The organism is Microcoleus sp. FACHB-SPT15 (genome assembly GCF_014849525.1).
Taxonomy (GTDB): domain Bacteria; phylum Cyanobacteriota; class Cyanobacteriia; order Cyanobacteriales; family Coleofasciculaceae; genus Symplocastrum; species Symplocastrum torsivum.
The window spans coordinates 57672-173014 of sequence record NZ_JACJNU010000007.1 but is presented as its reverse complement, the minus strand read 5'-3'; the positions used below and the strand labels follow the sequence as shown (position 1 = coordinate 173014).

The window sequence follows — 115343 nt, the reverse complement described above, 5'->3', positions numbered from 1 at the left end:
AGTTCACTGTTTCGATAACTCTACGTGAGGTCTTTTTATGAATACCAACTTGACTCACAATGATGCCGATTAAAATTACACTACCGCCAAGATATTGAGCGGCGCTTGGGACTTCTCCCAAAACGAGATAAGCAGCTATGATACCTGCAACTGGCGTAAAGGAGCTGACGATCGATGCGGTAGAAACAGTAGAGGCTCTCAAGCCAGCTGTCCACAACGATTGACCGACGACGACAATTACCACACCATACGCTAGCATCCACTGCCACAGAAACGGTGAAAGGACATCCATAAAATGGTGACTGCCGTAAAGTACCAGAGCAGACACGAAGAAGACTGCCGTTCCCAAGCCAGTCCGAACAATACTGTAGATTCCTAACGGTACTTTGGAGAGCCGTTTTTTGCCAATAATCGTAGAGACGGCAAGCGCCAGCGCTGCGATCGCAACTAACAATTCACCAACCCCAATGCTGAATCCTCCTACCTGCATCATGTTTGTTTCAGGCGGTTGCAGGAAAATAGTCAGGACAACGCCGATAAAGGAAGCGATCGCACCCACAATTTCCCAACCATTCACCCGTTCTCCTAAGAACCAAATAGACAAGGCAAGCGTCAGTGGGGGTTCTAACCTGCCAATCAAAACTACATTGTTGACCTGTGTTAATGCCAGTGCCTGAAAAATTAAACCAGGGGCAAGTGCGCCAGATAAAATTGCCACGATAACTAAACTGAGCCAATCCTGCCTCGACAGTTGCCTTAAGGTTCTCCGCTTCCACTCTCGCCCGTAAAGTAACATCAAAACCATCAAGGCGCAGAGATTGCCCACAAATAAAACATTACATAGAGAAATTGGATTTTGCCCATTCACAAAATTTTGAGCACCAATCTCTGTAAGCCTTCGCGTTACTGCACTGGAAGCACCAAAGATTGGGATGGCAAGCCAGAGATAGATTTGCCCTGGAATTCTGTTAGTCAAATGATGCAGTTTTCCTTGGCGAGTCACAATGTTTCCTGTGTACAGACGTTATTAATCTTTCTGAGCTTACCAAGCTGTAACAAGGACAGATGAGATTAGGTTGAGAGAATCTTGAATGTAGGCTGAGACCAAATGATAAAACCCCATTTGCTTCCAGTTAAAATTCTTTCGTGTGCGGCTCTCTAACTTCGTTCTGAACTCCTGTCAATTCTCAGTTTTCTCAGCAAAAACTAAGGCATCCGTTAGGGCTACATCATTCTGCAACAAAGCACTTCAACTAGAGTGGATATATCGCCTAAATAGAATTCCTACATTAAATTGAACGAATGGGCGAAACCCCTTGTTGGTAAACGCATCTCGCTTCTGAAGGCATCATGTGCAACTGATCGGCAAATTTTGGGAAGCAATCAATCAAATTCAGCGAAGACATCTTGATCCCTCTTCGCTACAGCTTCGTCTAACGCTGGAAATTGCGGCTCTCTCAGTTTTTGGCTTGGGGAGTGTTGCTGTTTGGACAAGCTGGAAAATGCAGCAGATTTTGATTACGACGCATACGCAAAGTGTTGAATACATTGCGGTTCGCTTTCCCCGCGATGTGGAGCTTTATAGCGAAATGCTACCCATAAAAACCGGACTGCAAAAGACAATTGATAATATATCGGTGCCGGGTTTGCTCATCTGGGTCAAAGGTTCAGACGGTCAACTACTGGCTCAATCAGTAGGGTTGAATGCTTCCTTTGTTGTCCCCAAGGCTCAACTAATGTCCCTTGCTGAGATGCCACTTAAGCCCCAAGTACACCAAGTGGGTGAGCGATACCTAGTGTTGCGCCAAGGTTCGGTAATCATCAAGGGAATACTCCTCGGTAAGGTGTACATGGCTCAAGATGTGACGAACGATCAGCGTCAGTTAATTGCCGCCACTCGGAGCCTTGCTATTGTTTGTATCTTGGTAACGATTGTAACGATGGGTGCGATCGCATTTCGGATTCGGCGTTCACTTCAACCCTTGCAGGAGATGAGCCAGATGGCTGGGGCAATCTCGGCAGAAGGTTTAAGCAAGGCTAAGCTGCAATTAAGCCATGCCCCTAGTGAAGTGAAAGAACTAGCTCAAACCTTCAACATGATGCTGTCTCGACTTTCCGATGCCTGGGAACAGCAACGCCAGTTTGTTAGTAATGTCTCTCATGAATTGCGAACGCCGTTAACTGTAGTGCTGGGCTATTTGCAAAGCTTGCTGCGACGAGGGACAAACTTTAACGACTATCAACGAGAAGCCTTGGAGACTGCTGCCTCCGAAGCTGAACGCACAGTCCGTCTGCTGGAAGATTTGCTAGATTTGGCGCGTGCCGATAGTGGTTATATGCACTTCCATCTAGAATCAGTGCTACTCAACGATCTGGTTGCAGAAGTAGCAGGCATGGCACAAAAGTTTAGCAATCGATTGCTTACAGTTACGACAACCACTGATGTTGAGGCGATTGCCGATCGCGATCGCCTCAAACAAGTGTTGATTAACCTGATTGATAATGCCGTAAAATACTCAGATCCCGAACAGCCAATTGTTTTGAAATTAGAGCGTGTTGATAGACAGGCAATCATTCAAGTCTGCGATCGCGGTGTTGGGATTGGGCTACAGAACCAGAGCCGCATTTTTGACCGCTTCTACCGAGTGGATGAAGCCCGTTCCAGTTCTACGGGGGGTCAGGGTTTGGGTTTAGCCATTGTGAAGACTCTGGTAGAAGGCATGAGCGGTAGTATTACAGTGAGATCCAAACCTGGTGAAGGCAGTACCTTTACAATTATTTTGCCTACACAAGTTTGAAAGGAACTTATTGAACGGCTTTTATAAAGCTTCTAATAGACATTTTAGATAAGAAAACTTTCAGCGTCCTCTCAGAATTTCCCCTAAAACTCTCAGATAAAAATCATTTTCTACCACGTTTATTCATTCAAACTTGTTGAGAACCTAGAAACTCACCTCATAACTGAGTTCAAGAAAGATTATCTTAAGCGAGTTAGAAAGCATGAAGCTTAATCAATTGCTACTACTGGGAACTACTTCATTTGCAGTCTGTGCTTTATCCGTCTCAGCCTATGTAGCAGGAGTGTCAGCCAATTCACCTTCAAGAGCCGTTAGTCCAACGTCTACCCAAAGTAACTCTGGTACGACTGTGGTGCAGAGTCAGCCTGTAGCCCTAGCCTCCGGAACTTTTGTGGCTGGGGAAAAGCCTACTACTGGCAAGGCTCGGATTGTTACAGAAAATGGGCATCGCTATTTAGAGATTGATGCGGCTTTTAGCACAAGTGATCAGGGGCCAGATTTACACGTTCTCCTGGATACTCCTGAACAACCACCGCAGACTTATCAAAATCTAGGTAGTGCGATCAACCTAGGTCGCTTACGTGATTACAATGGTGCCCAACGTTACCCAATTCCTGACACTGTCGATTTGAGTTCCTTCAAATCTGTCGTTATTTGGTGCCGTATGGCTAATGCCACTTTTGGCTATGCCCCTCTGCGTCCTTCTAGTAACGCTAGCGCTCAGTAACTAAAATTAAAGTTTTTGTAGAGCTGCGAATAGTTGCTGAATGCTGTTAAATGATGAGTGCGATCGCGCTATTAATTTTCCTCTAGACTTGGACGCGATCGCATTTTAGGCAAGGTCACAACGGAAAGTACAGCATTCAGCATGTTCTCCCGTTCCACCTAAAGGGATAAGGAACTCGCCTCACTTTCAAATGACGGAGATTATCGTCAAGGTGTTAAGGTCAATTGCGCTTACTCAGCTTACGACGATAAGAATATTGACCATAAACATTGACCAGGTAAGGCATGATGTAAGTCATCAATACAGAAATCCAACGCTCATAATTCATCTCTCCTCGCAAAAAGGCAAAACCATGATTGATTAAAAAGAGCAGAGAACCTACGAAAAAAGCAGTCTTTAAACCTGTCGAGATGAATTCTTTATCAAATAGACTGACAACATACCCCTTTAGAATTTTCATCTGTTGATTAGTTTATAAGTTGCATTACCTGTTCAGCTTTCTCTAAAGGATAGGCAGATGATGGCATCCCATTTAGTTCGAGATGTACATAATAGTCCTTTGGGTACAAATATTTTTTGATGTCAATTGAAGAGCCGTCTTTCTCCCAGTAACTCGGTTGAGAGATGGGTCATTTCGCCCAAAAGGAGAGCTGTGAAATACCTCAAGCAACTATACTTACCCACTGCCATCCGCATTGGACTGTAGAGCTTTATCGTAATTTCACTTTAATTTAGCAGGATTAAAGCTAACTATTTTCTCAGGAAGGTTATAGCCTAATCTTCAGGAATTTCTCAGATTTGCTGCCTAATCTAAACATTAAAGCAGAAGTCGAAAGATTTCCAAGAATCCGTCTCTTCCAAAACACCTTAATTGAGAGAATAATCTACCATGAACTTATTTCTAAAAAGCTCTGCATTAGCTACTCTTTTCACTCTTGCCTTAGTGACCAATGCCAAAGCGGTCGAACCGATTGAGTCTAATGAATTGAAGACTCGTCAAGTCCAGTCCCAGCCGCTCCTGATTGCAGAAGATACTGGAGAAATTGATGCAAGACAATTTGAGGAGCTGCGCTCACTCAATCGAATGGTTATACAACAAATGGAGATGATGGATGCTGCCTTACCCTTACTTCAGTCTGATAATCCTGAAATTAGAAGAATGGCAATGGAGATGCTTAGAAATACCAATGCAATGACTGAGCGAATGATGAGTATGCGTAATGAGATGTTCTCCTTGAGAATCCGAGACGGACGCAATTAGAATGCGAGGTCTGTTTTGAGAGTGGGGGCTGGTGATTGGTGATTGGTGATTCGGGCAAAGAGACTTTCATATTGAGAGTTGTGTACGGCAGTTCATGGAGTCTCTTGCACCAGATTGGCAACAAACTTTAATACCAACCCCATTAATTAATTACTTCCATTCGTAGAAGCGAAGGAGGCTGTTGTGTTGCATTGTGCGATCGCTTCGACAACTGCAACGAGACTACCCGGATTCACCCTTCCTTTTTGTCCAATTCAACGACTCCACCCTGCTACACTTCGCAATCAAGGCTCCGCAACGCTATCGGGTGGAGATTGCATCTATCGTCCAGTGCAGTTCCGAATACCTCTTCATGTGTTCGGCTTTGCTTTGAAGAGTTTGCGAGATCCAAAGTGGCAAACTCTGTTGTTTCTTTCCTAACCCCTGCCAAAGAAGCGCTTGAATGGGTTTGTAGCAATTTGCCCTAACCCTCGATATGGGTTTCGCTGGGCAGCTTGAACTGGGTCTGAATCTGTGAGAATTTGGGCAGCGTGTTCGCGAAGTTTGGCGCTGCCATCCTGATTCATAGAAACGAGTGTTGCGCCATGCTCGCCTTTGTCCGTTTGTGTATCTCCTAGAGCTACCTGGTAAGCCTGATTTAAAGAAGGCAGGCTGGCTGCGATGGTAGGCAGTTCCACAACCCTAGCTTCCAAGTTCTGACCAATGGCATTGAGCTGCTTTTGTAGTCCTAGTGGCAAAGATTCATCTAGCTTTTCAAGGGCGGTCACAAAAGCTGCAAGGATTTTTTCTTGTTGAGGGTTAAAAGACATAATTGTAAAAAGTATTGAGAGTGAGGATAAAAAAACGATTGTGAAAAATTGAAAGGCTATTCTTTAATAGTAGGAAACTTTGTGGGGTTTGCTCTTGAAGGGTGGCATAAATCCAACTTTTGGAATAAGGCGGTTTGCAGCAGGGTGTAGCCATCAGTAGTTGGTTAGAAGGAAAACTTCTCCTGGTTCCCTTGTTTCCCTTGCCCTCTCCATTACCAACTGATTTTGACATGAGCATCTCTTCTGCTATTCAGTTCTGAGATAAGACTAACAAGAGACACTAAAAATGTGATCGCGAAGCGCTGCTGCAAAGCGCAGATCGCCTACAAGCTTACCCATCGCGTTTGGATAAATCAGAACCGCGAACGCAAAAAAAATAAGAGAGTCACGTTAAGCGGCTCTCTCAATCATCAGGGTGCATCTATTAACCTAATTATTACCTTTAGGCACGAGGGGTGTTACCCCCTATCTGTGAAGACTTAATGAAGTGTGAACAGGCACTTACCCTCTGCCTTATGACACGGAGTTGACGCTGTGCTACCGTTAAGTTACATTAAATAACGGTTGCCCGATATAAAATCTAGATGCCCAAGATTGTTGATCATGAGCAATATCGCAAAGAGTTGCTCCACAAGTGCTTTGACCTGTTTGCACAGAAAGGATACGCTTCCATCACAACTAGACAGATTGCTAAAGAGTTGGGCGTATCAACTGGAACACTCTACTACTACTTCCCACGCAAGGAGGATATGTTTGAGCAACTGGTTGAAGAAATGAGTCAAGAGTATCTCCAAATCTTCGCAACCGAATTGAAAGACGGGCAAACGCTATCGGAGCGATTTGAGGCACTCGCCAACTTTGCGGTCAAGTATGAAGACCGTTTGATTAAAGACATCTGTATGATGGTTGATTTTTGTCAGCAGCAAGGTGCTGAGGCAGTTCGCAATAACCCAGCTTTTGAACGAATCAGAGAACAGGACAAGCAGGCTTTTGCCGACTTATTTGGAATTTCAGACCTTGCCCTTGCCGACTTTGTGATGAGTCAACTGATGGGCTTGATGCTGATGCGCTTAGAAGGAAATGACATCCCAATCTTCGAGCAAGTCACACTACTTGGAAAGATGTTGATTACTTATCTAGAAAGATGAAGAACCCTACGATCCTGCAAGGGCTAAAGCCTCTTAATCGGTGGACGATCGCACTTATTGTTTTGGGGATTGCCGTCACAGGTGGCTCCCTCTACTACAGCATTTCTGAGTTTGGACAGAAGCCTGCCGAACCTGTGGCACCTGCACCCACGATTGAGCCAATCACAGCGTTGGGGCGACTAGAACCCGCATCAGAAGTGGTGCGAGTGGCTGCCCCAGCGACGCTAAATAACGATCGCGTTGCTCAACTGCTGGTTAAGCGAGGCGATCTCGTTCAGGCAGGTCAGGAGATTGCCATTCTCGGTAGTCGCGAAAGGCTGCAAACGGCTTTAGTTGAGGCGCAGGAGCGAGTTAGCACAACTCAAGCAAGACTAGCTCAAGTCATAGCTGGAGCAAAATCTGGAGAAATTGCCGCTCAAGAAGCCGAAATTACTCGTCTTGAAAAAGAGTTGCAGGGCGAAATAGCGACTCAAACGGCTGTTATTGCTCGTCGGCAATCCGAGGTTAACGTTGCACAAGCCGACTATAACCGCTACCTACTGTTGTATCGGGAAGGAGCGATCGCAGCTTCCAACCTCGACCAAAGGCGGCTTACATTGGAAACTGCCCAAGCACAACTCAACGAAGTCAAATCTAATCGGAATCGCACGGCTGACACATTGCGTGCCCAAATTAATCGAGCCAGAGCTACTCTAAACCAGATTGCCGAAGTTCGCCCTGAAGATGTCCGGGTGGCGCAAATGGAGGTAAACCAGGCAGTTGCAGCCGTTAAACGCGCTGAGGCTGAGTTGAAAGAGGCAACCATTCGCGCACCGCTCTCCGGGCAAGTTTTGGAAGTTTACACCCAATCCGGCGAGGCGATCGCAGACGAAGGCATTGTTGACCTGGGAAAGACTGACCCAATGGAAGTGGTTGCAGAAATTTACCAGAGTGACATTGGCAAAATTCGCAGTGGTCAATCAGCGATCGTTACTGGTGAGGGGATTTCTGGAGAACTGCGGGGAACGGTTCGCCAAGTTGGGTTGCAAGTCAGCCAGCAAAAAGTCTTCAGCAATCAGCCTGGACAGAACCTCGATCGCCGCGTCGTTGAAGTCAGAATTCGCCTCAATTCAAAGGATAGTCAACAAGTGGCAAGTCTAACCAACTTGCAGGTACAGGTAGCCATTCAACCGCAAGTAACTTTGAAGTAAAAGATAACGGTTGCCCGATATCATTTTTTTGTGACACCTCTGGTGAAACCTATGCTACGTAAACTACTTCGCAAAACACCACTGGCATGGCTTCAGGTGAAGCGAGAAAAAACTCGCCTCTTTGTTGCCTTAGCTGGAATTGGCTTCGCCGATATCCTTATGTTTTTCCAGCTTGGACTGATGGAATCTGCCTATGCTTCTGCTACGGGAATGCACTATCGGTTGCGGGGCGACCTGTTCTTGCTAAATTCTCTATCTGATAACGTGCAGACCATCAAACCCTTCTCGCGCTCTAGGCTATTTCAAGCAGCAGGTACAGATGGCGTAGCTTCTATAAACTCTCTCTATCTAGGAATCGGAAGATGGCGTAATCCTGCTAATCGAACCTTCTGGCAAGTACAAATTTATGGTTTCAACCCCAGTAACCCAGCAATGGATGTGCCAGATGCCGCACCTGAATTGAATAAACTCAAGATGTTGAATTATGTGCTTTATGACCAGGCAGCGCGACCCGATCTGGGTAATGTTGCTAGTCAACTTCAGCAATCTAAACCGCTTCCAGCTCAACTGAATGACTTACAAATTCAAGTCACGGGTGTCTTCACAATGGGAGCCTCTTTCTCGGCTGATGGCAATTTGATTGTTAGTGACTCTACTTTCTTGCGTCTGTTTCCAGAACGCCAAGCAGATGATATCGATGTCGGTCTAATTACGTTAAAACCGGGTGCAGACATCAAGCAAGTACAAGCCAAGATAAAAGCCAAATTGCCAAATGATGTGCTGGTTCTAACCAAGGAAGAATTTATCCAACGGGAGAGAAACTATTGGAGTCAAGTTAGTCCTATCGGCGTTATCTTTGGCTTCGGAACTATCGTCGGCTTTTTGGTGGGAACGGTAATTGTTTATCAGATTCTTTACTCTGATGTTTCCGATCACCTACCTGAATACGCCACCCTCAAAGCAATGGGCTATGGGGATAATTACCTAGTTGGAATTTTGCTTCAGGAGGCTTTGATTCTAGCAATCCTGGGCTTTATTCCGGGATTTGCGATTTCACTTGGGCTTTACGGACTCATTGCACAAGCGACGCTACTCCCCGTCAAAATGTCGCTGGATCGTCTGGTACTCGTGCTGTCTTTGACGCTTGTGATGTGCATTGCATCGGGAGCGATCGCAATGAGGAAATTACAGTCTGCTGACCCAGCTGATATTTTCTAACTTCACACGCTCAATACCCTTAACCCCTCATGCAACTTTTGCTTTTGTAGTTCAAACGATTACCCTAACGCCAACTAAGCGGCTATGCATACTTTAAATTCCTCAAATTCTACTCAGTTTTCAAGCACTGAACCTGTTATTTCTATCCATCAACTCAATCACTATTTTGGTGAAGGAGAACTACGAAAACAAGCGCTATTTGACATCAATCTCGACATCCATTCTGGAGAAATTGTAATTATGACTGGTCCATCGGGTTCTGGTAAAACGACATTACTAACACTAATGGGAGGCTTGCGTTCTGCACAAGAAGGTAGCCTGAAAATCCTGGGACAAGAAATGAATGGAGCGAGTAAAAACGAGATGAGGGTAGTGCGACAGCAAATTGGCTATATTTTCCAGGCACACAACCTGTTGACTTTCCTTACAGCTAAGCAGAACGTGCGAATGTCTCTAGAATTACATGATCGCTATCTAGACCAAAATATGGATGAGATAGCAACCGATATTCTTAAGACAGTCGGTTTAGGAAATCGTGTGGATTACTACACCGATAATCTATCTGGAGGACAAAAGCAACGGGTTGCGATCGCGCGTGCTTTGGTGAGTCATCCGAAAATTGTTTTAGCAGACGAACCTACCGCTGCACTGGATAAAAAATCCGGTCGAGATGTGGTAGAAATGATGCAGAAATTGGCAAAGGAACAGGGCGCCACTATTTTGCTAGTGACGCATGATAATCGGATTTTGGATATTGCCGATCGCATTGTTTATATGGAAGATGGTCGCTTGGCAGCCAACCCTGATGCTGTTGCACTCGTGGAATAGCGATCAATAAGCGAAAGCGATCAATCTTCACTATCTAACCCACATACGAGGACTTTTGACTTTCAATCTCACAAAAACATTAGTTCTGGAAAATAGTACACTCTGTTTTGCTTAGCCCCTTGACTCTCCAGTCAACTAGATACTTTACCTTACAGATAGGGTAACTACGATCCGGAGCTAGTCAATATGGATACTCTGACTCTCAAGCTACGAGGTATGTCTTGTGCTTCCTGTGCGTCCAACGTAGAGAAAGCAATTCAAGGTGTTCCTGGTGTGGAGGAGTGCAATGTTAACTTTGGGGCAGAGCAAGCAACTGTTCAATACAATCCCAAAAAAACGCACTTAGAAGCTATTCAAAAAGCGGTTACTGATGCGGGATACGGTGCATCGCCACTTCAGGAAATCGGCACGAATGAAGACGATGCTGAACAAGCTACCCGCCGCGCCGAACAGCAAGTCTTGACAAGCAAGCTAATTGTGGGAGGCATCATCAGTGTAGTGTTGTTCGTGGGTTCACTACCGATGATGACAGGGCTGCATATTCCCTTTATTCCTATGTGGCTGCATAACCCTTGGTTGCAGTTAATTTTGACGACACCTGTACAGTTCTGGTGTGGACAGTCGTTTTATCAGGGTGCGATTAAGTCAGTGAAACGCCGTGCGGCTGATATGAATACGTTGATTGCACTAGGCACCAGTGCGGCGTATTTTTACTCAATTTTTGTTACAGTTTTTCCAGGATTTTTTAGAGCGCAAGGCTTGGAACCAGCAGTTTACTATGAAACGGCTGCGATTGTTATTACCTTGATTCTGCTAGGGCGACTGTTTGAAAGTCGGGCAAAGGGACAGACTTCTGAAGCAATTCGTAAACTTATTGGGTTGCAAGCGAAAACGGCGCGTCTGATTCGCAAGGGTAAAGAAGTTGATGTACCGCTACAAGAAGTCCAAGTTGGTGATGTCGTGCTGGTACGTCCAGGGGAGAAAATTCCGGTTGATGGCGAAGTATTAGACGGTTCCTCCACAATCGATGAATCGATGGTGACGGGTGAGAGTATACCCGTGAAAAAGCAGGCAGGGGATGAGGTAATTGGTGCGACGATTAACAAGTCCGGCAGTTTTAAGTTCCAAGCCTCACGGGTAGGCAAAGATACAGTATTGGCACAGATTGTCCAGTTGGTACAACTGGCGCAGGGTGCGAAAGCGCCGATTCAGCGTTTAGCCGATCGCGTAACAGGATGGTTTGTGCCAGTGGTAATCGCGATCGCGATCGCAACTTTCGTGATTTGGTTTAACTTTACAGGTAATCTAACCCTGGCAATGATTACCACAGTAGAGGTGCTAATTATCGCCTGTCCTTGTGCCTTGGGTTTAGCAACACCCACTTCTGTAATGGTAGGTACGGGAATCGGTGCCCAAAACGGCATTCTTATTAAGGGGGCAGACAGTCTAGAAATTGCTCACAATCTTCAAGTAATTGTTTTGGATAAAACCGGGACATTGACTGAGGGCAAGCCTGTCGTAACCGACTATGTGACGATTAGAGGAACCGCCTACAGTAATGAAATCAATCTCCTGCGACTCGCGGCAGCGATTGAACGCAACTCTGAACATCCTCTTGCTGAAGCTGTTGTGCAGTACGCTAAAGCGCAAGGTGTCGATTTTCCATTACCAGAAGCAAAAGACTTTGAAGCCGTTGCTGGTGCTGGGGTACAGGGTATTGTAAATGACCAATTCGTGCAAATTGGAACCTCTCGCTGGATGCAGCAACTGGGGATTCGTACTGAAGCATTAAACCGTTATCAAGGTACATGGGAGGCGGCGAGTAAAACAACAGCCTTGATTGCGGTGAATGGAGAACTTGAGGGAATAGTAGGAATTGCTGATGCCCTCAAACCTTCCTCAACCGAGGCAGTGAGAGCATTGCAACGGTTAGGTTTAGAGGTGGTGATGCTAACAGGTGACAATCAGCAAACCGCAGATGCGATCGCAAGCGAAGTTGGCATCAAGCGTGTTTTTGCTGAGGTTCGTCCCGATCAAAAGGCAGCAATTATCCAATCTCTTCAGGCACAGAAGCGAGGCAGGAAGGAGAAGAAGGAGAAATCCAATCAAAAATCAATGGTTGCGATGGTGGGGGATGGAATCAATGATGCCCCAGCACTTGCTCAAGCTGATGTTGGGATAGCGATTGGGACAGGGACAGATGTTGCGATCGCAGCCAGTGACATCACTCTAATTGCTGGCGATCTGCGTGGTATTGTCACAGCGATACAACTCAGTCGCGCCACAATTAACAACATTCGCCAAAATCTCTTCTTTGCCTTTATTTACAACGTTGCCGGAATTCCTCTGGCTGCTGGAATTTTATTTCCTTTCACAGGTTGGTTACTGAACCCAATTATTGCAGGTGGAGCAATGGCATTTAGTTCAGTTTCGGTTGTTACTAATGCCTTACGACTGCGAAACTTCAAACCTTCCTTCAGTAGATAATTCTAGGAGTACAAACAATGTTCAAAAAAAGTCAATTTTTGGGACACTTGATTGGGCTAAGCTTATTAATTTCCATCACTTCCAGTATCCCAATAAAGGCAGCTACCGCAGCAGAAGCGCCTAGACAAACAAGTCAATTTCGGCAAATTGAGCAGCCTTGGGGGCTAAAACTTGGTGTTACTTTGGGAGGGGCTGCACTCATCGGATTAGAGCTATGGTGGTTTTTACTGAGTAAAGCCTCCCCAACTAGAGCAAATGAGGATGCTGATTGATAATCTTCGCAGTTCACAGTTGGTTTTTATAGGGGTTTTCCAGAAAACCACACAAACTAGTGCTGCACTGTCTTCTAAAGGTAGTGCAGCGCAACATAATTAAGCGATCGCCTATTTAACTTTGACTAAGGATATGACAAAAATCGAAAATCTAAATGAATTAATTATCAATAGACTTAGATTCGTTATCATAAACTACATATACAACTAATGAATGTAATTTTCATTTCAACAGAGCGATCGCCTAGATTGTACTCAAGTATTAATTCAGTAGCGAAGGAAAGACCGCTTGAATAGCTTGCAACTATTTAGCACCGATTAACGTCTTTGAAAATAACTGGATAATATCTACCACCACGAGCTAATTGAAGGAAATGACTACCCTATATTCATATCCCTCGATTCATCCAATTAGGTGAGCTAATGAGGCGAAGTCTCTTGCTGATATATCTTTTACCTTAGTAATTGTTCAACAGGCTCTATAAGTCAAAGAAAGAGAGGAACAAGCTATGAAAATTACCCTGAGAACTTCAGTGCTTCTTAGTGTTCTCACTGTTTCTGGTTTAATGTCCTTGGCTGCTCCTGCACAAGCACAGAGAGTTTGTGTTGTGACTCGTTACAACCAAGTTAGTTGTACAAACAGAGATGATTATCGGTACAATCGACGACCTCTTCGCGTAAGGCAACCTATTCGCGTAAGGGTAGGAGTACGTCAGGAAGTCAGAGACGTTTATGAAGATGTGCTAGGTCGTGATGCAGACAGGCGAGGACTCAGAGACTGGTCAAGGACGGTAATACGCCAAGGTAATTCACTTGATGATGTCCGTGAAGGCATTGCTAATAGTGACGAGGCGAAAAATCGGATTAACGACATCTATCGGGATGTACTAGGTCGAGATGCTGAGCCTGAAGGTCTTGAAACCTGGACTGGTGCTTTAGAAGATGGTGAAAGTTTAGACGATGTTCGTCGTGAGATTCAGGAAAGTGATGAAGCGAGGAGTAGAAATCCTTAAGGAGCAACAATATTTAAAGCTTACTCACTTGACTCCCTAAAAGGGTGATAAGTGTTCCTCTCTCTTTCTGACTTAGCTTGGTAAAAAGCGATCGCTACATTGTTATCTGGTTGTCACGCGCTCGTCATATAGGTTGATTAGGCTTAAACCAAGAGGATTTGAGGAAAGCCTCTTCATCATATCGAATGAACGAAGAACCCGCAGAAGCTGTCTGTTGCGGGTTTTTTCTTGTGGGTCTTTGTCTGGTTGCTATACCTGTGCAAGAAAAAGCGATCGCTTCACCTTCATCCACAAGACCTGGAACAACTGCCAATTACGGTCTGGGAAAGGATGCGATCGCTGATGTCGAACACAAATGGATTAGTACTCTCGACTGAAGATGGGTCTTGCTGATTAAAGCCGACCCATCTTTTTCTGCTACAACTTGCTCAATCCTGAATGGCTGTAGCCTTTGATGGAGGTAACACCACGTCAGATTATCAAGGTTTTATTGTTGGATTCCGTTCACTTCAGAATCGGGAATTTGCTGCAAACCGACTAAGCCAGGGAAACACCGACTCGATGGACCAACTAGCTCATAAGCAGCGACTGTCTCATCATCATCTTGCTCAGTATCAGTAGCAGTCTGCTGGTCATCATCATCCTGCTCAGTATCAGTAGCAGTCTGCTGGTCATCATCATCCTGCTCAGTATCAGTAGCAGTCTGCTGGTCATCATCATCCTGCTCAGTATCAGTAGCAGTCTGTTGGTCATCATCATCCTGCTCAGTATCATTGGCAGTCTGCTGGTCATCATCATCCTGCTCAGTATCATTAGCAGTCTGCTGGTCATCATCATCCTGCTCAGTATCATTAGCAGTCTGCTGGTCATCATCATCCTGCTCAGTATCATTAGCAGTCTGCTGGTCATCATCATCCTGCTCAGTATCATTAGCAGTCTGCTGGTCATCATCATCCTGCTCAGTATCATTGGCAGTCTGTTGGTCATCATCATCCTGCTCAGTATCATTGGCAGTCTGTTGGTCATCATCATCCTGCTCAGTATCATTGGCAGTCTGCTGGTCATCATCATCCTGCTCAGTATCATTGGCAGTCTGTTGATCATCGTTGCCACTACTACCTTCGCGTACAACGACGTAATAACGCCTTCCTCCCTGTTGAACTAACCGTACACGAGTACGACGACGATCTTCATCATCATTGCCAGTAGCGACATCACTGCCAAAATCAGCGTCAATATCTGTAACAAAGCGGATGCTGCTAGATGTGAGGATTTGGTATTGGGTACGAGCTGTGCTAGACGTGAAAGCTGTTGCTAAGCTGAAAACATTAACGTTGACTGAATTAGCAAATGTGGCGTTTGAGGAGCTGCCGCTAGCTGAAGTGCTGCTACTGCCACTACTGCCGCTACTGCCGCTACCACCAGCATTGCCACTGTTTGTAACAACGATTATCGGGCTACCAACTGTAATATCGGTGCCGCCAATTACGACGGTGCTATTTGTGACAAGTGTAGTGCCACAGATATTACACAAAGAGAATTCACTAGAACCTCCCGAACCGTTAGAACCACCGCTAGAACCACTATTAAAGTCGCCGTCTTGGATGTTAATGAATTCTACATCTCTGTTGATGCTAGTCACCCCAGCAGCAGCGTAGAAGTCTACATCGCCACTACTGCGACCGTCTAATTTGTTCGTACCTTGCTCAAATGTGAACTGTGTATCCCGTCGGGCAGTACCACTGAAGCCGAAGGCATTAGCGTAGTCTGAAATAATGCCTTCGCCTTCACCTTCGATCTTGTACTTGGTGATGATGTTGTTTTCATTTAATCCATCATCGGTCTGAATGTTAAAAGGTCCGCCAATGGCAATATCGACAGCGGCTAAATCCGCTTCAATCTTGAACTCGCGCTCTCCTTGAGTGCCAACGCTCTGAATTTGGAGTTTTTTGTTGACTTCGCCAACAAATCTGATGCTGCCAGTGTCATCATCACCCATCCCGTTATCGTCGTCATCACCCATCCCGTTATCGTCGTCATCACCCATCCCGTTATCGTCGTCATCACCCATCCCGTTGTCGTCGTCATCACCCATCCCGTTGCCGTTGCCATCTACGGCGAAGTCAGTACCATCTTCTGGTGTAACGTTTTCCCCTTCAAACGTAAATTTAATCCGTCGCTGCAAATTAACTGATGATGTTGTACTTGTGGAAGTGCTACCCGATTCGCGGAACCGAAGAGTTGAAGCCAGATCAATAACGCCATCATTGATGTCAGCCTCGAAGTCACCGAGTTGTAATTCTCCAAGCGTGGCTTGAAAGCTAGAACCATTAGCAACAGTAGCTTCTACGGCTGGCAGGAAAACTAACGGAGCATCACCCGCTGTCTGAGGGCTAATCAATGTCCCGTCAACGACACCCAAGTTGGTCTCAAAGCTCGTTAAGGTAAAGTTCAGGGCTGTATCCCGGTTCAGGAACGGGGTAGGAGTACCACCATTTGCAGAAAAGGCTAAACCAGCTAAAGTGCCTTGTAATGTGCCTGTATCACCAGTATTAGGCTGATTATCTGCTCCAGCGTCGAAGCTAGCAGCAGTTGGTGTAAAGATGGCTGTGCTTGTATTCCCAATTGAAGTTTCCAATCGGAGTCTGTTGATTCCCACATCAAATAGTTCTACTCCTGTGCCACTGCCTCCTGGTACAGGTACAAAAAAAGCAGCTTGTCCACCAGCGCTACCGCCTGTCACTTGAACCTGGGCACGAACAGCAGGAGCGATCGCAACGGCTAAACCTCCAGCTAAACCCAGGCAGACAGCATAACGAGTTGATTTGGCAATCATGTTAAGACTCCGTAAGTGAATGAACGAAGGAGAGAGGAAACTAAGAGATTTTGATCAACTGGAAGCTCAACAGGTCACAGTACTTTTTTCACTAATTTATCCCGAACGCGGTTCCACCGAGACGTATTACGAAAAGTGGTATAGAGTGTCCTGACTCTTGAAAATTGTTAGGCATAAAAATTAGGGTCGCGCCTGAACAACACGAGACCTACCTAAAGCCATACGCGGCTTTGGAGTCAAGGACGCTGTCATGCGGTTGGAAGTTCCTGACTAAGCGGAATTTTTCTAGATTGTCCACTCGCTGAGCTTACAGTTGACGTTGAGGAAGCGTTAGCAATTTTCACCCTGAAATTTTTAAAGAGAACAGACCGATAAGCTTTCCGGTCTATTCGCTGGAATTGAGAACAGCAATACTGCTGGAAGCTCTAGAAGTTAAAGGTTGTCCGAATTGCTCCAATCGTGATCGTGTCGTTGTTATCGTTGTGATTCGGATTGAAAATCACAATCACTCCAGGCGTGATGCTGATGTTATCTGTCACCTGGAAACGAAAGAAGCCTTCTACATGAGTAGTTGTATCCGGTTGACCCCCTTCACTGAATGTGAAGTCACCTCGATTTACGAAGCTAGGAATATTTCTCCCACCATTGTCATCAGAGATGTCACTACTGGTAATTTTGGGAGGCTGACCGACATAGATGCCAGCTAAGTTCCCTTCACCCAATAAGTCAGGGAAATTGAGGAAAGCCATCCAGTTGAATGTCTCCACATTTCCATCGCCACCCGTGAAGTCAGATGTTGTGTAACCACCCCAACCTCCAGCAGTGAAGCCTGGTGTAAGTCGCCACTCTAAGGTTGCACCAAAGGCATTTGTTAACATCGGCGCTCTGAGGAACCCGTTAGCATTCGGGATTTGGATTGCCAAGATGTCATCACCAACACCTGTGCCCAATTGACCAGAGGGTGAGTAGGAGTTGATGTATTGAAGGGAGATATCAATTGTATTGGTAGGAGAAATGACTAACTGGGCACCTGCTGTCGTTGTCCCTTCATCTCCACCAAATAAGCCACCATTAATGGAATCGTTGGTTCTGTTGGCTGAGTAGATACCTTGCAAGCTAAACCGGGTTCCGAGTTGCCAGTCAAAACCGACACCGCCGCCATTTCCACCAATACTGATAATCGGATTACGTTGGGCAAAGCGGGAAAGGGGTCCTGCCCCAGCACTTTCTACACGATTTACTCCCCGGAAAACGTTAACTGGGTTAACACCTACTGGACCAACGATGAGGGCAAAGTTATTACCAAACAATTGACGGTAGTTGAGGTCACTCAACTCAAAGTCGTTGTTGTTATCTCCTTCATAACCCAAGCCGACATAGTTCTCTAAAAAGACACCTGTGCCTGAGCCTTCACCTGCTTGGAGACCAGTTAGTAGAAGACTGCGAGGACTAAACTGAGTGAACAGACTCAACTGCACATTGTCGATGACATTAACATTTGTGGAGTCGTCCTCGAATCGGTCTAAGAAGAAATCAAATTCATTTTCACTGCGCCCTTGAACCCCAAAAATTGCCTGTCCAAAGAGTTTTGTAGTGGTGGAGAATTGATTATCTTCCAAAGCGGCTGTGCGACCTTCTAACTCGTCCACTCGTGTGCCTAAGTTCGCCAGTTCTGTCTCAAACTCACGCACCAAGCGTTGCAGTGTTTCTAAGTCTTCACGGACGACAAAGCCTTCACTAGAGGCGGTAAGCAAACGTTCAACCTGCTGTAGGCAAGAATTTAAGCCTGCGGCAAATTCATAACGGGTGAGGGCACGATTACCTCGGAACGTGCCATCCGGATAACCGGCAATACAGCCATAGCGCTCTACAAGATTTCGTAGTGCCTCATATGCCCACTCACCTGGGGACACATCAGACAGTTGAGTAACATTGGTTACTTGACCCATTGGGTCATCAGCTTGCATTGGATCTAGAGAGTCCAATTGCCCTGCTGCCGGAGTGATTGGTTCACTGATGCCGTTGGCGAATTCGGAAAACCTAACCCCCCAGCCTCCTTCCCTGCTAGGGAAGGAGGAGTCCGAAAGCCCCTCCCCGCTTCGGGGAGGGGTTTGGGGAGGGGTCACACCCTTCGCTAATTGACCAACAGTATCTTTACTCGTATCTCCCTGTGTAGGCAGGGCTTGCGCTAAGTCTTTGACATTCGTTTCAACTGGTCGCGGCAATGTTTCTGTTGCCTGTACTGGAGTGTTGTCAGTCGCAACCTGTTGGGGAGATACGGAAGAGGGGAAGTTGAGAATTTCTCCTTGTCCTTCTTGTTCCGATTGCGATCGCACTTCCTCCGATACAAGGTTAGGCGCGAGTTCTAACTCAGTTACTGGATTGGTCAGTTCTGCTACCGTTGGCTGGTTCGTAGCTGGGGCTACCTCTGCTGTCGATAAACCTGTAGATGCCGGGAATTCCTGAGTTGAAGCCTCAGCCGATGTTACTGCTGTTGAATTAATCTCTGGTGCAGCTTGAGCGGATGAGATAGTGGCAGCAAAGCAACTAAGGGTTGCAAATATCAATGCTGAAGATGCTGCCTTTTGATAATCTGGACAGGATTTCACGGTGCTATTACTCCTCGAAACACCTTATTCGCGTTTGATTTTAGCTGAGATTTAAGACGGAGCGTTAATTTGTTTTTATTCTTTAGTTGGATTTAAAGTAATTTAACTTGATACCGTACTCACTTAGCCAAGATTTGTATGTAGAACCATCAAATTCCTTGCCGATTTAATAATGGTTGTGCTATGCAATTCAATTAATAACTTTGTTGAGATACTAAAGGTTCTTGTCAGTTCTTCTAGGTTTCTTTTGCTGACAAACGCCACACCCAAATGATGATTTAGCTAGGCTGACCTTGGGATAAAATTAGCGCGATCGCTAAACGTACCGCCTGTCCCACTATCGAAAACCGTGCTGCCTCATTTGCCGTTCCTTCCCAATGTAGTAGCAGCTTTTGGAATATTTCGTCTTGTTCCGCTCGCCTCATAATTGCCTGAACAATAACTTTCTTCTGGATTTCTTCAGTAGAAAGATTCTGTTGTCTCAAAAAGTCCAGCAGTCGCTGTACACTCTCCACAAACTGCTCTGGGGCTTGGGAGATGATAATTCGTTCTATCTGATTGATGACTTCTTGATACATCCGCCGTCGGCGCTCAGCGAAACCTGGAGGAGGCGGTAGGACTGAACTCCGGGATAAGGGTTTGATATTCGACTCCGGATTCTCCTTAATGTTTAGTAAGTTCAGGAGGGTTTGCCGTTGAATGAGGAAACGCTCCAAGATTTTTGGGTAGAGTTGCAGGATGCGTTGACTCACGAGTTTGGTATTCACCAACTGATTAGCCGACAACCGCAGCACGTAGTTTCCGTCATTAAATTCATAAGATTTAATTGTCAACAGGATGTCTGGGCACTCCAGTTTTACCTGAGTTAGCGTAAACACTAATGCCTCCCAGTTTGGGGCTTTGGGAAAGCGAACTTCTATGCCAATATCTTTCGTGTTCCTAAGCGCCAGTTCTCCGGGTTGTAAATCACCACTAGCCGGATAGCGATAGCTAGGGCTTTTCGTCGCATAGTTAAACTGGGTAAATAAGTAATGACAGTTAACTGTTGATAGATCAACCTCTTCAAGGTGCCAGCCGTGAATACAGCAACCTGTTAGTTCTGCCCCCTCAAGCTTGGTACGAATCAAATAACTCTCCAAGAAATAGGCTTCACTCAAATTCGCCTCACTCAAGGTTGTATCCTTCAGGTAAGCGCCACTTAAGTCTGCCCGTCGCAAATCTGCTCCTCGTAGATTCGCTTCACTCAGATCAGTATGCAGTAGATAAACATCGTGGAGAATTGTTCGTAGCAAATCCGCTTTATGCAAGCTGGCTTTGAGTAAATAAGCACCCGTGAGATTTGCCCGACTGAAGTCTGTGCGATCGCAGTTTGCTTCACTCAAGTCTGCACCTGTTAAAATTGCTCGATGGAAGTCTGCCCCACTGAGATTTGAGCCGCGCAGGTAAACAGCATTAAGGTTCGCTTCCGTCAAATTGGCATCAACTAAACTTACGTCTCGCAGATTCGCTTTGTCTAACTGAGCCTCCCGCAGATTAGCACTTGTGAGGTTAGCTCCAATCAGCATCGTGCGGCGGAGATTGGCTTCCATTAACTCGGCACTCACTAGCACCGCGTTGTTAAGCTTCGCTTGTTCGAGATTACTCTGATCTAGCTTTGCCCCTTGAAGATTTGCTCCACTCAAATCAGCATCCGTCAAATCTGCCCAATTTAAGTCTGCTTCTTCAAGCATTGCCCAACGCCAATCCACTTTACTCAGCTTGGCTCGACTTAAAGTCGCTTGGTTAAAGTTAGTGTTGTTGAGTGTAGCATTGCGTAAATCAGCTTGATGTAGACAAGCCCCCGTTAGCTTGGCATTGCTTAAACAAGCCCAACTGAGATTCGTATTAGTCAGGTTGGCTCCTGTTAAATTGATGTGGCGAAGATTCGCCCCTGTTAGAGTTGCACCACTGAGGTCAACATGGGAGAAATCACGTTCTCCTTGTCGATAGCGATCAAGAAAGTTTTGTACTTGCATTAAAACCCTTCAGGCAGGGTAATCTCAAGACTGATTGAATACGCCTTGTTTGAGTAGATAGGCATAGTTAAACACAACTTGTTGTATTTAGGAGTATGTCGGCAAAATTTTAGGAAAGGAATTTCCTTTGGTTAAGAATTTTGCTATGAAAGAAACCAAAAGAAAAAGATGTATCCTTGCGGTATCAAGATTCTGACTGAGGATGATGGCTCAAGTTGCTTCCTTAAATACCGAAGCCTTTTTTGAACACCTCTGGCAAGACTACATCCAGATGGCACCAGCAGCGGCACAACTACAGCAGGTATTCCTTGAGCGTGGTGAGCAGGTAGTCAATGACCATGTTGCCTTGCGTACCTTCAATCTAGAACCCATCCAATTGACTGCCTTGGAACCTCATCTTCTGGCAATGGGCTACCGCCGATTTGCACCTTATCAGTTTCCAGAGAAGAAGCTGCAAGCTTGGGGCTATATCCCACCGCACGATACCTTACCCCGTATCTTCCTCAGTGAACTCGATTGCAGTGCCTTTAGCGTTAGTGTGCAGGAAATCCTCCGCCAACTATGTGTACAGGTAGAGCCAGAACGTGTGCAGGAGATTGATATATTTTGGGCAGGACGATTGTGGTCACCAATCAGTTGGGCTGATTATCAAACCTTGCTAAAAGAGAGTGAGTATGCGGCTTGGGTGGCAGCACTAGGACTGCGCCCGAACCACTTCACCCTCAGCGTTAATCATCTTGTACACACTCCTAGCTTGGAGGGTGTGCTGGAGGTTGTGGAATCGCACGGTATGGCACTCAACACGTCAGGTGGACGGATTAAGGGTTCACCAACCGTCTTGCTAGAACAAGCCTCAACTCTAGCTGAACAGATGCCTGTTGAGTTTTCAGGGGGTGAAGTGCATGAAATTCCCACCTGCTATTACGAATTTGCACGGCGTTATCCTGATGCTGATGGGACTGTTTATCAAGGCTTTGTCGCTGCCAGCGCTGACCGGATTTTTGAATCAACTCATGTGTATCGCTCAAGTTGAACAAGAAGAACACAGGAGTGGCTGTGTTCAGAAGAAATTCAGGTACTCAACTGCTACTTGATGATATCTAGCAAGCTCAACTGTAGCAAGCACTACAAGTCAATCCGCCGGATAGCAGAGTATGGAATGGTCGCCAGGTGGCAGATTAGTTATGGGTAAGCAATTTGATTGAACTTACAGGACGGCACTCGATTGAGGGAATTGGGAAAAAGAAAACATTGTAGTAGTAATAGTAGGTGGGCATTGCCCACGAGAGAATAACTCTTCCTTCCCAAATCCAAAACTTAAGTTATACATGCCTCGTTTAGCAGCTCAGATAGAAGCGATTCTTTACCTGAAGGGACAACCCCTTTCAATTACAGAGATTTCTGAATATGCAGGATGCGATCGCGATAATGCCGAAGATGCCCTGATTGAACTAATGGCAGACTATGCTCATCGGGATAGTGCCCTAGAAGTTGTCGAAACTCCATCTGGATATAGCTTACAGTTACGCTCATCCTTTCAAAACTTACTACAAAGTTTAGTACCTGCTGAATTAGGTACAGGTGCGTTGAGAACACTAGCTGCGATCGCACTAAAAGACCCGATCGCACAACCTGACTTGATTAACCTGCGTGGTAGTGGTGCTTATCAACATATTCAGGAGCTTATCAATTTGGGGTTTGTTCAGAGACGCCGACAAACTGATGGTCGTTCCTACTGGTTACAAGTTACCGACAAATTTCATCAACATTTTGAACTTGATCAACTACTGCCACCACTGGAGAAGCAGTCCCAATCCTGACAGCGCTTTGAGCCTTTCTTTAAACGTGGATTTCCCCTAAAATCTCTTCCTAAAGAGCGAGAAATCATCATACAAGGTAGGAGTCGCCAGACATCACAATCGTTTAGAGTGGTACTAAGCAAGTCAAACCGAAGATTACTAATGGTATTTAATCCTGACTTTCTCAATTCCCAACCTGAAGATGAGCAAGTAAATCAACTTCTGAACTATCTCCAGCACCAATCCCCAGATGTTTTGTCGCGAGTTGCCAAGTCGGCAAGTCCAGAAATTCAACAAATCATTTCTCAAAACGTTCAGGGACTGGTGGGGATGCTCCCTTCAGAAAACTTTAACGTGCAAATCACAACTGATCGGGAAAACTTAGCAGGATTGCTAGCTTCAGCAATGATGACTGGCTACTTTCTGCGCCAGATGGAACAACGCATGGAACTAGAAGAAACCTTAGTTGACTCAATTTCATTACGTCGCAGTGAACCTTCTAAGCCAAAACCGCGTCACGGTGAAAAGCCTAATGATTCCTCTAGGCAAACGGAGCTGTAAACGCCGTGCTTTTTGATACGCATACACACCCCCGCCACACTTAAATCAGGTACGGGGGATTATTGCTGCCGTCTTCTGTTAGTCGGTTCCGCCCTTGCTGTGACCGCCATACTCTTTTGTGAGCATTGTTTTTCCTGGTTAGGCTTGCTGTACTTGAGAGTGGAACCGACAAGCTTAGCCGCCAGCCGCAAAGGTCAGCATAAGAATTACTGACAGCAAAAGACCAGGACTCAGTAGCAGTACTAACATTAACAAATCGTGCTGGGTCATAACCCTAAATCTCCTAACTTCTCGTTTTTACGCTAACGCGCTACATCGACGACTTCCTCAAAATGAACAATTTATTTCAAATTGCTATCTGGTCTATTCCTGTATATGCCTTATTAGTCCTAGTTGGGGGCATAATGGGATACCTCAAAGCAAAAAGTAAAGTCTCGCTATTTTCTGGGATAGGCAGTGGAATAGTCTTGCTAGTTGCTTGGTTGCTTTGTCGTCAGATACCCATAGCAGGGTTAGGGCTAGCAGCATTGATTGGATTAGTGCTGTTTGTGGTCTTTGTAACACGCTTTCTCCGTACTCGGACTTTTATGCCTGCGGGGTTGATGATGGGATTTTCCCTCGCAGCTACGGTTATATTTTGTCTAGGGTTGCTTACCAGCACTTAGTTTGAGTAAAAAAGCGATCGCCCTTTTAGCCTCTAAGGAATGCGATCGCACTACATCACTAATACCAATTGGGTTTGGCTTTGGCACAAATGAAACCAAGTGCATCCCAAGAATAGCGCAGACAATTGTGTCATTCTTATACCCAATTGGTATAATCCAAGAAAATAATTCTTGTCTATTTAAGAGTTACCGTTACCCAAGTCTTTATTCTTAAAACCTTAACTACCTAAAGAAAGACAGTGGGAGACTTTGAGAATTAAACTTTCCTCATCTGCAAAGCCACTCCACTGCCAAAGATTCATCGAAAACAGAGCCATGAATGATTATTAGAACTGGATTACTAATCCACCACTCTAATCCAGCCTTTATTTAAGCCTTGATAAACCTGTTCAACTAGGTTTTTTTCCTCTAGCGAAAGTAATTTTTTAGACAAGACTGCTGACATAAACAAGTGCTGGTCAACGCGAGTAATTTTGCGTAGGTAAATAATCCGATTGGCAACTTGTTGAACTGGAAATTTAGGGAAGCAAACTTGTGTCGGTTTCATAACTTCTTGGCACGCTCTGTAATTCTACTATCAGAGATTTCACGGGAATTCTCAGTGATCGACAGGTTCACGGCTAGTGATAAGAGCCGGAAAAGAAATGTGACGAAGCCTTTGACACAAGGTGATATAGGTCACCAAAAGTAATTATCTCAGAAAATTTTGCAACGATACATATATTATGTGTCAATTCGTAAAGATTTGTAAATAGCATTAAAGTTTTTCTAGGCAGGGCTTACGCAGAACCCCTACGTGTAGGGTGGGCAGTGTCACCTACTACTACTACGAATAGTCTTTAGATGAGCAATTTGTGTAAGTCCTGCTGGCAAATGGTGTTAAGCCGCAGGCGTAGAGCGCGATAAGATACAGTTCATGCTTACTCAATCCACGCTAGAGACAAGTAGGTTAATCTTGCGCCCACTCACTCGTGCGGATGCACCATCAATCCAGACAGTTGCGAGTATTCGTGAGATTGCTGACACTATGATTTCCATTCCTCATCCATACCCGGATGGTGAGGCTGAGCGATACATCTCCAAACAACTTGCAGAGTTTGAAGATGGTCATTCTGTCACATTTGTAATCGAGCATAAGTTTGACAGAGTATTTAGCGGACTCATTGAGATTCGGGATATTGAACAGGAACATTCTCAGGCTGAACTGAGTTTCTGGTTAGCCGTTGAAGCACGGGGACAAGGTTACATGAGTGAAGCATTGAAACCTGTGCTTCGTTTTGCCTTTGAAGATTTAGGACTCAATAGACTCTGCGCTTACCACATGGTGAGAAATCCAGCTTCCGGGAAGGTATTGCAGAAAAACGGGTTTGTCCAAGAAGGTTTGCTACGTCAACGAGTGAGGAAGTGGGGGGTGTTTGAGGATGTGGCATTACTAGCAATTTTGCGTAGAGATTGGCAGGGAAAAGCAGCATAGCACTGCATTGCAATGAAGGAAACTGAACGAGGTTTTAACGATGAGGGGCGAATAGTCGAGTTATCAGATATACAGAATATGCTGAATTGCAGGCATTCGCTGCGGGTTAAAACGTTTATCGAGTTTCTGATGAAACGATTTGGCAATTCGCACTACTGGGATGCGATCGCAATCTGAAGGCTTTGTTTAACATCACGTTTAACCATTAATTTGCCACAAGTTTTTCAGCAACTTACTTGGCTCTAATTAATATTGTGAAAATTCTGGCTTTTACGTTTTCTACATCTTGGACACCAAGTACCACCACGAAGAATACTCTCAGGCGTAGCTGCCCATTCATGACCCTCTTCGCACTCCCATAATAGCTTTTGTTTAGTTCCTTTATATTCGGAAGATAAACACTTTCCATTACGAGCCGTGGCTATCTGGTGCATCTCCTCAATTGAGTGAGTTCGTCTCTTTAATGCCCTTTCTTTCTTGGCACACTCAGGACACCAGGTGCCAAAAAAAACGTTATTTGGTCTTGCTTTCCATTGATGACCTTCCTTACATTTCCATAAGAGAGGCGTAACACTGTTGATGTATTCTTCTGACAGACACTTGCCGCTACGTTCAGCAGCCAAAGTCTGCATATCTTGGATAGTTTTATCTTTTCCAAGGCATTTTGGACACCAGCTACCACTATTCTTCACATTATTTGGTGCTGCCTTAAAACGATGACCTTTTGCACATTCCCACTCTAGGTGTTCAAATATACCTAAATATCGTTTTGATATTAGTTTTCCTCCATGCTTTACCGCGATAGCTTGTAATTCTCCCAAGCGATTCGGGCAATAAACTGCCTGTAAATCTACTTTTTTCTCATCAAATCTAGGAGGCAGAGGAATGCCCCTTTTTAACAGTTCATCACGTATAAAAAGCTTAAGGGCATCAATACCAAGCACATCTAAGATTGATGGAACCTCTATAAGTGTTACATCATGAACCTTGCAGAGGTCGCGTTTTCGTTGATCACGATTTTGTATTTTTACGAATTTAGTGTCACAAGAGTGAAAATACTTAATGAGCTGGGAATGTTGAAGTCCTTGATGCTCGAAAGCAAGTTTTAATGAGGGAGAATAACCATCAAGTTCCATCTGATGTCCATCAGGGGATCGTAACCATTCCGGTCTAGCTTTATTGAAAGGATATCCAAAAAGCTGTTCAAAAAATGCACGACAGATACGCTCTCCTAAACCAGCACTACAATCGGGACACCATCCTCCTCTAACAATAACTGACGGAATTGTTTGCCAGCGGTGACCTTCTTGACATTCCCATAGCAATTTTGTGTTTGTACCCTGATAGATAGTAGACAAGCACTTGCCCACTCGTTCTGCGGCAAGTCTTTGCATATCCTCAATTGTCTTTTTATTATTCCCCGCACAATCGGGACACCACTTTCCTCCATTAATAATATTGTCTGCATTAGCTTGCCATTGATGACCTTCGGCACACTGCCACAGTAGGCTTCCTTTAACGTTAATAAATACCTGAGACAAGCATTGACCGCCCTTGCTACTAGCAAATGCCTGCATTTTTTCAATACTGTGTGTTTTCCGTTTCTCTCCACGAATCTTTTGAGCACATTTGGGACACCATCCATCATTCTTGATGTTATGTGGAGTTGCTTCCCATATATGCCCCTCTGTACATTGCCAGGTTAATTTCTTTACAACACTTTCAAAATGAGATGATAGGCATAATCCGCCACGTAACTGGGCTAAATTCTGCATATCCTCAAGGGTGTATCGTCGCCGATTTCTGTCGCTTTTTGCGCGTCCACAATCCGGACACCATCTACCAAGGGTCTTGATATTTTGAGGGATAGCTTCCCATTTGTGACCTTCTGCACACTCCCAAAGGTGTTTTTTCCCCATACCTAAAAACGTAGGAGAAAGACAACATCCGCCATATCGAGCAGCTAACTCTTGTAGGTCTGCGATAGTTCTTCCCCGTCCAGCGCAAAACGGACACCAGTTCCCGGCTTTGAGATAATCTCGGCAAGATTCAAACTGATGTCCATGTTTGCACTCAAAAAGTAATTTACTTGTAGAGTTTATATATTCGTTGGCAAAACAGTGACCACCACGTTCTTTGGCAATTTCACGCAACTCTTCCAGAAGTTTTGCTCTGTCTATCATTTAAGTAGTGGAGAATTCCCTTCACCGTTATTGTCCATGTTCAATCACTTGATTGGCGAGTTGCCCCCTTAACTTCCGTAAAATTGGGATTTTCTTGAACTGCTCAGGACATATGGCATCCCAGTCTGCCCTCCATTGCGCGTTACAGCTACACAGCCAATCCTGACAAAATCGAACCTACAGGGGTGGAATAGTTTTCACTATCTCCCCGGAGCGTTTTCAAAGCGTTGAATCTCAATTAGGTAGCCATTGGGGTCGCGCAAGAAGCAGTGGTAAATGTTGTACTTTTCATTCAGCTCCGGCGGCTTTTCAAATTCGACACCCCGCAGAGTAAGATAGTTAAACCACTCGTCCACCTGCTGCGTTACGAGGGTAAAAATCACATTCGATTGCTTGTCAGTCGGCGGAGTTTTTGTCTCGCTACTTTGGCATAAGCCCACGTACCCATCACCACTGACCCGATAAATCCGACAACTACCTTGATCGAGCCATAACTTCAATCCCAATACATCTTCGTAGAACTGTGCCGAGATTTCAAGGTCATGGGTGTAAAAAAAGGTAATTGAAGACTCAATCGGCGGGTGGGGCATGGCTTCACTTATTCCAACAATTGGGTGAGATAATTTTAGCCGTCTTATCATCTAAATAAAATTCATAGACAGGTTCTCCACCTAATTCACAACGTAAAGGTTCAAGGATTTTCGTGAAGGGATTCCAAACCGCTGTTACTGTCCGTTTGGCTTTCTTTCTAACCAATTCACAGTTGATATGGACTGTTGGTAAATGGATGACCATAGCACTGTGTAAAAAAGCGTCTACTACTAGGGTATAACGTTCCTTGATATCCGCCAGCTTCCTCTCTAATTCCCTTTGAGTTGCTTCAATACGAGCTAACTCCTTCTCTTTTTCTTCACCTATTAAACCTTTATACTCCATCCTTGAAGCAATCTCAGTCGCTATCGTACCGTAATAAGCGTGAAGTCGTTCAGAATCTCTCGTTAGAGTTCGTGTTAACTTAGCACTCCAATTCTCTAGTTCAGCTTTAATTAATTTCGCGGCTGTCTGTTCGATTAAACTCGATAACTCCTCAAAGGGCTTTGTTATTAAGTCTGGAGAATCGTTAACATCAATTCGATCAGCTTCCCAAAACAAAGCATCTCCAATGTCTATGGGTGTCACTCCAGTTAGCTCATTGATGATAAAGGAAACCATACCGATTCTTCGTTCATCGGCTTCCGCTGTGTAAGCAACATTGCACCAGATATAACGAGTCGTTTCGGGTTTAGCATCCAGAAATCGAATTAAGCCATTTTGAGGAACAATATTTTGTTGTAGGAGTTTCTCAAATCCTGTAGTTTTTAGATAGCTATCATACTTCACCCCGACTGCTGCCACACATCCTCTATCACTTAACAGTTCAGAAAACTTGTTGAGTAAAGCCGAGTGATAGGTGACAAAATGGCTCTCAGGAACATCCGCTCTGGTGGTTAAAGTAACTTCTTCAGGCAAGTCGAGAGCTTTCGCGATATTAGTCGCTAACAGGACATTCAAAACCTGTTCACCATCCGGTTCAGCGATTCCTTCGTGTAAAGAGATGAGTTGTGCCAGGGTAGACAGAATTGGATCAGAAACCATATTGAGATAAGGAACACATAAGAGAAGGCAGAAGGAGGATTTAATCTACCATCTACTTCCTGAGTTTTAGAGGAAATGTGTAAATATTAACTCTTCCTAGCTCCTGGCCTTTGCTCTCTCCCTTGATGAGTTCCCTTTTGCCCTTTGCCATCTGCCCTTTGCCTTCCTAAATTAGGCTTCAAAGTCTTCTCCAAAAATCTGTTCATCAAGTTCGCTAGTTTCCCGATACTTATCTTTAGCTTTTATCAACTCGGTAGCTAGATTTTCAAACGCTGTATCTAATTCGGGTTTGGCTTGATGCTTTAACCAAATGTCTATCACCACTTCGCTGAAATCAAACTCTTCGTCAACGTTTCCTAAGATAGTTTCGATTTCTCCTACCACGAGTTCAAACATATTGATTTTATCGTGCAAAATTTTTAGGATATATTCTTCAATACTGTCCTTGAGGCAAAAGTTAAAAATAAACACATCCTGTGTCTGCCCGATGCGGTGGATTCTCCCAATGCGTTGTTCAATTTTCATTGGGTTCCAGGGTAAGTCGTAGTTAACAATTGCATTTGCAAATTGGATGTTTCGTCCTTCTCCACCAGTCTCAGAAGCTAGTAAGACAGGAACGCGATCGCGAAACGCTTCAATTGCCGCATCTTTCTCTTTTAACGACATATCCCCCAGAAACTGAGCAAACGTGATACCCGCTTCTTCGAGTGTTTTGGCTAAGTAGGCACTTGTTGCTCGATGGGTAGTAAAAACGATGGTTTTTTGCGTTGACTTTTTGAGTAAGTCTACTAACGAAGCAGCTTTCTCAACTTGTTTAATCTGTGCAGCACGTCGGGTTAACGTTTTTAGTTCATCACTGGGGAATTTTTTGGCAAGGTTCTTGAGAGAATCGGCTAAAGCTTGAGGCGAAGAACCTGCCCGCATTAAGAGATTGGTACGGGAAAATTTGTCTAACTTCTGCGGTTTGGCTGTATCTGATTCACCGATTTCAAGAGAACGCACATACTCAGTCAAGTCTTGATAGAGTTTCTCTTCACTCTTGGAAGGACTAACAGTGATGGTGGTAGCGAAGCGTTTGGGTAACTGGACATCAACTAAAGAACGGGTATTGCGTACCATCACCTCCCGCATTAACTGCCGCAGCTTTTCTGGGTTTTTAGGAACACGCCCATTTTTGGAGGAGACGTACTCTTTTTTAAACGCGGCTTCCGTCTTCAACAATCCTGGTTTGAGGAGGGTTAAGAGATTGAATAGTTCCACCAGGGAGTTCTGGACGGGGGTGGCGGTGAGCATTAAGATGAATCGTTTATTTAGGGCGTTGACGAGTTTCCAGTTGAGGGTGCTGCGGTTCTTCAGGTGGTGCGCTTCATCAACGATGACTAAATCCCAGGAACGAGTTGTGACTAAGTTGAAGTGCTTTGCTGATTTAGCCGTATTGAGGGAGGCAATCAGTCGATTATTTGTACTCCAAAATTCACCGGGGTTGAGTTGGAGTTGTTTGTCGTCGCTAGTAACGGTGTCGATACCAAATTTCGTTTGCAATTCCTGTTGCCACTGAGAGACGAGGGACGCTGGGGTGAGAATCAACAGGGATTGAATCATGCCTCGTGCCAGGTACTCGCTTAAGATGAGTCCAGCTTCGATGGTTTTTCCCAGTCCTACTTCATCGGCGAGGAGGGCACGTCCTCCCAGTTGTCTGAGGACTTTTCGGGCGGTTTCGATTTGATACCAGTGCTTGTCTATTGCAGTTAGGGTGGGGAGGCAGACAAGTTGGTCGTAATCTGCCATCACGGATAAGCTGAACAGCTTTTTTCGGGCTTCGTAGTAGTTAATCTCGTCGGTTTGCCCATCAGCAAGTGCTTGTAGGGCACTGGAGTGGTTGAATTTAAAGGTGTACAAGCTGTCCATGCTCTCTCGTTCCCCTGATTCCCAAGCGGCTGCCCTTAGAACGAACCCTAGGTATTTAAATACTCTCATGGTAATCAGAAAACAAGACATCTTCCTTTTGACTTCCTTAATGCATATCACCCAAAATCCTGGCTTTGGGTAGAAGAGAGAGTCTAGTCAGATAGGCTAAAAACTTAAGATTTTACTCTAGCGAAAGCACGACACTCTCAACTCGGTTCATAATAAGCACAAAATCATTGTTTACTGAGCCGCTGTCACTGGAGCAAAACCTGTGCAAAGCCAACTCGAAGCCTTCTGGATGCCATTTACTGCTAACCGACAGTTCAAAGCTAAACCACGGATGTTGGTTGCAGCAAAAGATATGCACTACACGACGGCTGATGGTCGTCAAATCCTTGATGGAATCGCTGGGTTGTGGTGTGTAAATGCGGGTCATTGTCGCCCAAAAATTGTTGAAGCGATTCAGAAACAGGTAGCAACCCTTGACTTTGCCCCTACGTTCCAAATGGGGCATCCAGGACCATTTGAACTAGCGGAACGTTTAGTTAAGCTGATGCCAGGTGGAAATTTTGACCATGTGTTTTTTACAAATTCGGGTTCAGAGTCGGTAGATACAGCGCTGAAAATTGCGATCGCTTATCATCGAGTGCGAGGCGAAGGGACTCGTCAGCGGTTGATTGGGCGGGAACGTGGCTACCACGGTGTTGGTTTTGGCGGGATTTCAGTCGGTGGGATTGTCAGCAATCGCAAGTTCTTCGGTAGCTTAATTCCGGGTGTCGATCATCTCCCCCACACTCATAATCTTGAACACAATGCTTTTAGTCATGGTCAACCAGAGTGGGGCGCACATCTAGCCGATGAACTGGAACGGCTTGTCACGCTGCATGATGCTTCGACAATTGCGGCAGTGATTGTTGAACCTGTGGCAGGTTCTACAGGGGTTCTGATTCCGCCGGTGGGTTATCTGGAACGTCTACATGCCATTTGTGACAAGTACGGCATTCTCCTGATTTTTGATGAAGTTATTACTGGTTTTGGGCGTCTGGGTACAAGTTTTGCAACGGAGTACTTTGGTGTCGTTCCTGACATGGTGACGGTAGCGAAAGGGATTACTAGCGGCACGATTCCGATGGGGGCAGTGTTCACCCGCCAAGGAATTTACGACACGTTTATGGAAACGTCGGTAGAAGGTGCGATCGAATTATTTCACGGCTACACGTATTCAGGTCATCCGGCTGCGTGTGCGGCGGCACTGGCAACCCTTGATATTTATGAAGAGGAAGGGTTATTTGCTAATGCCCACCATCTCGCTAGCTACTGGGAAGAGTGTCTGCATTCCCTGCGAGATTTACCTCATGTCATTGATATTCGTAACTTAGGGCTTATTGGGGCGATTGAGTTGGAACCCATTCCCGGGAAACCGACAGCACGGGCTGTGGAATGTCTCCAACGCTGTTATGACAACGGGTTACTCATCCGCACGACAGGGGACATTATTGCTTTGTCTCCGCCTTTAATTATTCAGAAAGACCACATTAAGGAAATGTTTGAGATTCTCGCAGGGGTACTGCGAGAATTGCCCTGAGCTTTATCGTCGTTTTTTCAGCTTTGTTACAATAATCAACAATAATCATTCCTCGTCTAAGATTGGAGCATGGACTGTTTTCTAATGCTTAGACATGGCAAGGTCGTATAGAGTACATCCAAAGTACCTCCAAGAAGTCAACTTGGCTTGGAAGCGTAAGAGTGAAGGACGCAAGAAAGACCTTGCCGAAAGATTAGGGCTGTCTCTGTGTCTGGTTATTGATAAGCTTTTTCTCAAAGGCGAACCTGTTAATCGTGTAAATTTTATAGAAATTTGTCAGTTCTTAGGGCTAAACTGGCGAGAAATTGCTGGTGTAGAGGAGCAGGAGAAGCCGATCTCATCCCCAAGGGTAGGGGAAAATCCTAGTAAGGCAAACGCTAGTAGCGCATCCCGCCCTCCTATTGTTGTCTCTAATACAACTGGAGATGTTAATGACGTTGATCAGGCGATAAATGAGCTAGTTAGCACTCTGTGTGAGATGTTGCATCGCCTTACCCGAAAAGCGGGGGATTTGGTAAGGGCTGATCGCACCAGCATTTTTTTGCTCGACCACCACAGAAGAGTACTGGGTACGGTTGTTGCTGACGATGGCGAGGGGGGCGGGCTAGTGATTGATATCCCTCTTGGTAAAGGGATTGCTGGTCTAGCTGCCACGTCCTCACAAGTTATCAATGTTCCTTTTGATGTCTATGACGATCCACGTTCTGAAGCGGCGAAGAATACAGATCAGAAAACGGGATACCGTACTTACTCGCTTCTGGCTTGGCCTGTATTGAATAAGCAAAAAGATTTAGTTGCTGTTGTGCAATTAATCAACAAGTTGAAGGCGAATCATGATCCTGAAGACGACTTGTCTAGAAGAATTGATAGGACTGGCTTTACGCAAGAGGATGAAGCAAGGTTTGCTAAATTTGCACCTTCGATCCTCAAACTCTTAGAAAAATCCCAGTTTTGTTACCAACTGTCATTGAAAGTGAGAAACAATGCAGGAGTCAATCAAGCTGACGCTTTCCAGAATGCTGCACTGATTGCACAACTCAAGCGACAGGAACGACTGCTGCGAAATAGTCTTAATAGATTTAAGTTGGAAGACAAAAGCTCTAGAAAGCAAAAAGCACGACGTTAGACTAGAAGCGCGATCGCACTTTCATCTAAGCTCGTTGAGGCGTTGCAGAATGAGTGTTTTATCTTGAAAAATGGCTTGAACTTTATCGAAGTAGAGTTCATAAGCTGCGCTTTGCGATCGCAAGCATTGTAGATAAGGCATGAAGTTCATCTCTAAAGACTCAATTCTTTTGCGAAGAAGCGCTAAAGATTTAACGTTTCTGTGGCGCCTGAATTTTTACCCGGATATAACAGAAGGAACCTGTAAATTTAAGTAGCGCATGGTAGCGATTCAGGTAGTACAAAAATTTGTAGCAGTCTAGGGAATTAAATATGGCGAAGGTAGCACTGCTGATTGGGGTCAGTGAGTACGAGCCTGGTTTAGATCCACTCCCTGGCGCTATCAGAGATATTAAGGCAATACAGCAAGTTTTGCAGCATATAGAGATGGGTGGTTTTGATGAGGTAAAAACTCTGACAAATCCTAACTCGTTGCAGATACAGAAAACGCTTGAAGTTTTGCTTACAAGCCTTAGTGAAAATGATTTAATCCTACTGTTTTTCTCCGGTCATAGTGTCAAGGATGATAGTGGTACACTCCATTTTGCCACTCGCGATACTGGCAGAACCTCCACAGGAGAACTGGTCAAGTCAAGCGCTGTTTCTGCTAGTTTTATTCATGACCTCATGAGTAACAGTAGCTGTAAGCATCAAGTCATAATCCTTGACTGTTGCTTCAGCAGCGCCTTTGCTTCGGGAATTACAGCAAAAGCTGATACTAGTGTAGATATTAAAGCTCAACTGAGTTACCAAGGACGAGCACTCCTTACATCCTTTACTTCCACGCAATATTCCTCTAGCCAGAGAGGTTCTGAGCTTTCGGTTTACACCCGTTACTTGGTTGAAGGAATTGAAACGGGAGCCGCCGATTTAGATGGTGATGGCTGGATTGCGGTGAATGAGTTACATGAATATGCCAGCCGCAAGGTTCAAGAAGCTGCTCCAGCGATGAAGCCAGAATTTTATTTCCTTAAGGAAGAAAATAAAATTCTCCTAGCTAAAGCACAAACTAATGACCCAAAACTGAAATATCGCAAAGAAGCTGAACGGCGGGTAAGTCGCGGCGAGATATCGCCATCAGGGCGTTATATTTTGAACTCATTGGCTTGGGGCTTGGGGCTAACCTCTGAAGAGCGTGCAAATATTGAAGCTGAAGTCCTAAAACCTTATCAAGAGTACCAAGAAAAATTACAGCGATATCGGCGGGTGTATATGCAATCCCTCCAAAGATGCTACCCTCTCAACGCTCAAGCTCGTGAGGAGTTAACCTGTCTTCGACAGTTTCTGGGACTCAGAGATGAAGATGTCATCCCAGTCGAAGAAGAAAGTGCTCCAAAGTTAGCGAATAACTCTCAATCTGACGATAAGGCGAATGAGCTAACGCAATTAAGACTTGGGAGCCAAGCAAACTGGTTGCCTTCAACGCCTAGTGCAATTTCGCCGGGGTACATACCAAACCAATCTATACAACTAACAAACCCCCCTCTTCCCATAAATTCATTATCAGGGTTAGCCGAATCACAAACCAGTCCCGCTTCTGTTTCTCGGTTCCCTAACAAGTTCCTTCTCTTGCTGGGAATTGGAGGAGGCTTAGCAGCTTTAGCACTAACGATTAGCATCTTTACTCGCTCACCAAACTCGCCTCTATCAGAGCCAGAAAATACCGAATTGTCGTCACTGAATCCTTCACCGACGCAATCTCCCACAGCGACAAATTCTAACAAAAACTCTAGTTCTACCACTGCTCCATCTCCTAACCCTACCACTTCACCCAAGCGTGAAGGTTGCTCGGCTGTTGTTAGTGGAAACTTACGCTCTGAGCCTGCTCCTTTTCGGGATAACATTGTCAAGTCTGTTTTTAGGGAGCAGCTACCTGTTACTGGAAAGCAGACAAAAGGAGGCTGGATGGAGGTTAAACTCCCTAACAATACCTTAGCTTGGGTACACCGGGAGGTTGTATTAGACGAGAAAGAGATAGACTCTTGCCTGTTTGGAAATGGAGAAACTATTAAGCTTGTGCCTGATATTGAGCCTCCTGAACCAAGTCCATCTCCCTAAGCTAATATTTGTATTGTCTTTAAAATTCTGCATTCAACGGTGTCCGGGGGAATGGGATCACATCACGGATGTTCCCCATACCTGTCATAAACTGCACCACACGCTCAAATCCCAAGCCAAACCCTGCATGAGGAACAGTACCATAGCGGCGCAAATCTAGGTACCACCATAAATCATCTGGATTCATCCCCTGGTTTTTAATTCGCTGTTCCAGAACATCAAGTCGCTCTTCCCGTTGGGAACCGCCGATAATTTCACCAATCTTGGGAGCGAGAACGTCCATTGCCGCTACGGTTTTCTCGTCATCGTTCAAACGCATATAGAATGCTTTGATCCCTATGGGGTAATCGCTAACGATAACGGGTTTTTTGAATAGTTCTTCAGCGAGGTACCGCTCGTGTTCTGACTGCAAATCTAAGCCCCAGTTGACGGGGTACTCAAACTTGCGATCGCTTTTTTCCAAAAGGGCGATCGCATCTGTGTAGGTAATCCGCTCAAACTCGTTGTTGATGATATTGTCAGCCGTGGCGAGAACTGAATTGTCAATCCGCTGGTTGAAAAACTCCATGTCCTCTGGACACTTCTCCAACACTGACTTGAAGATGTACTTAAGAAACGCTTCTGCCAAGTCCATGTTCCCTTTCAAATCGCAGAATGCCATCTCTGGTTCCACCATCCAGAACTCTGCCAAATGTCGCGAGGTATTGGAATTTTCGGCGCGGAACGTGGGGCCAAAAGTATAGACATCCCGAAACGCTAGTGCCATCACCTCAGCTTGCAGTTGACCACTAACGGTAAGGTAAGCACGGCGTCCAAAAAAGTCTTGGCTAAAATCAACGTCTTGGGAGTCTGTCTTAGGAATATCCTTCAAGTCTAGGTTGGTGACGGTGAACAACTCACCTGCGCCTTCACAGTCATTTGCCGTGATCATCGGGGTATGAACCCACAAAAAATCTCGTTCTTGAAAAAATTGATGGATGGCGTTTGCACAAGCATTGCGGACTCGGAAGACAGCACCAAGAGTATTGGTACGAGATCGCAAATGCCCAATCTCCCGCAAAAATTCAAAAGAATGGCGCTTCTTCTGCAATGGGTATGTTTCGGGATCAGCCTCCCCGTATACCTTTATTGACGACACCTTCAGCTCGATTCGCTGTCCTTTCCCTTGAGATGCCACTAGCACACCCGTCACTTCAACAGAAGCACCCGTATTCAGTCGCTTGAGAACCTCTTCATAGTCTGGCAAGTCAGCATTCAGTACGGCTTGCAGATTAGCGAGGAACGAGCCATCGTTAACTTCTATAAAGGCAAATCCCTTCAATTCCCGCTTCGTGCGTACCCAGCCTTTGATTGTCACCGACTCATCAGGCTGACCATTTCGTAATATTTCCGCAATCCGTTGAGTCATCATGTTTCAAATAGCCACGCTTTCAGTCACGCTTACAATACAAAGACCAGGAGAACTAATAGATATTAACTTCAGTTTAATGGTTATGCCACTGGGTTCGGGCTGGAACTGTATGGCATCCTTCATTCTTCCTTTAGCTTTGCCGCTCCCAATTTACTACCTTTGGCTGCGACTGCTTTCTCCATAACTATTTGAATGTAAGCACTCTTTCCTTTCGTATATCCCTCACGGTCTGTACGAAAACGCACTGCCAAATCACGTTTTAGCACCTCGTAGCGTTTTGCCTCTTCTGGATGTGATCGCAGGTAGTCATGAAACAACAGACGCTCCCAAAACTCACCATATGCCTCAACGACGTGAACGTGATGCGTTCTTCGCAAACCATAGGGAGGCATTCCTTTAACGAAAAACATCCGCCCTGGTCGGGGATCATCTCGCCAGTAAACATATTCAAGAGCTTTTAATAACGGGATAAGTGATTGTGCGGCTTCTAGGGAATGTACCCCGACCATCAAATCAATAATAGGCTTTGCTGCCAGACCTGGAACCGCTGTGCTACCAAAGTGTTCGATGGCAACAACCCTGTCACTACCTAATGCATTAAGAATTCGTGTAGACTCCTGTTCAAATAGAATTGACCAGTATGGGTCGTATTCAACAATTTCTACTTCGTCCATCAGTCCACCTCTGCTAGGCAACAACTAAACACCTAACCTCTGTTCTGAAAGGTTAGCTAGCACAGGATTTCAGTATCCAGCCAATAACAATACCCAGTCCCCCAAAACGGACGGCTTGCCAAAAAGGTTCTTTGAGACTACCCCAGGAAAATAATTGGCTTTCTAAGTTTAGTTCTATTGTTTCCAGTTGTTCTTTTATTTGCTTTAATTCAGCTTGCAGCGCTTGTCGATTGCTAGACTGACGCAATTCTCTCCTGACTTGCTCTCGACGTTGCTGAAGTTCAGCTTGCCGTTGGCGATCGCGCTGCACCTGAGCATAACGCTCTTTGAGTGCTTGAAGAGAGCGCTCTACCTCTGACAAAGCTTCCTGAAACTCGTCTGCACCCGTATCCGGCTGGTTGGGTTCTGAACCAGGGGACGATGAGGATGACGGTTTTTGCGGCATCTTCTAATGCCTTAGAGTAAGAGTAAATGCGAGTGTGCTTGCCATCATGCCTGAACCAACCCAATCCACTAAGACTAATCCCCTAACTGAATTTAGTACCCTTGAGCTAGCTCAAGCGCTGGCGGAGCGTCTAGCCATCACACCGACTGAGTGGCACCGATTAAAGTCTAATCGAAAAGCACGCGCTAGCGAACAAGCTGCCGCTGCCCTAGTATTTCTCTTGAAGGAACAGCCAGAAGAAGCACTTGCGAGATTTCGCCAAGCCTCAGGATGGTTAGACCGATCAATTTCCGCCCCTCCTTGTCCAACTCACGGGGATCAGCGCCCCTCAAGGAACCAAGGGTAGACGGGAACGACTGTTGACCTGCTTACAAAGTCTCAGTTCTGTTCCCTGGCGATTCCACTGAACCTGATCAAAAATCTGGTGGAGGAGACATAAGCCTCTGCCATTTTCTGATTCATCACTCGGCAAACTACAATCATCGATCTGATGACTACAAGGAGGAGAAAAGCCGGAACCTTCGTCCGAGATTATCCACCAGTATTCGTCATTTATGACTGAAAAGTGAACCACTACCGTCTTACTTGGGTCTAAATTGTTACCATGCTTTGCCGCATTTACCAATGCTTCTTGTAACCCCAGCCGAAGTTCCGGTTGCCATCTACGGGGAATCTGTTCAAGAAGCAAATCGAGGATGGGGCAAAGATAGAGGGTAGAAGCGAAGCTAATCGTTCCCCAGTCGCGTCCAACCGGACGCAAAGATATAGCAATCACTCAAAAAACCTCTAGCTTTCATGTGGTGGACTTGATACGTTACACAGCTAGCTGCCATGTTTCTTGTCTCATCTTTCCTAAAACCAGATCTCCCTGGCTCAGGCTGTTTATATCAATCTTAGTAAGTGTCCAGGCTTTCGACGCTGACTCTACAGGGGTTGAGTTTCGCAAGGCTAGCGCGAAACTTTAACACTCAGTTTAGAGTTTGGTCTTTGACCTTTTCCGTGGAATTGCTTGGAGCTATTGCTCGCTTACCAACGGATCGGGGTGAAGTGCGCTAACTTCTTGCCTCTAGAGAGGATCAGTTTTCTCTCATCGGTTTAGAGAGGAACCTTTACATACCATTGTAACGAAACACTCTCTTAAACACCAGATCGTGGCTTCAAATAACCGCCCCATCGGGATTTCTCTGTTTTTAAAGGATGTTCAACTCTTACTTTTTTTCTGGATAAAGTATAGAAATGTCAGTACGGTTTCAGCTTCTAAGAGGTGTACTCATCGACATTTCCCTTGCTTCAGCCTTGTCGTGTTAGGAAGGCTGCACATTCAACGTGGGGCGTTTGAGGAAAGAAATCAGCAGGTTGTATGTGAGCTAACTGGTAGCTACCAGTCTGACTCATGAGCTTGAGATCCCGTGCCAGAGTAGCTGGCTTACAGCTAATGTAAACGATACGCTCTGGTAAGATTTCAAGAAGGGTTTCGATGACCTGGCGATCGCATCCCTTGCGAGGTGGGTCAAGTAAAACAATATCGGGTGTGATCCCCAGTTGTGGCAGCAAGGTTTCCACTGTTCCCGTTTTAAACATTACATTGCTGATCCCGTTAAGCTGGGCATTCTTTTGGGCTTGTTCTACGGAGGCAGGTTGTACTTCTAAACCAATTGCCTGCTTCACTCGTTGCGCTAGGGGCAGAGTAAAGGTACCAATGCCACAGTAAGCATCGACTAGTACTTCATCCCCCTTGAGCGCTAGTTGTTGTGCGATCGCATTTAATAGCACCTCTGCTGCCTCTGTATTGACCTGGAAGAAGGTTTCAGGCGATAGTTGGAACTCAAGACCAGCAAACTCTTCTTTCAAATAAGGCTGACCCGCAATACAGCGAGTTTCATCACCAAAAACCGCATTGGTGCGGTTTGGGTTACGATTCACCGAAACCCCCACCAGTTTGGGGTAGCGAGTCAGCCACTGCTGCGCTTGAACATCAAGATCTCCTAGCTTCCAATCAGTTGCGATCAACGTCAGCAGCATCTCTCCGGTACGGCGCCCAATCCGCAGCGACAGGTGACGGATGCGTCCTTGATGACGGCGTTCGTCATAGACTGACCACCCCATTCGCTCAATATCCTGCTTAACTTCGGCTAGCAGCGGATTCAAGCGAGAATCTTGCACAGGGCATTGATTTAGATTAATTAGCTGGTGACTTCCTTTTTGGTAGTAGCCTGCCTGAAGTTGACCCGTTGCGGATCGTTTCAAGGGATAGGTCACTTTGTTGCGGTAAGCAAGGAACGAGTCACTGGTCAAGATTGGTGCGACAGGAGGCTGAGTAAAGCCACCAATGCGTTCTAAGGCTTGAACGACTAGATTATGTTTCGCTGATTGCTGATACTCGTAGTCAATGTGCTGCCACTGGCAACCACCGCACTTGTCTGCGACGATGCAGTTGGGTCGGATGCGATGGGGAGATGGTTCCAAGATTTGGTGAAGTTTGCCGTTGGCATAGTTGGCTTTGACGTGTACCAACCGAACTAAAATGCGATCGCCCGTGACTGTATCTGGAACAAAAACGACTCGACCTCCCAAACGTCCAACACCCTCGCCAGTATCATTCAAATCTGTAATCCTTACCTCAACCAACTGACCTTGTTGCCATTGGTCTCGGCGGGGATCATCATTTTTTTTATCTGCACTACCAGGCAGCTGAGTTGTAGACACAGTATTTTCCTCTCTTTATTTGTGTAGCCTAGAGTCGCTAAACTACAAATGTTACCTAAGTTAAACCAATAAGATGAGCGTAGTTAGCCAAGTTATTCTCCAAGCAGACGATCAACTCCGATATCCTAGCTCCGGAGAACTCAACAGTATCAATGAGTTTTTGAAAACGGGTGAACAACGGGTGCGGATTGCTACCACTCTCGCTGAAAATGAAAAAAAGATTGTTCAAGAAGCTAGCAAGCAGCTTTGGCAGAAACGTCCTGACTTTATTGCTCCAGGTGGCAATGCTTACGGGGAGCGTCAACGGGCGCTATGCTTACGCGACTACGGCTGGTACTTGCGACTGATTACCTACGGAGTCCTGTCCGGTGACAAGGAACCCATTGAAAAAATCGGTCTAATTGGGGTGCGAGAAATGTACAACTCTCTCGGTGTACCAGTTTCAGGGATGGCTGAATCAATCCGTTGCTTAAAAAATGCTTCTCTAGGATTGCTTAGCCAAGAGGATGTCTCGGCAGCAGCTCCCTACTTTGATTACATCATTCAAGCTATGTCTTGATTTTTGGGCTAAGTATATTTTCTGCATGATATAACCTCCAGCAAAAGTGCTGGAGGCAATTTTTCCTATTTGAGGTAACTCTTAATGGCGTATTAAGTCCTTAAGATTTAATTCTAGCTGGGTAAACGGTTTAGTATCGGGAGATGTCGTTCTTAATCGAATAAAAAACCGACAGTCTCTACTCAGAACCTGTCGGCTGGTTGTGTGTTCCCTATTGATGACTCGGCTAGAGTTCAGTCATGATTTAGTATGCAAAAGTTAGCAGCCTGAGGATGACGATCTTGATCAGCTAAGTGCTGTGAATCTGATCACTGTTCAGAAAACGCTCAAAAGCATTACTTCTGCTTCTGAGTTCCGCTAGGGAAAGGAGAAATCACTGGCTTTAGCTCTGAAAAGTGTTAAGCACGTCATGTTCCCTTAGATCAATCGTGTTTGTGAAAAAACTGCCTTGGGTTTCACTCTTGCTCCTTCTTTTTACCTACGGTGTCTTTGGCTGGCTGCTATCTACCGACGCAGAAAGACTCGCTAATGTTGATGCTCGAAAACTTACTAGCACAGCATTAACATTGGGGAATGCGGCTTGGTTGCTCTGGCTAATGGGAGCTATTTATAGTTTTCTCATTGCTTTCGCTTTGGCGGCTCCTTTAACGTTAATTAGAAACTTTTATACGGGTTGGCTGCAATCGGATACTAGAGCGTTTTTTTCAGTGATTTTTGGAGCTTTTCTCGCCGTAATCATCCTTAGCTGGCTTGAGGTTGTTGTTCGCATATTGGTTTTGCTTGCTGCTGGTGCCTTGGTCAGATTAGATCTTCAGACAGCAGATTACGGGGAATGGCAAGCTTTTGGGATTATCTCTGCCGTTTCCTTGGGTGGCTTTAGTTTAGGTGTGATTATGCATCAGCTGATTTAAGCCGAGAGACGCTAGAAGTATGGAAGACTTAAAGCGATGAAGCCTTAAGTGTTTAGCTTGGAACTCAATCGGTTTTCGGCAATTGAATCCTCGCTCCCTGTGGTGTGGCAATAACTTTGCCACCGAGTGCCTCAATGCGACTGATAGCAAGTTGACGGGTGCGATCGTCTAGCGCATTACTTAAAACCATTGACCAAGCATTGACTTGAGCTGACTTGCTCAGGGGATTACCGGCAAGAGACCCAGCGCTTCGGCGAGAAATTGCTACTATATTCTTACTTTCTTCATCAGAATAGGTACTTGCCCATTCGGCTGCCTTCTCATAGGATTGTCTTGCTGCTTGAGCATCGCCTAAAAACAACAACTCATCTGTGGCTTTATAACGCCAAACATAGTAAGACTTAGGTGGTGATTGAGGAGCAAGCGACTTTAGCCCTTTTTCCATCAGCGCTACAGAACGTTCTGGCATTCCTGCGTATAAAGAACCACTCCCAGAAAGGAAAAAATACGCCTGCAAGAATTTGGGGTCACGGTCAATGATTACATCAAAATAATCTGGGCTAAGCCGATAGCCAGTCGCGGCGCGAGCTTCATCATCACCAAAATACTGTATGAAACCTAAAAATGTCCAATCTGCAAGCAAATTATCAAAACCAAAAGCCGGAACTTTCTGGAGCAAATTGAGGCGCACTTTTTCTGCCTTGACTTCTGTTTGAAGAGCTTCTGGTGAAGTGTTTTTGGCTCCACCTCTTATTTGAGTCAGTTGAGGCATCTGTAGCGCCCCAAGTGCAAAAACACATACCAAAGCGACAATAGACGCTCCTACCGATTGATTTAGGTTTTGACGAAATGGCGAAAGCATAAGTACATTTGTCGGTTACTGAGCGAGTTGGACTCTCTGCGATCGCTCATCTGAGCTACCGTTCTTGAAAGTTTGAGTGGGGGCGATCGTTCCTCTCAGGGGATTGGGTAATTTAAAGATAACGCTTTTCTCACCACCCAGGCAGTCATTCTAGTAAGTAGTAGTTCACGAACGCGATTGCGCCCACAATGAATGTACAAAAACTTTTCTGATTTGTTGTGAGTGAGTTGAGGGAATCATGTCAGAAACCACTTATGAATAATCTGAGAGATATCAATTTAATTATCTTCCCTGATTGGACTCAACCAGAAGAGTCCCTTGCAAGAGAGTTAGAACGAGTGATTAGGGTGATCGCCGCTCATCCGGCTAGCCATTACATCAGTTTGCTGATCGACACGAGTAACATTGCTGATGAGGATGCAGAACTGTTACTAGCAGGGGTTACTATGAATCTTCTGATTAAAGAAAATTTAGATATTATCGAGGATGCAGAAATTTCCCTGATTGGAAAACTGACTGAAAGTGAGTGGGACATTCTGTTGCCTCGCCTCCAAGCGAGAATTCTTTTGCAACACGAAAATAAACAAGCGATCACACAGGCAAAAGCAGAAACTTTTCCTTGCTATGAGATAGAAGGCTTTAGCGGTAGACAAACAGGTCAAGTTCTTTCTGAATTGAGCAACAAACTATTCCAAGATGGAAGATGGCAAGAGGCGATTGTTCAATATCAAAAAGTTCTTAAAATTCAAACAGGAGATGCCGAGCTTTATTGGCGCTTAAGCGAGTGTTTTGTACATCTAAATCTTCCTGAACAAGCTTTCAGGATTCTCCAAGAAGGAATTCAGCTTTACCCAGCAGAAGGTGTACTTCATTTTTCCTTGATAGTAAACTTGCAGAGAAGTGGTCGTATTCAAGAAGCAATCTCAAGGGCGAAGGTCGCCTTAAGCTTATTTCCTAGGGATTTTAGCTTTAAAATCCTTAAAAATTTACTAGTACCTACAATTTACGACAATCAACGTGAAATTAGTTTATATCGTCAGCGATTTACAAAAGGACTGCAAGATTTAGACCGCGAGATATCTCTAGAAACACCAGAAGACAAAAAGAATGCCCTAGCAGGTATCGGTAGTTTCACAACCTTTTATTTGTCTTACCAGGCTCAAAATGATATAGAGTTACAACGCCACTTTGGCACATTAGTTCATAGAATCATGGCAGCTAATTTTCCAAAATGGGTTGCTCCTTTATTAAGGCTCCCGCTTAAGGGCAATAAGAAAATTCGTATTGGATACGTTTCAGCTTATCTGCATTCTTATAGTGGAACACTTTGGTTAACTGGTTGGCTTCGTCACTATGATAAGCAAAGCTTTGAAATCTATTGCTACTATACAGGAAATACTCCAGATCCAATTACACAACAATTCCAGGATTATAGTGATGCTTTTTACCATATTCCTCATAATTTAGAAGCAGCCTGTGAACAGATAATTGCTGATCAACTACACATCCTCATCTTTCCAGAAATTGGGATGGATCCTCCAACAATGCAAATGGCAGCTCTGAGACTTGCACCTGTGCAATGTACGGCTTGGGGACATCCAGTTACGTCTGGCTTGCCAACGATCGATTACTTTTTATCTAGTGAGTTAATGGAACCTGAGAATGCACAAGAACATTACTCAGAGACGCTAATTCGCCTACCTAACATAGGTGTTTCTTATCCTAAACCCTATATTCCTCCAATCATCAAGACCCGTTCAGATTTTCAGATGCGAGATGATGCGGTCATTTATTTATGTTGCCAAGCTCCTTTCAAGTACCTGCCACAGTATGATTTTCTCTTGGCTGAAATTGCTCACCGTGTTCCTCAATCTCAGTTCGTGTTTCTTCGTGGTAATTTACTTCAAGAGCGTCTGAAGCGTGCTTTTGCTGCCGTCGGTCTTAAGAGCGAGGATTATTGCTTATTCCTAAGCATTCCAGAGCGGCTTGACTATCTAATGATTAACTTACTTTCAGATATTTACCTTGATACTCTTAGCTGGTCTGGTGGTAATACTACCCTAGAGGCGATCGCCTGCAATCTTCCTGTCGTTACCTGTCCGGGAGAACTTATGCGGGGTCGTCACTCTTACAGCTTCCTCAAAATGCTAGGCGTTACAGATACAATTGCTCAAACGGAAGTTGAATATGTTGAGATTGCTGTAAGGTTAGGACTAGAACCAACTTGGCGACAAGAAATTGCAGAACGAATGCATGAGCGCCACGACCGTCTCTATGACGACAAAACCTGTGTTGCTGGCTTGGAAGCTTTTTATAAACAGGTCGTTCAGGAAAATCTTTCGCTGCTGCAAGAAACTTTAGACTAATTAGCTCCCGATGAAATCCTCTTTTTCTCCTACTGATTGCTATTGGAAATATCTTGAAAGTGCTTGTCTTGATCTCGATTCAGAAGCGCTATCACGTGTAGCCACGAGTCTTGAAGGCACTGCTTGGGATGAGCCTACCTCTGCTATCGAGTTGAACAACTTTGCCGTAGTAGCACTGATTGAAGCCGAGCAGTGCCAGGACTCATCCCTGCGGGGAGTCTATTTTGAGATGGCTATAGAAGCTTTAAACACGGGAGTGGAGTTGCATAGTCATCCACTCTGTGCGGCTCATCTTGCTCTTGTTTCTGCCATGACTGGAGACATGGAACAAGGGATGCGAAAAGCATTTTCTACCTTTATTAATACTCTCCAGTCTGCTTATGTCCATGAGCCACCAATTTCTCCAGGCATAATTTATCTGCAACCTGCAAATAGCTTTACAGGTAGAGGTAGTCTGCATGAGAAACTAACTCAAATTCTGCAAACTACTGATGGCTATACTCAGTCACTTCTATTATTAACAGAAGTTTTGTGTTACTCAGTATTAGTTTTTTACAATGTAGCAGGACTTCGCTTTCTACATTTAGCTACTCAATTTTATCCTCGATCTGCTTCGATTAATTTAAAACTCGGAATCGCTAGCTTGACAAATAATCAGCTAGAGGGACTTTTATATTTACATCGTGCGAGAAAGCTAGCACCAGAGCGTGCAAACATTTTGCAAGCTTTACATCTGGCTTATCGAGATTTAGGACAGATGGAATCAGCAGATTTATGGTTAGGTATTGGCCATGATTTGAGCCGTCATAATTCTCGTTCACCAGAATGGCAATGGGCTGAGTTAGGAGTGGAAAGTTTAGTAACTTATGTGCCTTTTGAAACTCAGCTAGTCTTAGCCGTAGAGCCAAGTTTGCGTAGTATTGTAACTAGTGTGCTAATTACTGAAGGGGATTGGTTTGAAAAAGAAATGGAGTTCTGGCGTAGCTGGCTAAAACCTGGAATGACCGTTATTGATGTAGGTGCGAATGTAGGAGTCTACACATTTAGTGCAGCTCTACAGGTGGGGGCAGAAGGTTGCGTGTTAGCGGTTGAACCGTTTTCTGGGTGTGTTCGTTGTTTGCAAGAAACGTGTAGAATTAATCAGCTAAGCTGGGTAAAAGTCTGTGCAGGAGCCGCTAGCGATCGCAATGGCAAAGTCAATCTTGCTCTATATACGGCTAGTGAACTTAATGAAGTTGTTTCTAGCGATGCAGAAGAAACAATGAAACCTGGTACTTTTGAGGAAGTTGCCTGCTTTACTTTAGATAGTCTAATTGAGCAAGAAAATGTCAGCCAGGTTGATTTCTTGAAAATTGATGCTGAAGGACATGAAATTAAAGTTCTAGAAGGATGCGATCGCATTCTCAAAGAATTCTCTCCAACCATTCTGTACGAAAATATTGCGGGCAGTAAAGGCAGTAACGTGGCTGTTGCTGATTTTCTAATAGCTAGAGGGTATCAACTGTTTCAATATAAACCCTACTTACAGCAGCTAATTCCAATAAATTCCACAAATGATTTACAAGGAAAGCTAAATGTAATTGCTTTATTTCCTGATAAAGATCCATGCTAAATTATAGTCACGTTGTCAATATATCCTATTAGTTATTGAGCATCTAAAGGTTTTACAATGTCATTCTTTCTGCCAAGTTTGAAAAAAAGTGGGTGTCTGGATCAAACTCACTTAGTAATATGCAATGTTGGTTCTCGTAAATCCCAAATTAAAGATGATTATGGTAGTCAAGATTGGGGAATCTTTGCACCTCACCTGACTATATACGGGTTTGATGCTGATGCTGATGCTTGTGAGGCAGCTAATGCTGACATTGAAGCTCGACAAGTGAATTGGACTGAAAAACATATTCCTCTTGCACTTGGACGTTCTGTAGGAGAATCTACACTTTATGTAACCAAACATCCTATGTGTAGCTCATTATATGCACCGAATGAATCCTATCTAAAAAGGTTTCAAAAACTTCCAGATTTAGTCAATTTAGATTTTACAGCAGAAATTGAAACTAGTACTTTAGATACTTTTTGTAAGGCGGAAGGAATCAATGAAATTGATTTCCTGCAAATTGATGTTCAGGGTGCAAATCTTCTAGTTTTAGAAGGAGCTACTTGGATTTTAGAACGCAGTATTTTGGCTGTTCAAGTTGAGGTTGAATTTTCCCATTTATATATAAATCAACCTCTGTTTGCTGATGTAGACACCTATTTGAGAAAGCAAGATTTTACACTATTTGATTTAATGACTGCTGCTCGATGTGTTCGCTCACCTCTTTATTCTAAAACTCGTCCAGGGCAATTACTCTGGGCTGACGCCCTTTACTTCCGCGATCTAATTCAAGAGGAATCTAGTGAAATCTTAAAGACACCTAATCAAATTCTAAAATTAGCTTGCATAGCTGACATCATGGATTTTACAGATTATGCTTTGGAATTATTAGAATATCTAACCTTGCAATATGGCAATGATGAGAAATATAATTTTGCGAATAATATCATTGAGAGTTTGACTCAAATTCCAGAATTAGTACAACAAGGATTAAGTTCTTTACCCGTTGTTGCTAGAATTCGAGATTATGTTAGCGGGTATGACATTGACTCTTTGTCAGTCAAAACAACTTCTTAGCTAAGGCAGCTTACTGCTAAAAAGAAGTTGAGGGATTAAGAGTTGTTAGTTTCAAAATACTTGATCCACATCTGCTCATAAGCTTTTTCCATTTCCTGAGTAAATTGCTTCGCATTCCATAGTGGTGCTGTTTGCCTTGATTGCTTAAGTTTCCAAGAGATTTGTTGTCGCAGTGCAGCGTCTTTGCCCAAACGAATTCCCCACTCGACATACTCTTCATCAGTCCAGGCAATGCCCTCTGTAATACCGGCGTTCACCATCATCGTGTAGCTATTACGAGCAGCAAACTGTTCCCCAACTCTTGTTACCAAAGGGATACCCATCCAGAGGACTTCTAGAGTAGTGGTAGCTCCGTTGTAGGGATAAGTATCTAACACCACATCAGCAATGCCTAAATTTGCACGGTGAACAGCCTCTGATGGAACCGTTGGCAAAAATCGCAGACGCTCACTATCTACACCCTCTTCTTCCGCAATCTTGGTAAAGAAGAGCTTGATTGATTCTTCATCTGCTGAACCTTTAATCAAAAAGTAACTATTCGGTACTTCCTTGATAATCCGCATTTGTAGATGAACAGCATCAGCATGTCGCTTGTAACCTTTCTGACCACTGAAATAAACCACGGCATCACTGGGTATATCTAACTGCTCTCGGCGCAGGGTTGGTACTCCTACCTCAAACCCATCCACGGCTATATAAGTCTGAGGCAATCGCCAAATTTTTTCGGTGTAATACTCCTGCGCCTCATCAGGTAGTACATAGGGATCGGCAATGAAATAATCAATAGCTGGCATTCCTGATGCATCCCAACCTAGCCAGCTCACCTGTAAAGGTGCAGGCTTGAGGGGTAGCAATCCACAGTTAATATCGAGCGTGATACTGTCAAGCTCGACCAAAATATCAATTTCGTCTTGATAAATTTGTTCTGCAATTTCAAAAATATTAGCTTCAAAGGTATGAGCTTGGTCTACATGCTCGATAAACCACGATTGCAATGAGTCTTTTCTATTTGGGCTGTAGCCTATAAAATAACCATGAATTTCAAATCGCTCTCGATTATGATACTGAAACAGCCAACGAGCGAGCCAGCCCACTGAATGCCGTTTCATGCAGTGAGAAAGGTACCCAATCTTTAGAGGCTTAGTGGGAGTATCTCCTCCTCGCTGCAAAGGCTTCCGCTGTTGATAGCGCTCCAGTTGCTCTCTAGCATAAATTTGCATATTGGCTTGACACAGCAAGCCTATCTGATTGTGAATATATCGATTCTGTTTGGGACAATCTTGAAAATAGGGCAGAAAAAAGGTTGATATGAATAGGCGCTCAGCCGTAACTGGGTCAAGCGACATTGGCTGTTCCTCAATTAAGGACGACAGCAACGATTGTTGCTCCTTGTTGACGGCTAGTGCTTCTTGCCAATAGCCTCCTGCACTCATCAAGCCGCGTAGGACTATATGAGTTGCAAAGACTTTTTCTGGCTGAGTATGAACGAGAGAATAGCACTGCTTTGCCATTGCGATCCCCTGATCGTACTCGTGAATATCCTGATAAAAGACGGCTAGTTGCCTGAAAACTTCTGGGTTCTCAGCCCTCAATTGCAAACAGAATTTAGCCAGTTTGATGGCGACACTAGGTCGCTTCATGATGTAGTGAATCTTAACGGCTGCCAGCATCATGACATCAATAAACTCTTGAAATCTGTCAGCCGCATGAGGCAAACAAGCTTCGGCAAATTCTAGTGTTGGCGGAGCGAACGGCAGGAAATTTAAAAGGCTCTGCAACACTTGCACTAACAAGTCTGCGTTAAGTTCTACCCTTGGTTCTGACTGGAGAAGCTCAATGACTTCTAGGGAATTTAAATCTTCTCCAGTTAAGGTTCCCAACTGGATACATAGGTCAATCAGCTGTAATAAGTTGTTGATGTCACTCGGATTCAGTTCTCGGATGTGCTGGCGGATTACCCAAGCAACTTGATAGTCTGCTTGTTCCTGTCGCCGCTTTGCTTCCGCTTCCAGAATTTGTACCAGTTCCACTGTCCACTGGTCGAGGTCTTCCAACTCGGCTTGTGACATCCCTAGCAGCCAAGTTGTCTGAGCTTCTTCTTCTTGCCCTTGCAAAAGGTATAGCAGCCCTAAGTGCCAGTAGTAGGACTTGATCTCCGGCGAACCAGAGATCGCGTCTTCATACAAGCTAGTTGCTTTACTGTACTGACCTTTCACCAGATATTGCTGGGCTTGCTCTTGCCAGTTAACTGAGACAGCCAAAGAAGATTCAGCATTCATAGACAAAAAAATGTTGTACAAACATCCTGCTTGCAAACGCAAAAGTGGGCAGAGCTTTCTACCCACCTTATGCAATTATCTAAAACTAACTAGTGAAAGCGATCACCACTGGGAAGTTTTAACTATCCGCCCTGCTGCTCGCTCTTTTTGACACCGACCTCACTGTAGGTAGCTTGAGGACAAGCTGGTCCATTCAGAGAATCGTAATCAACTGCTATTACATCACCAGGATCACCACCAACAGCCACCGCCTGCTTAGATTCACACAAAACAGCGAGTGTGGTCGCTTCACTGGTCGCCTGAATTGTTGCTACATTCACACCGCCAATATAAGCTTTGATAGGGGCAGTGGCTCCCGCAGCAGGATATCCTCTGTTTGTAATACCTACTGGTACAGTGGATGATATATTATCACTTGCATATTTGTAGTTAGCCGTCTGAGTTTTAATACCAAGACCTAGCTCACCAATCTCAGTGCTAAATTCGTCGTTTTCTAGATAGTAAGCTTGCTGCCCTCGGTTCATTGAACCAACGTAAGTCTTGGCTTCAGACTGCTTCGCCTTATTAGCCTGGTTCAGGAAGGAAGGTAGGGCAATAGCTGCCAAAATACCAATGATGATGATAACAACGAGTAGTTCAATTAGCGTAAAACCTTCATCCTGCTTTTTCTTGTTCAGGTGTTGCAGGAACTTTGCTTGTAAATCGAGCTTCATAAAGAGGTCTCTCCTTGAGGTGCGGGATGCTTTAACTTCTAACTCCTGGGTGTAACTTACCCAGTTGCACTCTCTTTCCTATCACCTGCCTGAAAAATTTCTTCCGGATGTCCGAAGTCACTCATAGTTAACGCTCTAGAAGCACATATCCATTTTCCTCCAGTCCAGTCAGTGCCTGTCTCACGATTTCAAAAGCCTCTGACTCAGCCGTTGGCTCTAGGGTTACAGGATGCACGGGACGCAATTTCTGCCAGCGCTCCACCAGTGCCTGTATTGATTGAGCGGATTCCAAAAGTGGCAGAAGGCAAGCCGCAACGGCACTGTCTACCAAGGACTGCACTCCAGTGACTGGCAGATACTTACTGATTTCAAATGGATTGAATTGGGTGATACACCTGACAACTTCTTCTTTCACGGCTTGCGTTTGCAACTGAGGATGCAGGTGTACCTTTGCTACTTGCCAATCAGAATCTGTCCACTCAGCAACAGGTACAAAGGGTTGGGCTTGATTGGAATGCCCACACCAGAAGTCCAGCAACCGATGGATGGGATGTAAAAGCTCAAATAAATGCAGTTGCTGTTCTACTGGAATGTCTGGCAGACTCATTGCTAGGAACACTGGTAAATTATCTGGATCTTTGAACAAATCCATCAATTTCCATTGCCGCCAATTCACCATGCTGATGAATTCTAAATCTGCCACTCTCAAAGCAGCAAATAAATCAGGAATTGTGTACCCTTTATCACCTTGAAAGAGATAATTCATTAAGATTATTTCTTGTTTACCTTCACCCTCATATTTTGGATGCCAAGTTTTGGCTTTGAGGTCAACATTGTTCTTCAAAGCTTTCATTGTTTCTATCGTGATGTCAATCTCCATATCCTCCGGGTTGCCATCCATCAACCCCATCATTCCAAATACTTCTTGAGCGCGAAAATGGTGGAAGCGTTGAATTGAACTGTGCAAATTACTGCGAATAATTCCCTCAGGCTTAAGAACTGACTTCATTTCCTCTAGGGCAACAGCAGGTTCGGGAAAGAGATAAAGCAATTCATCACAATTAATGTAGTCAAACTCTAAACCTAGATTTGGTAGTTCATAAATAGAGAGTAAGTTAAATTCACCATTTTCAAGCCCATGATGCTGGAAGCGTTTCCGAGCTAAATCCAGTGACTGTTCTGATATGTCAATACCGATAACTTTTGCGCCAGGGTTGGCTTCTGCCAAAACTAATGATTTGTATCCCGTGCCACATCCAGCATCTAAAATTAGTTTATCTTTAGTATCAATAACTTTCTGATTTCTCAAATAGTAAGATGTTACTAAATTGTGAAAGTAAAGTGTACTTATATCCTCTTTAGGAGATTTGCCGATCTCGACTCTTGGATAGGGGCCAAAGTCGAATTGCTGACGGATTTTTTCGAGTAATTCAGCCGCATTTTCATCCATTAGTGCTATCTCCACTACGCAGAATCTTGTTCGATTTAATGAGAGTCGAGCCAGAAGGCTATCTTGCTAGCGTCAAGTATTCCCATTGTGCAATTAAAAGTAAACTAACAAGTAAAAGTTACTCTAGCGCCATCTGTCAGGTAGTCTCAGACCGAAAGTTAGACAGTACTGCTAAACGTGGGTAGTGGCAGTACTGGTAAGGCTAGACCAGGCTGGCAGGCTACATTAACAGAGAAGAGGCTATATTATCTGCTCAAAAACCGCTATACTAGTTTTTATACGTAGTCGTTATGAGTTTGTTTAGTTTATGTCCAACCCAACTGTAGAGAATCTTGTAATCATTGGCTCTGGGCCTGCTGGATACACCGCTGCTATCTATGGGGCACGGGCGAATCTGAAGCCGCTTGTGTTTGAAGGCTTTCAAGCTGGCGGGCTACCTGGCGGGCAGTTGATGACCACGACGGAGGTGGAGAACTTTCCAGGCTTCCCAGAGGGGATTACTGGACCGCAGCTAATGGATCGGATGAAAGCGCAGGCTGAGCGTTGGGGAGCGGAGTTGTACACGGAGGATGTTACCTTTGTTGATTTGAGCCAGCGTCCGTTTATTGTCCGCTCTGAGGAACGGGAAGTTAGAACCAACAGTATTGTGATTGCGACGGGTGCCACGGCGAAACGGTTGGGATTACCCTGCGAAGGCGAGTTCTGGAGTCACGGTATCTCTGCTTGTGCGATTTGTGATGGAGCGACACCAATTTTCCATGGGGCGGAACTGGCTGTAGTCGGAGGTGGTGACTCGGCGGCAGAGGAAGCGGTTTACTTGACGAAGTATGGCGACCATGTGCATATGCTGGTGCGTACTGATAAGATGCGGGCAAGTAAAGCCATGCAAGACCGGGTTTTGAATAACCCTAGAATTACGCTTCATTGGAATACTGAGCCAGTGGATGTGTTCGGTGAGAATGGTCGGATGACGGGCGTGAAACTCCGCGATACGAAGACGGGTGAGGAGCGTGACCTTCATGTTAAGGGGCTATTTTACGCGATCGGTCACAAACCCAATACCTCTTTGTTTGAGGGACAGTTGGAACTGGATGAGGTTGGTTACATTGTGACGAAACCTGGTTCAGTAGAAACTAGTGTGGAAGGTGTCTACGCGGCTGGAGATGTTCAAGACCATGAGTATCGTCAGGCAATTACTGCGGCTGGGACTGGCTGTATGGCGGCAATGTTGGCAGAACGTTGGCTTTCAGTGCATGGTTTAATTCAGGAACATCATCAACAGATACACTCCTCAGAAACGCCACCGACAACTGAGGTGATTGAAGAGAAGACAGCAGCAACACCGGAAGAGGTATTTGATATCAACAACACTCGCCATGAAGGAGGATACGCGCTGCGGAAGCTGTTCCATGAAAGCGATCGCCTTCTGATGGTAAAGTATGTCTCACCCAACTGTGGGCCTTGCCACACCCTCAAGCCGATTCTCAACAAAGTGGTAGATGAGTTTGATGGCAAGATACACTTTATCGAAATTGACATTGATAAAGACCGGGATATTGCCGAGAACGCACAGGTTACAGGGACACCCACTGTGCAGTTCTTTAAGGACAAAGAATTAGTGGCACAACTTCAAGGCGTTAAGCAAAAGAGCGAATTCCGTAAAGTAATTGAACGCTATTTACCAGCAGGTGTTTCAGCCGCTAGGTAAGCTTGGCTGAGACGAGAAAATTAAGCTAATCCAGATGCTCTTAATCTGGGGTAGCAATTAGCGGGCGCACACAGTAGTGATGCGCCCTGTTATTATTATGGTCGCAGCCGAAAACCGTCTAGCTTGATTCTGACGGATGAAGGCAAGGTCGTGCTTTTAAGCACTTACTAGCTTTCCAATACCATTCAGTGAGTGCGTCGAATCAGTGCTAGTTCTAGAGTACAAAGTCAAAGCTAAGCCAAATCAGTACAAGGCAATTGATGAAGCAATCCGAACAGTTCAGTTTGTTCGGAACAAGTCTATCCGCTACTGGATGGATGCGCCGAAGGATACCAAGATTAACCGCTTTGCTCTGAATCGGTACTCAACAGAACTACGCAACGAGTTCCCCTTTGTCAAAGACCTCAATTCAATGGCAGTACAAGCTGCCGCTGAGCGTGGATGGCTTGCTATTTCTCAGTTCTACGACAACTGCAAGTCTAAGAAAGCTGGGAAGAAAGGGTTTCCTAGGTTCCAGAAAGACAACCGCTCGGTTGAGTACAAAACAACCGGATGGGCACTTCACAAGAGCAAGCGACGAATCACTATTACCGATAAAAAAGGAATTGGTGAACTTAAGCTTCTGGGTAAGTGGGACATTCACTCCTATCCGGTCAAGTCTATCAAACGTGTTCGGCTGGTGCGTCGTGCCGATGGTTACTACTGTCAGTTTGCGGTTGATGTTGAATGCATTGATATTCAACCCCCAACAGGTCAGGCTGTTGGTTTAGATGTGGGTATCGAGTCGTTTTACACCGACTCGAATGGGCACAAAGAACCCAATCCCAAATTCTTGAGGAAGGCTGAAACCGACATCAAACGGGTACAGCGTCAAATCTACAAGAAGCAAAAAGGGTCATCAGGTCGTCGTAGAGCAAGAGCTAAGTATTCCAGAAAGCACTTAAGAGTAAGTAGGCAACGGAATGAACACGCATCTAGACTAGCGCGTAACGTATGCAGGTCTAACGATCTAGTAGCTTACGAAGACTTAAGAGTAGCGAATCTGCTCAAGAACCACTGCCTAGCAAAGTCAGTTGCAGACGCTAGTTGGTATCAGTTTAGGCAGTGGATAGAGCATTTTGCTACCAAGTTTGGGAGACTAGCTGTTGCTGTATCCCCACAGTACACAAGCCAACAATGTAGTCAGTGCTTTCGTGTTGTCAAAAAATCTCTTAGCACTCGTACTCATGTTTGCTCGTGTGGGTTGATTCTTCACAGGGATACCAATGCAGCAATCAATATTTTGCTTAAAGCAACTACCGGAGGGCATCCGGGAAGTAACGCTAAGGGAGTCGGAGCCTCTACGCTACTTGGGGCAACCCTGGTAGAGCAAGTTCTGACGATGAACTTAGAATCTCCGTCGCTTGATTCGCGGAGAGTGTCAATTGCCGATAGCAAGTGACTATCCTAAACACTAATGACCTTAACCAGACTCCGATTACCGAAATCTTTACGCCTTTCTGAACGTCGCAGTCTCTCGATGCAGTTGATGCTCGTGGGAATTGTGATTACAGTTTCCTTCATAATAGTTGCACTTCTCGCTTCCACGTTTCAGGCTTGGGGATGGCTGCAAGACCCGACAGCATCTCTAATTAACCCGATTCATGAACCACCTGGAGGGAAGTACTGGTTTGGTACCAATCGCCAGGGGTATGATGTCTTTTCTCGCACCCTATTTGGTTCTCAAGCGGCATTGCAAGTGGTAATTCTTGCCACAACCCTGAGTCTAATTATTGGCGTTCCTTTGGGCTTGGTGAGTGGTTATCTGGGTGGCAACCTGGATAGGGCGTTGCTGTTTTTGATGGATACTATCTACACCCTGCCGGGGTTTTTGCTATCGGTCACGCTAGCATTTGTTGTGGGACGAGGGGTTTTGAATGCTGCGATCGCACTTAGTATTTCCTATATTCCGCAGTACTTCCGAGTAGTCCGTAACCACACCACTAGCGTCAAAAACGAACTATTCATCGAAGCGGCACAAGCGATGGGCGCTTCGACAAAAACAGTTTTGTCTCGCTACCTATTTCTCAATGTGATTCAGAGTGTGCCAGTAATCTTTACCCTCAATGCGGCTGACGCGATTTTGCTCTTAGGCGGTTTGGGATTCTTAGGCTTGGGTTTGCCAGAACAAACACCAGAATGGGGCCATGACTTACGTCAAGCACTCGATGCTTTACCGACAGGTATTTGGTGGACAGCGCTTTTCCCTGGTTTAGCCATGACATTAATGGTAGTGGGATTATCTCTCGTCGGAGAGGGTTTGAGCGAGTTTATCAATCCCAGATGGCGGCGGGAAAATTAGACTTCTTGCAGAAGTGGCGCTAAGATGCTGTAGCAATTTAGCAAGACGTTTTGGATTGGCGGGTGTGATGGAGCCGGAAGTCATTGGCATTGATTTAGGGGGAACAGCAATTAAACTGGGGCGATTTCGTCAGGATGGAACTTGCTGTCAGTCTTTGAGTGTACCAACACCCCAACCAGCAACACCTACGGCTGTTGTTAAGGCAATGGTGGAAGCAATCAATTCATTAAATTCTGAAGAGGCTAGTCATCAGGTAGCCGCTATTGGTGTTGGCACTCCTGGGCCTGCTGATGCCGAGGGTCGGATTGCTAGAGTTGCCATCAACTTGGCAAATTGGCACGATGTCCCGCTAGCAGATTGGTTAGAAGCTAAGACAGGTTACCCGACTGTTCTGGCTAATGATGCCAATTGTGCAGGCTTGGGAGAAGCTTGGCTAGGTGCGGGGCGTCAATTTCGTAATCTGATTTTGCTGACTTTAGGTACGGGTGTTGGAGGCGCAATTATTTTAGATGGGAAACTCTTCACAGGTCATCAGGGTGCGGCTGGTGAGTTGGGGTTAATTACCTTGAACCCCGATGGACCAATGTGTAATAGCGGCAATCAGGGTTCTCTAGAGCAATACGCCTCCGTTCAAGCAATTCGCCGTTGTACTGGCAAAGAACCGAATGTACTCGGTGTCATGGCAAGAGAAGGCAACAAATTTGCTCTCGAATTTTGGGAAAGCTACGGGCGCAATCTCGGTGCTGGTTTGGCGAGTCTCATCTATGTCCTAACGCCAGAAGCCATTGTCATTGGTGGTGGAGTTAGTGCGAGTGCGGAATTTTTCTTCCCGGCAGCATTAGCAGAAATCGAGCGACGAGTTCTTTATAGTTCCCGTGCTGGTTTACAGCTACTCACGGCTGAGTTGGGTAATCAAGCTGGGATGGTGGGTGCGGCAAAATTGGCTTGGCAAAAGGTAGAGGTTGGTGGTTAGTTGTTGGTTTTTGGTTGTCCCCTATTGACTTTCATTTGTGTCTTTCTAAGCTATCTGTCGTTCAGATTTTGTCTAAGTCCCACTAATCCAAAACTAGCCTATAATTTCTGAATGTTTTTTGAACCTACGCCAATTGTTTGGCATAACGGCAAGCTGGTTCAACGCGAACAAGCTGCACCTTCCATTGCTAGCCATTCGCTGCACCTTGGCATCGGTGTCTTTGATGGCATTATGGCTTACTGGAATGGCGATCGCTATTACATTCATCGTCTAGAGGCACATCTAAACCGCCTTCGTCACGCTGCTACGCAGATGGGGCTTGCCTTCTCCTGGTCGAACGAAGACCTGACATTAGGGATTACGTCACTCTTGGATGAACTACCTCAAACTAATTACTACATCAGACCGATTGTTTACCGTGCTGGAGCTTACCTAAACTTTAGTGAAACAATGCCCGTGGATGTGACCGTTTTGGGGGTTACCATCGCACGGGATGTAGACAAACCAATTAAAAGCCACATTTCAAGCTTTGAGCGCGTTTCAGGTCATGCGATTCCAATTACTTGGAAGATATGTGGAACCTATGTCAACAGTTACTTAAGCCGTCGTGCCGCGCAACAGAGTGGATTTGATGATGCAATTCTACTTGACCAAGATGGTCGAATCACCGAAGCCACTGCTGCTAATCTTTTTCTCCTTCAAAAAGACACTGTAATTACTCCAGCGCTGACTCCGAATATTTTCCCCGGTATTACCCGCGACACAGTGCTTGATATTGCCCAATCTTTAGGAATTGAGGTGGTTGAACGCGATATCCGACCTGATGAACTGGGAAATTTTGATGGCGCTTTTTTAGCAGCAACAATGATGGAGTTAAGACCCTTGGAAACAATTGATAACTATCGGTATGACTCCTGGAATCATCCCCTATTTCGCCAATTTTTGAAGGAGTTTCGCGAAATTACACATCAATAACAATTACAACATAAATCCCTCAAGAGTATTGGATCTTGGATTTATCTTCTAGGCAAATGATTGTCTTGCGAGAGCCTCAGAATGGTCAGTACGCTACACAACAGGTTATTCGTGAAGGGGCGATTCCCTTCGGGATAGCTTCGCTTCACGCACCGTTGGCATTTCCAGACATCCAGGTATCCGTCGAGAGACTTTTGACTTGAGCGCGATCGCTCTACTCAATCGGGTTGTATGGAAGAATGGAGCGATGAAGACACTGAACCACAAGAACAAGCAAATTGAGAAGCAGCCCTTGGAATATTACTTGAATCTTCAGTATCCAGTAACACTTTACCCGGCTTCCGAGGGGGGATATGTGGCTCAGATTAAAGACTTGCCTGGATGTCTAACTCAAGGTGAAACGCTGGATGAAGCGATCGCAAACATTAATGAGGCGCGGGAGTTGTGGATTGAAACTGCTTACGAAGCTGGAGATGAGATTCCTTTGCCCAGTACTGATGATACCTACAGTAGTAAGTTACTCTTGCGGATGCCTAAATCTTTGCATCGTCGTTTGGCTGAGCAGGCTGACAGGGAAAATGTGAGTCTCAATCAGTATATTGTGTCTTTGTTGAGTAGGGGATGAGGGGATACTAAGTCATTATGGGTGTTAGATTGAGTCCATGAATTTCGAGTGGGACGAGCGAAAGAACGAGATTAATATTGCTAAACATGGTTTTGACTTCGCTGATGCCCCTCGTGTCTTCAATCTACCAATGCTTGTCGGCCTCGATGAGCGAGAAGACTATGGCGAAGATCGATGGATTGGTATTGGGCTACTAGATGGACGAGTCGTAGTTGTTGTATACACTGAGCCTGACGACGAAACAACTCGCATCATCTCACTACGAAAAGCATTATCTTATGAACGAAAACGCTATGAGCAATACCTCAAAAACCGACTGGGCTAGAGTCGATGCCATGACTGATGAGGATATTGATACCTCTGATATTGCACCCTTATCGGAGGAGTTTTTTGCCAAGGCGCAATGGCGAGAGCCTGAATCAAATGAAATAGTGTCAAATGTCTTAAACCTTCAATATCGGTTCTTTGTTGTAGATGAACGACCGCTTTGTATTTGGGATAAGGATATAAGACAAAAAACCTTAAAATTCCTTGAAACTATTGACCCCGGCTACTTTGATTACATAGGGAATGTTCACTGGCAGACTCTAAGCCAGGGAGACAAATCTACTGATAAAGAGTCGCAATATGCCGCTCTGGCACTTCGGACAACCTATTCTCAGGCACTTGAAACTCTGTTTGCTCTCATCTGCGCTGCTATTCAAGCTCCTTGGTGTGTACCTGCTTGGATTAATACCTATAAGAATGAGGAGCTTCGCAAACTTGTTGAAAAGATTCACACTCAAAAGTCGATATCTTCCTTGTTAGGTGTTGAATCCCCCACTTGGTCTTCTGTCTGTGCATTTATATTTCAGCACTGTCATTTTGAAAACGAGGCACAAAAATCGGCAGTGCAGGCAGGTTTTGCTCAAATCTGGTCATATTTCGCTCAGGATTTTCTGGATAAGGGACATAGTGAAGAGTACAACAGCATCAAGCACGGGCTAAGGGTGCGCTCAGGGGGCTTCAAGTTGAGTGTTGGTATTCCAGATGAACCAGGCGTACCTCTACCAGCAGACAAAATGGAGATAGTGTCTGATAGTGAATTTGGTTCAAGCTTCCTTGTCAAGGAAAAGATTGGAAGGGAGAAATATCACATCTATCTTAAGGAAAAACACCGAAACTGGAATCCAAAGGATATTGCATTGGGGCTACGTTTAGCATCAATTTCTATTTCAAACATTCAATCAACTTTGCAGTTTATGAATGGAGTCTCAGAAGTTAAGTTCAAATATCCAGCAGATTTTACAGCTCTTAATCAGTGGGAAGGCTTTACAACTATAACAACTCATGAGATTCAGATTCTACCTAAATTTATTATCCCGTTTACCAAAGAAGAAATTTTATCAGGCTATAAGACTACAAAGAGTTTTGGTGTCAGAAAAATTATCTTCGTAGATCAAGAAGAGGCAGCAAATACCGACTAGCTGTTTGTGCCCGCGTACAGTATAACTATGCCGTTAAACCATTTTTTGATCGCTATCTACTCATAGGGTAGGTTGAGGTACGAACCCATCATTCACTGTCTTTCAAAATAAAGATATTGGGATTCGCTAGCACTCTATCCAACCTCTAAAATTCACCCTATAGCAAGAACCAAAATTCCTGTAATTCCCGCCCACGTATGAATACCATCTAATTATGATTTGGTGCTTTCTACAAACCCAAACCTCTTCATAAACAACTGAGTTGGAAACGAAAATGAAAAATGCAGAACACGAGCGCCAAGAAATAGTTGATTATATTTATATGCATGTCCCTGATGAAACCGTTGAACATCTTGAAAAGGTGGCATCTGAAAAGGTTTTAGGAAGGCAAATTGACATTTGGGATGTACATACAAATGTAGAAAGATGGTGGGTAATGTCTTCTCCAACTAATCTATATTCACAAAAGCAATTCCCCAGTATGGATGTGGCGATTTCTTTCCATATTGGATTAACAGCACGTGTTATGGAACGGCATGAACGCACCGCGTCAAACGAACAGGCGGAGCGTTTTCCTATTGCATGGAGAAAATGGGAACAAGCGGCAGAAGCAGCAACCGAAGCCGACGAGGCAGAAGAATTTCAGTCTGTTGGTATGCGATGTCGTGAAGCATTAATCAGTTTCGTAAAAGAGTCCACCGATATAGTAAAAATGGAGAACAAAACTACTCTGCCTAAAGCTAGCGACTTTAATGGATGGACTGACTTGATTGGTAACACGATAGCGGCTGGTTCAAGTGCAGAAAGACGAAGGGGTTACTTAAAATCAATCGCCAAATCTACATGGGAGCTTGTAAATTGGCTAACCCACGCCGATTCAGCGACAAAATTTGATGCTTATTTTGCATACAAGGCTACAGGACATGTTCTATCTGCATGGTCATTGTTAATACTTAGATATGAACATGGTGTTCCAGATAGATGTCCTAAATGTGCGTCATATCGGTTATCTACTGAGTATGTAACAACCGAAGAAGAACGTTTGTTTCAGATGACTGTATGCGAAGTTTGCCAATGGCAAAGCGAACCATCTGAGATTTCATCTCATGACTCAAAATTCCAAGATGAACAACCGCAAGAAAAACCTGAAGGCGATTGCGTCTTCGTGGAAGTTCCATTGCGCGGAGCCAATCCCCCTATGCCTAGCAAAAAGCGAAGTAAATAATGTGTTTAACATCTACATCTGAGTACGCTCGCCTTCTCCTCATAACATTAGGTTAAGGCAAGGACTCCATAATAAAAAGCTCGTGGTTTCGCGCTTCACTCTACTTAATCTAGAGACTTGCGATCGCGCAAGCGAGAAGAGCTGCATCAGATCGCAGCTTACAGAAAAACCTGAGGGCGATCGCTTTTGTAAAGCAAGAAGCGCTGTCCTGCCATTCCAACAAGTTAACCTTGAGAACAGAGCAATCAGGAAGTTAGCAATGTCACGAGCAATTGACGCAACAGAAGTCGGTAACCACATTAGTGAATTGATCCAGCACGTTGTTGAACAGCAGCAGCCTCTCATGATCGAATCTGAGGGGAAGCCTCAGGTGGTTATGCTTTCCATCGCTGAATACGAGCGTTTGCTCTCAGCTAACACAGTAGAAGTAGGGCAAACACCCTTCCTTAGGCAGGAAACTCTCTCAAATTCGTCAGCAAATTGTTGCTACGGGTGAATCCCTTCTAGGTTGGGAAGAAGTCAATCGGGAAGTAGCTGAACGTCGAGGCGAAAACGGCTAGAACATTCCATGAAGCGTACTTTCATTGATACAGGTGTGTTGATTGCAGCAGCCCGTGGGCAAAATGATGTTGCTGCAAGAGCAATGGCAATTCTAGATGACCCCAATCGAGAATTTGCCTCCAGCATTTTTGTCAAGCTGGAAGTTCTACCCAAAGCAATTTACAACCAAAAAACGGCTGAAGCCGCTTTTTATCAAGCATTTTTTGATGCTGTGACTCATTGAGTTAAAGCGGAGGAATCAGTTATTGCAGATGCCTTTCAAGAGGCTTGTCAGTTGGGTTTGTCTGCCATAGATGCGCTTCATGTTGCCGCAGCTTTGTCGGTGAATGCTGAGGAACTGATAACGGCTGAGAAACCCAGTAAACCCATGCATCGTGTTACGAAGATCAAGGTTATTTCGATCGCTCTAAACGAGTCTTAAAGCACGATTGCCTTAGGCACTGCCCAAAGGGCATTTGCGTAAACAGAACTGCCACTTTGCCAGATGCGGTTGGTACAACTAAAGAGCGATCGCAAGATGTTGATCAATTTGGCAATTTGTATCCTCAAATACTTTATTTTTCAATTTCATCGTTCATTGTATACAGCATACAATCTTAACCTGTATACAGCATACATAATTAATGGATTGTAAAACACAATCCAGGTCACTGAGCAACAAGTTTGTGATTCCGAAAGTTAGAAACTTGCACCTTCAAAGGAGGAGATATGGCGCAGTCCAATCAAGAATTAGCTGTAGACGAAGCTCCAGATCCGAACAAAGCAAAAGCCTATGTTGAACTGATTTATGGCTTAGATGATAGACCACCAGTAGTTGAAGCCTTTTTTGTCGCACTTCAGCACGTCCTTGCAGCGTTCGTTGGCATCATCACGCCACCATTAATCATCTGCAATGCGCTGGGTTTAGATCCGGCACAAACCAGTTACATCGTCAGTATGTCGTTGTTCATTTCAGGTGTCTCCACATTCATTCAGTGCAAACGAATTGGTGTGGTTGGCTCTGGGTTGCTGAGTCTGCAAGGAACCAGCTTTTCCTTTTTAGGGCCGATCATCGGAGTTGGAACAGCGGCGGTACAAGCTGGAAGCTCCCCCCAAGAAGCCTTAGCCCTGATTTTTGGTGTATGTTTCTTTGGTTCGTTTATTGAAATCATTCTGAGTCGCTTCCTTCACCTTGCACAAAAAATCATTACCCCAGTTGTATCTGGCACAGTGGTGATGGTTATTGGTTTGAGCTTGATTAAAACCGGAATTATCAGTCTTGCAGGAGGCGTTGTTGCTCAGCAGAATGGGACGTTTGGGAGTAGTCAAAACCTAGCGTTGGGAGGATTAGTTCTTGCGATCATCATCCTGCTCAACGTATTGGGAAATCGATACTTGAGAATGGGCGCGATCGCAATTGGTTTGTTTGTCGGCTATATCATCTCAATATTTTTGGGACTTGTAGACTTCAGTGTTTTGGGTCGGCTGCCCTTATTTAGTCTGCCTATTCCATTTCGTTATGGAATGAGGTTTGACTTCGCCGCGTTTGTTCCGTTTATCTTGCTTTACCTCATTACTGCCATTGAAACGATTGGCGACTTAACAGCAACTTCTGCTGTCTCAAAACAACCGATTAAAGGAAGCCTCTACTTCCGTCGCATCAAAGGAGGTGTATTGGGGGATGGAATAAACTCGCTCCTCGCTGCCGTGTTCAACACCTTCCCCAACACGACATTCAGCCAGAACAACGGCGTAATTCAGATGACTGGAGTGGGAAGCCGCTATGTTGGCTTTTATGTGGCGGGTATCTTTGCCGTTTTGGGCTTGCTACCCATCGTGGGCGGAATTTTTCAAGCCCTCCCTCAACCCGTACTCGGTGGTGCAACCATCATCATGTTCGGTTCCATTGCCGTCGCCGGAATCAATATTATTGCGTCAACAGAAATCGACCGTCGCGCCTTGATTATCGTAGCGGCTTCCCTCGCTCTGGGCTTAGGTGTTGTTTACGTTCCTGAAATTCTGAATGATAAACCAGCACTCATCAAGAACATCTTCTCGTCCGGCATCTCCACGGGTGGACTAACGGCGATTCTTTTGAATGCGTTCCTGCCTAAGCAGATGGATAGTCCTATCGTTGAGCAATCCGCCGAATCGGAACTCGATAGCTAAATTTAGATGAATGGGCTTGTAACGTTATTGTGTCAGGATATCCCACCAGAGTCTACGCCAACCATTCGCGGTCGAGCTTGTAGCCAGTTCATCAGCATTCAGCGCCCAGCACCGTTCTAAATGCTCGACTTGTTGTTCCTCAAGCATCTCTTCCGTGAGTGTGATGAGAACGACTCGCCAGAGATGATTGAGTCCAAATGCAAAGCTTCGTTTGTTAGCTTGAGGATTTGGTGTGGAGTCAGGAATGAGTTCCAAGGCTTTGTAGGTTTGCCAGTGGGATTTTTTAGCCGAGTTGTGATGTTGAAATTTCATTGGTCATTACTTCGTAATCGTGTAGCGAGTTACGTTTCGATTCAGTAGAAACGCTTGGCGATCGCATTTTTCTCTACTACCGTTTCTGCGATCACTCGGTCAGGAATTAATTCAGCAATAAAAAGAATAAGCCGTTGAATTAATTTCTGTACCAATTTATACAGTTTACTGGAATTGAAATTCTAGTTCAAGTAATTGTCAGGGTTTCATCAATAACTAAGGAGGAAGAAACACCCATGGACAACCTGAAAGTCGTGATTATCGGTGCCGGAATGGGAGGTTTAGCGACTGGCATTGCGTTGCGTCAGGCTGGCTACGAGGTGGAAATTTACGACAAGGTTAGTGAATTACGCCCCGCAGGAGCCGGAATTTCTCTTTGGTCAAATGGGGTGAAAGTCCTCAACAGGCTGGGCTTGGGTAAGGAGATTGCCAATATTGGCGGCAAAATGGAGCGAATGGCGTACTACAGCAATACTGGGGAAAAACTGACTGATTTTAGTCTTTTACCTTTAGTTGAGCAGGTAGGACAGTGCCCTTATCCGGTCGCCCGAACCGATTTACAGCAAATGTTGCTGAATGCATTTGGAGCAGAGAATGTTCAACTCAACTCTAAATGTGTGGCAGTGGAACAAGATGCAAATAGCGTCACAGCGATTTTTGAAGACGGACACAAAGCCACAGGTGATGTTCTAATTGGGGCAGATGGCACTCACTCAACGGTGCGTCGTTATCTGTTGGGATATGCTTCCAAACGCCGCTATGTTGGCTATGTCAACTGGAATGGCTTGGTTCCGATCAGTGACGATCTCGCTCCAAAAGATAGCTGGGTGATTTATGTTGGGGAACACAAGCGTGCCTCAATGATGCCAGTAGGAGGCGATCGCTTTTATTTCTTTTTTGATGTTCCCCTACCCAAAGGCACTGTCAGTGAACCCGAACAGCGTCGGGAAGAACTCGCTGGATTCTTCAAAGGTTGGGCTGAACCTGTCCAAACTCTAATCCAGCGCCTCGATCCGTTAAAAACTAATCGTGTGGAAATTCACGACATTGAACCCTTGGAGAAATTAGCTCAGGGTCGAGTTGCTCTGTTAGGAGATGCCGGACACAGTACTGCTCCAGATTTAGGACAGGGTGGTTGTCAGGCAATGGAAGATGCCTTGGTCTTGGCTAACTGTCTATTAACTACGAATCTCAGCGTTGAAGATGCGCTCAAGCGTTATGAAGCAGCGCGTAAGGAGCGAACGGCTCAAGTGATTCTCGGCGCACGGAAGCGATCGGATATGACTCACGGCAAAGACCCCGAAAAGACCCAGCAATGGTATGAGGCACTGAAAGATGAAGATGGAACCAACATTATTAATGCCATCTCGAAAACGATTCTTGCTGGTCCCTTGCATTGATAAAGGCTGAGCCAAGCTAACTGGAGAACTCAAAATATGGGCAAACTCACAACTCATGTCCTTGATACAGTTCACGGTTGTCCGGCAGCTAATTTGGCAATTGAACTGTGGTCTGTGGATTCCAAATCCGGTCAGAAAACCTTGCTAAAAACCACTACAACTAATGCCGATGGGCGTACCGATGCACCCTTACTCATCAATGATGAATTTAACGTGGGGGTTTACGAACTGGTGTTTGTCGTGGGTGAGTATTTTGCTCAGAAGATGCCCAATCTCCCCGATCCGCCATTTCTCGATCGCGTTCCCATTCAGTTTGGTATTGCCGATCCTACTGCTCACTACCATGTACCGCTACTCGCTTCACCGTGGTCGTACAGTACCTATCGCGGCAGTTAATTTCTTCCGATTGCGCCTCATGAGATAGGCGCGATCAATAACTTTTCATCCCGTTCTTTTTCTCAATTAAGTGTGAGGAGATTTGTGGTGCAATTCAAGGTATGGAAACTACTGTTAGTCGTCTTAATTGTCGAGTATGTTGGGATTGCCCAACGTGCAACAGCCGAACCTGCACAGATAGAGGAGTCAGATACAGTTACTAAAGAGCGATCGCCAATCGAGGTTGTCCAGAATTCAGAAACTTCCTTAGAGCCAGAAACAGCCGTTGACAGCAGTTTTCAGGTAATTACATCCGAATATGAGAACCTAACCCCCAGCCCCTTCCCTACGAGGGAAGGGGAGAAATCAAAGCCTCTCTCCTTGCAGGAGAGAGGTTTGGAGAGAGGTCTGCCTGTGGTCGATTCATTTGAAACTCGCTATGAGCCTATCTCACAACCAGATGAGTCCTCTCTAGTTGTTGAACCAGTCATGGGACAAGTGACCTCTGTTTCTCAACTTGCAGATGTGCAACCGAGTGATTGGGCATATCAGGCACTACTATCTCTTGTCGAACAGTATGGTTGTATTGCTGGCTACCCTGACCAAACATATCGTGGTAATCGAAGCTTAAGCCGCTATGAGTTTGCGGTTGGTCTAAATGCTTGCTTAGCTCGCCTGACTGAGGTGACTACTTCAGCAACAAGCAATTTAGTGACACAAGACGATCTAGCAACCCTGCGACGGTTGCAAGAAGAGTTTGCCACAGAATTAACAACATTACGCGATCGCGTAGATGGACTAGAAACCCGTACTGCCACTTTAGAAGAGCGGCAATTTTCAACCACTACTACACTCAGGGGCGATGTCTGGTTTAACTTAACGCAAGCGTTTCCCTCTGGCGATATCCTCGCCGAACGCAACCCCAACGTCCCGAATAGTGCCTTTGCTCCACCTATACGAGATGTTAACAACCGTTCAACTCGTGTTAAACGAGAGCAGCCTGAGGCAACGCTTAGCTATTACGCTTTCTTGACGCTAACCACTTCATTTACCGGAAAAGATTCCCTTGTTACCCAACTTGCTGTAGGTAATGGAAATTCCCCCGCTAATCAGTTAGTATCTGCTGGTTTCTTTAACTCTTGGGGGACTCCCTTCTTAGATCAAACAGGCACACCGACAACCGGAGACGTTGTACTGCGTGAGTTGTTCTATTCGTTTCCCGTTGGCGAAGACATTCAAGTTTCTGTTGGTCCCCGGCTAAATTACTACCGCTATTTTGATGCAAATCGCTTTACATTCTTCCTCAATGGCGCAACCAGCTTCAACTCTAATGGCAGTACACTATTGAATGCAATTGACCGAGGTTCGGGTGCGGTCGTCAATTGGGCGATCGCTAAACCATTGAAACTGACAGTTGGCTATCTGGCAGAGAACACAGAGTTTTTGAATCCTGCCATATTTAATACGTCCAGCAATCCAAACGATGGTTTATTCAACAGCTCCAACACGATTAGCACTCAACTTGAATACTCTCCCAGTAGTAACTTTAACCTCCGGCTGATCTATGCTCGTTCCAGCCTGAAACCCTACAACGGCTTCATCGGTGGAGCAGTCGGTGAACCCCTTCCCTATGGCTACGCCGATGATGGGTTTGGGGGTCAACTCAGAGATTCTGGTGCTGATACATTTGTTGCCAATTTTGATTGGTTGATTACCGATGGGTTAGGTGTGTTTGGACGATACTCCTACGGTAGGTTAGACATTAATCCAGTTAATCCAGATCGCTCAGAAGGAGAGATTCGAGTTCAGGCATTCCAATTAGGTCTAGGATTTCCTAACTTGGGTAAAGAAGGAGCGTTGGGTGTGATTTCATTTGTCGTTCCCCACGATTATTTAGAAGGGCGGCAATTCTTACTTGCTGCTGGTGGAGATGGTGGTACACAGTACGAGTTGGAGGTGTCTTACCGTTACCCAATTAATAACAATATTTCAATTGTTCCAGCCTTCTATACAATTTGGAATCCCAACAACTTTGAGAGTAACCCTACAGTTTATGTTGGGAATATCCGAACTCAGTTTAGCTTTTAGGCTTTGTTGAAGTTTGAATTCAACTTTAGCCCTTTATAGCAAGCAGCCGTCAGCTTTCAGCGGTCAGCTTTTGACCAAATAGCTCTGGCTAAGGGTCATAGCCTCCGTTGTTGTCCTAATCTATACTTCGACTGCTATAACTATTCTTTTGCTAATGAATGTCCTACACAATTACTGAACTCAACCAGATGAATGAAGAGGCTTTTGTTGAAGCATTAGGAGCCGTATTTGAGCATACACCCTCGATCGCACAACAAGCCTGGACTCTGCGCCTTTTTACCGATGTGAATACTCTGCATCAAAAGATGGTGGAGGTGGTGCAAGGCATGAGTCAAGCTGAGCAACTGGCGTTAATTCGCGCCCATCCAGATTTAGGGAGTAAGGCAAAAATGGCAGAAGCTTCCGTGAAAGAGCAGACGGGTATCGGATTAAATCAGTTAACGCCAGAAGAATACGATCGCATTCTGTTGCTCAATCAAGCCTACAAAGACAAGTTTGGCTTTCCGTTCATTATTGCGGTGAAGAACCACACGAAAGCGACGCTTATAGAAGCGTTTGAGTGCAGATTGAAAAATCCAGTAGATGCCGAAATGGAACTTGCCCTCAGCGAGATTGCCCAAATTGCTAAGTTCCGTCTACTGGAATTAGTGGCATGAGCAACATTGAACACAAGGCAAGCTTCTCGATCCAGGCAATATAAAAGAAATATCAGGAGTTCATCGATGGAAGTGCTTCCCTTACTGAGTGTAAATGGCGATCGCCTTAATCGCAGCCTTGCCCAACTCGCAGAAATTGGCAAATTACCCCATGGGGGTGTGAGTCGAGTTGCCTTCACCACCGAAGATTTACTCGCTCGTCAGCTTGTTCAGTCTTGGATGATTGAAGCAGGGATGACGGTTCGCACGGATGCAGGTGGCAATATTATCGGCAAGTATGCCGGACGACATGAAGGTGCTGCGGCACTGGCAACTGGCTCACATATTGATACCGTTCCAGTAGCAGGTCGCTATGATGGCTGTTTGGGAGTCTTAGCAGGGATTGAGGTGGCGCGGGTATTGCATGAGAATCACCTGCGACTCGATCACCCAATTGAGGTTATCGTTTTCACTGATGAAGAGTGTACCGTACTTGGCTGTAAGGCGATGGCGGGTGAGATTGTCAATGACCCAGAATACTACCGTCGCAATGATGGTACGCCGATTCAGACTTGTCTGGAAAAGATTGGTGGCGATTGGTCAAAGATTGCAACTGCTAAACGCGATCGCACTGAGGTTGCCGCTTTCGTCGAGTTGCACGTTGAGCAAGGGGGTGTCTTAGAAAGTACAGGCGCTCAGATTGGTGTTGTCAAAGGCATTGTCGGACAGTATCGTTTCGCTGTAACTGTAACAGGGCGACCCAACCACGCGGGAACCACGCCAATGAATATGCGAAAAGATGCGCTCGTTGCTGCCTCTCAAGTCGTGTTGGCTGTCAATAAACTGGGTACTGAAACGCCAGGGGAACAGGTGGCAACAGTCGGTTACTTTAATGTGTCACCGAATGCAGTGAACATTGTACCTGGACAAGTCGATCTAAAAATTGACTTGCGCGACCTTTCCCAAGAGCATTTAGAGAATTTAATTAGCCAGATGGAACAGGAGTTTAAAGCGATCGCAACTACTACTCAAACTGAAATTGTCATGCACCAAGCATTGCATGTGCTGCCGACCCTATCAGCGCCCAAAATCATAGATACCATTGTTCAAGTTTGTGAAGAATTGGGCTTGAGCTATTGCCATCTGCCGAGTCGTGCAGGACACGATGCTCAAGAAATAGGACGCTTCACTGACATGGGAATGATCTTTGTTCCCAGTCGTGCTGGAATTAGCCATGCTGAAGATGAGTACACCTCACCTGAGCAATGTATTCAAGGATCGAATATGCTGCTGCAAACTTTTCTGAAACTAGATCGACTGTATCCCGTCTAGACAGATAGCAGAAGGCAGAAGGCAGAAGGGAAACATTAACGGATCAAGGTTTCAGTATTTAGCGCAAGTTTTAATGAAATTAATATAACGGACAACTTAGGCACAAAAAATTTCCCTGGACATTTGCAAAGATGTTTTGTCCAAGGAAAGCTAGTTAAAGGTTACTCAAAGATTGCTCGTCAAGCAGGTTTAGCTTGCGATCTTTGTTGCTCAATGAGGCGGATGATCGAAGCTTTTTCCAGCATTCCTACAAGCACACCGTTGTCGCGAACGACAGGCACTTCATTGAGTTTGGCTTTTTCCAAAAGCACGATCGCGTCTAAGAGTGACTGGTCAGATTGAACGGTTGTAGACAGATCTACAGGCTGCATCAATTCTCTGACTGGAGTAATCGGCCAGTTGGAGGTAGGAACTGTTTTCAAGTCATCAACAGCGATCGCACCTAGGAGTTGACCTTGTTCGTCGGTGACTAAGAACCTGCGCCACTCAGCCTTACCAATGATGTAGTTGTTGGCAAACTCTCTTAATGACAAGTCAGCAGATACAATCGGGCTGTTGGGAGCCACAGCATCTTCAGCTTTCAGACCTGTTAGCTTTTCTTGAATAGAAGCAGATTGAGCAGATCGACCCGCATTTTGTAGCAAGAACCAACCAATCAACAGTGTCCAGAAGCTACCGAAAGTGCTGATACCCAAAATCGCTTGTAGTCCAATAGCGATTCCAATCCACCCCAAAACCTGACCAACGCGGCTGGCAAAGACGACACCTTTGTAAGGATTGCCTGTAATCTTCCAAACCAGCGACTTGAGGATGTTACCGCCATCTAGGGGTAAGCCCGGAATCAGGTTGAATAGTGCCAGAACTAAGTTGATGTAAGCAACCAGTTGAACCATTGCTGCCAATGGTCCTGAGAGATTTGCCCCCATACTGATGGCTGTTAAGAGACCAAACAAGACGATGCTAACGGCTGGGCCTGCGATCGCAACCCAGAATGCTTCACCAGGCGTTTTTGACTCGTTATCGAGGTTTGCCATTCCACCGAAGAGAAACAGTGTAATCGATTTAACCTCAATTCCTTGTCGGATCGCGACAAAGCTATGTCCCAGTTCATGTGCCAAAACTGAGGCAAACAACAATAAAGCAGCAACAAATCCCAGAAGCAAAGGTAGTCCAGCGCCTAATCCTGGGAAGAGAGATGCCAATTCACCTCCGTAGCTGAATGCCACCAAGCCTAGGACTAAAAACCAGGAAGGATGCACATAAAAAGGAATCCCGAATAAATTACCAACACGAATACTGCCATTCATATGGACTACCTCTCCTTATATCTGAGACGTTTTATTTCTTTCATCTCTTATTTCCATCGTAACGAAATGTAAAAGATGCTCTCATCTATCATCTGTCGTAAAATCCGTCCGCTGCGGTTCGGTTTTGGGAATTCCAATTACCTGTGGTATCCCTGCTAGCATCGGCATAATTAAGATAAGCTCTGCTTTTTGTGCCTTAGCCGCATTAGATCTCTAGAGCGAAAAGTCTTCTCCTATTGATAACTAAATTATGTCTGTTTTTGAAACAAAAATCATACGCTCTTACCAGCAAGAAGATATCCAGCAAATCCTAAACTTAGCGATCGCGCGTCAGGATAATGTCGAAGAATTTTCCCATGAGCAGCTTGTAGAGATTGCTAATGAATTAGGTATTTCTACAGCAACCCTCCTAGAAGCAGAACGGGACTGGCTACTTCAGAAAGGAGAGCAACAGAAGCGTAGCGACTTTAATCTTTACCGACAAAGCAAATTAAAAAGACGTTTTGGCAAATATTTAATCATCAATAGCTTTTTGGTGGGGCTGAACTTCCTCAGCAATGGTCAGATTTCTTGGTCTTTGTATATTTTATTGTTTTGGAGCCTATCCCTTGGATTAAATACTTGGAACACCTACCAATTACAAGGTGAAGAGTATGAACAAGCTTTTCAAAAGTGGTATCGTAAATACCAGCTTACAAAATCAATTTCTACTCGCATCAACAACTGGATGAAAGTTTTAAATTGAGGTAGAGACTTACTTTGTTAAAGCTTGTCTGGCTAAAATTTGCTTTCATTCGCGACAGCAGGTAACGGTTTATAAAGAGAATACCTGAAAACCCCGTGTCTTCAGACCGGGGATGAAAGGGCAAGCAGGCTTTAGCCTGCCTTGGAAGATGGTGCGGGAAAACGAGCAATTAAACTTCTAATCAATTCAGATTTGTTCATCCCCCGTCTATCAGCCTCTTCGTTTAACTGCCGCATCTCATAGTCAGTCAGCCTAATATCAAGTCTTTCTGTCTTCATCTGTACACACGCTTGGCTACACGTTTACTATAATAGATTAAGTCATTGAGAGGTCGAATCAGTGTTAGTTCTAGAGTACAAAGTCAAAGCTAAGGCAAATCAGTATAAGGCTATTGACGAAGCAATCCGAACAGTACAATTTGTTCGGAACAAGTCTATCCGTTACTGGATGGATACGCCGAAGGATGCCAAAATCAACCGCTTTGCTTTGAATCGTTACTCAACAGAACTACGCAACGAGTTCCCCTTTGTTAAAGACCTCAACTCAATGGCAGTACAAGCGGCTGCTGAGCGTGGATGGCTTGCAATCTCTCGGTTTTACGAGAATTGTAAATCCAAGAAATCTGGAAAGAAGGGATTCCCCAGGTTCCAGAAAGACAACCGCTCGGTTGAGTACAAGACATCAGGATGGTCACTTCATAAGAGCAAGCGACGAATCACCATCACTGACAAGAAGGGAATTGGTGAACTTAAGCTTCTTGGGAAATGGGACATTCACTCCTATCCGGTCAAGTCAATCAAGCGAGTTCGCTTAGTGCGTCGTGCTGATGGATATTACTGTCAGTTTGTGGTTGATGTTGAGTGCATTGATATTCAGCCTCCAACAGGTAATGAGCTTGGTTTGGATGTGGGTATTGAGTCGTTTTACACTGACTCAAATGGACATCAAGAACCCAATCCTAAATTCTTGAGGAAGGCTGAAGCTGACATCAAACGAGTACAGCGTCAAATATACAAGAAGCAAAAAGGTTCATCAGGTCGCAAGAGAGCAAGAGCCAAGTATTCCAGGAAACACTTAAGGGTAAGTAGGCAACGGAATGAACACGCGAAATCACTAGCGCGAAACGTATGCAGGTCTAACGACCTAGTAGCTTACGAAGACTTAAGGGTAGCGAATATGATTAAGAACCACTGTTTAGCGAAGTCAATTGCTGATGCTAGCTGGTATCAGTTCAGACAGTGGATAGAGCATTTTGCTGCCAAGTTCGGAAGGTTGGCTGTTGCCGTATCCCCCCAGTACACGAGTCAACAATGTAGTCAGTGTAAGGTGATTGTGAAAAACTCCCTTAGCACCAGGACTCATGTTTGCTCGTGTGGATTGATTCTGCACAGGGACTGGAACGCAGCAAAAAACATTTTGCTTAAGGCAACTACCGGAGGGCATCCGGGAAGTCAAGCTAGTGGAGATGGAGCCTCTACTCTACTTGAGGCAACTCTGGTAGAGCAAGTTCTGTCTGTGAAACTAGAATCCCCTCGGCTTTAGCCAGGGGAGTGCCAATCCGTTGTGGTTCCAAAACCCGGTAAACATCTACCATTTGTTGTTTGCCCTTGAGAGCTAATAATCCCCATGGTTCAACCTCAAATTGCTCTTGGAGATGAACCAGGGTTTCGTAGCCGATGAGGATGCGGCAGTTGGTAGGTTGGCGATGTTTTTCACAGCTTTCGAGACGGGCGGCAATATTCACGCTGTCGCCAATTACACCATATTCCAAGCGGTCTTTACCCCCCAAACTGCCAACAACAACGGGTCCTGTGAAAATTCCGATCCGCATCTGAACCACTGGTAAGCCAAGACGTTGCCAATTTTGGTTCATTTTCTCAAGGCGATCGCTAATCCCTAAGGCGCAAGCAACTGCCCCTTTGGCGTCTGCTTCAACTTCTGTCTTGAGAAGGCGAGAGGTGGGTACACCAAACACCGCCATGACACCATCACCTGTAAACTTGTTGACGATTCCTTGATGGTTTAATATTTCCTGGGTGATTACCTCTAAGAGTTCGTTGAGCCACTCTAGCAAGGCTTCAGGAGTCATTTGTTCGGAGATGGTGCTGAAGTCTTTGATGTCAGCAAAGAGCATTGTTGCTGTGAGGCGGATTCCCGGAAGCTTACCCGATTTGAGTAGGCGATCGCGTCCTTGCCAAAGCGCTTGAGCAATTTCCGGTGAGGTGTTCTGCCCCAACAGCTTCATCACAATTTGTTGTTTTTGTTGTGCCTGATAGGATCGGAAGCTGACAACTGTACCCACTGTCAAGACAAATCCTAATGCCGGGGCGGCGAGTGGTATCCATCCAGCACTAGTAAACGAATAGAAGCCGCTACCAAATAACGTACCTAAACATAGAACAAAGCCAATACTCAGCGTCAGGGGGTGACTCGCTATCCGGCCTAATATCCCACCAGTGGTAATCCAGCCGATAATCCATAAGACTTCCTGTGATTCCGACCACGACCAAAATAGCGATCGCTTACCTGTGGCTGCATCAAGGAATTGGCTCACCATCTGAGCGTGAATCAACACTCCCGGCATTTTGTAGCTTTCTTTGAGGCTAGGGCTGTAAGGAGTGATGAACATATCCTTCAGGCTGGGTGCTGTGGAGCCAATAATCACTATTTTGTCTTTCACCCAAATGGGATCGACCTTCCCGGACAATACATCGCTCAATGAGACTTCCCGCACCGCATTTTTAGCGGAACGGTAATTGAGCAAAACTTGGTAGCCCTCTGCTTCTATTGATTGATATCCACCAAAATCTTCCTTGATGGGTACAAAGACTGATGGTCCGAGTTGGATGTGTTCAGAATTGCTCTTGCTACCTTGAGGTTGTATACCTTGCTGTTGCAAGTAGGCAAGCGCAAGACGCAGGGAAAAGGAATAAAGAATACCACCATCACTCTCAGCAAACAAAATATTGCGGCGAACAGCATTATCTGGATCAATCGCTAGGTCATTGAAACCAACTCGCTCAGGAGAAACAACCTTCGGTGCTGGTGTTCCTGCCAGGGTATCGATGTTTTGGATGGCAATTAAGTTCGGTTGCTTGAGTTGGGCAACTAGTTCTTGATGTCCCGGTTCTATTGGAATATTACGATACAGATCTAAACCAATGACTTCTGGTTGCAAGGCTTGTAATTTCCTCAACAGCTTCGCTAAAACTTCGTCAGAGATCGGCCAAGCGTTTTGACGCTGGATATCGTCTTCTGTGATTTCAACGACCAGGATTCGAGGGTCTGGTGCTGTTTCTGGAGACCGTAAGCGCACGAGTTGGTCAAAAGCGACGAGTTCTAAATGCTGAAGTCCACCGAGATGCCTTACTCCTAAAAGACCTGCCGTTACAGTGATTGTTGCGGCTGCAACGACTCGCATACTACTCAGGTCAGGCAAGTAGATACCAATCTTTCGAGCGATGCTGAAGATCATAAATGTTTTAATGTCTCACTAGCCTGATTGACAGCACTGAAGCAAAAACAAGTTTTGAGCGGGCTGGAAAAAGATGGCTCTCTACAAAAGTTTTTGGCAACTCTAATGACAGCAGATAACCCTAATGTTGTTTCTTCACTATTCGCAACTGTGACAACGCTATCAGAGCAAATGCTTGAGGGCTGATGCTAGGGGTTAATCTACCCAGTTGCTCACTCAACAAAAAAGATGTTGGCAAAAACATATACCACATTATTACATCTGAGGTATGGGGGGCAATAACCAGGTAGTGCAGATCGCTCTAAATACTTCTGCTAGTTACTGGGTTACTGTTCCTTAACATTCGTAACGCTCATAGCTCTTGTTGTAGCCTTTCTCCACCAACCTCTGACTTTCTAGCGATTACAACCCCCATAAGGCTGCGTGTATGATTATGAATGGCGACAATTCTTAAAAAAACTACATGATTGTTTCCCCCTCCGGATTGGAGAAAATTAAAGAATCATTTAAAGAGAAAGTATTCTTTGGCAACGAACCAACGACTGAGTTAGTTGCCATCTTAATCGTCTATTTTGTCCAAGGAATCCTTGGCTTAGCACGTCTAGCGGTTAGCTTTTTCCTTAAAGATGAACTTTCCCTCAGTCCAGCCCAAGTCGCTGCCCTAATGGGTATTGCGGCTTTACCGTGGGTGATTAAGCCAGTCTTTGGCTTTCTCTCAGATGGACTGCCCATATTCGGTTACAGACGACGCCCTTACCTGGTTTTATCTGGACTACTGGGGACAGCCGCTTGGCTGAGTCTAGCGACTGTCGTTGATACCGCTTGGGCGGCAACCGGGGCAATTCTCCTGAGTTCTTTGTCTGTTGCCATTAGTGATGTGATTGTAGACTCACTAGTTGTGGAACGAGCGCGGGAAGAATCACTCAGCGACTCTGGTTCTTTGCAATCACTGACTTGGGGTGCTTCAGCCGTTGGCGGCTTAATCACTGCTTACTTGAGTGGTTTACTACTACAACACTTCAGTACTCAAACGGTCTTCGCTATCACCGCAACGTTCCCTCTCTTGGTTTCAGCCGTTGCCTGGTTCATTGCCGAAGAACCCATAAACTCACGCCCCGCTCCCTCCACTGTTTGGAACCAAATCCAACAGTTACGTGGTGCGATTACCCAAAAAGCAATTTGGTTGCCTACCGCCTTCATCTTCCTCTGGCAAGCGACACCATCAGCAGATTCAGCATTTTTCTATTTCACAACCAATGAGTTGGGCTTTGAACCAGAATTTTTAGGGCGTGTGCGCTTAGTGACTAGCCTTGCTTCCCTATGTGGCATTTGGCTGTTTCAGCGCTTTCTGAAGAACATTCCTTTCCGCATTCTCATGGGTTGGACTACGGTAATTTCCTCGCTATTAGGAATGACGGCTCTAATCCTTGTTACCCACACAAATCGGTCTTTGGGCATAGACGACCACTGGTTCAGTTTGGGAGATAGCCTCATCCTCACCGTGATGGGACAAATTGCCTTTATGCCAGTTCTGATACTTTCAGCACGATTGTGTCCTGCGGGGGTAGAAGCGACCTTGTTTGCCCTGTTGATGTCAGTCTGGAACCTTTCAGGGCTTTTATCTCACGAACTGGGAGCCTTACTAACCCACTGGCTGGGTATTACAGAAACAAACTTTGACAAGCTTTGGCTGTTAGTGGTAATTACAAACGCTTCAAGTTTATTACCATTACCATTTTTGGGCTGGCTACCTGCTGCTGACCCACAAATTGAAATTGAATCTGTAGACCCTCGACGGGCAATGCCCCAAGTTGAAGTTTTTGAACATCATGCCCTAGGCTCCCAGGCAGAACAACCCTTCCTGCCTGACTTGGTGCCAGATTTCATGAGGACTCCCGTAGCCTCACAGCCCCTAGAAGAACCTGTTGAATAATTAAGCACTATTCTCACTGATAAAAAAATCATGCAAAACTTACCGATTAAAGAACGTTTTTCGGTACCTGTCTCTTCGGTGCCTTATGAGCGCAATGACTGGAAAAAAGGCTATCTATCGCAGCCGAATGAATATGACTATTGGATTGATGAGGTAGAAGGGGAGATTCCTTCATCGTTACAGGGGACTTTGTTTCGTAATGGGCCTGGATTATTGGAAGTAAATGGTCAGCGTATTCATCATCCCTTTGATGGAGATGGAATGATCTGTGCGATCGCTTTTGATAATGGTCGCGCCCACTTCCGCAATCGCTTTATTCGGACCGAAGGCTACCTTAAAGAACAGCAAGCGGGAAAAATTCTTTATCGAGGCGTTTTTGGTACCCAAAAGCCAGGAGGCTGGCTAGCTAATGCCTTTGACTTCCAACTCAAAAATATTGCCAATACCAATATTATCTACTGGGGGGGCAAACTCCTTGCCTTGTGGGAAGCAGCAGAACCTCACCGCTTAGACCCAAAAACCCTTGGTACGCTAGGGAAAGATCACTTAGACGGTCTTTTGGAAGAGGGGAACGCCTTTGCTGCCCACCCCAGGATTGACCCTAATTGTGAACAAGATGATGGTTCCCCGGTTCTGGTTAACTTTGCGATTAAACCAGGTCTTTCCACGACAATTACCATCTATGAGTTTGACCCACAAGGCAAACTCCTGCACAGTCAAGATCGAAGTGTTCCTGGCTTTGCTTTCATTCACGACTTTGCGATTACGCCAAATTACTGCCTGTTCTTCCAAAATCCCGTTAGCTTCAATCCGATTCCCTTTGCATTGGGGCTTAGGGGTGCGGGGGAGTGCGTGAAGTTTGAGCCGAAAAAGCCTACCCGTATCTTGGTGATTCCCCGTAATTCCAAAGAACCAGTCCAGATTCTAGAGACGCAATCGGGTTTTGTCTTCCACCATGCGAATGCGTTTGAACAAGATGACAAGATTTACATTGACTCAATTTGCTATGAGTCTTTTCCGGAAGTTGAGGCAAATAGCGATTTCCGAGAGGTTGATTTTGATGCGATCGCACCAGGACAACTGTGGCGGTTTACCCTAAACTTGAATGACAAAACTGTACAACGTCGCCTACTAGAAGAGCGTTGCTGCGAGTTTCCCTACGTTCATCCCAACCATGTCGGACACCCCTACCGCTACTTGTTCATGGGGGCTGCTCATAATCCAACCGGGAATGCACCCCTACAAGCACTTCTCAAACTGGATGCAGTAACAGGCGAACAACAACTCTGGAGTGCTGCACCCCAAGGTTATGTCAGTGAGCCTATTTTCGTTCCTCGACCTGATGGCACTGAAGAAGATGACGGTTGGGTGCTTTCATTAGTTTATGATGCTAGCCGCCATCGGTCTGATGTCGTAATTTTAGATGGTCGTGACTTCAATCGAGGACCAGTGGCACGACTCCACCTGAAGCATCACGTCCCTTACGGTCTACATGGTAGCTGGACACCAAACGTGTTTTAGGTGAAGCGATCGCACCTTCGAGGCAGTCTTGATTAGACCCAGTCCCAGTTCTCGCGATGATGGCAGCAAGTACGCAGTACATGGGTCTGGGGGCAACTCACTCAGTGCAAGAAGGCAGGAGGCAGAAGGTAGAAGCAACATTGCTTGTACAGTAAGCCTTATAGCCAATGTCTAACTGGATAGTTATTTCCGCCGCGCTGCACTCAGCAACTTGCAATCGTTTTGGTGTAAGCAGTTGAAGACTGGATTGACCGACTTCCCATTCCAGAGGGCATGGGAACCTCCGTACCTCCGGTTCCCCGAAGCGCCACCCCACCTTAGACACTGCGGTTACTCGCCTCCGGCTTGATATGACCCGCTCGTCTTGAAGGTGGGGACTTTCGCGATACGTTAAGGGCTGATTGGACTAAATCAACGAGGGTGAAATTCAACAACATCTTTTTTAATCCAGACATCATACTTCCCATAGAAGTCTTGACCAAGCAGTCCTAAATCCAGCTCAGAGCCACCAATCGCGACAGGAACATTCGTTTCCACTGCGTCCTCAACGGCAATTGATTGAACTTTACCAATGGGAAACTTTACGGCTTTAGCACTAGCTGTATCCGCTATCACTTCACCCTCTGGCTCAATACCAAGGCTATCAGCCATAGCTTGTGTAATTACAGTACCACTAGCGCCAGTATCGACAATCATCTCAAACCTCTGACCACCATTAAACATCACCTCGATAACTGGTGTTCGACCAGCCCGACGTTTAATTGGAACTGTAATCACCTGCGACTTAGCAGAAGCGGGGATTAAGTTCGTCTTGGGTGTTGGCGTGTTAGTAATTGGCGAGGTGGGGGGAGTCGCTTGCTCAACAACAGTTCGGGGGGCTGTTGCTACTGTAGTTCTTGCCGGAGAATCAGGAAGCGGACGAGTCGCGAGTTGTTGAGCGATACGCAAATTACGTTGATATTCCGAAATTTTCTGCTTAGCGATCGCCTGATAAGAACTAGAAGGGGGCAAGCTGCCCAATAACGCGATCGCTTCTTGCCAGCGACTACTCACCAGTTGCCAATCGCCGGAAGACTCAGCGGATTGACTAATGGTTGCTGCACTGTAGGCAACATCCAATGCCCGTTCATAAGCTTCTTTTGCCGCAAGTGGGGATTGACTTGTCGGTGTCGCTGCTAGTTTGGGCTTAGCCGATGGCTTCGCAACAGGACTTGCAGTTGAAGAGACGGCAACTGGTGATGGTTCATGGGGCTTTGATACAGCCGTGATGCGGCTGCAAGCCACATTGAGCAAGGCTAGGGTACCTGAAAGCAGCACAATTGCCGCACGTTCATGAGAAGACATGCACTTTAAAATTACTCATGAGCTATCTATATTCCAGTTTAAACATACAGACTGAGGTAATACGCTTGCCTTTTAAACTCTCCTCCTTTGAGAGGAGACAGTCGAGTTGTACTACGCGATCGCTGTTATCATCTGCTAACAATTGATGGCTTAAAAACCTGCCAGTCTCCTTAAAGCCATGAGATAATAACACGTCAGTGATTAGTTGTTCCTCATGTCCTTCTATCGACCACCAACAACTAAAAACTAACAACTCACAATTATCAACTGCTTATGCCTGTTTTAGCGGCTTCACCTGCTCTGCTCGTGCTAGCAGATGGAACATCGTACCAAGGCTGGTCTTTCGGTGCTACTGGTACTGCCATTGGAGAAGTAGTGTTTAACACTGCGATGACGGGTTACCAAGAGGTAGCAACCGATCCTAGCTACTGTGGTCAGATTGTCACCTTCACGTATCCCGAATTGGGCAATACGGGTGTTAACCCAGAGGATGAAGAATCCGCACACCCTCAAATCCGGGGTGCGATCGCACGTAACATTGCTCGTCGTCCCAGTAATTGGCGCTCAACACAGTCCTTGCCTGACTACTTCAAGGAACATAACATCCCAGGAATTTACGGGATCGATACTAGAGCCTTAACCATTAAACTTCGATCCTCCGGTGCCATGAACGGTGGCATTTCCACAGACATTCTCGACCCTGCCGAGTTGCTCAAAAAAGTTCAGGCGGCACCCAGCATGGCAGGATTAAATCTGGTTCGGGAAGTCACAACGAAAGAGGTCTATGAGTGGTCTGACCCCACAGCTGACATCTGGGAGTTTCGCCCTGTACTGGATGAGACTCAGGATGAACCCCTGACAGTTGTAGCGATTGATTTTGGCATGAAACGTAACATCCTGCGGCGTTTGGCAAGCTATGGTTGCCGTGTGATTGTGGTTCCTGCCGATACACCACCTGAGCAAATTATCAATTACAACCCTGACGGAATTTTTCTCTCCAATGGCCCAGGCGACCCAGCCGCTGTTAGTGAAGGAATTGCCACGACAAGAGCCTTATTAGAGCGTCAGCAACCCATATTTGGCATTTGCATGGGTCACCAAATTCTCGGTCTTTCCTTGGGTGCGGAAACCTTTAAGCTCAAATTTGGTCACCGGGGTTTAAATCACCCAGCAGGGTTACAGCGGCAGGTAGAAATTACTAGCCAGAATCACGGTTTTGCAATTAATGCTGATACTTTAAATCCTGAAGTAGAAATTACTCACCTCAACCTGAATGACCGTACAGTAGCCGGGTTGCGTCACAAAACGTTGCCCTTCTTCTCGGTGCAGTACCACCCAGAGGCAAGTCCAGGACCTCACGATGCTGACTATCTATTCGAGCAGTTTGTCCAATCAATGCGATCGCGCAAAGCGCACCAGCAAAGCTGATCGCATCGTCAAACCGCAGTTCAAGGGAGCCAAAACTAAAACGGCTTTTATAAAGTGCGACTTAAAGGTAATATAAAGCCTTGCCAAAAACAGCGGGTTACTTTAAAGTAGACGGGAACTTCTCGCTATACTATTGCATACGGTGTTAGAGTACCTCCGAAGAAAGCCTTAAGCTGATTTGGAACGTGTAAAGCGCCGTGTGAGCCTATTTATAACAATAGGCAGATACGGTGGGGCACACCGAAATTTAAGCTTGAGGCTGGGTCGGCAACGACCAAAGGAAACTTCTTAATCTAAAATCTGGATGACAAATCATCTGTTTGCCAGAGGTAAGATCAGCCCAAGAATCCCCGGTTATAGCCTTAGTCTTGTTGCCAAGGGGAATGTCAAAAATAAAAATGTTAGTACGCTACAGTAGGAGGGTGTTATTCCTGAGCCACTAACCCTGACAGTCAGCTTAAGGGGCACTCGCGAAGTCAGGGAAAATTGCCAACTTTTCCGCCTCACTGGATTGTTAGATGCCTTTTCGGAAGCTACATTCCGCAAGGTCGTTAGCAAACATATTGATGATGGCCCAACGAACGTTATTTTGGATCTTTCCAAGATCGACTTTGTCGATAGCTCTGGATTGGGCGCTTTAGTGCAGTTAGTGAAGAAGGCTCAAACAGCTGAGGGAACATTGCAAATTGTAACGAATCCCCGTGTGACTCAAACAGTCAAGCTGGTTCGCCTAGAAAAATTTCTCTCGCTGCAACCTTCTGTTGAAGAAGCCTTGGAAAATGTAAAGGGTAGCTGACAAAACTGTACACAAATGTCAGGGCGGGCTTTCAAGCTCGCCCTTATTCTATCGGGAACCTCAGTGGCTTGTCTTTGAGTCTTATTAATGCCATGAAAAATTCCTGGCAACGCTAAAATTTATAAGGTTGAGGTCGGCAGAGTTTGTGACATCACAGGAGGAAGAGCCTTCAAACATCTTAGAAACTGAATCAGCACTCTCATGGGCGGAAGCTCGGTTTAAGCTCTTGAGTAATGTCGCTGATTCCAACTTTAAAATTCAACAAGTTTCACCAGCGTCTTTGGCGTATCTAGGAGATGCTGTTTATGAACTTTATATCCGAACCTGCTATCTGCTCCCCCCTAAGCGCCTTAATAACTATCATGATCATGTAGTGGATCAAGTCCGAGCAGAGAGTCAAGCCAATACTCTGCGATTAATCACTCCCCACCTCACTGAAGGCGAACTCGAAATCTTGCGGCGCGGACGCAATGCCACGGCAGGAAGCCCTCGACGTCTCGCTCCGGAAATCTATCAGCAAGCAACTAGCTTAGAAACCTTAATTGGATACCTGTACCTGACCAATCCCCAACGTCTAACCCAGTTGTTAGCGCATTTACCACTCGATCCCCATTAAATCATCAACTATTAACAATATGGCTAATCAAAACCGCCGCCCTCACACTCCTGGTAAGCCAAAGCGAGGGAAGCCGATGCATGAGGCGCGTGAAAATCGCAAATTCTCCCGTTCTCAGGACGAAAACACTGACCGCTACAAGCCTCGCTCTACAGGGAAGCCGAAGCCAGGAAAGCCTGTTCGTTCCCAAAACTCAGAGCCGAAGCTTCGCCATTCCTCAGAAGACAAAACTGAGCGACTTGAGCAACGCTATCCGAGGAAGCCGAAACTGGGGAAGCCGAAACTAGGGAAGCCTGTTCACTCTCAGGAGAAGAACAGTAGGACATTCAAACCTCGCAACCCTGTTACCGTGTCCAAGCCGATACGCAAAAACAATCAAGAACCTCAACATTTTAAGCCAACAACAACCGAGCCACCTGTTGCCCCCCAGCAGGAAGAGGATACTGACTTAATCTATGGGCGTCATCCTGTTATTGCGGCACTAGAGAATCAGCGCCAGCTAAACCGGATTTGGATTATTCCCCAACTGCGTTACGATCCCCGCTTTCACTCCTTACTTCTCCAAGCCAAGGCAAATGGTACTGTAATTGATGAAGTAGAACCTCGCCGCCTCAGCCAAATTACAGAGGGCGCTAACCATCAAGGTATTGCCGCTCAAGTTGCTCCATATCCTTACGTGGATTTAGGAGATTTGATTGATAAGGCAAAAGCCACGGCTGAGCAGCCAGTGATATTGGTTTGTGATAGCATCACCGACCCCCACAACTTAGGGGCAATTATTCGCACAGCCGAAGCAATGGGCGCTCAGGGCTTAGTTATCCCCCAACGTCGTGCTGTGGGAGTGACTTCCACCGTCATGAAAGTTGCAGCGGGCGCTCTAGAAACGTTTTCAATCGCACGGGTTGTCAATCTTGGTCGTGCTTTAGAGGAATTGAAAGCGGCTGGCTTTTGGATTTATGGCACAACATCTGGTAGCGGTAAAGTACTACACAGTGTTGAATTTAAAGGTCCAGTAGCATTAGTAGTAGGTTCAGAAGGCAATGGTTTGAGCTTGCTAACCGAACGTGGTTGTGATGAACTAGTCTCAATTCCCCTCCAAGGCAAAACTCCGAGCTTAAATGCCTCGGTTGCTGCCGCTATGGTGTTATACGAAGCTTATCGACAACGTTGGTCAAATTTCTTGTATCTTGGCAGTCTTTCTAAGAATACTTTGAAAAAAGTAACGTGAAGTTGTATAACAAAATGTAAAAATAACGGTATTAAAAGACCGATTAGAATCTTATTATTCCAGGCAAACAGCATGAAAGAAGTGTTGATCAAGATTCTCCAGTTCTTAGGATTGGCTTTTTGGGTTGAAATTATTACGGACAACCCTCGTTGCACCTATTACTTTGGACCTTTCTTCAGTGATAAAGATGCTCAGGTCGCGAAGATTGGGTATGTTGAAGATTTGGAAAATGAAGGCGCTCAAGGCATTGTTGTTAGTGTCAGGCGCTGTAAACCAAGAAAACTAACACTTTTTGATGAATTGGGCGAGCCGAGTGAGCGCGAGAAAATACATTCTCTTAGTAGACAGCCATCATAACTACTCTTCTCATCTCCCAAACTTTCTACTGCCCCAACATCTATTGCTAGCTCTACACCTTCTTGGTTATTTCCCAGCTAACCCGACGACCTGAGGATTATCTTCTATCCAGTGGTCGATATCGCCTAATACCTGATCGGGAATCTCCCAAGGAAATAGGTGAGCTGTATTCGGGTAGCAGTGCCATTGACAATTTTTGAGATGCTGAGCTGTCTCTTGACTTGACTCAACGGTGATGTGTCGGTCAGCTTCTCCTGCCAATACAAGGGAAGGACATTGAATTTGCTCCAACTCTGCAAGTCGGTTATAGCCAGCTTTTAGGGCAGTATTGAGGGCACGAGTGGCAGCTGTAGAGGTTTGTAGATAAGCTGACATGGCTTCGAGGGCAAGGTACTGGTAGGCAGCCGGAGTGTGTTGTTGGATGAGGTAGCGATAAAGCGATCGCTTCCCAAACGTTTCAATATTCCACTGCCAACCAGGTTGTAGTCGGTTCACAATCGAAGCAAGCCCAGTGTAGAAATTATCTTCCCAGCTAATTGGGGGGTGACTTCCTCTGGGTCGAGCCGCTGTAGCCACTAAAATTAAACCTGTAACTCGCTCTGGTAGTCTTAGCGCCAACTCCATCGCAAGAATTCCGCCTAAAGACCAACCTAATATAAGACAACGCTCAACCCGGAAGTTGTCTAGAAGCGCTTCCAAGTCAATCAGGTGGTCGGTCATTTTAAAGTCGAGTTGAGTGCGACTCTTGCCATATCCCCGTAAATCAGGGGCAATAGTCTGGAACCGTTGTGATAGATGTCGGGTAAAAACTGACATACTACTACCTGCACCAGGATGCCCGTGTAAGCAGAGGATGGGGAAACCCTTTCCTTGAACTTGAACGTTGAGATCAGTGGCGTAAGGTTTGGAACTCATATTAAATAGCGGAACCTCTACTGTTTCCTTCACCCTTTGTCTCTAAAACTTGGCTAACCGAACGAGTTGAGCTTAACAACGCGGAAAATCCGCTGGTCTAAGTAGTGAGCATCAGCGGATTTTCGGCTTTTATTAGATCCAGGAGAGCTTTACAGATGTCTCAACTTAGCCAAACACCTGCATCCTATACCTGTGATTTAATTGAGATCATTCTGGTTAGTCTCATGGGGTACTGTGGGTAGATCCAGGGATTGTTCAGGCAATGCTACTGCTGCCTTAGGAATCTCAATCACGGGTCGGTTGATCGCAATCTCTAGCGGTTCTGGAGCCACCTCTTTGTTTAGAGACTGAGCAAGCCGTGGCACCAGTGAATCACTTCCGGGGAGAATTCCTGATAAGGCACCAACAACCATAGCCGCGATCGCAGCACCACCCCACATGACGGTTCGTCGATTCCGGCGATGGTCAATGCGAGAGAAGACTTCCTGTGCCGTATCTTGAGCCGTGGTTTGGGCGGCTGGCACTGGTAGCTTCTGCATACCTTGACGTAGCTTCATCAGGCGGGAGTGCAAACGCTGCATATCCGCGTCGGTTGCTAACAACTCTTGCACCTGTCTACGCTCTGCTGCTGTTACCTCACCGTCTATAAATGCACTAAGTAATTCAAAGCGATCGCGCTGTAGGCTATCCATCTGTTTAGCAGCTTCCTGCCTGGAATGTTTACGAGCGTCAAAATTAGAGGTCATTTCCGTCTACTACCAAGTCATAGCAAGCGCTCAACCAAGGATATTTTATAGATTCCATAATAAACTGACAACTACCTCAGCTTACCGTCCTTAAGAAAGAAACCCAAATTAGGCTTCTAAGTAGGTTTGAAGCTGGGATTGCAGCCTAGATCTGGCTCTGGCAATTCTTGACTTTACGGTACCTAAGGAAACGCCAGTGATTTCAGCAATTTCCTCATAAGCCATGCCTTCTATTTCCCTCAGAACAATTGTTGTCCGAAATACCTCTGGCAAGTCTGAGATGGCTTCACGAAGCTGTTCATAGAACTCCCGTGTTGTCATATCATCGTCAGGATTGGGATTGTCTGAGGCTATTTCCCAGTCCATTTCTCCGTCATCCAGACGACGTGGAGCATCTAGCGAAAGAGGATTGGCGACCCGTTTGCGCTTACGCAGTTCATCATAGAACAAATTCGTAGCAATGCGGCTCAACCAGCCCCGGAACTTGACTGGCTCTTGCAATCGCTTGATGTTGCGGTAAACCCGAATCCAAACTTCTTGCGCCAAGTCAGCTCTATCCTGCCAGTCGGGAGCCAAGTGGTACAAAATCTTATCCACATGGGACTGATATCGACGCAGAAGTTCAGCAAAGGCAGTCCGATCAGGGCGAAGTCCGTCCTGACAGCGCAAAATCAAGTCATAGTTTGAGAGTTTGTCGGGTTGCACCGATACTTGAGGGACTGTTGCCTCAACGGTTGACCAAGTTACAGAAGTCGATTGGTTCATGGATGGAATGGGTGCTAGAACATCCTTCCTCCCAAAGACGCACAACTTTCACATAGAGTTCCCGCATCAATCAGCGACTTTGTAATTGCCTTTTAGATGTGAGTACGCAAGCATTAGCAAGCACAAGGCAACTATCATTTCTTTTATGACAGTCATAGAGCATCCCCCAATCGGGTGAGTTCTACTTAAAAAAGTTACTTGAGCGTAATGAGTAGTAAGGTGAAAAAGACGTTAAACATTCACAATCCTTTATTGGGTAAGGATTACGGCTCAACGACTTTAAAAATTTATTGCTCATTACTCTTAACTCATAACTCTAAAAAAACTGTAAACTCAAAGCGTAACCACTCAGGCGGGATTTATGCCTTTTGCCATTCCAGGCGTACAATAATACCTCTACTCAATGTCGAAGGTCTACGTCGTTGGGAGCTATAACCAGAATTCTCTTCATAAGGCAATTTTTCCGGAAAATTGTCTTTACTATTGGTTAAAAACTGCTTGATTGCCAAATAGCCCAAAGGAGTCAGGACAAGAGTGAGGAATCCTAGAGATCGCATCACCATTCTGCTAGCAGAAGATACGCCTGACGACCAGATCTCGATCAAGCAGGCGCTCGGTGAGAGTCGTCTACGTTACAAGTTGTATATCGTTAAAGATGGTGAGGAGCTGCTGGACTATCTACAGCGTCGCCGCCAGTATAGCGAGTTGGTGAGCGCTCCACACCCTAATCTGATCTTGCTAGATTTGTATCTACCAAAAATTAATGGAATCGAGGCACTACAAATCATTAAAGCTAACCCTAAGCTCCGGCGCATTCCGATTGTCATGCTGACATCCTCATCATCAGAGGAAGACATTCGTCGTAGTTATGAGCTAGGAGCAAGTTCTTACCTAACTAAGCCAAGCACATTTGAATTGCTAGTTGAGGCAATGAATACGCTAGCCGAGTACTGGTTTGATATTGTAGAGTTGCCGCCTGCGAACACTCATGAGTGAATATGGGCATCATAAACTCATTCAAGACAAGCGTGATGCTGCTTTGCTTTGGAGGAGCGGCAGTGTTATTTTCAGCAGCACGACCAGAACCTACGCCAAAGCCTCTGCAAGCTAAACCTAAGCTGAACCAGGTTTCACCAGCCATCCCAATTCTGGGTCATGCGATCGCTTCGCTTCATACTAAAGTCGTTGTTGATTTGAGTGATGCTCGTGCCTACACCTACTGGGGAAAACAACGCCTCTCAAGCTACCCAGTCGCTGTTGGTCAACCCGGTTGGGAGACTCCTACTGGCACCTTTAAAGTGATACAAAAGCAACGCAATCCAGTCTGGCAGCAGCCGATCACGGGTGAACTAATCACTACTGGGCCTGATAATCCTTTAGGCGATCGCTGGATCAGTTTTTGGTCTGATGGACAGCATCAAATAGGGTTCCATGGCACCAACAAAGAGCAACTGATTGGTCAGCCAGTTTCCCACGGCTGCTTGCGGATGCGTAATAGTGATATTCGAGCCTTGTATGAGCAGGTGAGTGAAGGAACACCCGTTGTTGTTCAGAAATAGGAAATAGGATGTTGTTGGTTGTTTGTAGTTTTCCAACCAACAGCTAACGAGTGCTACTCAAGGCTATTGCTTGGAGATTTTGGCTCAAAGCTGGGTGCGTAAACCTGTAGTAAGCTACTCACCTGCTTGAGGACATCACCACCACTGCTTTTCCCGATCGCTTGACGTTCAGAGCCAAAATTGGGTCGATCCAAGTTACGGGAGATCGCATTACCGACTTGTTGAGTAATCAACTCATGAAGTTCCTCATTTGCTCGCTGACGCTGGTATTTTGCACCTTCTTCGGTTGTGGCATATAGAGGTGGCAGTCGGTTCAGCGCGTAGGCGGCAATATCGCCGACATCCAAGACGCGATCGCTTGTCGCTTCAATTTCAGCGACTCGTGCGATCGCTTCTGTTAGCACCAACTCCTCCATCACATTAATAAACTGCTTGCGGGGCACTGCAACCACTTCACCCGTTAGAAGTGCCCCCATCAGCCGATCCAACGCCATGTACTCTTCAATGGAAAGCTCCGAGGCTGTGTCACAAATACGCCCCACCTCTGTTTCCATTACTGGGGTCAAGTAACCATCTTGTAGAGCTTGTTCTACGATTTTTTCAATACTCATGATGTTGGAGTGTGCTTCCCTTTTTCAGCGAGGAAGAGGAAACCTGCCATAAGTTTTCTTCAAATGAACACAAGATCCGCGTCATCGTTGAAAATTTCAGCAAAACTTAAAACAAGTTTTACTCAAATCCCTCAAATCGCCAAGGTACTGGGTCAACAGAAAGACCGTGAACATACAGACCCCAGTGTAAGTGCGGACCCGTAGAAGCACCCGTAGAACCAATAGCACCGATTTTTTGACCCGCTTGCACCATTTCCCCTTCTCGGACATCAATGCGGCTCAGGTGCAACATGATACTAGTAACGCCTTGACCGTGGTCAATTCCCACGGTGTTGCCATGCACCCGGAAGCCTTCAGAGACTCTTCCGACCAAGGCGACTCGACCCGCAGCAGGGGCAACCACTGGTGAACCCATGCCTCCTGCGTAGTCTACACCACGATGGTAGTAATCTTTAGCAAATACACCGTTGTAATAGCGGCGGATTCCGTAACCGGACGAGATTGCACCACTATTGGGTTTCAAGAACGGCCCTTTCCAATATTTCTCTGGTGTCTCCAGTTGTTTGAAAGCGGCTACCCGATCCAATTCCTGCTGTGTAGCAGACTGTCCGGCTGCTCCGGAAAGCCGGATACGTTGTGTTGGAAACGAGCGATTTCGCAGCGGTACTGACAATTTTTTGACCTCACCCCCTCCTTCAACCTGAATTTGCAGCGTTCCTGGTTGATCAAGAGGTGTAGTTGGCAATAACGCCCGGAAGTTACCTGAATTTGTGCTAAAAGTTGGATAAGTTTTCCCACTCATTTTCACCATGGGAGTGCTGTTCAAGGTCGAGCTTTGTTGAACGACCACGGATAATGTATCACCCAACTGAGGGTTAGTCGGTGATAGGCTCACTTGCACCGCTTGTACTGGCACCGCTACTGCAACGATCGCAATAATGATGCCAAGAGTCAGGCTGGTTCGTAACCAATTAGTGCGTTGGCGTCGAACCCACAAACTAGCATTGGCAAGCCAGCTTCGGCGGGAGCGTGATGGAGACGAAGTAGGCATTGAAGGCACAGTCAATAATCCTCTATCTGTTTGTTGACAACGGTTTAGCTACTAATAGCGGATAGACTATCATCTCGCACGAACTGTTTCCAACGCTTCCCGTTGAATTTTTGCTCTAAGCTGACCCAGAGTAACAGAGGAGCATTAAAACTTTGTATTCTATAGGTTAATAGAGCTTAATACTTTTCTCAGATAAAACAGGTGCAAGAAGACTTCCGACTAATCGTTGACTTTGTGTCTGTTCTCGCCGCCGCCGCCGTCGGTGGACTCTTGGCATCTCTTTGCCGTCAACCTGCATTGTTGGGCTATCTCTTGGGAGGCATGATTGTTGGTCCCGCAGGTCTTGGTCTAATTAAAGAACTGGTTCAGATAGAAACCCTGGCACAGCTTGGGGTAGCTTTTTTGTTATTTGCCCTAGGCGTTGAGTTTTCCTTTGCAGAACTCAAAAAAGTCCAGGCGATCGCATTAGGAGGTGGTGGACTACAAATTGCTTTGACTATCCTGGTGACAACTTTGGTGTCTCTAGTTATGGGATGGGTGAGTTCACCCCCACAGGGAGTTTTCCTCGGAGCAATTTTGTCCTTGTCCTCGACAGCGGTTGTCCTCAAGTGCTTGATGGAGCGTAATGAAGCCGGAACTCCGCACGGACAAGTGATGCTGGGGATTCTAGTAGTACAGGATTTGGCACTGGGATTGATGCTTGCCGTACTACCAGCACTCGATCAACCACCGGAAGCACTCGGAATAGCGGTGGGACTTGCTTTATTAAAAATTGGCTTATTTGCCGCTGGGGCGGTGGCTGTTGGCATTTGGTTAATTCCACCTCTGCTGCGACACTTAGCTCGTACAGAGAGTCGAGAGCTATTTTTGCTTGGTGTCGTTACCCTCTGTATGGCGATCGCATTACTAACGGATAAGTTAGGGCTTTCGATTGAAATGGGAGCCTTTGTCGCGGGGTTGATGATTTCAGAGGTGGAATACGCCGACCAAACTCTGGCTTATGTAGAACCGCTGCGGGATGTATTTGCCGCTCTATTTTTTGCCGCAATTGGGATGCTGATTGACCCGATTTTCCTGTGGAACAACCTGGAATTGATTCTGGGATTGGTTTTACTGGTATTTGTCGGCAAGTTTTTGATTATCACACCGTTGGTCAAAGTCTTCCGCTATCCCTTGAAGACAGCAATAATTGCTGGTTTAGGATTAGCTCAGATTGGGGAGTTTTCGTTTGTCCTGGCTAGTGAAGGGCAATCTTTGGGACTTGTTTCCCGACGGGTTTATCTCTTGATTTTGGGGACAACAGCGGTAACGCTAGTGGTTACGCCGTTTGTAATGCAGCTAGTTCCAAAACTTTTTACCTGGATTGAGGGCTGGGAAGGGCTGAAGCGCTATCTCGACACAACAGATATCCCGCAAGAAGTGTCGGGGGATTTGCCGATACAAGATCATGTTGTGGTTTGCGGCTATGGTCAAGTTGGACGTAATGTTGTGCGGCTGTTACAGGAGCATCACTATCCAGTTGTGGTAATTGATCAGTCGGAAAGTAGCATCCAAAAGTTAAGAGAAGCGGGTATACCTTATGTGTATGGCAATGCGGCGAGTTTACATGTGTTAGAAACGGCTGGGGTAGATAAGGCAAAAGGGATAGCAATCACCTTGCCTGACCCGATGAGTAGCCGACTCTGCTTGAAACGGGCATTAGAGCTAGACCCTGATTTGGATATTGTTGTTCGTGCTAACAATGACCGGGACATTGAATTGTTCTATCAACTGGGAGCCAAAGAGGTAGTGCAACCAGAGTTTGAGGCGAGTTTGGAATTGGCAACCCATCTACTCGGCGGTATGGGTTTATTCGTACCCCTCATTCAACGAGAAATGCAGCAAATTCGCGATTCTCATTACCTGGACTTACGCACCTCTCAAACTTCATCTCAGATTGCACGCGAACTAAAGTTGGCAGCGCAGGAAATGAACAGCAAGTGGTACAACTTGCCAGATGATTCACCGCTGACTGGCATGACGCTAAAAGAAGCGAATACTCGCCAATTGACAGGTGTGAGTTTGGTCGCGATTCGTCGTACTGGAGGTGAGGAAATTGACTATCCTAACGAACAAACTCGGTTGAAAAAAGGCGATCGCCTATTAGTAGTAGGAGAACCTGAGGAAATTGCGGCGTTTAATGAACTCGCAAAAGGGGGAGTGGCAGTCCCAGGAGCCAGTACACCTGTACAGTGGGTGCAAGTGCCCCCAGGAAGTCCTGCCGTTGGAAAAGCGCTTTGGGAGCTACATTTCCGGCGGCAATACGGCGTTTCTGTCCAAGCAATTCGTCGGGAAGGAAAGTTTATTGCCTTTCCCGATGGGGGCGCGGATGTGCATTCTGGCGACCACTTGCTCTTATGCGGTGGTAGTTATCCACTCAAGCAATTACGGCAGTGGATTGTCCAGGGAACTGAGATACCTGTGCTATCACTTCCGGTAATCAAGGCACCTGTGAGCGAAGCTTTGCAAGAGTTTCTCCCTTTGGATAGTCAACGAGCTAGCGATTAGCCTCAGAAAACTAGCCACCGTTAGAAAGCTGACCACTGATAGCTGATAGCTCTATATTAGTTACTCAATTGTTTGTAGAGCGCGGCTCCCATAGTCCCCATTTTGTGGCTTGATATAAGCAATGGCATGACGCCAAACAACCATTGGCTGACCATCGGACGAGTTGAGACAGATACAGTGCTGATCTTGCCAACGAATCTGACCGAGTAGCACATCTTGGGTAAGAAGTTTGATCTCTACCTCTTGTCCCTCTTTTATGAAGCCTTGAATTTGACGAAAGCTGGGTAGACCCGGATCGAATTCAGCCATGCAGCAAATCCTTAAGTAAGTGGAGGTATATATCTATGGAAATCGAATTTACAAAGTACCACGGTCTGGGTAATGACTTCATTCTGATTGATAATCGCGTCACTACCGAACCCGTTATTACATCAGAGCAAGCGATAAAATTATGCGATCGCCATTTTGGTATTGGTGCTGATGGTGTCATCTTCGCCCTACCAGGACAAGACGGCACGGACTACACAATGCGGATTTTTAACTCCGATGGCTCTGAGCCAGAAATGTGTGGTAATGGCATTCGCTGTTTAGCGCAGTTTCTCTCGGATTTAGAGAGGGCTGATGCCAAAACTCATGGCACCTCTGATGCGCCAAAGGAACAATATCATATTCATACCCTAGGGGGGGTGATGACGCTCAAACTCGAAAGCAATGGTAGAGTTAGGGTCGATATGGGGCTACCCCAACTGAGTGCTGCCGAAATTCCCACAACTTTAGCGGCGGCTGAACACAAGGTTATCAATACCCCAATTGAAGCAGCAGGGCAATCCTGGCAAGTTACCTGTGTCAGTATGGGTAATCCTCACTGCATTACCTTTGTTGAGGATGTTGCCGCTATTCCTTTAGAAGCGATTGGCCCCCAGTTTGAGCATCATTCAGCTTTTCCCCAGCGGACAAATACGGAATTTATTCAAGTGGTACGCCCAGATTACTTGAAGATGCGGGTTTGGGAGCGGGGTGCTGGGATAACGCTGGCTTGTGGTACGGGAGCATGTGCTTCTGTCGTGGCGGGTGTATTGACGGGAAAAAGCGATCGCATTTGTACTGTCGAACTTCCTGGTGGCTGTCTAGAAATTGAATGGTCAGAACAAGACCAACGAGTATATATGACAGGACCCGCAGAAAAAGTATTTATTGGCAAGCTATAATTTTGCAGCTCTAGCCCTACTAATGAAGTAGAGACGTAATCAATTGCGTCTCTACTAGTGACTCCGCGTGAGAAGCTTCTCACCGGAGGTGTGTTTTACCTAACTCTAGGGCAATTCTGTTTCAATCACTAACTCAGGAATCGAGTCGCAATTCTCATCCAGTCGGGCAATTTCCTCATTTGTCCCACTCGGCTGTCTTAGTGGTTCTTCAACCTCTAAGGATACTTCCGGTATAGGACACGCGAGTTGTAGTCGTTCTGGAGCCTCTTCCTGTGGAGGCTGAGGAGCGACAATCACTGTCTTAGGTGGCACAACGGGCGGCACAACGGGTGGCACAACGGGCGGCACAACGGGTGGCACAACGGGTGGCACAACGGGTGGCACAACGGGTAGTACGACGGGTGGTACGACGGGTGGTTCAACTGGTGGCACAACGGGTGGTTCAACTGGTGGTTGAGCAATCACAGGAACTGCGTTTTCAATGTTGAAGACACCGTTTGTTCCAGTAGCCTGATTCGCTGCTAAATTTACCTGAAAGGGGCTGGTGTACTGCGAGTAATCAAGGGTATCAAAGCCGAGACTACCATCAATGATGCCGTCGAAGTTAGCCCCATCGTTGAAGGCATAGGTATCATCGGCTGTTCCACCCGTGATGTTCTCAACTGAGCTAAAGGAAGTAGCATTATTGAGCGTACCAGCGCGAGAGCCAGTTATCCTCCAGCTATTGCTACTATTTGCTCCAACAAGGGCATCTGCACCTTCCCCACCATCAACTTGACTAACTGTACCGCCGCCGATGAGATTGAATGTATCGTTGACACTGCCACCTCTGAGATTTTGGAAATTTGTGAAGTTGAGTGTGCCATTCACTGTCCCAGCATTAGTGCCAGTGACATTCCAGGTGTTAGCCGTGTTGGCACCAACCAGAGTACTCGACGCGGCTGTTGTCCCAACTACAGCTTCAACATTAGCCACTCTTGCTAAGTCCACAGTCAAGGCACTAGTGTAAGCCGAGTAGTCAAGAGTGTCAGTTCCAGCACGACCATCAATCACACCAGTCGTTGCTGCACCATCCGCGAAGACGAAAGTGTCGTTTAGAGTTCCCCCTACTAAGTTTCCGAAGCTCGTGAAGCTAAGTGTGTCATTCACTGTACCAGCATCAGTACCCGTGACATCCCAGGTATTCGTTGTGTTAGCACCAATCAGAGTACTTGAAGCTGCCGTTGTCCCAAGCACACTTTCGATGTTTGTGACTGTTCCTAAGTCCACAACTAATGGACTAGTGTAAGCTGTGTAATCAAGAGTGTCGGTACCAGCATTACCATTGATCGTGCCACTGATTGTTGCACCATCAGCGAAGACGAAAGTATCGTCCAGAGTTCCGCCTACTAAGTTTTCAATATTTTCAAAGGTCAAGCCATTGGGATAACCGCTAAGAGTTCCTTGATCAGTACCTGTGATGTTCCAGGTGTTCGTCGTGTTGGCGGCGACTAAGGTTGACCCACCTGCAACTCTTACAGGGTCTTGGAATGTTGCTGTATCGTCAAGAGTAACGATACCAGTGCCATCTTCTCTGCCGATAATAATCGTGCTAAACCCATCTTTGAGCATAGCCAGCTCTTGATTGCTGAGATTTAAGCCAGCGTCCTCAGTCGTACCACCTATTGTGATGTTTGTCCCTACTGTATAGGGCTGTATCCGCAGTGTGCTGCCACCAGACATTCCTGTTGTTGCCTCGTCTCCAGAGATCCCAAACTCGTCCGTTGTAAGGGTAATTGTGCTATCAGGGTGTGAACTTGCATCAATTGACGTTTTGGGACTATCAAGGCGAATACCCTCATTCCCTGTCCCGCTACCAGTGCTAACCCCTGTCAGGTAGATGTCTGAATTGGCATTTCCGCCATCGCCGTAGGTTTGGATACGGGTTCTCGTTGTAATAATTCCATAGTTGTTGTCTGTGCCACCAAGGGCGTAGCCTTCCATGATGACATCACCATCTTCAATTGTCCTGATGATGGTCGCGCCATTGTAGCTCTTGATGCCAGCGTTGTCGGAGCCAGTTGCGTAGCTGGTTCCGATTAGGCGCATATCTCCGTCTACTGAATAGATTCGACCGCTTTGGATGATGATGCCTGCGTTGTTGTTGGTTCCATAGGTTGTACCGTTTAAGGTCAGTTCGCCCTGTTGACCAGCACCTACATTACCGCCAGTAAGCGAGATACCCGCGTTATCTGTACCAGTCCCATTGCTAACACCTGTGAGTGTGGTATTTCCTTTAGACGCATCAATGGTACCCTGAACCTCGATTCCTACGGCAAAATTACCATTACCACTGGTGCCGTTTAGGGTAATATTTCCGCCTTGTTGACCCGCCAAAATAAAGGTGTCACGTCCCAGGAAAATCCCATCACCACCGAAGTCCCCACCTTGACCTGTGATGTTGATATCACCACCAACCTCAAATCCAGTACCAGAACGGATTCTTGTTCCCCCAGATATGATTTCCTCATTCTCGTCTCTCACAACTGTGCCAGTTTCCAGACGGACTTCACCAACGTTGTTACCACCTACAGCGGTGCGATCGCCATGATTAATTGTTACTGCACCGCCACTTGTCAAAATTTGTGAGTTGCTACCCATGACAAACTGGGCATCACCGCCCTCTCGTTGGGCAGCTACGGCATTGGGGTCATTAATTAGGGCGCTAAAGTCGCCGCCATCTAAGCTAACAACAACCTCCGGATTAAGAGTAATACTACGTCCGGCTTGTAAGGTTAGAGAGTTGGCTGTTGTGCTGGTAATGTTATCCGCAATGACAATATCGTTATTAGCTTGTAAGGTCAGTGCATTGAGAGCCAGTAGAGCTGTAACAGTGGCAGGAGTCAGGTGGGAGTTGAGGTTAGGGTCTTCAGCGAAGGCATAAGTAGCATCAGCAAACTGTGGATCATTAACTGCAAATGTTGTAAAGCCTGGTGGAGCAACCTCAGAGATTGTAATATTTTTCGGATCGAGAAGTAGGTCGCCTCGCTCCCCGTTGAGGGCACTTGTATCTACTATGCCGATTTCACTAAAGTTAAGCGTTCCTTTACCCGATACTTCGACAGAACCTCCGTTTCCAGAAATTGCACCACCACGGGCGCTGATGTTACCCGCAAAACTCGTTGTATTGTCAGACCAGACAACGACTTGTCCACCAGTGCCTGTTTCCAGGGCATCTGCATTGATTACAGAGTCTTGACTAACAATAGTTTGCTGGGCAGTTGGGACTGTTCCTTGTCCTTGGAAGTCCCCACCAATCAACACTCTGCCACCGCCATTCGTACCGGAGGCGTTGACATTAGCACTAATCAGACCAACCTTCTCTCCCAAAACATTGACGTTACCACCAGTTGAGGCAGTGTTGGAAACATCAAGCGTGCCAGAGGCAATGGCTGTTCCGGCTTGGTTGGGAATAACAACACCAGAGGCAGTTTGCACTGTATTGTTGGCATTCACTGTTAAACCTGTCTCAACATTGCTGCCTGTCAGTAATTCTGGCAACGTTAGTGCTGTCAATGACTGGTTATCTGTGGGCAGTTCTACCTCTAAACTGAGAATCTGTCCTTCTGGGCTAAAGCGTACCAAATTAGTTCCTGGTACTGCGGCTACCGTAATATTGCCGCCTGGAGCTTTGATTGTGCCAGTATTGACGACAGTTCCACCAACGAGAGAAACACTCTGTCCTTCTATGACACTTAAGTTGCCAGCATTAACAATCGCTCCTGGCTGCAATGTCTCAAACCGGAAGGCATTAGGAGTGGCATTTAAGCTGCTGTAGTCGGTAGTATTGGCATTAAACCACCCGCCATCAAAACCAATCCCTGTTGCCGTGGTAGCGGTGAAAGCAGCAGGAACATTTAGACTCGCATTTTGACCAAACACAATCCCGGCAGGATTCATTAAGAAGAGATTAGAATTGCCCCCAGTTACTTGAATCAAACCATCAATGACTGAGGCATTACCTCCCACAACCCGCCCTAAAATGTTGCGAATCTCAGGATTAGACATAAAGTTGGCAATCTGACCTTGGGTAAGTCCAAATTGCTCAAAGCTGTGGAATAAATTCGTCCCATCTCCTGAGAGAGTTCCTCCGCCGATGTTAAAGCGGTTACCATCAGGGGTAACATTCGTACCCGTGCCATCAGGAGCTTCGGTGATTGGTTGTGCCTGAAGCGGTTTAACCCCAAATACTCCCATCGGAAAAAGAACTAAAGGAGTCGCAAGGAGTGTTATCAGGAGTCTCAAAGATTTCATAGCAGCCGTTTGCATTCAATAGGACGGGGGCAAGTTCTCTAATATGAGTTAGCGCTTAAGAATTTACTTATAGTTGTTGAATTCAATTCAACAAAGCTCTAACCTTAGTAAATGCACAGCTACTGCTTTTGTCCAACCATTAGCACTGCATACAGTGCTAATGGGATAAGGACTTTCAGTTTTCTACTTAGCTATTCTTATTATTAGAATTTTCTAACTATCAACGTCCAGTTTTCAGGCTGTTTCTTTATTGAGTCTTAATGCTTTTATAAAGCATTAATGAGACTGTACTTGACTTGGCTCTAAATGGTCTATAGACAAGGTTCTATAACGATTCTGGGCTTACTTGATTTTCTACTTTTAGAGTTAATTATCTTGATATTTAGTGTAATTACACTTGACATCTTCTTCCCAAATAAGTAAGCAATATTAAACCTAAGTATAAAGATTCTGGTTTTGGTTCTAGACGCTATTCCATAAATCCATAGTCTCTTTAGAGAGTTACCTTTATTTATGACCATCAAGTGAGGAGTAACTGCTCTCAATGCAATTTAGTACTAGCAACGCCCTTTCGTGCTTTAGTTATGGGTAAAAGCGTTGAGAGGGAGTAGATATAGCATTAAAGGGTCAAAAAATATTTCTTTGCCATAACTTTACATTTATTCAAATAATATGAAGAATTTATCAAGATATTAGTAGGCATCAAATTATCCTTGAAATCAAGCTTAACAATGATTGAAAATAAATTAACTTAAGGCAGCTTGTTATCAATCAGGAGTAACTATGTCTTTCATTAAAGCGAGATCTCAGCCATTCAAAATGAAAAGAGGTCGAAAATGGAAGCTGAAAGCGATTAAGCTCCCAGGATTTACCACTATTCAAACCGAGATTTTGGCGGGGATAACTGTAGCACTTGCACTGATTCCTGAATCTTTAGCCTTCGCTGCCATTGTCAAGGTCAATCCGATGGTGGCGCTGTACACTTCTTTTTGTGTGGCGACAATTATTTCTATCACGGGTGGTCGTCCGGCAATGATTTCCGCCGCCACTGGCTCGATGGCGCTACTCATGACAAGCTTGGTTGCCCAGCATGGAATTGAATATTTATTTGCAGCTACTATCCTAACTGGAATAATTCAATTTTTAATGGGAGTTTTTAAATTAGGGCGATTTTTTACTTTTATTCCACCATCAGTAATTGCTGGATTTGTTAATGCCTTAGCTATTTTAATTTTTACTGCTCAATTACAGCAATTTGTTGGGGAACCCTGGCAAATGTATGTAATGGTAGCCGCTACCTTGGCAATTGTTTATCTATTTCCTCGTATAAATAAGAGTATACCTTCTCCTTTAGTTGCCATTGTTGTTATGACGATTGTGGCAATGGTGACAGGGTTGGATGTTCGACGAGTGGGAGACATCGGAGAAATCACTCGTGCTTTACCGATATTTCACTTTCCGAACATAGATTTTTCCCTGAAAACCCTAGCAATTATTTTGCCTTATTCATTACCTTTGGCGATTGTGGGTATTTTAGAATCTCTGTTAACAGCCGATCTTGTAGATGAGTTGACAGACACAAAAAGTTCTAAAAATAAAGAAGTTAAAGGTCAAGGCATAGCCAATATTGTTACAGGCTTCTTTGGTGGAATGGCTGGCTGTGGGATGGTAGGACAATCGATCATTAATGTGCGATCGGGTGCAAGAAGCCGCTTCTCTACATTTGTGGCTGGAGTCTTCCTTCTCTTCTCGATCATGATTTTGAAAGATGTTGTTGTACAAATCCCGATGGCGGCTCTTGTTGGTGTGATGATTATGGTAGCCATCGAAACCTTTGACTGGAAATCCCTAAAACATTTGCAAAAGATGCCAGTCAGTGAAGCCTTGATTATGCCTCTGACGGTGGCTGTTGTCGTCTGGACTCATGACCTTGCTAAAGGAGTTTTAGCTGGTGTTATTCTCAGCACTTTAATTTTTGCCTGGAAACTTGCTCAGATTAAAACAACGACATCGGTGGAGAGTAATGGAGCCAAACTATATAAAATATCAGGTCAGCTCTTTTTTGGCTCCATGACACACTTTGTAGAGTTGTTCAACTACAATCAAGACCCAGAGAAAATCATTATTGACTTTAGCAACTCTCACCTGTGGGATCATTCGGCTGTAACGGCAGTTTCAAAGGTAGTTCAGAAATACCGGAAGCTCAATAAGAAGGTCATGATTGTTGGGTTGAATGAAGAGAGCCAGTTATTCATGCATAAGGTGGGGCTTACTGAGCTTTTAGTACAATAAGCTGTTACCGCAGCTAAAGACGCTGACTAGTAACGTTTTTGGAAAACTATAAGCTGATGAATCTTTAAATTGCATTTAAGGGACGGGCAAGATGCCCATCCCAGAGGAGTTTCAATCATTTGCCCGTACCTAATTGAATGCTTGTCAGCTTAGCCCACATCCATGCCATAAACGGTTGGATGTGGGCTAAAAGATTTTTTGAGCTACCATGCCCTATCCCTATCATCAGTAATATGGCTTTGTGGCTATCTATGTTGAGAAAACGGGTGTCGTAAAGTGAAGCGATCGCTCTTTTACCCTAAAGCGACCAAACCCATTGGTAAAAACATGAATGATGGATTAACCCAAACTTCTGTAATTGTTTGCCCTGGTGTTCATGACGCGCAGTTGACGCAAAGCTTTTTAGCTGGGTTAGACGGCGATAAAACCAACACTCTATCCAAGCACTGGTTTCAGAAGATTTTGCTTTTTCCCGCTCAAGACTACCCCGCTTACTCTGCTATTCATATTTTGGAATTTTTACAGCGTCGTACTGGTTCAATGACTCCACCAGTAGTTTTTATTAGCTTCAGTGCTGGTGTTGCTGGTGCGATTGCTGCCGCTATGGGGTGGCAGACTTTGGGAGGGAACGTTAAAGCATTTATCGCTTTTGATGGCTGGGGTGTTCCTCTGTATGGTGATTTTCCAATCCACCGTATTAGCCATGATTATTTCACGCACTGGAGTTCGGGGCTTTTGGGTGCTGGTAAGGAGAGTTTTTATGCTGATCCAGCCGTTGAGCATTTGGATTTGTGGCGATCGCCAAATTCTAGCAAAGGTTGGTGGGTTCATCCTGCTGCGAATGGTGTACCAGAACAGCGCACCTTCACAACGGCAGCCGAGTTCGTTAACCAGTTGTTGCAGCGTTATCTGTAGACTACGAAATTAGCGATCGCTAAATTTTGAGACAAGCGAAAAACTAGAGAAGCGCTTGATGCTGCTGTCTTGCTAACTGAATAGAGTTGCAAGCCAACGCTACAACGATAAGAACAATTGCTACAGATTCATTGAGTCCGGGTTTCTCTCCCAGTTGTACCCAAGCTGCCAACACACCAATTGCCGGAATGATCAATGTGCCTAAACCTGCTGCACCTGCCGATAATCGGCTTAAGGCATAAAGCCAGAGTAACCATGCGATCGCATTACCAGGGATGATGTTGTAGACCAAGGCAGCGATGAACGGTATAGACCAATCAATCGGTGGGGTAGGGACAACCAAAGCAACTAAGATTAGGGGAATGCTACCAAACAGCATTTGCCACGCGGTAAGAGAGAGCAAATCCAATGATGCTTTCTGATGCAGTTTCTTGGCAACAATCACACTCAGTGCCCAAGTGATTCCTGATAGAAGGGCAAGTCCTTTACTCATCAAGTCACTCGTCAGGCTAAATGGCATCAGCATGAACACCAATCCAGCTAACGCTAAACCAACACCAAGCCACTGCAACCCTCGTAATCGTTCTCCAAGGACAATCCCAGCAAATAGAAGCACCCAAAAAGGCATGGTGTAGTTGAGTACGGCTGTTTTACCTGCGCCACCACTGACTAATGCCCACATGGATAGTCCAAGAACACCACCTGTTTGCAGGATACCCAGCAAAAACGTTCCAGCAATTGCTTTGGGTTTGAGAGGTTTATGCAACACAATCATGACTAAAAACAGACTCAATGCCCCAAAGAATGCCCGCATCGCGGCGAAGTCAAAAGGGGGAGAATACCTTAACCCCACTTTCATGACGACCCAGTTGTAGCCCCAGATCATCGCAAGTGCGACTAGGGCTAGAAGTGCATATCCCTGTGAAGGTTTTTGTTTAGACACTGATTTAAGCTCTAATCTAATATGAAATGTTTGATACGAAATCGTGTTCGTACATCGTAGTTTCTCCTGGGGTTGCAGATGATTGTCACATTAGTCAGCTTAAAAGGAGGGGTGGGAAAAACCACCTCCGCTATCCACATCGCCGCTTACCTTCAACAGAAAGGTTCAACTCTCCTCATAGATGCCGATAAGAATCGGTCGGCTTTGGTTTGGGATAGGGAAAGCCAGCTTCCCTTTAAGGTTGTTAGTGAGGCAGCTGCGCCCAGATTTATCCAACAGCACAACTACATCGTGATTGACACCCAAGCGCGTCCCTCTCCTGAAGAACTGAAGGATTTGGCGGAGGGATGCGACTTGATGATTCTTCCTAGCACCCCCAAGGCACTAGACTTAGATGCCCTTAGCAAAACGGTGGAACTCCTGGATGGGTTGAATGCTAAATTCAAAATCCTCTTGACCCAAGTCCCTCCCCGCAGTTCTGTTGCGCGTAAGATCAGGGCATCTCTACAAGAGTCGGGTTTACCAGTGTTTGATGTAGAAATCCCTCGGCTAGTTGCATTTGAACGCGCACCTGTCAAGGGGATATTGGTGAAGGATTATCCTGATCCGCGATCGCAAACAGCTTGGGAAAGTTATGAAGCATTGGGTAAGGAGATTCTGCCCTAACTTTAATCAACATTTATCGCAGCTACTCACTCAACACTGCTAGGTTAAATCCATTGATGTGGTAGACTGCTAGCCCTTATGAATAGTGAACTGCTTCAACAAGTCCGGGTTGTAGACCCGGTTTCTGGAACTGACCAACTGGCTGATGTTCTGATTACTGACGGTATCATCAGGGCAGTTGAAACGGAAATCTCTGAAATACCTGCCGATACAGCGGTACGGGATTGTCAAGGACTAATTTTAGCTCCAGGGCTAGTAGACCTCTACAGCCATTCTGGAGAACCCGGATTTGAGGAACGGGAAACTTGGTTGTCACTCCTAGAAGCAGCAGCAACGGGTGGCTTTACGCGGCTTGCTGTCTTACCTGATACTCTGCCGCCCTTGGATAACCCTGCTGGATTGGCGGCTTTAAATCAAAAGTTAAATCAGATTAGGCAAAAACTAAACACTCTAGAAGAGGCGGAAAAAATTGCTCCTCCTCAGTTGTCTTGTTGGGGTGCCCTGACTCTGGGAGTAGAAGGGCAGCAGATGAGTGAACTCGCTGAATTAGCCATGTCTGGCGTGGTAGGCTTTGCCGATGGGCATCCGGTATCCAATCTGGCATTAATTCGGCGATCGCTAGAATATCTCCAACCTTTAGGTAAGCCAGTGGCGTTATGGGCTTCGGATCGCAAACTACAGGGTGATGGCGTGGCGCGAGAAGGGGTACAGTCAATTCGTTTTGGCTTGCCAGGAAATCCTGCGATCGCAGAATCAGCGGCTTTAGCTGCCCTCTTGGAAGTAATTGCGGCTATCGGTACACCTGTACATCTGATGCGAATCTCCACCCGTCGCGGTGTCCAATTAATCGAAGAGGCAAAAGCTAAGGGATTACCCATAACTGCAAGCACCACTTGGATGCACCTGCTGTTCAACACTGAAGATTTGGGCAATTATGACCCAAATTTTCGCCTAGAACCGCCCTTAGGGAATCCAGTGGATCAGGCGGAACTGATTCGAGGAGTACGGGAAGGAATTATTGATGCGATCGCAATTGACCACACCCCCTACACCTACGAAGAAAAAACCGTACCCTTTGCCGAAGCCCCAGCAGGTGTAATTGGCTTAGAACTCGCGCTACCTCTGCTTTGGCACAGTTTAGTTGAGACAGGAGACTGGTCAGCCCTAGAACTCTGGCAGCACCTTAGCACAAATCCGGCAATTTGTCTACAACAAACTCCAGGTGCGATCGCACCTGAGCAAGCGGCTGAATTAGTTCTCTTCAATCCCCAAGCAACATGGAAAGTCGAAAGACACACCCTCAAGTCACTCTCCGCAAATACCCCTTGGTTAGGTCAACAGCTCACAGGTCGAGTTGTAAAAACTTGGTGCCCCATATACCGAGGGAATAGGAAATAGGGAGGAAAAACTAACACAACTAAAACTTGCTTCTTTGGGGCGAGAAGCCCACTAGTATAGCAATCCGCAGTCAGCTTTGGGTCAAATCGGCTCACTTCTAGGAAACTTGGCTCTCCTTAATGTCGCTAACATTTGTGGCTACTGCTATAAACAAAAAACTTGGTCTTGAGTTGCACCTTGTACCGAGACACAAGAATTTCTTATCTGGGGTGCCATCCATTTTCAAGGGGGATTCCAATTCCCAATTCCTAATTCCCAATTCCCAATTCCCATCTCACTTAGAAGCCGCAGGATAAACTGGCGTTGTGTCCAACTCACCCATGTGATTAAGCGGCCAAAATCGCACTACAGCTCGACCAATAATATTTTCACGAGGAACATAGCCCCAATAGTGACTATCACAGCTATTATTGCGGTTATCGCCTAGGACAAGGTAAGAGTTATCAGCCACAGTAACAGGGCCAAACTGGTAGTCAGGAGCCTCTTCAATGTACTTCTCCTGTAGGAGCTTGTCATTGATGAAAACTTGTCTGTCCTTAACCTCGACTTTATCTCCAGGTAGCCCGATTACCCGTTTAATAAATGCATCCTTGAGCTTGGGATTGTTCTGCTTTGTCTCATCTGTAGACGAGGGATTGGCAAAATTACCTGGCTGGGGGGTAGGGAGAGCGCCGAAGCAAAGACTAGCTTCATTAGGGGGCATAAACACTACAATGTCGCCCCGTTCTGGTTTTTGGAAGTGATAACTTACCTTTTCAATGATCAGGCGGTCATTAATCTGTAATGTTGGCAGCATCGATCCTGAGGGAATGTAACGTGCTTCCGCTACGAAGCTACGAATCCCTAGGGCGAGAACACCACTCAAAACAATTGTCTTGAGTCCTTCTATCCAAGGATTTTCAGCCTTTTGTAGGGGCTGCTTTTCAGGCTCTTGATCCTGCACACGAGTCATAGCCGTTCAATTACCATAGAGTCACAAGTTGAGCGGAGGGACAAAGCAGAGAAATCGCTAATTCCCTCAAATGTAAACGAAACGTTCTTACATTTAACTGTACAAGCTTAAATAGAGTACTGAAGTACCGACGAATTTTAGCATCCTCCTATGTCTTCTGACTCCTGTCTGTTTATCCGCCATGCTCGTATTCTTTTGCCAGAGGGTGAATTTTTTGAAGGAGATATCCAAACTCGTGGTCGAGAGATTGTTCAAATTGCACCAGAAATCCCTGCCTCAGAGGCAGTTGCGGGGGATAGAGAAATAGACGCAACTGGTTTAACTTTGTTGCCTGGAGTAATTGATCCACAGGTACATTTTCGAGAACCAGGGCTGGAACACAAATTTGGCTCTCTTTGTTTAGGTAACAAATAACAAAGTCGGCGGGAAGCTTACCTCCCTTTAGGTGGAGAGGAACGCCATCCGCCGACTTTTTGCGTCTTAAGCCGCTTGCGATTGATTTTGAGGTTGGAACTGGAACAAGGAGTAAACAACATTCCGGCGGATGTCGATCATCATCTCCAAGAAAGTTTCGTATCCTTCCTGCTTGTATTCAATCAGTGGGTCTTTTTGTCCATAACCCCGTAAACCTACCGACTCACGCAAGGCATCCATTGACTGTAGATGCTCTCGCCAGAGGGTGTCGATTTGCTGCAAGATGAAGAACCGCTCGGCTTGCCGCATCAATCCTGGCTGGATTTGATCGACTTGTGCTTCTTTGAGGTCGTAGGCTTTACGGACTTCTTCATGTAGGAAGGTTTTGATATCCCCGACCATCATGTCGTCTAGATGCTGTGGCTCCAAGTCTTGTAAGAGGTAGACAAATTCTTTCACCTTCTCTACTAACTGATCTAATTGCCACTCTTCCTGCGGTAGTTCTGGGTTGACGTAAGCATCGACAATATCATCCATTGTCTTTTCGGCATATTGGATGACTTGTTCTTTGAGGTCTAGCCCTTCTAGGACGCGACGGCGTTCGGCATAAATTGCCTTTCTTTGGTTGTTCATTACCTCGTCATACTCAAACACCTGTTTTCGGGTGTCGTAGTAGAAGGTTTCAACTTTTTTCTGTGCGCCTTCGAGGGAACGGGTGAGCATTTTGGATTCGATGGGCATATCCTCCTCAACACGGAATGCATTCATCAACCCAGCAACGCGATCGCCTCCAAAAATCCGCAACAAGTTGTCTTCCAAGCTTAAGAAAAACTTGGTGGAACCAGGGTCGCCCTGCCGTCCGGCGCGTCCCCGTAGCTGGTTGTCAATCCGCCGTGATTCGTGGCGTTCTGTACCAATGACGTGCAGTCCTCCTAGCTGTACCACCTCATCATGTTCACGGGTCGTAAACCCTTCGTATTCTTCTTTAATTGCTTTATAGACACTACGCAGTTTTTGAATAACTGGGTCATTCGTTGGAGCATTCTCTGAGGCAACCGCTACCTTATCCTCGGCTTCTAGTTCCGGCAAAGAGCGATCGCCATACGTTTGTCCTGCGAAGTCTACGGCACTTTTTAGCTGTTGTTCTGTGTCTCGTGAGAGTTGGGTTGGGAAAATCTGAGGACTAGCTTTCCAGGTTTTCACCTTCTTGCCTGGGGCAAATCCTTGAGCACGGGATCGCCCACTTGCTCCTGGCACCGACACTGGCGCTAAAGAATCTTCATCCTCTGGCATGACAATCTTCGGCATGAAGTATTCCCGCAACTTCAGACGTGCCATGTAGTCAGCATTACCACCTAAGATAATGTCTGTACCTCGCCCCGCCATGTTCGTCGCAATTGTTACTGCTCCTTTACGACCTGCCTGAGCAATAATTTCTGATTCCCGTTCCACATTTTCCGGTCGGGCATTCAGTAAGTTATGTGTCACTCCTAGTTGTCCGAGTAAACCGGAAAGCAATTCAGATTTTTCTACACTCGTCGTTCCCACAAGTACCGGGCGCCCGACTTCATGCATCTGGGAACACTCTTGTGCTATTGCTTGCCACTTTGCAGCCTCGGTCTTGTAAACGACATCTGCCAAGTCCGCCCGCCCAGGCGGTCTGTTGGTGGGGATAATTGTTACTTGTAAGTTGTAGATCTTCTCAAATTCTGCTTCTTCGGTCTTGGCAGTACCTGTCATCCCCGCCAGTTTTGGATACAGCAAGAAGAAATTCTGATAGGTAATCGTTGCTAGCGTTTGAGTTTCATTTTGAATTTCCACTCGCTCCTTAGCTTCAATTGCCTGATGCAAACCGTCACTCCAACGGCGCCCTTGCAGCACCCGCCCGGTGAACTCGTCTACAATCACCACTTCGTTATTGCGAACAATGTAGTTCACATCGCTGGTAAAGAGTTCCTTCGCCTTAATTGCGTTGAAGATGTAGTGTGCCCAAGGGTCATTCGGGTCATACAAATCCTGCACTTCCAAAAGCTTTTCTGCTTCAGCGAAGCCTTCATCAGTCATCAGGACATTACGTGCCTTTTCATCGACTTCGTAATGTTCTTCTGGATTGAGATATCGCGCAATCTCTGCCGCCTTCATGTATTTCTGAGTGGGTCGCTCTACCTGCCCAGAAATAATTAAAGGTGTCCGCGCTTCGTCAATCAGTACCGAGTCCACCTCGTCAATGACGCAATAGTTAAACGGGCGTTGCACAACTTCTGCCATCGCCGTTGCCATGTTATCGCGCAGGTAGTCGAAGCCCAACTCACTGTTGGTTGCATAGGTGATATCACAAGCGTAGTTGCGTTGTCGCTCCGCAGGCCCCATTCCGGATTGAATTAGCCCAACGCTCAATCCCAAGAAACGGTGTACCTGTCCCATCCATTCTGCGTCCCGACGGGCAAGGTAGTCGTTGACCGTGACAATGTGTACACCCTTACCATCGAGAGCATTCAGGTAAGCCGGTAACGTAGAAACCAGGGTTTTGCCTTCACCTGTTTTCATCTCAGCGATTTGCCCTTTGTGGAGGACAATACCACCCAACAACTGGACATCAAAGTGGCGCATCCCTAAAACTCGCCGTCCCGCTTCTCTCACGACAGCATAGGCTTCTGGCAACAAATCATCTAATAACTCTTGCCGTTCGCGATCCGTTGTCGCTTTCTCCAACCTCTGCCTAAATTCTGCCGTTTTGCCCTTTAGCTGCTCGTCCGATAGCGCTTGGATGTCTTCTTCCAGAACGTTGATGTCGGTGACATAAGGCTGGTATTTTTTAAGTTTGCGGGCGTTAGGGTCGCCTAGTAAGTTTTTTAACATAGCAGGAGAGAGACTTAATATTCGCTAAGGTCTGGGTAGAGGTTAGAGCGTCAAGACTATAGGTAGGAGCAAGGAGTTAAAAATTAAATTCAAAACTGTTTACAGTTTTTGGTTCCTAACTGCTGACCATTGAGGCGCCACCCTTTGTAGGGGCATTGTTATCATCATCGTATCATTTCCGCTGAGACTAAGACGGTACGGGGATTTGGACAAAAGCTGGTGAGTTGTTCCCTACAATGTACCTTGGGTAACGGAACAACTGTGTTTTTAGCATTTGCTCTCTCGATAAGCGATCGCTTTTCTCCTACCGATGAACCGAAGGCTAGAGACTCTGCTACACAGGCAACTACGTTGACATCTTGAAATCTTAAGCCTAGCCCCACCATCAAATATTGCCGTAGGCATAAAGCCACGGCTTTTTAATGCCATGCCAGAAAGTGCAGCCTGTGCCACTGAATTATCAGCAACACAGGCAATATCACAGTTTTAGGTATTGGGAAGCATCAAGCACTCAACGGGAGTGCTTGATGTGACGTTGTTAAGTCTTTGGTTGTGTAGAAGCGATCGCCTCAGGCATTCAGGCTTTAAACTGTTGCATCTAGGAAAAGGTACAAGCTATTTAACGGTGACTATACCCCCTCTGATTATGACCACAGCATTTTCTTTTACAGTTATGGCTTGACTGTAGAGTCCTAATAAATGAAGTACACATTGAGTCTTACAGGGATATGACTCCTCTGAGTTAGCGTCAATATTTAGTTGGATAGGGCTAGAAAAATACATAGCAATCGTGGCTGGGTAATTACGATCATCCTGGTTAGAGATCATAATCTCAGCAAGAGCAGATGGAGTACTAAGGAGAAAAAAAGCCAAAGTCAAAATAATGTTTTTCATGAGTTTTGATGGTAGATACACCTAAGCGTTGGCTGACTTGCTTGTAAAGATAAAAGTTGAATTAGATCCTATAGGCAGTAGTATATTCGTCAATTATCAGTTCAGAACTATTCACGACGCAAATACAAAAGAGACATACTCTACTCTAAGGTCTACAAAAGAAGGATTTTTACTGCATTCCTATTACTCCCTACTCAGACTTATGCATATTTCAGAAGTTTTTTAGCTTAAGCTAGAAGCCATTAGAAGAAAAAAAAATCCAGCCTCACTCGTCAGAAAGAACCATAGGGCTTATTGCCTTAGTTGAATCCTATCTAAAGGTAGAGGCAAACATTAAGTCAATAAGTATTTTTCGCTATAGGATAAAATTACAACTAATCCCTAATCATTGTCAAGGAAGGTTTAGAGCTTTTTTTTGGAATCCTTTGACAGCTACTCTTTGGACGAGTTCTTTACAAAATCTTTAAATAAACAAGAGTCTTTGTAATAATTTCTTAAAGCGATCACTACAACTCAGAAAATGTATGTCTTATACCGCGCAAATTTGTAACGAAGATTTAGCAACTTATCAATCCTCCTAATTTCAATACAAAGAGGAAAATCTATCAGCAAGTTGTGTAGGGATTGATACTAAGCGATCGCACCTTTGATTACAGCAGCAATCCATGGGAAAAGGGAAAAGATGCCTAGTGTTTCCCTTCCCCCTCTTTACCTGAAAACGCATGCATTCTAGAACGGCAAAAGCTTACGAAGCGACTAAGTGGCTAAAAACCAGGAGAATAAGCTGTTGCACATTTAATTCACATACAGGTAACCGCCAAGAGCCTACTGATCAGGGGGGTTTCCCTTTTTAACTTTTGACTTGCTTAGTAGTTATTTCGTTCCATAAAGGCGATCGCCTGCATCACCAAGTCCCGGCAAAATATAGCCCTGTTCATCTAAGCATTCATCAATCGCTGCTGTATAAATCGGCACATCCGGATGCTGCTCATGAAAGTGCTTAATCCCTTCTGGTGCCGCGAGTAAGCACAGAAACTTCATTGACATTGGCCCAACTTCCTTGAGTCGGTCAACCGCCGCAACCGCTGAGTTACCCGTTGCTAGCATTGGGTCAACAACGAGAATATCTCGCTGCTCAACATCATGAGGAAGTTTGAAATAATACTCAATTGCCACATGGGTCGTAGGTTCACGATACAACCCAATATGCCCTACACGAGCAGAAGGCATCAGTTCTAGAATTCCATCCAAAAGCCCTTGCCCTGCCCGCATGATTGAGACAACTACCATCTTCTTTTCTGGGGCAAGCATGGGCGCCATCATAGGGGCAAGGGGCGTTTTGATGGGTTCGTACTTAAGCGGCAAGTCACGAGTTACTTCGTAGGCTAACAACATCCCAACCTCTTTCAAAAGTTGGCGAAACTTTGCTGTACTTGTGTCAGCCTGACGCATCAGCGTCAACTTGTGTTGTACAAAAGGGTGGTCAATGATCGTAACTTCAGCCGCCATTACCTTGTCTAATTGCATGGTTGCCTTTTTGAGGTTGCCTTTAAAATACCGTTCCATCGCTCTCGATTTGAAGAGGGGGAACGCCCCCTACTCTTAACTGGGCAGCAATTCGTCGTCCTGCTGTCCAGGTTCCTCCTTGCAAGACTTTCACCAATGGCAAGTCCACCTCACTTAGGTTTAGCTGTTGCCGGATTGCTGCTGCAATTTTGTCTAAGAGACTGACAGTAAGCGATCGCCATTCGACAATTACCTCCGATCCTGGTAAATGACGCTCTTGCAAAATAGCCGTGTTCTTAACTTCTAAAAGCCCTAGATCCAGACATAAGCCACCATTGCGATACTCTGGTAAGCCTGTCATCTGATCTAACCCAGTAATCTCTAAACCCAGTTCCTGTAGGGGTTCTAAAAGGGAGTAGGTTAACCACTGGGAAAGTTTGTGGAATGGGACATACTGATCGCTAGGATGTTCTCCTTTGAGGGCAGGATGAACCCAAACATCACCTAAATTGACTCCTGCGATCGCCAATCGTCCAGGCCAAATATTTCCCAATCCCTCTAAGACAGCACTCAATACTGTAGTGGCAGGTAATGAAGTGGGGAGTGGGGAAGGAGAAGACAAAGCAGTGAAGCCTGTTCCTTGTCTCTCCACTTGCGAACCCAGCAAATAACTTACTAGATTGCCGGGGCGGGAATTTTCTTGACCAAACAGGTGGGGTTCCCTGAGAAGCGATCGCCCCAAGCGCTGTAGGAGTTCGAGTCTACCCTCCACACCAAGGAGAGGATTGGTTTGACTCACCTGGAATCCCTGCGCCAGTTTATCTACCGTTAATCCTTGTAATCCTTGAGCATCAGCTTGCAGAGGGCTTTCGGCATCACTAGAGAATGCGCCTTGACAGAACATCCGGAAACTAGCGACAGCTAGCCCTTCAGAACGCCGAAATACTATACCTGTTTCTTGTTCGTGATACTGCCAATCAGAACCCGCGCCTGCATCTAGTAAGACACTGATGATTGCTAAGTCAAACTTGGTTTGGGCTTTTTCTAGAGGCGTAAGTCCTGCTAACTTCTCCTCTAGTTCCGCAATCCGGGGAACGTTCCCAACCTCAAAATGCCGCCAGCGACTATGAAACGGGATGTTCAAATCAGGGTACTCGTCGCGTATCACCTTAATAACGTAGTTCGCTACCTTATCTAGCTGAGTTAAATCACAACGAAAGTGCTGTAACTGGTCAGCACAGGCCAGAGTAAAAAGGCGATCGCATCGTTCTCGAATCGCTACTGGTGTTCTCAAATAAGCAATAGCCCAGCGCTGCTCGTCAGAGCAGGTCACCTGCTGTTCATAATTATTCAAAGCTGCTCCCTTTTAGTAGATGGGTATTACCTCTAGCTACTGGGGACAAGGAGGACAAGGAAAAGGATTGACTTCCTTGTCTTCCCTTCACCCAATCCCCAATTTCTAATCGGCTAAACCACGTCCTTTAATTTCAGCCAGGGTGACAGCATCAGGTAGAGCTTTTTCTGTGTAGTAGCCAGCCGCTTGCTTAGCAGCAATTTCCACCATTGCATCAGCAGGAATCAACTCATCTGGAATCGCAACGCGCTGAATAATCTCGATGCCAGAGTTCACGATCGCGTTGTATTTCATGTCGCTCATCGAGACAAAGCGGTCAATCCGAGTAATCCCTAACCAATGCAGCACATCGGGCATCAGTTCTTGGAATCGCATATCCTGCACACCCGCAACACATTCGGTGCGATTGAAGTAGGCATCTGCGCGATCGCCTCCTACCTGACGTTTGCGGGCATTATAAACCAAGAACTTCGTCACCTCACCTAAAGCTCGACCTTCCTTGCGAGAATAGACCATAATCCCAGCACCGCCCTCCTGTGCCGTCTGGACGCAGACCTCAAGACCGTGTACCAAATACGGGCGACAAGTACAGATATCAGATCCAAATACATCGGAACCGTTGCATTCATCATGTACCCGCACAGCAAGCAGGCGATTCGGGTCTGTAATCGCTGCCAGATCACCAATTAGATAAACTGTGATGCCGCCAATCGGTGGTAAGAATACTTGTAAATCAGGGCGCGTCACTAATTCCGGGAACATCCCACCTGTTTGCTGAAACAGGATGCGACGTAAGTCACTTTCACCAACCTTAAGCCGCTGGGCAATTCCTGGCAAATACCAAACTGGGTCAAGGGCAACCTTTGTTACAACTAAACTACCGTTACTCTTCAAAATTTGACCATCCACTGACAAGCGCCCTTTCGCCACCGCGTCTTGTAGTTCTGGCATATTGATATGAGCTTTAGTCACAGCAATTGTTGGTCGAATGTCGTATCCCTGTTCATACAACGGGGCATACGCTTCACCCACCAGTCCCCCAAAGGGGTCGAGTGAAACGATGCGATTAGGGTCAGACCAACTAGGATGGGGACCAATAGCGACAATTGGAGCCGTATTAGTAAGGTCAGCGCGATGACTAGCCTGGAGCGCTCCACTAGCAACGGATAAAGCCCGATAGACAGAATAAGAACCCGAATGAGTACCAATAACATTACGGTGAGCTGGGTTTAGTAGTGTCCCAATAAC

General features: G+C 45.7%; 102 protein-coding genes and 1 pseudogene (2 of these 103 cut by a window edge). 63 read left to right on the top strand and 40 right to left on the bottom strand.

Features of this window, described 5'->3' with window-relative positions:
* On the bottom strand, positions 1–1003 hold the 5' portion of the coding sequence (locus H6F98_RS03330; RefSeq protein WP_192217249.1) for a DMT family transporter. It extends 53 nt beyond the left edge of the window; only the first 1003 of its 1056 coding nucleotides appear in the window; its start codon is at positions 1001–1003; its stop codon lies off the left edge, out of view.
* A 349-nt stretch (positions 1004–1352) separates the two neighbouring features.
* Here H6F98_RS03330 and H6F98_RS03325 point away from each other — a divergent pair, with 349 nt between their 5' ends.
* Together H6F98_RS03325 and H6F98_RS03320 are read left to right on the top strand one after the other, a co-directional pair.
* Positions 1353–2798 (top strand): cell wall metabolism sensor histidine kinase WalK, encoded by a 1446-nt coding sequence (locus H6F98_RS03325; protein WP_192217248.1) that lies wholly within the window; start codon positions 1353–1355, stop codon positions 2796–2798.
* Between the two features lie 202 nt (positions 2799–3000).
* Complete coding sequence (locus H6F98_RS03320; protein ID WP_192217247.1) at positions 3001–3525, top strand: DM13 domain-containing protein; 525 nt, start codon at positions 3001–3003, stop codon at positions 3523–3525.
* 220 nt (positions 3526–3745) lie between these two features.
* On the opposite strand, the gene nrtS is transcribed toward H6F98_RS03320, so the two are convergent.
* Positions 3746–3985, bottom strand: a complete 240-nt coding sequence (nrtS, locus tag H6F98_RS03315) for a nitrate/nitrite transporter NrtS (RefSeq protein WP_192217246.1) — start codon at positions 3983–3985, stop codon at positions 3746–3748.
* A 429-nt stretch (positions 3986–4414) separates the two neighbouring features.
* Here nrtS and H6F98_RS03310 point away from each other — a divergent pair, with 429 nt between their 5' ends.
* Positions 4415–4786 (top strand): hypothetical protein, encoded by a 372-nt coding sequence (locus H6F98_RS03310; protein ID WP_192217245.1) that lies wholly within the window; start codon positions 4415–4417, stop codon positions 4784–4786.
* A gap of 416 nt (positions 4787–5202) precedes the next feature.
* On the opposite strand, the gene H6F98_RS03305 is transcribed toward H6F98_RS03310, so the two are convergent.
* Positions 5203–5595, bottom strand: coding sequence for a hypothetical protein (locus H6F98_RS03305; RefSeq protein WP_199348262.1), 393 nt, complete (start codon positions 5593–5595; stop codon positions 5203–5205).
* A gap of 584 nt (positions 5596–6179) precedes the next feature.
* Here H6F98_RS03305 and H6F98_RS03300 point away from each other — a divergent pair.
* The 8 genes from H6F98_RS03300 to H6F98_RS03265 all read left to right on the top strand — a co-directional run bounded on the left by H6F98_RS03300 (position 6180) and on the right by H6F98_RS03265 (position 14128).
* On the top strand, positions 6180–6743 hold the full coding sequence (locus tag H6F98_RS03300) for a TetR/AcrR family transcriptional regulator (RefSeq protein ID WP_192217244.1): 564 nt from the start codon (positions 6180–6182) through the stop codon (positions 6741–6743).
* A complete protein-coding gene (locus H6F98_RS03295) occupies positions 6740–7933 on the top strand; it encodes an HlyD family efflux transporter periplasmic adaptor subunit (protein WP_192217243.1) in 1194 nt (397 codons plus the stop codon). Before H6F98_RS03300 ends, H6F98_RS03295 begins: the two co-directional genes overlap by 4 nt.
* A 51-nt stretch (positions 7934–7984) precedes the next feature.
* Positions 7985–9151, top strand: coding sequence for an ABC transporter permease DevC (gene devC / locus H6F98_RS03290; protein ID WP_192217242.1), 1167 nt, complete (start codon positions 7985–7987; stop codon positions 9149–9151).
* Positions 9152–9235: 84 nt separating this feature from the next.
* Positions 9236–9979, top strand: coding sequence for a DevA family ABC transporter ATP-binding protein (locus H6F98_RS03285; protein ID WP_192217241.1), 744 nt, complete (start codon positions 9236–9238; stop codon positions 9977–9979).
* Positions 9980–10165: 186 nt separating this feature from the next.
* Complete coding sequence (locus H6F98_RS03280) at positions 10166–12466, top strand: heavy metal translocating P-type ATPase (protein WP_192217240.1); 2301 nt, start codon at positions 10166–10168, stop codon at positions 12464–12466.
* A gap of 17 nt (positions 12467–12483) precedes the next feature.
* On the top strand, positions 12484–12738 hold the full coding sequence (locus tag H6F98_RS03275) for a hypothetical protein (protein WP_192217239.1): 255 nt from the start codon (positions 12484–12486) through the stop codon (positions 12736–12738).
* A 509-nt stretch (positions 12739–13247) separates the two neighbouring features.
* Complete coding sequence (locus H6F98_RS03270; RefSeq protein ID WP_192217238.1) at positions 13248–13751, top strand: DUF4214 domain-containing protein; 504 nt, start codon at positions 13248–13250, stop codon at positions 13749–13751.
* Positions 13752–13936: 185 nt separating this feature from the next.
* Positions 13937–14128 carry a hypothetical protein gene (locus H6F98_RS03265; protein WP_192217237.1) on the top strand — a complete coding sequence of 64 codons (192 nt, stop codon included), beginning with the start codon at positions 13937–13939 and terminating at the stop codon, positions 14126–14128.
* 110 nt (positions 14129–14238) lie between these two features.
* Here the strand turns inward: H6F98_RS03265 and H6F98_RS03260 are convergent, their stop codons facing one another.
* From H6F98_RS03260 to H6F98_RS03250, 3 genes are all read right to left on the bottom strand, one after another.
* Positions 14239–16587 (bottom strand): hypothetical protein, encoded by a 2349-nt coding sequence (locus H6F98_RS03260; protein WP_192217236.1) that lies wholly within the window; start codon positions 16585–16587, stop codon positions 14239–14241.
* Positions 16588–17012: 425 nt separating this feature from the next.
* A complete protein-coding gene (locus H6F98_RS03255; protein ID WP_313929789.1) occupies positions 17013–19196 on the bottom strand; it encodes an iron uptake porin in 2184 nt (727 codons plus the stop codon).
* Between the two features lie 278 nt (positions 19197–19474).
* Positions 19475–21211, bottom strand: a complete 1737-nt coding sequence (locus H6F98_RS03250) for a pentapeptide repeat-containing protein (protein ID WP_192217235.1) — start codon at positions 21209–21211, stop codon at positions 19475–19477.
* Positions 21212–21413: 202 nt separating this feature from the next.
* Here H6F98_RS03250 and H6F98_RS03245 point away from each other — a divergent pair, with 202 nt between their 5' ends.
* From H6F98_RS03245 to H6F98_RS03230, 4 genes are all read left to right on the top strand, one after another.
* Positions 21414–22244: a DUF1338 domain-containing protein gene (locus H6F98_RS03245; RefSeq protein ID WP_199348261.1), complete on the top strand. Its 831-nt coding sequence runs from the start codon at positions 21414–21416 to the stop codon at positions 22242–22244.
* 295 nt (positions 22245–22539) lie between these two features.
* Positions 22540–23031: an SMC-Scp complex subunit ScpB gene (gene scpB, locus H6F98_RS03240; RefSeq protein ID WP_192217234.1), complete on the top strand. Its 492-nt coding sequence runs from the start codon at positions 22540–22542 to the stop codon at positions 23029–23031.
* Positions 23032–23172: 141 nt separating this feature from the next.
* Positions 23173–23571 (top strand): DUF760 domain-containing protein, encoded by a 399-nt coding sequence (locus H6F98_RS03235; protein ID WP_192217233.1) that lies wholly within the window; start codon positions 23173–23175, stop codon positions 23569–23571.
* A 332-nt stretch (positions 23572–23903) separates the two neighbouring features.
* On the top strand, positions 23904–24236 hold the full coding sequence (locus tag H6F98_RS03230) for a TMEM14 family protein (RefSeq protein ID WP_192217232.1): 333 nt from the start codon (positions 23904–23906) through the stop codon (positions 24234–24236).
* A gap of 340 nt (positions 24237–24576) precedes the next feature.
* On the opposite strand, the gene H6F98_RS03225 is transcribed toward H6F98_RS03230, so the two are convergent.
* Positions 24577–24783 carry a hypothetical protein gene (locus H6F98_RS03225; RefSeq protein WP_192217231.1) on the bottom strand — a complete coding sequence of 69 codons (207 nt, stop codon included), beginning with the start codon at positions 24781–24783 and terminating at the stop codon, positions 24577–24579.
* Between the two features lie 369 nt (positions 24784–25152).
* Here H6F98_RS03225 and H6F98_RS03220 point away from each other — a divergent pair, with 369 nt between their 5' ends.
* Both H6F98_RS03220 and H6F98_RS03215 read left to right on the top strand, forming a co-directional pair.
* Entirely contained in the window at positions 25153–25710 is a 558-nt protein-coding gene (locus H6F98_RS03220; RefSeq protein WP_192217230.1) for a GNAT family N-acetyltransferase, read from the top strand.
* 12 nt (positions 25711–25722) lie between these two features.
* Positions 25723–25887: a hypothetical protein gene (locus tag H6F98_RS03215; protein WP_192217229.1), complete on the top strand. Its 165-nt coding sequence runs from the start codon at positions 25723–25725 to the stop codon at positions 25885–25887.
* Positions 25888–25952: 65 nt separating this feature from the next.
* Here H6F98_RS03215 and H6F98_RS03210 read toward each other — a convergent pair whose 3' ends face one another.
* The 4 genes from H6F98_RS03210 to H6F98_RS03195 form a co-directional block, all read right to left on the bottom strand.
* Positions 25953–27893, bottom strand: a complete 1941-nt coding sequence (locus tag H6F98_RS03210) for a zinc-ribbon domain-containing protein (RefSeq protein WP_192217228.1) — start codon at positions 27891–27893, stop codon at positions 25953–25955.
* A 200-nt stretch (positions 27894–28093) separates the two neighbouring features.
* Entirely contained in the window at positions 28094–28483 is a 390-nt protein-coding gene (locus H6F98_RS03205) for a VOC family protein (RefSeq protein WP_192217227.1), read from the bottom strand.
* A 4-nt stretch (positions 28484–28487) separates the two neighbouring features.
* Positions 28488–29528, bottom strand: coding sequence for a hypothetical protein (locus tag H6F98_RS03200; protein ID WP_192217226.1), 1041 nt, complete (start codon positions 29526–29528; stop codon positions 28488–28490).
* 171 nt (positions 29529–29699) lie between these two features.
* On the bottom strand, positions 29700–31505 hold the full coding sequence (locus H6F98_RS03195; protein WP_242058313.1) for a DEAD/DEAH box helicase: 1806 nt from the start codon (positions 31503–31505) through the stop codon (positions 29700–29702).
* 202 nt (positions 31506–31707) lie between these two features.
* Between H6F98_RS03195 and H6F98_RS03190 the strand changes: the two genes are divergently transcribed.
* The 3 genes from H6F98_RS03190 (at position 31708) to H6F98_RS03180 (ending at position 36243) form a co-directional block, all read left to right on the top strand.
* On the top strand, positions 31708–33021 hold the full coding sequence (locus H6F98_RS03190) for an aspartate aminotransferase family protein (protein ID WP_313929788.1): 1314 nt from the start codon (positions 31708–31710) through the stop codon (positions 33019–33021).
* A 94-nt stretch (positions 33022–33115) separates the two neighbouring features.
* Positions 33116–34147 carry a GAF domain-containing protein gene (locus H6F98_RS03185; protein ID WP_192217225.1) on the top strand — a complete coding sequence of 344 codons (1032 nt, stop codon included), beginning with the start codon at positions 33116–33118 and terminating at the stop codon, positions 34145–34147.
* Positions 34148–34458: 311 nt separating this feature from the next.
* The gene (locus H6F98_RS03180; RefSeq protein WP_192217224.1) at positions 34459–36243 is read left to right on the top strand and encodes a caspase, EACC1-associated type; all 1785 of its coding nucleotides are present in this window, start codon (positions 34459–34461) and stop codon (positions 36241–36243) included.
* A gap of 19 nt (positions 36244–36262) precedes the next feature.
* On the opposite strand, the gene asnS is transcribed toward H6F98_RS03180, so the two are convergent.
* The 3 genes from asnS to H6F98_RS03165 all read right to left on the bottom strand — a co-directional run bounded on the left by asnS (position 36263) and on the right by H6F98_RS03165 (position 38773).
* Entirely contained in the window at positions 36263–37654 is a 1392-nt protein-coding gene (asnS, locus tag H6F98_RS03175) for an asparagine--tRNA ligase (protein ID WP_192217223.1), read from the bottom strand.
* 119 nt (positions 37655–37773) lie between these two features.
* Positions 37774–38328, bottom strand: coding sequence for a GrpB family protein (locus H6F98_RS03170; protein WP_192217222.1), 555 nt, complete (start codon positions 38326–38328; stop codon positions 37774–37776).
* A 52-nt stretch (positions 38329–38380) separates the two neighbouring features.
* Positions 38381–38773 carry a DUF2203 domain-containing protein gene (locus H6F98_RS03165; protein ID WP_192217221.1) on the bottom strand — a complete coding sequence of 131 codons (393 nt, stop codon included), beginning with the start codon at positions 38771–38773 and terminating at the stop codon, positions 38381–38383.
* 46 nt (positions 38774–38819) lie between these two features.
* Between H6F98_RS03165 and H6F98_RS03160 the strand changes: the two genes are divergently transcribed.
* Entirely contained in the window at positions 38820–39119 is a 300-nt protein-coding gene (locus H6F98_RS03160; protein ID WP_192217220.1) for a DUF6439 family protein, read from the top strand.
* Here the strand turns inward: H6F98_RS03160 and H6F98_RS03155 are convergent.
* Complete coding sequence (locus H6F98_RS03155; protein WP_192217219.1) at positions 39102–39548, bottom strand: ATP-binding protein; 447 nt, start codon at positions 39546–39548, stop codon at positions 39102–39104. The genes H6F98_RS03160 and H6F98_RS03155 overlap by 18 nt on opposite strands.
* 515 nt (positions 39549–40063) lie before the next feature.
* Positions 40064–41464 carry a 23S rRNA (uracil(1939)-C(5))-methyltransferase RlmD gene (gene rlmD / locus H6F98_RS03150; RefSeq protein ID WP_199348278.1) on the bottom strand — a complete coding sequence of 467 codons (1401 nt, stop codon included), beginning with the start codon at positions 41462–41464 and terminating at the stop codon, positions 40064–40066.
* Between the two features lie 88 nt (positions 41465–41552).
* Here rlmD and H6F98_RS03145 point away from each other — a divergent pair, with 88 nt between their 5' ends.
* Both H6F98_RS03145 and H6F98_RS03140 read left to right on the top strand, forming a co-directional pair.
* The gene (locus H6F98_RS03145; RefSeq protein WP_192217217.1) at positions 41553–42038 is read left to right on the top strand and encodes an allophycocyanin subunit alpha-B; all 486 of its coding nucleotides are present in this window, start codon (positions 41553–41555) and stop codon (positions 42036–42038) included.
* Between the two features lie 434 nt (positions 42039–42472).
* Entirely contained in the window at positions 42473–42949 is a 477-nt protein-coding gene (locus tag H6F98_RS03140) for a hypothetical protein (protein WP_313929787.1), read from the top strand.
* 64 nt (positions 42950–43013) lie between these two features.
* On the opposite strand, the gene H6F98_RS03135 is transcribed toward H6F98_RS03140, so the two are convergent.
* Positions 43014–43811 carry a hypothetical protein gene (locus H6F98_RS03135; protein ID WP_192217216.1) on the bottom strand — a complete coding sequence of 266 codons (798 nt, stop codon included), beginning with the start codon at positions 43809–43811 and terminating at the stop codon, positions 43014–43016.
* A gap of 254 nt (positions 43812–44065) precedes the next feature.
* On the opposite strand from H6F98_RS03135, the gene H6F98_RS03130 reads away from it, so the two are divergent.
* From H6F98_RS03130 to H6F98_RS03120, 3 genes are read left to right on the top strand one after another with little or no spacing between them, the layout of a single operon-like run.
* Entirely contained in the window at positions 44066–46177 is a 2112-nt protein-coding gene (locus tag H6F98_RS03130) for a tetratricopeptide repeat protein (RefSeq protein ID WP_192217215.1), read from the top strand.
* A gap of 10 nt (positions 46178–46187) precedes the next feature.
* Entirely contained in the window at positions 46188–47789 is a 1602-nt protein-coding gene (locus tag H6F98_RS03125) for an FkbM family methyltransferase (RefSeq protein WP_192217214.1), read from the top strand.
* Between the two features lie 57 nt (positions 47790–47846).
* The gene (locus tag H6F98_RS03120; protein WP_192217213.1) at positions 47847–48851 is read left to right on the top strand and encodes an FkbM family methyltransferase; all 1005 of its coding nucleotides are present in this window, start codon (positions 47847–47849) and stop codon (positions 48849–48851) included.
* 35 nt (positions 48852–48886) lie between these two features.
* Here H6F98_RS03120 and H6F98_RS03115 read toward each other — a convergent pair whose 3' ends face one another.
* The 3 genes from H6F98_RS03115 to H6F98_RS03105 form a co-directional block, all read right to left on the bottom strand.
* Positions 48887–51130: an O-linked N-acetylglucosamine transferase, SPINDLY family protein gene (locus tag H6F98_RS03115; RefSeq protein ID WP_192217212.1), complete on the bottom strand. Its 2244-nt coding sequence runs from the start codon at positions 51128–51130 to the stop codon at positions 48887–48889.
* A 122-nt stretch (positions 51131–51252) separates the two neighbouring features.
* Positions 51253–51843: a type IV pilin-like G/H family protein gene (locus H6F98_RS03110; protein WP_277927497.1), complete on the bottom strand. Its 591-nt coding sequence runs from the start codon at positions 51841–51843 to the stop codon at positions 51253–51255.
* A 127-nt stretch (positions 51844–51970) separates the two neighbouring features.
* Entirely contained in the window at positions 51971–53293 is a 1323-nt protein-coding gene (locus tag H6F98_RS03105; RefSeq protein WP_192217211.1) for a class I SAM-dependent methyltransferase, read from the bottom strand.
* A gap of 307 nt (positions 53294–53600) precedes the next feature.
* Between H6F98_RS03105 and trxB the strand changes: the two genes are divergently transcribed.
* From trxB to H6F98_RS03040, 14 genes are all read left to right on the top strand, one after another.
* The gene (trxB, locus tag H6F98_RS03100) at positions 53601–55001 is read left to right on the top strand and encodes a thioredoxin-disulfide reductase (protein WP_192217210.1); all 1401 of its coding nucleotides are present in this window, start codon (positions 53601–53603) and stop codon (positions 54999–55001) included.
* 205 nt (positions 55002–55206) lie between these two features.
* A complete protein-coding gene (locus H6F98_RS03095) occupies positions 55207–56442 on the top strand; it encodes an RNA-guided endonuclease TnpB family protein (RefSeq protein ID WP_192217209.1) in 1236 nt (411 codons plus the stop codon).
* A gap of 15 nt (positions 56443–56457) precedes the next feature.
* Positions 56458–57342 (top strand): ABC transporter permease, encoded by an 885-nt coding sequence (locus tag H6F98_RS03090; protein WP_192217208.1) that lies wholly within the window; start codon positions 56458–56460, stop codon positions 57340–57342.
* A gap of 67 nt (positions 57343–57409) precedes the next feature.
* Positions 57410–58315 carry an ROK family protein gene (locus H6F98_RS03085; protein WP_192217207.1) on the top strand — a complete coding sequence of 302 codons (906 nt, stop codon included), beginning with the start codon at positions 57410–57412 and terminating at the stop codon, positions 58313–58315.
* Between the two features lie 111 nt (positions 58316–58426).
* On the top strand, positions 58427–59290 hold the full coding sequence (locus H6F98_RS03080; RefSeq protein WP_192217206.1) for an aminotransferase class IV: 864 nt from the start codon (positions 58427–58429) through the stop codon (positions 59288–59290).
* Positions 59291–59325: 35 nt separating this feature from the next.
* Positions 59326–59493, top strand: coding sequence for a hypothetical protein (locus H6F98_RS03075; protein ID WP_192217205.1), 168 nt, complete (start codon positions 59326–59328; stop codon positions 59491–59493).
* Between the two features lie 44 nt (positions 59494–59537).
* Positions 59538–59915: a type II toxin-antitoxin system HicB family antitoxin gene (locus H6F98_RS03070; protein WP_192217204.1), complete on the top strand. Its 378-nt coding sequence runs from the start codon at positions 59538–59540 to the stop codon at positions 59913–59915.
* 37 nt (positions 59916–59952) lie between these two features.
* Positions 59953–60240 carry a BrnT family toxin gene (locus H6F98_RS03065; protein WP_192217203.1) on the top strand — a complete coding sequence of 96 codons (288 nt, stop codon included), beginning with the start codon at positions 59953–59955 and terminating at the stop codon, positions 60238–60240.
* 10 nt (positions 60241–60250) lie between these two features.
* Entirely contained in the window at positions 60251–61381 is a 1131-nt protein-coding gene (locus H6F98_RS03060; RefSeq protein WP_192217331.1) for a hypothetical protein, read from the top strand.
* Positions 61382–61655: 274 nt separating this feature from the next.
* Entirely contained in the window at positions 61656–62606 is a 951-nt protein-coding gene (locus H6F98_RS03055) for a hypothetical protein (protein ID WP_192217202.1), read from the top strand.
* 259 nt (positions 62607–62865) lie between these two features.
* Positions 62866–63102: a type II toxin-antitoxin system Phd/YefM family antitoxin gene (locus tag H6F98_RS03050; RefSeq protein ID WP_192217201.1), complete on the top strand. Its 237-nt coding sequence runs from the start codon at positions 62866–62868 to the stop codon at positions 63100–63102.
* Positions 63103–63174: 72 nt separating this feature from the next.
* Positions 63175–63390, top strand: a complete 216-nt coding sequence (locus H6F98_RS33250; RefSeq protein WP_242058312.1) for a hypothetical protein — start codon at positions 63175–63177, stop codon at positions 63388–63390.
* 57 nt (positions 63391–63447) lie between these two features.
* Positions 63448–63588 carry a hypothetical protein gene (locus tag H6F98_RS33245; RefSeq protein ID WP_242058310.1) on the top strand — a complete coding sequence of 47 codons (141 nt, stop codon included), beginning with the start codon at positions 63448–63450 and terminating at the stop codon, positions 63586–63588.
* Positions 63589–63875: 287 nt separating this feature from the next.
* Positions 63876–65315, top strand: a complete 1440-nt coding sequence (locus H6F98_RS03040) for a uracil-xanthine permease family protein (protein ID WP_192217200.1) — start codon at positions 63876–63878, stop codon at positions 65313–65315.
* 24 nt (positions 65316–65339) lie between these two features.
* Here H6F98_RS03040 and H6F98_RS03035 read toward each other — a convergent pair whose 3' ends face one another.
* Positions 65340–65627, bottom strand: a complete 288-nt coding sequence (locus tag H6F98_RS03035; RefSeq protein ID WP_192217199.1) for a hypothetical protein — start codon at positions 65625–65627, stop codon at positions 65340–65342.
* Positions 65628–65863: 236 nt separating this feature from the next.
* On the opposite strand from H6F98_RS03035, the gene hpxO reads away from it, so the two are divergent.
* From hpxO to H6F98_RS03010, 5 genes are all read left to right on the top strand, one after another.
* The gene (gene hpxO / locus H6F98_RS03030) at positions 65864–67027 is read left to right on the top strand and encodes an FAD-dependent urate hydroxylase HpxO (protein ID WP_192217198.1); all 1164 of its coding nucleotides are present in this window, start codon (positions 65864–65866) and stop codon (positions 67025–67027) included.
* A gap of 36 nt (positions 67028–67063) precedes the next feature.
* Positions 67064–67423: a hydroxyisourate hydrolase gene (gene uraH / locus H6F98_RS03025; RefSeq protein ID WP_192217197.1), complete on the top strand. Its 360-nt coding sequence runs from the start codon at positions 67064–67066 to the stop codon at positions 67421–67423.
* Positions 67424–67510: 87 nt separating this feature from the next.
* Entirely contained in the window at positions 67511–69490 is a 1980-nt protein-coding gene (locus tag H6F98_RS03020) for an iron uptake porin (RefSeq protein ID WP_313929786.1), read from the top strand.
* Positions 69491–69648: 158 nt separating this feature from the next.
* Positions 69649–70146: a 2-oxo-4-hydroxy-4-carboxy-5-ureidoimidazoline decarboxylase gene (gene uraD / locus H6F98_RS03015; protein ID WP_192217196.1), complete on the top strand. Its 498-nt coding sequence runs from the start codon at positions 69649–69651 to the stop codon at positions 70144–70146.
* 66 nt (positions 70147–70212) lie between these two features.
* On the top strand, positions 70213–71457 hold the full coding sequence (locus H6F98_RS03010; protein ID WP_192217195.1) for a Zn-dependent hydrolase: 1245 nt from the start codon (positions 70213–70215) through the stop codon (positions 71455–71457).
* A 179-nt stretch (positions 71458–71636) separates the two neighbouring features.
* On the opposite strand, the gene H6F98_RS03005 is transcribed toward H6F98_RS03010, so the two are convergent.
* Entirely contained in the window at positions 71637–72764 is a 1128-nt protein-coding gene (locus tag H6F98_RS03005; RefSeq protein ID WP_192217194.1) for a site-2 protease family protein, read from the bottom strand.
* A 250-nt stretch (positions 72765–73014) separates the two neighbouring features.
* On the opposite strand from H6F98_RS03005, the gene H6F98_RS03000 reads away from it, so the two are divergent.
* Positions 73015–73509: a 2TM domain-containing protein gene (locus H6F98_RS03000; protein ID WP_192217193.1), complete on the top strand. Its 495-nt coding sequence runs from the start codon at positions 73015–73017 to the stop codon at positions 73507–73509.
* A gap of 131 nt (positions 73510–73640) precedes the next feature.
* Here H6F98_RS03000 and H6F98_RS02995 read toward each other — a convergent pair whose 3' ends face one another.
* Positions 73641–73787, bottom strand: a complete 147-nt coding sequence (locus H6F98_RS02995; RefSeq protein ID WP_192217192.1) for a CopG family transcriptional regulator — start codon at positions 73785–73787, stop codon at positions 73641–73643.
* A gap of 61 nt (positions 73788–73848) precedes the next feature.
* Between H6F98_RS02995 and H6F98_RS02990 the strand changes: the two genes are divergently transcribed.
* Positions 73849–75051 (top strand): RNA-guided endonuclease TnpB family protein, encoded by a 1203-nt coding sequence (locus H6F98_RS02990; protein ID WP_192217191.1) that lies wholly within the window; start codon positions 73849–73851, stop codon positions 75049–75051.
* On the opposite strand, the gene H6F98_RS02985 is transcribed toward H6F98_RS02990, so the two are convergent.
* Positions 74984–76984, bottom strand: a complete 2001-nt coding sequence (locus H6F98_RS02985) for a CHASE2 domain-containing protein (RefSeq protein ID WP_192217190.1) — start codon at positions 76982–76984, stop codon at positions 74984–74986. The genes H6F98_RS02990 and H6F98_RS02985 overlap by 68 nt on opposite strands.
* A 463-nt stretch (positions 76985–77447) precedes the next feature.
* On the opposite strand from H6F98_RS02985, the gene H6F98_RS02980 reads away from it, so the two are divergent.
* Positions 77448–78917, top strand: a complete 1470-nt coding sequence (locus H6F98_RS02980) for a folate/biopterin family MFS transporter (RefSeq protein ID WP_192217189.1) — start codon at positions 77448–77450, stop codon at positions 78915–78917.
* Positions 78918–78947: 30 nt separating this feature from the next.
* Positions 78948–80438: a carotenoid oxygenase family protein gene (locus H6F98_RS02975; RefSeq protein ID WP_192217188.1), complete on the top strand. Its 1491-nt coding sequence runs from the start codon at positions 78948–78950 to the stop codon at positions 80436–80438.
* Between the two features lie 97 nt (positions 80439–80535).
* Here the strand turns inward: H6F98_RS02975 and H6F98_RS02970 are convergent, their stop codons facing one another.
* Positions 80536–80763, bottom strand: coding sequence for a hypothetical protein (locus tag H6F98_RS02970; RefSeq protein ID WP_192217187.1), 228 nt, complete (start codon positions 80761–80763; stop codon positions 80536–80538).
* Between the two features lie 86 nt (positions 80764–80849).
* Positions 80850–81782, bottom strand: a complete 933-nt coding sequence (locus tag H6F98_RS33240; protein WP_192217186.1) for a retroviral-like aspartic protease family protein — start codon at positions 81780–81782, stop codon at positions 80850–80852.
* 273 nt (positions 81783–82055) lie between these two features.
* On the opposite strand from H6F98_RS33240, the gene carA reads away from it, so the two are divergent.
* The 5 genes from carA (at position 82056) to H6F98_RS02940 (ending at position 86207) form a co-directional block, all read left to right on the top strand.
* Positions 82056–83210, top strand: coding sequence for a glutamine-hydrolyzing carbamoyl-phosphate synthase small subunit (carA, locus tag H6F98_RS02960; RefSeq protein ID WP_192217185.1), 1155 nt, complete (start codon positions 82056–82058; stop codon positions 83208–83210).
* Between the two features lie 427 nt (positions 83211–83637).
* On the top strand, positions 83638–84006 hold the full coding sequence (locus tag H6F98_RS02955; protein ID WP_192217318.1) for an STAS domain-containing protein: 369 nt from the start codon (positions 83638–83640) through the stop codon (positions 84004–84006).
* A 145-nt stretch (positions 84007–84151) separates the two neighbouring features.
* A complete protein-coding gene (locus tag H6F98_RS02950; RefSeq protein WP_192217184.1) occupies positions 84152–84622 on the top strand; it encodes a ribonuclease III domain-containing protein in 471 nt (156 codons plus the stop codon).
* 19 nt (positions 84623–84641) lie between these two features.
* The gene (gene rlmB, locus H6F98_RS02945) at positions 84642–85850 is read left to right on the top strand and encodes a 23S rRNA (guanosine(2251)-2'-O)-methyltransferase RlmB (protein WP_192217183.1); all 1209 of its coding nucleotides are present in this window, start codon (positions 84642–84644) and stop codon (positions 85848–85850) included.
* A gap of 72 nt (positions 85851–85922) precedes the next feature.
* On the top strand, positions 85923–86207 hold the full coding sequence (locus H6F98_RS02940; protein ID WP_192217182.1) for a DUF1816 domain-containing protein: 285 nt from the start codon (positions 85923–85925) through the stop codon (positions 86205–86207).
* A gap of 66 nt (positions 86208–86273) precedes the next feature.
* Here H6F98_RS02940 and H6F98_RS02935 read toward each other — a convergent pair whose 3' ends face one another.
* The 3 genes from H6F98_RS02935 to H6F98_RS02925 form a co-directional block, all read right to left on the bottom strand.
* Positions 86274–87122 carry an alpha/beta fold hydrolase gene (locus H6F98_RS02935; RefSeq protein ID WP_192217181.1) on the bottom strand — a complete coding sequence of 283 codons (849 nt, stop codon included), beginning with the start codon at positions 87120–87122 and terminating at the stop codon, positions 86274–86276.
* A gap of 197 nt (positions 87123–87319) precedes the next feature.
* Positions 87320–87868: an anti-sigma factor gene (locus H6F98_RS02930; RefSeq protein WP_192217180.1), complete on the bottom strand. Its 549-nt coding sequence runs from the start codon at positions 87866–87868 to the stop codon at positions 87320–87322.
* A gap of 108 nt (positions 87869–87976) precedes the next feature.
* Entirely contained in the window at positions 87977–88633 is a 657-nt protein-coding gene (locus H6F98_RS02925) for a sigma-70 family RNA polymerase sigma factor (RefSeq protein WP_192217179.1), read from the bottom strand.
* A 534-nt stretch (positions 88634–89167) separates the two neighbouring features.
* On the opposite strand from H6F98_RS02925, the gene H6F98_RS02920 reads away from it, so the two are divergent.
* Together H6F98_RS02920 and H6F98_RS02915 are read left to right on the top strand one after the other, a co-directional pair.
* On the top strand, positions 89168–89629 hold the full coding sequence (locus H6F98_RS02920; RefSeq protein ID WP_192217178.1) for a response regulator: 462 nt from the start codon (positions 89168–89170) through the stop codon (positions 89627–89629).
* 35 nt (positions 89630–89664) lie between these two features.
* A complete protein-coding gene (locus H6F98_RS02915; protein ID WP_242058308.1) occupies positions 89665–90192 on the top strand; it encodes a L,D-transpeptidase in 528 nt (175 codons plus the stop codon).
* Positions 90193–90245: 53 nt separating this feature from the next.
* Here the strand turns inward: H6F98_RS02915 and H6F98_RS02910 are convergent, their stop codons facing one another.
* Positions 90246–90803 carry a late competence development ComFB family protein gene (locus tag H6F98_RS02910; protein ID WP_192217176.1) on the bottom strand — a complete coding sequence of 186 codons (558 nt, stop codon included), beginning with the start codon at positions 90801–90803 and terminating at the stop codon, positions 90246–90248.
* Positions 90804–90921: 118 nt separating this feature from the next.
* The gene (locus tag H6F98_RS02905; protein WP_192217175.1) at positions 90922–91854 is read right to left on the bottom strand and encodes a M23 family metallopeptidase; all 933 of its coding nucleotides are present in this window, start codon (positions 91852–91854) and stop codon (positions 90922–90924) included.
* A gap of 201 nt (positions 91855–92055) precedes the next feature.
* Here H6F98_RS02905 and H6F98_RS02900 point away from each other — a divergent pair, with 201 nt between their 5' ends.
* Entirely contained in the window at positions 92056–94401 is a 2346-nt protein-coding gene (locus H6F98_RS02900; RefSeq protein ID WP_192217174.1) for a cation:proton antiporter, read from the top strand.
* A 60-nt stretch (positions 94402–94461) separates the two neighbouring features.
* Here the strand turns inward: H6F98_RS02900 and H6F98_RS02895 are convergent, their stop codons facing one another.
* A complete protein-coding gene (locus tag H6F98_RS02895; protein ID WP_192217173.1) occupies positions 94462–94710 on the bottom strand; it encodes an Hfq-related RNA-binding protein in 249 nt (82 codons plus the stop codon).
* Between the two features lie 35 nt (positions 94711–94745).
* Between H6F98_RS02895 and dapF the strand changes: the two genes are divergently transcribed.
* Positions 94746–95609: a diaminopimelate epimerase gene (dapF, locus tag H6F98_RS02890; RefSeq protein WP_192217172.1), complete on the top strand. Its 864-nt coding sequence runs from the start codon at positions 94746–94748 to the stop codon at positions 95607–95609.
* A gap of 105 nt (positions 95610–95714) precedes the next feature.
* Here dapF and H6F98_RS02885 read toward each other — a convergent pair whose 3' ends face one another.
* Entirely contained in the window at positions 95715–99902 is a 4188-nt protein-coding gene (locus H6F98_RS02885; protein WP_192217171.1) for an S-layer family protein, read from the bottom strand.
* Positions 99903–100721: 819 nt separating this feature from the next.
* On the opposite strand from H6F98_RS02885, the gene H6F98_RS02880 reads away from it, so the two are divergent.
* Both H6F98_RS02880 and H6F98_RS02875 read left to right on the top strand, forming a co-directional pair.
* Positions 100722–102194, top strand: coding sequence for a SulP family inorganic anion transporter (locus H6F98_RS02880; RefSeq protein ID WP_192217170.1), 1473 nt, complete (start codon positions 100722–100724; stop codon positions 102192–102194).
* 327 nt (positions 102195–102521) lie between these two features.
* Entirely contained in the window at positions 102522–103109 is a 588-nt protein-coding gene (locus H6F98_RS02875; RefSeq protein ID WP_192217169.1) for a hypothetical protein, read from the top strand.
* A gap of 43 nt (positions 103110–103152) precedes the next feature.
* Here the strand turns inward: H6F98_RS02875 and H6F98_RS02870 are convergent, their stop codons facing one another.
* Complete coding sequence (locus H6F98_RS02870) at positions 103153–104052, bottom strand: DMT family transporter (protein ID WP_199348259.1); 900 nt, start codon at positions 104050–104052, stop codon at positions 103153–103155.
* Positions 104053–104130: 78 nt separating this feature from the next.
* Here H6F98_RS02870 and H6F98_RS02865 point away from each other — a divergent pair, with 78 nt between their 5' ends.
* Together H6F98_RS02865 and H6F98_RS02860 are read left to right on the top strand one after the other, a co-directional pair.
* Positions 104131–104718, top strand: a complete 588-nt coding sequence (locus tag H6F98_RS02865) for a ParA family protein (protein WP_192217168.1) — start codon at positions 104131–104133, stop codon at positions 104716–104718.
* A 78-nt stretch (positions 104719–104796) separates the two neighbouring features.
* Complete coding sequence (locus H6F98_RS02860; protein ID WP_192217167.1) at positions 104797–106116, top strand: dihydroorotase; 1320 nt, start codon at positions 104797–104799, stop codon at positions 106114–106116.
* 274 nt (positions 106117–106390) lie between these two features.
* Here H6F98_RS02860 and lepB read toward each other — a convergent pair whose 3' ends face one another.
* Complete coding sequence (lepB, locus tag H6F98_RS02855) at positions 106391–107068, bottom strand: signal peptidase I (RefSeq protein WP_192217166.1); 678 nt, start codon at positions 107066–107068, stop codon at positions 106391–106393.
* Positions 107069–107218: 150 nt separating this feature from the next.
* On the opposite strand from lepB, the pseudogene H6F98_RS02850 reads away from it, so the two are divergent.
* Positions 107219–107452 (top strand): annotated as a pseudogene (locus tag H6F98_RS02850) (dihydroorotase); the annotation flags it as partial.
* 96 nt (positions 107453–107548) lie between these two features.
* On the opposite strand, the gene secA reads toward H6F98_RS02850, so the two are convergent.
* The 5 genes from secA to H6F98_RS02825 all read right to left on the bottom strand — a co-directional run.
* The gene (gene secA / locus H6F98_RS02845; RefSeq protein ID WP_192217164.1) at positions 107549–110341 is read right to left on the bottom strand and encodes a preprotein translocase subunit SecA; all 2793 of its coding nucleotides are present in this window, start codon (positions 110339–110341) and stop codon (positions 107549–107551) included.
* 164 nt (positions 110342–110505) lie between these two features.
* Positions 110506–110754, bottom strand: a complete 249-nt coding sequence (locus tag H6F98_RS02840; protein WP_192217163.1) for a hypothetical protein — start codon at positions 110752–110754, stop codon at positions 110506–110508.
* 1354 nt (positions 110755–112108) lie between these two features.
* Positions 112109–112744: a uracil phosphoribosyltransferase gene (gene upp, locus H6F98_RS02835; RefSeq protein ID WP_192217316.1), complete on the bottom strand. Its 636-nt coding sequence runs from the start codon at positions 112742–112744 to the stop codon at positions 112109–112111.
* Positions 112745–112784: 40 nt separating this feature from the next.
* Positions 112785–114095 carry a URC4/urg3 family protein gene (locus tag H6F98_RS02830; RefSeq protein ID WP_199348258.1) on the bottom strand — a complete coding sequence of 437 codons (1311 nt, stop codon included), beginning with the start codon at positions 114093–114095 and terminating at the stop codon, positions 112785–112787.
* 105 nt (positions 114096–114200) lie between these two features.
* Positions 114201–115343 carry the 3' portion of a GTP cyclohydrolase II gene (locus tag H6F98_RS02825; protein WP_192217162.1) on the bottom strand. The gene runs 123 nt beyond the window's last position, so the window shows 1143 of its 1266 coding nt (coding positions 124–1266); its start codon lies off the right edge, out of view; the stop codon is at positions 114201–114203.

Bases quoted from the DNA above. Each gene is read 5' to 3' on its own strand.
- H6F98_RS03320 (WP_192217247.1), top strand. From the start codon at position 3,001: ATGAAGCTTAATCAATTGCTACTACTGGGAACTACTTCATTTGCAGTC.
- nrtS (WP_192217246.1), bottom strand. From the start codon at position 3,985: ATGAAAATTCTAAAGGGGTATGTTGTCAGTCTATTTGATAAAGAATTC.
- H6F98_RS03310 (WP_192217245.1), top strand. From the start codon at position 4,415: ATGAACTTATTTCTAAAAAGCTCTGCATTAGCTACTCTTTTCACTCTT.
- H6F98_RS03305 (WP_199348262.1), bottom strand. From the start codon at position 5,595: ATGTCTTTTAACCCTCAACAAGAAAAAATCCTTGCAGCTTTTGTGACC.
- H6F98_RS03300 (WP_192217244.1), top strand. From the start codon at position 6,180: ATGCCCAAGATTGTTGATCATGAGCAATATCGCAAAGAGTTGCTCCAC.
- H6F98_RS03295 (WP_192217243.1), top strand. From the start codon at position 6,740: ATGAAGAACCCTACGATCCTGCAAGGGCTAAAGCCTCTTAATCGGTGG.
- devC (WP_192217242.1), top strand. From the start codon at position 7,985: ATGCTACGTAAACTACTTCGCAAAACACCACTGGCATGGCTTCAGGTG.
- H6F98_RS03285 (WP_192217241.1), top strand. From the start codon at position 9,236: ATGCATACTTTAAATTCCTCAAATTCTACTCAGTTTTCAAGCACTGAA.
- H6F98_RS03280 (WP_192217240.1), top strand. From the start codon at position 10,166: ATGGATACTCTGACTCTCAAGCTACGAGGTATGTCTTGTGCTTCCTGT.
- H6F98_RS03275 (WP_192217239.1), top strand. From the start codon at position 12,484: ATGTTCAAAAAAAGTCAATTTTTGGGACACTTGATTGGGCTAAGCTTA.
- H6F98_RS03270 (WP_192217238.1), top strand. From the start codon at position 13,248: ATGAAAATTACCCTGAGAACTTCAGTGCTTCTTAGTGTTCTCACTGTT.
- H6F98_RS03265 (WP_192217237.1), top strand. From the start codon at position 13,937: ATGAACGAAGAACCCGCAGAAGCTGTCTGTTGCGGGTTTTTTCTTGTG.
- H6F98_RS03260 (WP_192217236.1), bottom strand. From the start codon at position 16,587: ATGATTGCCAAATCAACTCGTTATGCTGTCTGCCTGGGTTTAGCTGGA.
- H6F98_RS03250 (WP_192217235.1), bottom strand. From the start codon at position 21,211: ATGCAAGTACAAAACTTTCTTGATCGCTATCGACAAGGAGAACGTGAT.
- H6F98_RS03245 (WP_199348261.1), top strand. From the start codon at position 21,414: ATGATGGCTCAAGTTGCTTCCTTAAATACCGAAGCCTTTTTTGAACAC.
- scpB (WP_192217234.1), top strand. From the start codon at position 22,540: ATGCCTCGTTTAGCAGCTCAGATAGAAGCGATTCTTTACCTGAAGGGA.
- H6F98_RS03235 (WP_192217233.1), top strand. From the start codon at position 23,173: ATGGTATTTAATCCTGACTTTCTCAATTCCCAACCTGAAGATGAGCAA.
- H6F98_RS03230 (WP_192217232.1), top strand. From the start codon at position 23,904: ATGAACAATTTATTTCAAATTGCTATCTGGTCTATTCCTGTATATGCC.
- H6F98_RS03225 (WP_192217231.1), bottom strand. From the start codon at position 24,783: ATGAAACCGACACAAGTTTGCTTCCCTAAATTTCCAGTTCAACAAGTT.
- H6F98_RS03220 (WP_192217230.1), top strand. From the start codon at position 25,153: ATGCTTACTCAATCCACGCTAGAGACAAGTAGGTTAATCTTGCGCCCA.
- H6F98_RS03215 (WP_192217229.1), top strand. From the start codon at position 25,723: ATGAAGGAAACTGAACGAGGTTTTAACGATGAGGGGCGAATAGTCGAG.
- H6F98_RS03210 (WP_192217228.1), bottom strand. From the start codon at position 27,893: ATGATAGACAGAGCAAAACTTCTGGAAGAGTTGCGTGAAATTGCCAAA.
- H6F98_RS03205 (WP_192217227.1), bottom strand. From the start codon at position 28,483: ATGCCCCACCCGCCGATTGAGTCTTCAATTACCTTTTTTTACACCCAT.
- H6F98_RS03200 (WP_192217226.1), bottom strand. From the start codon at position 29,528: ATGGTTTCTGATCCAATTCTGTCTACCCTGGCACAACTCATCTCTTTA.
- H6F98_RS03195 (WP_242058313.1), bottom strand. From the start codon at position 31,505: ATGAGAGTATTTAAATACCTAGGGTTCGTTCTAAGGGCAGCCGCTTGG.
- H6F98_RS03185 (WP_192217225.1), top strand. From the start codon at position 33,116: ATGGCAAGGTCGTATAGAGTACATCCAAAGTACCTCCAAGAAGTCAAC.
- H6F98_RS03180 (WP_192217224.1), top strand. From the start codon at position 34,459: ATGGCGAAGGTAGCACTGCTGATTGGGGTCAGTGAGTACGAGCCTGGT.
- asnS (WP_192217223.1), bottom strand. From the start codon at position 37,654: ATGATGACTCAACGGATTGCGGAAATATTACGAAATGGTCAGCCTGAT.
- H6F98_RS03170 (WP_192217222.1), bottom strand. From the start codon at position 38,328: ATGGACGAAGTAGAAATTGTTGAATACGACCCATACTGGTCAATTCTA.
- H6F98_RS03165 (WP_192217221.1), bottom strand. From the start codon at position 38,773: ATGCCGCAAAAACCGTCATCCTCATCGTCCCCTGGTTCAGAACCCAAC.
- H6F98_RS03160 (WP_192217220.1), top strand. From the start codon at position 38,820: ATGCCTGAACCAACCCAATCCACTAAGACTAATCCCCTAACTGAATTT.
- H6F98_RS03145 (WP_192217217.1), top strand. From the start codon at position 41,553: ATGAGCGTAGTTAGCCAAGTTATTCTCCAAGCAGACGATCAACTCCGA.
- H6F98_RS03135 (WP_192217216.1), bottom strand. From the start codon at position 43,811: ATGCTTTCGCCATTTCGTCAAAACCTAAATCAATCGGTAGGAGCGTCT.
- H6F98_RS03130 (WP_192217215.1), top strand. From the start codon at position 44,066: ATGAATAATCTGAGAGATATCAATTTAATTATCTTCCCTGATTGGACT.
- H6F98_RS03125 (WP_192217214.1), top strand. From the start codon at position 46,188: ATGAAATCCTCTTTTTCTCCTACTGATTGCTATTGGAAATATCTTGAA.
- H6F98_RS03120 (WP_192217213.1), top strand. From the start codon at position 47,847: ATGTCATTCTTTCTGCCAAGTTTGAAAAAAAGTGGGTGTCTGGATCAA.
- H6F98_RS03115 (WP_192217212.1), bottom strand. From the start codon at position 51,130: ATGAATGCTGAATCTTCTTTGGCTGTCTCAGTTAACTGGCAAGAGCAA.
- H6F98_RS03110 (WP_277927497.1), bottom strand. From the start codon at position 51,843: ATGAAGCTCGATTTACAAGCAAAGTTCCTGCAACACCTGAACAAGAAA.
- H6F98_RS03105 (WP_192217211.1), bottom strand. From the start codon at position 53,293: ATGGATGAAAATGCGGCTGAATTACTCGAAAAAATCCGTCAGCAATTC.
- trxB (WP_192217210.1), top strand. From the start codon at position 53,601: ATGTCCAACCCAACTGTAGAGAATCTTGTAATCATTGGCTCTGGGCCT.
- H6F98_RS03090 (WP_192217208.1), top strand. From the start codon at position 56,458: ATGACCTTAACCAGACTCCGATTACCGAAATCTTTACGCCTTTCTGAA.
- H6F98_RS03085 (WP_192217207.1), top strand. From the start codon at position 57,410: ATGGAGCCGGAAGTCATTGGCATTGATTTAGGGGGAACAGCAATTAAA.
- H6F98_RS03080 (WP_192217206.1), top strand. From the start codon at position 58,427: ATGTTTTTTGAACCTACGCCAATTGTTTGGCATAACGGCAAGCTGGTT.
- H6F98_RS03070 (WP_192217204.1), top strand. From the start codon at position 59,538: ATGAAGACACTGAACCACAAGAACAAGCAAATTGAGAAGCAGCCCTTG.
- H6F98_RS03065 (WP_192217203.1), top strand. From the start codon at position 59,953: ATGAATTTCGAGTGGGACGAGCGAAAGAACGAGATTAATATTGCTAAA.
- H6F98_RS03060 (WP_192217331.1), top strand. From the start codon at position 60,251: ATGACTGATGAGGATATTGATACCTCTGATATTGCACCCTTATCGGAG.
- H6F98_RS03055 (WP_192217202.1), top strand. From the start codon at position 61,656: ATGAAAAATGCAGAACACGAGCGCCAAGAAATAGTTGATTATATTTAT.
- H6F98_RS03050 (WP_192217201.1), top strand. From the start codon at position 62,866: ATGTCACGAGCAATTGACGCAACAGAAGTCGGTAACCACATTAGTGAA.
- H6F98_RS33250 (WP_242058312.1), top strand. From the start codon at position 63,175: ATGAAGCGTACTTTCATTGATACAGGTGTGTTGATTGCAGCAGCCCGT.
- H6F98_RS03040 (WP_192217200.1), top strand. From the start codon at position 63,876: ATGGCGCAGTCCAATCAAGAATTAGCTGTAGACGAAGCTCCAGATCCG.
- H6F98_RS03035 (WP_192217199.1), bottom strand. From the start codon at position 65,627: ATGAAATTTCAACATCACAACTCGGCTAAAAAATCCCACTGGCAAACC.
- hpxO (WP_192217198.1), top strand. From the start codon at position 65,864: ATGGACAACCTGAAAGTCGTGATTATCGGTGCCGGAATGGGAGGTTTA.
- uraH (WP_192217197.1), top strand. From the start codon at position 67,064: ATGGGCAAACTCACAACTCATGTCCTTGATACAGTTCACGGTTGTCCG.
- uraD (WP_192217196.1), top strand. From the start codon at position 69,649: ATGTCCTACACAATTACTGAACTCAACCAGATGAATGAAGAGGCTTTT.
- H6F98_RS03010 (WP_192217195.1), top strand. From the start codon at position 70,213: ATGGAAGTGCTTCCCTTACTGAGTGTAAATGGCGATCGCCTTAATCGC.
- H6F98_RS03005 (WP_192217194.1), bottom strand. From the start codon at position 72,764: ATGAATGGCAGTATTCGTGTTGGTAATTTATTCGGGATTCCTTTTTAT.
- H6F98_RS03000 (WP_192217193.1), top strand. From the start codon at position 73,015: ATGTCTGTTTTTGAAACAAAAATCATACGCTCTTACCAGCAAGAAGAT.
- H6F98_RS02995 (WP_192217192.1), bottom strand. From the start codon at position 73,787: ATGAAGACAGAAAGACTTGATATTAGGCTGACTGACTATGAGATGCGG.
- H6F98_RS02985 (WP_192217190.1), bottom strand. From the start codon at position 76,984: ATGATCTTCAGCATCGCTCGAAAGATTGGTATCTACTTGCCTGACCTG.
- H6F98_RS02980 (WP_192217189.1), top strand. From the start codon at position 77,448: ATGATTGTTTCCCCCTCCGGATTGGAGAAAATTAAAGAATCATTTAAA.
- H6F98_RS02975 (WP_192217188.1), top strand. From the start codon at position 78,948: ATGCAAAACTTACCGATTAAAGAACGTTTTTCGGTACCTGTCTCTTCG.
- H6F98_RS33240 (WP_192217186.1), bottom strand. From the start codon at position 81,782: ATGTCTTCTCATGAACGTGCGGCAATTGTGCTGCTTTCAGGTACCCTA.
- carA (WP_192217185.1), top strand. From the start codon at position 82,056: ATGCCTGTTTTAGCGGCTTCACCTGCTCTGCTCGTGCTAGCAGATGGA.
- rlmB (WP_192217183.1), top strand. From the start codon at position 84,642: ATGGCTAATCAAAACCGCCGCCCTCACACTCCTGGTAAGCCAAAGCGA.
- H6F98_RS02940 (WP_192217182.1), top strand. From the start codon at position 85,923: ATGAAAGAAGTGTTGATCAAGATTCTCCAGTTCTTAGGATTGGCTTTT.
- H6F98_RS02935 (WP_192217181.1), bottom strand. From the start codon at position 87,122: ATGAGTTCCAAACCTTACGCCACTGATCTCAACGTTCAAGTTCAAGGA.
- H6F98_RS02930 (WP_192217180.1), bottom strand. From the start codon at position 87,868: ATGACCTCTAATTTTGACGCTCGTAAACATTCCAGGCAGGAAGCTGCT.
- H6F98_RS02925 (WP_192217179.1), bottom strand. From the start codon at position 88,633: ATGAACCAATCGACTTCTGTAACTTGGTCAACCGTTGAGGCAACAGTC.
- H6F98_RS02915 (WP_242058308.1), top strand. From the start codon at position 89,665: ATGCTGCTTTGCTTTGGAGGAGCGGCAGTGTTATTTTCAGCAGCACGA.
- H6F98_RS02910 (WP_192217176.1), bottom strand. From the start codon at position 90,803: ATGAGTATTGAAAAAATCGTAGAACAAGCTCTACAAGATGGTTACTTG.
- H6F98_RS02905 (WP_192217175.1), bottom strand. From the start codon at position 91,854: ATGCCTACTTCGTCTCCATCACGCTCCCGCCGAAGCTGGCTTGCCAAT.
- H6F98_RS02895 (WP_192217173.1), bottom strand. From the start codon at position 94,710: ATGGCTGAATTCGATCCGGGTCTACCCAGCTTTCGTCAAATTCAAGGC.
- dapF (WP_192217172.1), top strand. From the start codon at position 94,746: ATGGAAATCGAATTTACAAAGTACCACGGTCTGGGTAATGACTTCATT.
- H6F98_RS02885 (WP_192217171.1), bottom strand. From the start codon at position 99,902: ATGAAATCTTTGAGACTCCTGATAACACTCCTTGCGACTCCTTTAGTT.
- H6F98_RS02880 (WP_192217170.1), top strand. From the start codon at position 100,722: ATGAAAAGAGGTCGAAAATGGAAGCTGAAAGCGATTAAGCTCCCAGGA.
- H6F98_RS02875 (WP_192217169.1), top strand. From the start codon at position 102,522: ATGAATGATGGATTAACCCAAACTTCTGTAATTGTTTGCCCTGGTGTT.
- H6F98_RS02865 (WP_192217168.1), top strand. From the start codon at position 104,131: ATGATTGTCACATTAGTCAGCTTAAAAGGAGGGGTGGGAAAAACCACC.
- H6F98_RS02860 (WP_192217167.1), top strand. From the start codon at position 104,797: ATGAATAGTGAACTGCTTCAACAAGTCCGGGTTGTAGACCCGGTTTCT.
- lepB (WP_192217166.1), bottom strand. From the start codon at position 107,068: ATGACTCGTGTGCAGGATCAAGAGCCTGAAAAGCAGCCCCTACAAAAG.
- secA (WP_192217164.1), bottom strand. From the start codon at position 110,341: ATGTTAAAAAACTTACTAGGCGACCCTAACGCCCGCAAACTTAAAAAA.
- upp (WP_192217316.1), bottom strand. From the start codon at position 112,744: ATGGCGGCTGAAGTTACGATCATTGACCACCCTTTTGTACAACACAAG.